Annotated in this window: 65 protein-coding genes and 2 pseudogenes (1 of these 67 running past the window's edge); 30 read left to right on the top strand and 37 right to left on the bottom strand. The window is 63.8% G+C overall.

Annotated features, from left to right (window positions below; translation table 11 throughout):
- From AC1D05_RS16440 to AC1D05_RS16410, 7 genes are all read left to right on the top strand, one after another.
- A partial coding sequence (locus AC1D05_RS16440; protein ID WP_477442069.1) for a DUF5801 repeats-in-toxin domain-containing protein occupies nt 1-2,348 on the top strand: 2,348 nt, incomplete at its 5' end.
- An 87-nt stretch (nt 2,349-2,435) separates the two neighbouring features.
- On the top strand, nt 2,436-4,265 hold the full coding sequence (locus AC1D05_RS16435) for a type I secretion system permease/ATPase (protein WP_477442067.1): 1,830 nt from the start codon (nt 2,436-2,438) through the stop codon (nt 4,263-4,265).
- 13 nt (nt 4,266-4,278) lie between these two features.
- Nucleotides 4,279-5,610 (top strand): HlyD family type I secretion periplasmic adaptor subunit, encoded by a 1,332-nt coding sequence (locus tag AC1D05_RS16430; RefSeq protein ID WP_477442066.1) that lies wholly within the window; start codon nt 4,279-4,281, stop codon nt 5,608-5,610.
- Between the two features lie 406 nt (nt 5,611-6,016).
- Entirely contained in the window at nt 6,017-15,163 is a 9,147-nt protein-coding gene (locus tag AC1D05_RS16425; protein ID WP_477442064.1) for an SDR family NAD(P)-dependent oxidoreductase, read from the top strand.
- Between the two features lie 56 nt (nt 15,164-15,219).
- Entirely contained in the window at nt 15,220-16,356 is a 1,137-nt protein-coding gene (locus tag AC1D05_RS16420; RefSeq protein WP_477442062.1) for an efflux RND transporter periplasmic adaptor subunit, read from the top strand.
- Nucleotides 16,353-17,501, top strand: a complete 1,149-nt coding sequence (locus tag AC1D05_RS16415) for an ABC transporter permease (RefSeq protein WP_477442060.1) — start codon at nt 16,353-16,355, stop codon at nt 17,499-17,501. Before AC1D05_RS16420 ends, AC1D05_RS16415 begins: the two co-directional genes overlap by 4 nt.
- On the top strand, nt 17,501-18,190 hold the full coding sequence (locus AC1D05_RS16410; RefSeq protein ID WP_477442058.1) for an ABC transporter ATP-binding protein: 690 nt from the start codon (nt 17,501-17,503) through the stop codon (nt 18,188-18,190). The genes AC1D05_RS16415 and AC1D05_RS16410 overlap by 1 nt, the downstream gene beginning before the upstream one ends.
- A gap of 17 nt (nt 18,191-18,207) precedes the next feature.
- Here the strand turns inward: AC1D05_RS16410 and AC1D05_RS16405 are convergent, their stop codons facing one another.
- From AC1D05_RS16405 to AC1D05_RS16360, 10 genes and pseudogenes are all read right to left on the bottom strand, one after another.
- On the bottom strand, nt 18,208-18,765 hold the full coding sequence (locus AC1D05_RS16405; protein WP_477442057.1) for a DedA family protein: 558 nt from the start codon (nt 18,763-18,765) through the stop codon (nt 18,208-18,210).
- 392 nt (nt 18,766-19,157) lie between these two features.
- Nucleotides 19,158-19,694: an invasion associated locus B family protein gene (locus AC1D05_RS16400; protein ID WP_477442055.1), complete on the bottom strand. Its 537-nt coding sequence runs from the start codon at nt 19,692-19,694 to the stop codon at nt 19,158-19,160.
- Nucleotides 19,691-20,152, bottom strand: a complete 462-nt coding sequence (locus AC1D05_RS16395; protein WP_477442053.1) for a DUF4189 domain-containing protein — start codon at nt 20,150-20,152, stop codon at nt 19,691-19,693. The genes AC1D05_RS16400 and AC1D05_RS16395 overlap by 4 nt, the downstream gene beginning before the upstream one ends.
- Nucleotides 20,153-20,187: 35 nt before the next feature.
- Nucleotides 20,188-20,856 (bottom strand): hypothetical protein, encoded by a 669-nt coding sequence (locus tag AC1D05_RS16390; protein ID WP_477442052.1) that lies wholly within the window; start codon nt 20,854-20,856, stop codon nt 20,188-20,190.
- Between the two features lie 13 nt (nt 20,857-20,869).
- Nucleotides 20,870-21,454: an invasion associated locus B family protein gene (locus AC1D05_RS16385; protein WP_477442050.1), complete on the bottom strand. Its 585-nt coding sequence runs from the start codon at nt 21,452-21,454 to the stop codon at nt 20,870-20,872.
- A gap of 7 nt (nt 21,455-21,461) precedes the next feature.
- Nucleotides 21,462-21,875 (bottom strand): annotated as a pseudogene (locus tag AC1D05_RS16380) (YadA-like family protein); the annotation flags it as partial.
- Nucleotides 21,876-22,018: 143 nt separating this feature from the next.
- A pseudogene (locus AC1D05_RS16375) lies at nt 22,019-27,257 on the bottom strand (beta strand repeat-containing protein); the annotation flags it as partial.
- A gap of 197 nt (nt 27,258-27,454) precedes the next feature.
- Complete coding sequence (locus AC1D05_RS16370) at nt 27,455-27,973, bottom strand: AraC family transcriptional regulator (RefSeq protein WP_477442048.1); 519 nt, start codon at nt 27,971-27,973, stop codon at nt 27,455-27,457.
- Between the two features lie 194 nt (nt 27,974-28,167).
- Nucleotides 28,168-28,896 carry a helix-turn-helix domain-containing protein gene (locus tag AC1D05_RS16365; protein ID WP_477442046.1) on the bottom strand — a complete coding sequence of 243 codons (729 nt, stop codon included), beginning with the start codon at nt 28,894-28,896 and terminating at the stop codon, nt 28,168-28,170.
- Between the two features lie 534 nt (nt 28,897-29,430).
- A complete protein-coding gene (locus AC1D05_RS16360) occupies nt 29,431-29,625 on the bottom strand; it encodes a hypothetical protein (RefSeq protein ID WP_477442044.1) in 195 nt (64 codons plus the stop codon).
- A gap of 260 nt (nt 29,626-29,885) precedes the next feature.
- Here AC1D05_RS16360 and AC1D05_RS16355 point away from each other — a divergent pair, with 260 nt between their 5' ends.
- From AC1D05_RS16355 to AC1D05_RS16330, 6 genes are all read left to right on the top strand, one after another.
- The gene (locus tag AC1D05_RS16355; protein ID WP_477442042.1) at nt 29,886-30,044 is read left to right on the top strand and encodes a hypothetical protein; all 159 of its coding nucleotides are present in this window, start codon (nt 29,886-29,888) and stop codon (nt 30,042-30,044) included.
- Nucleotides 30,045-30,052: 8 nt separating this feature from the next.
- Complete coding sequence (locus AC1D05_RS16350) at nt 30,053-31,516, top strand: phospholipase D-like domain-containing protein (protein ID WP_477442041.1); 1,464 nt, start codon at nt 30,053-30,055, stop codon at nt 31,514-31,516.
- A gap of 206 nt (nt 31,517-31,722) precedes the next feature.
- Nucleotides 31,723-32,463 carry an endonuclease/exonuclease/phosphatase family protein gene (locus AC1D05_RS16345; RefSeq protein ID WP_477442039.1) on the top strand — a complete coding sequence of 247 codons (741 nt, stop codon included), beginning with the start codon at nt 31,723-31,725 and terminating at the stop codon, nt 32,461-32,463.
- Nucleotides 32,464-32,562: 99 nt separating this feature from the next.
- The gene (locus tag AC1D05_RS16340; RefSeq protein ID WP_477442037.1) at nt 32,563-32,892 is read left to right on the top strand and encodes a hypothetical protein; all 330 of its coding nucleotides are present in this window, start codon (nt 32,563-32,565) and stop codon (nt 32,890-32,892) included.
- Between the two features lie 152 nt (nt 32,893-33,044).
- Nucleotides 33,045-33,647: an ANTAR domain-containing response regulator gene (locus AC1D05_RS16335; RefSeq protein WP_027045429.1), complete on the top strand. Its 603-nt coding sequence runs from the start codon at nt 33,045-33,047 to the stop codon at nt 33,645-33,647.
- Between the two features lie 2 nt (nt 33,648-33,649).
- Complete coding sequence (locus AC1D05_RS16330; RefSeq protein WP_477442087.1) at nt 33,650-34,888, top strand: CmpA/NrtA family ABC transporter substrate-binding protein; 1,239 nt, start codon at nt 33,650-33,652, stop codon at nt 34,886-34,888.
- Nucleotides 34,889-35,130: 242 nt separating this feature from the next.
- Here AC1D05_RS16330 and AC1D05_RS16325 read toward each other — a convergent pair whose 3' ends face one another.
- The gene (locus AC1D05_RS16325) at nt 35,131-35,259 is read right to left on the bottom strand and encodes a hypothetical protein (RefSeq protein WP_477442035.1); all 129 of its coding nucleotides are present in this window, start codon (nt 35,257-35,259) and stop codon (nt 35,131-35,133) included.
- On the opposite strand from AC1D05_RS16325, the gene AC1D05_RS16320 reads away from it, so the two are divergent.
- The 8 genes from AC1D05_RS16320 to AC1D05_RS16285 all read left to right on the top strand — a co-directional run bounded on the left by AC1D05_RS16320 (nt 35,246) and on the right by AC1D05_RS16285 (nt 45,808).
- A complete protein-coding gene (locus AC1D05_RS16320) occupies nt 35,246-36,562 on the top strand; it encodes a CmpA/NrtA family ABC transporter substrate-binding protein (RefSeq protein WP_477442034.1) in 1,317 nt (438 codons plus the stop codon). The genes AC1D05_RS16325 and AC1D05_RS16320 overlap by 14 nt on opposite strands.
- Before the next feature lie 53 nt (nt 36,563-36,615).
- Nucleotides 36,616-37,506: a nitrate ABC transporter permease gene (gene ntrB, locus AC1D05_RS16315; RefSeq protein ID WP_477442032.1), complete on the top strand. Its 891-nt coding sequence runs from the start codon at nt 36,616-36,618 to the stop codon at nt 37,504-37,506.
- Between the two features lie 10 nt (nt 37,507-37,516).
- Nucleotides 37,517-38,314 (top strand): ABC transporter ATP-binding protein, encoded by a 798-nt coding sequence (locus AC1D05_RS16310; RefSeq protein WP_477442030.1) that lies wholly within the window; start codon nt 37,517-37,519, stop codon nt 38,312-38,314.
- Nucleotides 38,315-38,712: 398 nt separating this feature from the next.
- Complete coding sequence (locus AC1D05_RS16305) at nt 38,713-38,904, top strand: twin-arginine translocation signal domain-containing protein (protein ID WP_258581760.1); 192 nt, start codon at nt 38,713-38,715, stop codon at nt 38,902-38,904.
- Nucleotides 38,905-39,020: 116 nt separating this feature from the next.
- The gene (locus AC1D05_RS16300) at nt 39,021-40,262 is read left to right on the top strand and encodes an MFS transporter (RefSeq protein WP_477442029.1); all 1,242 of its coding nucleotides are present in this window, start codon (nt 39,021-39,023) and stop codon (nt 40,260-40,262) included.
- A 20-nt stretch (nt 40,263-40,282) separates the two neighbouring features.
- The gene (nirB, locus tag AC1D05_RS16295) at nt 40,283-42,733 is read left to right on the top strand and encodes a nitrite reductase large subunit NirB (protein ID WP_477442027.1); all 2,451 of its coding nucleotides are present in this window, start codon (nt 40,283-40,285) and stop codon (nt 42,731-42,733) included.
- A gap of 64 nt (nt 42,734-42,797) precedes the next feature.
- Nucleotides 42,798-43,127 (top strand): nitrite reductase small subunit NirD, encoded by a 330-nt coding sequence (gene nirD / locus AC1D05_RS16290; protein WP_477442025.1) that lies wholly within the window; start codon nt 42,798-42,800, stop codon nt 43,125-43,127.
- Nucleotides 43,128-43,129: 2 nt separating this feature from the next.
- Complete coding sequence (locus AC1D05_RS16285) at nt 43,130-45,808, top strand: nitrate reductase (RefSeq protein WP_477442024.1); 2,679 nt, start codon at nt 43,130-43,132, stop codon at nt 45,806-45,808.
- A gap of 13 nt (nt 45,809-45,821) precedes the next feature.
- On the opposite strand, the gene AC1D05_RS16280 is transcribed toward AC1D05_RS16285, so the two are convergent.
- Nucleotides 45,822-45,977 carry a hypothetical protein gene (locus AC1D05_RS16280; protein ID WP_477442022.1) on the bottom strand — a complete coding sequence of 52 codons (156 nt, stop codon included), beginning with the start codon at nt 45,975-45,977 and terminating at the stop codon, nt 45,822-45,824.
- Between the two features lie 108 nt (nt 45,978-46,085).
- Between AC1D05_RS16280 and AC1D05_RS16275 the strand changes: the two genes are divergently transcribed.
- From AC1D05_RS16275 to AC1D05_RS16265, 3 genes are all read left to right on the top strand, one after another.
- Nucleotides 46,086-46,844: an SDR family NAD(P)-dependent oxidoreductase gene (locus tag AC1D05_RS16275; RefSeq protein ID WP_477442020.1), complete on the top strand. Its 759-nt coding sequence runs from the start codon at nt 46,086-46,088 to the stop codon at nt 46,842-46,844.
- A gap of 403 nt (nt 46,845-47,247) precedes the next feature.
- Nucleotides 47,248-48,114, top strand: coding sequence for a hypothetical protein (locus tag AC1D05_RS16270; protein ID WP_477442086.1), 867 nt, complete (start codon nt 47,248-47,250; stop codon nt 48,112-48,114).
- A gap of 231 nt (nt 48,115-48,345) precedes the next feature.
- Nucleotides 48,346-49,212 (top strand): hypothetical protein, encoded by an 867-nt coding sequence (locus tag AC1D05_RS16265; protein WP_477442019.1) that lies wholly within the window; start codon nt 48,346-48,348, stop codon nt 49,210-49,212.
- Between the two features lie 240 nt (nt 49,213-49,452).
- Here the strand turns inward: AC1D05_RS16265 and amaB are convergent, their stop codons facing one another.
- The 9 genes from amaB to AC1D05_RS16220 form a co-directional block, all read right to left on the bottom strand.
- A complete protein-coding gene (gene amaB, locus AC1D05_RS16260; RefSeq protein WP_477442017.1) occupies nt 49,453-50,967 on the bottom strand; it encodes an L-piperidine-6-carboxylate dehydrogenase in 1,515 nt (504 codons plus the stop codon).
- A 201-nt stretch (nt 50,968-51,168) separates the two neighbouring features.
- On the bottom strand, nt 51,169-52,443 hold the full coding sequence (locus AC1D05_RS16255) for an RNA polymerase sigma factor (RefSeq protein ID WP_477442015.1): 1,275 nt from the start codon (nt 52,441-52,443) through the stop codon (nt 51,169-51,171).
- The gene (locus AC1D05_RS16250) at nt 52,440-52,814 is read right to left on the bottom strand and encodes a YciI family protein (protein WP_477442014.1); all 375 of its coding nucleotides are present in this window, start codon (nt 52,812-52,814) and stop codon (nt 52,440-52,442) included. The genes AC1D05_RS16255 and AC1D05_RS16250 overlap by 4 nt, the downstream gene beginning before the upstream one ends.
- Nucleotides 52,815-52,913: 99 nt before the next feature.
- Entirely contained in the window at nt 52,914-54,005 is a 1,092-nt protein-coding gene (locus tag AC1D05_RS16245) for a DNA topoisomerase IB (RefSeq protein ID WP_477442012.1), read from the bottom strand.
- 225 nt (nt 54,006-54,230) lie between these two features.
- Complete coding sequence (locus AC1D05_RS16240) at nt 54,231-55,169, bottom strand: glycosyltransferase family 2 protein (RefSeq protein WP_477442010.1); 939 nt, start codon at nt 55,167-55,169, stop codon at nt 54,231-54,233.
- Nucleotides 55,170-55,313: 144 nt separating this feature from the next.
- Complete coding sequence (locus AC1D05_RS16235) at nt 55,314-56,198, bottom strand: transglutaminase family protein (RefSeq protein ID WP_477442008.1); 885 nt, start codon at nt 56,196-56,198, stop codon at nt 55,314-55,316.
- A 129-nt stretch (nt 56,199-56,327) separates the two neighbouring features.
- The gene (locus AC1D05_RS16230) at nt 56,328-58,739 is read right to left on the bottom strand and encodes a circularly permuted type 2 ATP-grasp protein (RefSeq protein ID WP_477442006.1); all 2,412 of its coding nucleotides are present in this window, start codon (nt 58,737-58,739) and stop codon (nt 56,328-56,330) included.
- A gap of 6 nt (nt 58,740-58,745) precedes the next feature.
- Nucleotides 58,746-62,105 carry a transglutaminase family protein gene (locus AC1D05_RS16225; RefSeq protein ID WP_477442004.1) on the bottom strand — a complete coding sequence of 1,120 codons (3,360 nt, stop codon included), beginning with the start codon at nt 62,103-62,105 and terminating at the stop codon, nt 58,746-58,748.
- Nucleotides 62,106-62,427: 322 nt separating this feature from the next.
- The gene (locus AC1D05_RS16220; RefSeq protein WP_477442002.1) at nt 62,428-63,624 is read right to left on the bottom strand and encodes an acyl-CoA dehydrogenase; all 1,197 of its coding nucleotides are present in this window, start codon (nt 63,622-63,624) and stop codon (nt 62,428-62,430) included.
- Between the two features lie 102 nt (nt 63,625-63,726).
- Between AC1D05_RS16220 and AC1D05_RS16215 the strand changes: the two genes are divergently transcribed.
- The gene (locus tag AC1D05_RS16215; RefSeq protein ID WP_477442000.1) at nt 63,727-64,638 is read left to right on the top strand and encodes a LysR family transcriptional regulator; all 912 of its coding nucleotides are present in this window, start codon (nt 63,727-63,729) and stop codon (nt 64,636-64,638) included.
- Here AC1D05_RS16215 and AC1D05_RS16210 read toward each other — a convergent pair whose 3' ends face one another.
- The 8 genes from AC1D05_RS16210 to AC1D05_RS16175 form a co-directional block, all read right to left on the bottom strand.
- Nucleotides 64,639-66,963 (bottom strand): Tex family protein, encoded by a 2,325-nt coding sequence (locus AC1D05_RS16210; RefSeq protein ID WP_477441998.1) that lies wholly within the window; start codon nt 66,961-66,963, stop codon nt 64,639-64,641. It abuts the gene before it with no gap.
- Nucleotides 66,964-67,090: 127 nt separating this feature from the next.
- Nucleotides 67,091-68,272: a serine hydrolase domain-containing protein gene (locus AC1D05_RS16205; RefSeq protein WP_477441996.1), complete on the bottom strand. Its 1,182-nt coding sequence runs from the start codon at nt 68,270-68,272 to the stop codon at nt 67,091-67,093.
- Nucleotides 68,273-68,304: 32 nt separating this feature from the next.
- Nucleotides 68,305-69,501, bottom strand: coding sequence for a serine hydrolase domain-containing protein (locus tag AC1D05_RS16200; RefSeq protein ID WP_477441994.1), 1,197 nt, complete (start codon nt 69,499-69,501; stop codon nt 68,305-68,307).
- Nucleotides 69,502-69,662: 161 nt separating this feature from the next.
- Entirely contained in the window at nt 69,663-70,691 is a 1,029-nt protein-coding gene (locus tag AC1D05_RS16195) for an extracellular solute-binding protein (RefSeq protein WP_477441992.1), read from the bottom strand.
- 46 nt (nt 70,692-70,737) lie between these two features.
- On the bottom strand, nt 70,738-71,550 hold the full coding sequence (locus AC1D05_RS16190) for an ABC transporter permease (RefSeq protein ID WP_477441990.1): 813 nt from the start codon (nt 71,548-71,550) through the stop codon (nt 70,738-70,740).
- Nucleotides 71,543-72,472 (bottom strand): ABC transporter permease, encoded by a 930-nt coding sequence (locus tag AC1D05_RS16185; protein WP_023770430.1) that lies wholly within the window; start codon nt 72,470-72,472, stop codon nt 71,543-71,545. The genes AC1D05_RS16190 and AC1D05_RS16185 overlap by 8 nt, the downstream gene beginning before the upstream one ends.
- Nucleotides 72,472-73,572, bottom strand: a complete 1,101-nt coding sequence (locus AC1D05_RS16180; protein WP_477441989.1) for an ABC transporter ATP-binding protein — start codon at nt 73,570-73,572, stop codon at nt 72,472-72,474. The genes AC1D05_RS16185 and AC1D05_RS16180 overlap by 1 nt, the downstream gene beginning before the upstream one ends.
- A gap of 141 nt (nt 73,573-73,713) precedes the next feature.
- A complete protein-coding gene (locus AC1D05_RS16175) occupies nt 73,714-75,387 on the bottom strand; it encodes an amidohydrolase (protein WP_477441987.1) in 1,674 nt (557 codons plus the stop codon).
- Nucleotides 75,388-75,647: 260 nt separating this feature from the next.
- Here AC1D05_RS16175 and AC1D05_RS16170 point away from each other — a divergent pair, with 260 nt between their 5' ends.
- Both AC1D05_RS16170 and AC1D05_RS16165 read left to right on the top strand, forming a co-directional pair.
- On the top strand, nt 75,648-76,301 hold the full coding sequence (locus AC1D05_RS16170; RefSeq protein ID WP_477441986.1) for a TetR/AcrR family transcriptional regulator: 654 nt from the start codon (nt 75,648-75,650) through the stop codon (nt 76,299-76,301).
- 23 nt (nt 76,302-76,324) lie between these two features.
- Nucleotides 76,325-77,356: a histone deacetylase family protein gene (locus AC1D05_RS16165; protein ID WP_477441984.1), complete on the top strand. Its 1,032-nt coding sequence runs from the start codon at nt 76,325-76,327 to the stop codon at nt 77,354-77,356.
- Nucleotides 77,357-77,431: 75 nt separating this feature from the next.
- Here the strand turns inward: AC1D05_RS16165 and AC1D05_RS16160 are convergent, their stop codons facing one another.
- Both AC1D05_RS16160 and AC1D05_RS16155 read right to left on the bottom strand, forming a co-directional pair.
- A complete protein-coding gene (locus AC1D05_RS16160) occupies nt 77,432-78,628 on the bottom strand; it encodes a TMEM43 family protein (RefSeq protein WP_477441982.1) in 1,197 nt (398 codons plus the stop codon).
- 63 nt (nt 78,629-78,691) lie between these two features.
- On the bottom strand, nt 78,692-81,595 hold the full coding sequence (locus AC1D05_RS16155) for a M16 family metallopeptidase (protein ID WP_477441981.1): 2,904 nt from the start codon (nt 81,593-81,595) through the stop codon (nt 78,692-78,694).
- Nucleotides 81,596-82,104: 509 nt separating this feature from the next.
- On the opposite strand from AC1D05_RS16155, the gene AC1D05_RS16150 reads away from it, so the two are divergent.
- Together AC1D05_RS16150 and AC1D05_RS16145 are read left to right on the top strand one after the other, a co-directional pair.
- Nucleotides 82,105-82,815 carry a helix-turn-helix transcriptional regulator gene (locus tag AC1D05_RS16150; RefSeq protein WP_477441979.1) on the top strand — a complete coding sequence of 237 codons (711 nt, stop codon included), beginning with the start codon at nt 82,105-82,107 and terminating at the stop codon, nt 82,813-82,815.
- Nucleotides 82,812-83,582 (top strand): helix-turn-helix transcriptional regulator, encoded by a 771-nt coding sequence (locus AC1D05_RS16145; protein ID WP_477441978.1) that lies wholly within the window; start codon nt 82,812-82,814, stop codon nt 83,580-83,582. Before AC1D05_RS16150 ends, AC1D05_RS16145 begins: the two co-directional genes overlap by 4 nt.
- Nucleotides 83,583-83,725: 143 nt before the next feature.
- Here AC1D05_RS16145 and AC1D05_RS16140 read toward each other — a convergent pair whose 3' ends face one another.
- Genes AC1D05_RS16140 through motA form a run of 6 tightly spaced genes read right to left on the bottom strand, consistent with a single transcriptional unit; the run spans nt 83,726 to nt 88,558 of the window.
- On the bottom strand, nt 83,726-84,160 hold the full coding sequence (locus tag AC1D05_RS16140; protein WP_027045467.1) for a hypothetical protein: 435 nt from the start codon (nt 84,158-84,160) through the stop codon (nt 83,726-83,728).
- Nucleotides 84,157-85,239, bottom strand: a complete 1,083-nt coding sequence (gene flhB, locus AC1D05_RS16135; RefSeq protein WP_477441976.1) for a flagellar biosynthesis protein FlhB — start codon at nt 85,237-85,239, stop codon at nt 84,157-84,159. Before flhB ends, AC1D05_RS16140 begins: the two co-directional genes overlap by 4 nt.
- A gap of 3 nt (nt 85,240-85,242) precedes the next feature.
- Nucleotides 85,243-86,253, bottom strand: a complete 1,011-nt coding sequence (locus AC1D05_RS16130) for a flagellar motor switch protein FliG (protein ID WP_477441974.1) — start codon at nt 86,251-86,253, stop codon at nt 85,243-85,245.
- 45 nt (nt 86,254-86,298) lie between these two features.
- Nucleotides 86,299-86,685 carry a flagellar motor switch protein FliN gene (gene fliN, locus AC1D05_RS16125; protein ID WP_019860938.1) on the bottom strand — a complete coding sequence of 129 codons (387 nt, stop codon included), beginning with the start codon at nt 86,683-86,685 and terminating at the stop codon, nt 86,299-86,301.
- A 17-nt stretch (nt 86,686-86,702) separates the two neighbouring features.
- Complete coding sequence (locus tag AC1D05_RS16120) at nt 86,703-87,650, bottom strand: FliM/FliN family flagellar motor switch protein (protein ID WP_477441972.1); 948 nt, start codon at nt 87,648-87,650, stop codon at nt 86,703-86,705.
- 32 nt (nt 87,651-87,682) lie between these two features.
- Nucleotides 87,683-88,558, bottom strand: a complete 876-nt coding sequence (gene motA, locus AC1D05_RS16115; protein WP_027045471.1) for a flagellar motor stator protein MotA — start codon at nt 88,556-88,558, stop codon at nt 87,683-87,685.
- Nucleotides 88,559-88,719: 161 nt separating this feature from the next.
- Between motA and AC1D05_RS16110 the strand changes: the two genes are divergently transcribed.
- Nucleotides 88,720-89,406, top strand: partial view of a DUF1217 domain-containing protein gene (locus AC1D05_RS16110; protein ID WP_477442084.1) — the 5' portion only. 435 nt of this gene lie beyond the right edge of the window; 687 of the gene's 1,122 nt are visible here — the first part of the coding sequence; it begins with the start codon at nt 88,720-88,722; the stop codon falls past the right edge of the window.

The following is an 89,406-nucleotide window of genomic DNA, read 5'->3' as shown; positions in this document are numbered from 1 at the left end:
CCGGCAATGAGCCGACGCTGACCGTCGACGAGACGGTTCTTACAACGGACGCCCACGCGAGCTTTGCAGGCAACTTTATCTCCAGCTTTGGCACCGATGGGGCCGGCACGTTGACCTACGCGCTAAGCGCCGTGGCAGGCCCTTCGGGTCTGGTCGACACGGCGACCAATCAGACGGTCATCCTCTCGCTCAATGGCGGCGTCGTTGAAGGCCGCACCGCCACCAGCCACGACCTCGTGTTCACGGTCTTCGTCGATGGCTCGGGCAACGTCACCCTCGATCAGCTCCGCGCGGTGGTCCATCCGACCAGCGACCCGGACGAGAGCAAGACGCTGAACGCGGACAATCTCATCCAGCTCACCGCGACTGTCACCGACAAGGACGGCGACCACGCACCGGCCACCCTCAACATCGGCCAGAATCTCATCTTCAAGGATGACGGGCCGAGCATTTCGACAACCGGCACGGAGCCGACGCTGACCGTCGACGAGACCGTGCTGGGGCCTGACGCCACGCAGAGTTTTGTGACCAGCTTCAGCTCGACCTTCGGCGCAGACGGGGCCGGTACGCTAACCTATGCGCTGGGCTTCAATGCCGGCGTAACCGGGCTGGTCGATACGCTGACCGATGAGGCGGTCGTCCTTTCGCTCAATGGCGCCGTCCTTGAAGGCCGAACCGCCACCAGCCACGACCTCGTGTTCACGGTCTCCGTCAACGCCGCGGGCGCCGTCACCCTCGACCAGATCCGGGCGGTGGTGCATCCGGACGCCAACGACCCCGACGACAGCAAGACACTGTCCGCGGACAGTCTGGTCCAGCTCACCGCGACCATCACCGACAAGGACGGCGACCAAGCATCGGCCACCCTCAACATCGGCACGAACCTCATCTTCAAGGACGATGCTCCGACGATCACGGTGCCCTTCGACGGTGACCAGAGCGGCACTCCCGGGACTCCCGAGACTCTGGCCAACACGCTCAACGCGTCGGCCACCGGAAACTTCGGGTATGACATCGGTGCGGACAGCCGCCCGGCTTCGTTCTACGACGCCACGCACTCTGACTTCGTCGATGCCGACGGTGCCCTTGCCGGTATCCAGATCGGGCTCACCGGTAATCTCACCGGCCTTGTGCCGGCACCAGGCACGACCCCGTTCATCAGCTCGTTCGCGACGCTCCAGTCGGAAAGCGCCACCTCGGCGACGTTCAACTGGCAAATCTCGTACGATAGTGACCCGAACACGGCTGGCAACCAGACGGCCACGGCGGGTGGCACCCTTGTCTTCAACAAAGTTGCCGACACCTACACCATCACATTGAACGACACGGTCGAGGGCTTCACCAAGGACATCCTGCACACCTCTGAGCTCTTGTCCAAGGAGCCGGTGAGCAACGTCGGTCACCCAAACATCGTGGTGGAGAAGCTTTTCGACGCCAGCACCACGACCGATCAGACCGACCGGGACTTCTTCGTGCAGTTCACCGGTAACTCGAACCCCAACGGGAGCCCCTTCGGGTTCAACGCGACGGGTGACGGCAATCCGGTTGTCGGCGGTGTTAACGACACCATCTTCAATGCCGGCCAGCAGATCAGCAGCAACTTCGAGGATTGGGTTTCTGCAACCCAAGCCACGAACGGGGTTGCCGGTGACACGATCCAGAAGGGTGAGCTGCTGACGTTGCGGTTCTTCGACCACAGCCCCGGCATCATCACCGACGACGGCGCCAATAACGTCCCGAACCAGACGGCCAACGATATGGCAATCAAGTTCGACGGTATCGGCAACAGCGAGGACCTGATGCTGATCCTCAACCTCGTCAATTTCGGTACCGACGGGATCGCGGGCGGCACAGGCACCGCCGCCGACACGTTTACCACGAAGGCGATGTACGTCTCAAACGCCGACATCTTCAAGACAGGGCAGGTACCTACCGCCTACGCTGCCGACTTCCCGCTCGACAACAACGACGGTCTCGTTATCGTCGAGAGGAACGACTACAACGGTGCAGGCGAAAACTGGGTGCTTCAGGGTGTCCAGATCATGCAGTCTGGTAACGGTCTCACCGGCCCCGATAGTAATCCGAACTTAGCCGGCCTTCAGGAGACGCCGACGGCGATCGACCTGCAGCGGGCGACCGGCCCCGGTGGTGGTAGCACGACCTTCGCTCTACAGAACTGGGACCCCACCGACAACGACGTGCTGAAGATCACCGACATCGGCTTCACCTCGACGCAGACGACGACGCCGGATGCCCACCTCGACTTCGCCTTCCGGGTCGCGGACGCGGACGGCGACACGACGCCCACGTCGCCGTTGTTCCAGCACATACTTGTCGACGTCGCCTGACACTTGACCAACGGGGGCAGCCAAATGCTGCCCCCGTACCCACGATCTGTTGCACGATATGTCATCCCGCACGCAGAGATAGAAACGATGAAAACCAAGCAACAGCCCCCTGCCCTGCAGGTGGTGATGAAAGAGGCCAGGCGCGCCCTCCGGCCGCTTGTCTGGTTCAGCGGCGGCATCAACGTGCTGATGCTGACCGGGGCCCTTTACATGCTCCAGGTTTATCATCGGGTGTTGTCCAGCCATAGCCTGGAGACGCTGGTGATGCTGTCGCTGATGGCGGCAGGGGCACTCGTGACAATGGCGGGGCTGGAGGTGGTGCGCGGGCGTCTGCTGGCTACCGTCGGGTCGTGGATGAACGCGCGGTTGGGACCGGTTCTCCTGACAGCATCGGTGGAATATGCCGCCTCGGCGCCCGGTCACGCCAATGCCCGCCCGCTGCGCGACCTGGATCAAGTCCGCAATTTCTTCACCAGCCCCAGCATCTTCCCGATCCTTGACGCGCCCTGGGCACCGCTGTTTTTCGTCGCCATATTCTTCATGCACCCTTGGCTGGGCTGGTTGGCGCTGTGCGGCGGGATCGTCCTGTTTGCGTTGGCGGTGCTCAACGAATACCTCACGCGCAAGCCGTTGACCGAGGCCGCGAACGCACAGTCGCGGGCCTATGTGCAGGCCGAGGCGGCGATCCGCAACGCCGAGGTCGTCCAGGCGATGGGCATGTTGAAGCCTCTGCTGGAAGGCTGGAAGGCGCAGCAGGACGAGGCAAACAAGGGACAGGTTCTTGCCGCCAACCGTGGCGGCGTCATCGCGGCCATCGCACGCTGCCACCGGCTGGCCTTGCAAATGGCCATACTGGGCCTTGGCGCTTACCTGGTGCTTCGCAACGAGGCTTCCCCTGGCATCATGATCTCCGCCTCGATCCTGATGGGGCGCGCACTGTCCCCGGTCGAGCAGGCGATCGGCACATGGAAAGCGACGGTCGGAGCGCGCGCCGCTTACAAGCGCCTCACCGCGGTCGCCGGAGAACACCGGGAGGCCACGCCGGTTATGCCGCTGCCACGACCGAAAGGCAGGTTCGAAGCCGACAACCTTGTGCTGGCCCGACAGGGTGGCGAGCCTATCCTGAAGGGGATCAGCTTCCGGCTCAATCAGGGTGAAGCCATGGCGCTGATCGGCCCGAGCGGAGCCGGCAAGACCAGCCTGGCGCGCATACTGGCCGGTGCCTGGCGCCCATCCGGGGGACGTGCGTTGCTAGACGGCATGGACGTCGCCCAATGGGCGGCGGAGGATCGCGGTCACTATGTCGGATACTTGCCGCAGGACATCGAGCTCTTCGCTGGTACGGTCTCCGAAAACATCTGCCGCTTCGCCAATATCAACCCGGCGGTCTTCAACAACGTGGTCAAGGCCGCGCAGCTGGCGGGAGTTCACGAACTGATCAAAGGACTGCCGAAGGGTTACGGCACCGAGATCGGCGAATCCGGCGCGGTATTGTCGGGCGGCCAGCGCCAACGCATCGGGCTGGCGCGGGCACTCTACGGCGACCCGCCACTCATTATCCTGGACGAGCCCAATTCCAACCTCGACCGCGACGGTGAGGAAGCCTTGATCGCCGCCCTCGGCGCGGTCAAGGCGGCGGGCGCGACCATCATCCTGATCGCGCATCGAGCCAACATGATGGAGAAGGTCGACAAGATACTGGTCCTCAACCGGGGCCAGCAAGACCTCTTCGGTTCACGAGACTATGTCTTCAATGAACTCTCCGCGCGCATCCGCCAGGTCACTCAGGTGCCGGCGAGTCCGATGCCGGAAATCTCCGCCACCGTGATCGGCGCCGGCAACGGGCCACGTCCCCCTTCAAAAACTACGTCGCGTCAAAGCCCATTGAGCACGGCTGTCGTGGCGAACCAGGCATGAAATGAGAACAGCGATGAACGTCGTGCCGTTACCCGTCCCGCCACCCTCCCTGCAGGAACCGGTACCCCTGCGTCTCACGGCCGTGCAGTATACCGGGTTCGCGATCATGTTCCTGTTCTTCGGCGTGGCCGGGGGCTGGGCGGCCCTGGCCCCGTTGGACAGCGCAGCGGTGGCGCAGGGCGTCGTCAAGGTCGCCGGCGACCGCAAGCTCATCCAGCACCTCGAGGGCGGCATCATCGCGGAGCTGAACGCCGCCAACGGTGACGTCGTCAAGGCGGGCAAGGTCCTCATCCGGCTCGATGACACGCAGGCAAAGGCGCAGCTCGACCTGATCCAGAACCGGATAGCAACGCGTGAGGCGCTGGCCGCGCGTCTCAGGGCCGAGCGTGACGGCAAGGCCGAGATCGAGTTCGATCCGGCGTTGCTCGCAAACCCCGCCACCGCCGTAAAGGACGCGGTGTCCGCACAGCGTGACGTGTTCGCGGCGAAACACCACAACTTGGCGGACGAGCAGGAAATTCTCAACCAGCGCCGTCGCCAGACCAAGGAAGAGACAACGGGACTGGAGCAGCTTATCGCCACTAAAGACAAGCAGATCGAAGCGATCGAGGGTGAGACCAAAGACCTTGAGAGTCTGCTCAAGAAGGGGCTGACCACCCGCGAGCGGAACCTATTGCTCAGACGACAACAGCAGGAGATCGAAGGGGAGCGCGCTACCAACATCGCGGCGATCGCCCGTGCCAGAAGCGCCATGGCCGAGATCGACATGCAAATCTTGAACCTCAGCACAGTGCGGTTGAACGAGTCCGTGGACGAGTTGAGCAAGGTCGAGGCGGAGTTGTTTGACCTGAGACAAGAGGAGCGTTCCGCCAAGGACGTGCTTACCCGTACCGATGTCGTCGCACCGGTTGACGGCATCGTCATGGATCTGAAGGTCCACACAGCGGGCGGTGTCGTGAAACCCGGCGATACATTGATGACGATCGTGCCGCTCGGGCAACAACTCGTGGTCGAAGCCATGGTCAAACCTGAGGATGTCGAGACGATCGCTCCGGGACAGCCCGCGCACGTCAGTTTTCCGGCCTTCGCCCGCTACAACCTGCCGCCACTCGACGGTGTCGTGGAGATCGTGTCGGCCGACCGCATGGTGGACGAGCGCAGCGGCGCACCCTATTTCGCCGCGACCGTGTTGATCGACAAGGGCGAACTCACCAAGCTGGAGGGCCGCAAGCTCCTGCCCGGCATGTCGAGCGAGGCGATGATCCGCACAGGTGCCCGCACCGTGCTTTCCTACCTCGCCGAGCCGATCACGCAGAATTTCCGCCGGGCGATGCGGGAAAAATAACCATAGGCGACCCAAGCCAGGCACCCCAGGCCGGGCGCCTGCCCGGACACAACCAAAACAGCGGTCTCCCGCCACCACCGCACCCCGCACACCTTTGACATCGTTGGGGAAGCGTTCCCGCGCAGGCATGCGATGGGACATCCGACGATTGCGACCTCGATTCACCAAACCTGGAAGGACGGGATTAGGTCGTCGAAGCATCGATCCTCTCTCAGCCATCCAGTGCTGGCTGCCGCCGCTGGCGTGCGCATCATCCAAATCATGATCCAAAGATGTCACAGCGTCTGAAAATGCATCATTGACCAGTGCATAGTTGGTTATGACTGCTTGCCAGCCGTAAGAAGTGAAATTCAAATGTACAGGCGGCTTTGGCGGGTCGCGGCAGATGATCTGCGGGGGCAGCTGAATGAATATCCATCGCGGTGACCAGGCCGTAGACGATACCGTTGCGACCCAGCGGCAGGCGGTGGCCGTCATCGGCATAGGTTGCCGTTTTCCCGGGGCGATCCACGACGCTCGCTCATACTGGAAGTTTCTTCTGGAAAAACAGTGCGGCATCGTCGATATCCCGGCGGATCGCTGGAACATCGACGCCTTCTACGACGCCGACCCGGACGCGCCGGGCAAGATGCGCTCTCGCTGGGGTGGCTTCCTGACCAGCGACGTCTTCGGCTTCGATCCCAGCTTCTTCGACATGTCGCCACGAGAGGTGACATCGATGGATCCGCAGCAACGCCTGGCGCTGCAGATTGCCTTCGAGGCCGTCCAGGACGCCGATTGCACGCTGGCCGACCTGCAACGCGTGCGCACCGGCGTCTTCGTCGGCATCTCGACCAATGATTTCGCACAGAACCTGCGCCGGGGGCGCGCCGGCGGCGGCGACATCTTCGCCGGCACCGGCTCGGCCTTCTCCATCGCCGCCAACCGGATTTCGCATCGCTTCGATCTGAAGGGGCCAAGCATAGCCCTCGACACCGCCTGCTCATCGGCGCTTGTCGCTATCGATCAGGCCGTCCGTCACCTCAGCATGGGCACCTGCGACATGGCATTGGCCGGCGGGGTCAACTGCATGCTCGACCCCGGACCTTTTGTCGCCTTCTCCGGCGCCAACATGCTTTCGCCGACCGGCGGCATCTACACATTCGACGAAAGAGCCGATGGCTTCGTTCGCGGCGAAGGCTGCGGCCTCGTCCTTTTGAAGCCGCTGGAGCGTGCCATCGCCGATGGCGACCGGATCTACGGGGTGATCCGGCATTCGATGGTCAATCAGGATGGCTACACACCGACGCTCACGGCGCCCAGCGGCGAAGCCCAGCAGGCAATGCTGGAAGCGCTGACGGAAGGCGCCTCCATCGATCCGGCCGATGTCGACTATGTCGAGGCTCACGGAACCGGCACGCCGGTCGGCGATCCGATCGAGGCGACGGCCATCGGTCGTGTTTTCGGCGTGAACGGCCGATCCAAGCCGCTTCCTGTCGGGTCCTTCAAACCCAATCTCGGCCATCTGGAATCGGCCTCGGGCATCGCCGGTTTCATCAAGGCTTTGCTGACGGTGTCGCATCGCATCGTGCTGCCCAACCGCAATTTCGACCGACCGAACCCCAGCATTCCCTTCGATGCGCTCAACATCACCGTCGCGACAAAGCCGACGCCGATCGACCATCACGAGCGCCCTGCCCTGGCGGTGGTCAACTCGTTCGGCTTCGGCGGCACCAACGCTTCCATTGCCGTGGAAGCATGGGGCGGACTGCCCGCGCGTGCCTTGCGGACGGCAAGGCCGGCCGAAACCAGCCATCCCATCGCCATCCCGATTTCGGCCGGAAGCGCGACCGGGTTGCAGCTATGGGCCGAACGCCTGGCGGATGCGCTCGACGACGGAGGTTCCCTGGCGGAGACCCCGGTCGAGGACCTGGCGACCCATCTGCGCCAGGCGCGCGACAATTTCACCCAACGCGCGGCACTGATCGTCGAACCCGAGCATGCCGAGTTGCGGACGCAGTTGCGCAACCTCGCCACCGGAACGGTCGAGCAGAGCCCCGCCGGCCCGACCATCATCACCGGCCGTGCCTCCAGTCGGCGCCTGGCGATCGCCTTCTCCGGCCAAGGCGGCCAATGGTGGGCGATGGCCCGGCGCCTGCTGAAGGAAGATCCGGCGTTTCGCCGCACCGCCGACATGTTCGACGAAGTGCTGCAGCCGATGGTCGGATGGTCGACCGTGGAGGAAATGCTGCGCGACGAAACAAAGACCCGCGTCAACGATGCCGATGTGACCCAGGCATCCATCTTCGCCACGCAGATTTCGCTCTACAACCGCTGGACAAAGAAAGGGGTCCGCCCCGAGCTTCTGATCGGGCACAGCTTCGGCGAGGTCGCGGCGACCTATGTGTCGGGTGTCATCGATATCGAGACCGCGGCCCGCATCATCGCCAAGCGTGGTCTCATCCCGCTGAAGAGCGAGCGGCGCGGCGCCATGGCGACGATCGGGCTGACGGTCGAGCAGCTTGCACCCTTCCTGCCCGACGACGGCAGCGTCGTCATCGCCGCCTATAACGGCCCGATCGCGCAGACTATCGCCGGCATGGAAGACGCCGTGGTTGGCGTGCTGGCCGAGGTCGCGGAGGCCTATCCCGACGCAACGGCGCGCCGCATGACCATGGATTTCGGCTGGCACAGCGCGCATCTGGAAGATTGCAAGGAATGGTTCCTCGGCGAGCTTGGCCCGGTTGCCTGGAAGGAAGGCAAGCTTCCGATCATCTCGACGGTGACAGGCATATTCGAAACGAAATTCGACGCCGATTATTGGTGGGCCAATCTGCGCCAGCCGGTCAGTTTCACCAAGGCGCTGGACTTCACCTTGGATTACGGCATCAACGCGTTCCTGGAAATCGGCCCGCACCGAACGCTGACGCCGCTCATCCGCGGCATCGCCCAAGAACGCGGGGCGGACGTTCTTGCGATCAATTCGCTCGATCGCGCCGCCGACGATTTCTGGACGCTGGCGCGCGCCGAGGGCCATCTGCATGTCTCCGGGGTCGAGCCCGAACGGCCGAAATCAGCCGCCGGCCCTGTGTCGGCGCCGCAGCTGCCGTGGAACAACCAGCATTTGCTGAACACGTCCGAGGAGACAAGGAACTTCCTGTTCGAAGCACCCCGGCATCCCTTGCTCGGGTGGCGCGACTTCATGGCCGGGCCATCCTGGACAAACGAGATTACGCTGCGAGGTTTCAAATTCCTGGTCGACCATCGCGTTGGCGGCGACTGCCTGTTTCCGGCCGTCGGCTACATCGAAATCATGGGCGCGGCGTTGCGGGACCATTTCGATTGCGCCGCGGTGGAGCTGCGCGATTTCAAGCTGCATGAGGCGCTTTCCATCGCCGAAGACGACGCCATCCTGCTCTCAACCACATTTGATCCGGTCGCCGGCCGGCTGCGCGTCTCGACGCTTCACAGGGGGTCGGAAGACCGCTGGAGAACCCGTGCCGAGGCCTATGGTTTCGGCCATCAGTACGAGCTTGCGCCCGCCCCGGACGATCTTCTCCAGGATCGGCGATTCCTGACCGACAAGAACGAGTTCTATCGCCTCGTCGAACGGCATGGGCTCGACTATGGCCCGACCTTTCAGTCGCTGGATGGCCTTCAGGTCGACGGCGACCGGGTCATCGCCAGGCTGACGGCTCGGGATACCGAACTGTCGAAGCGTTATTTCGCGTTTCCCGGATTGTTCGATGCCGTGCTGCAAGCTGGTATCGGCCTCTCTTCCCGTCGCGATGGCCTGTGGATCCCCGGTGAGCCGCTGCCGCCTGCCGAGGAGGACAAGACCCCCTATCAGCTGCGGCTGCCGACAGGGGCGCGCAAGATCCTGCTGGGATCTCCGATGACGGCCGATGTCGTCGTCGATATCCAGCCGAGCTTCGAACCGGACACAATGCGCTTCAGCGTGTTCTCGGCGGAGGGGCGGCCGCTGATCGTCATAGACGATTTGCAGACCAAGGCACTCGGCAAGATCAGGAGCACGAACCAGGCTGGCGGTTCGGGCCCCAGCGTCTTCGATGAGCATTTTATCAGGCAGGAGCCAAAACCCGCGACCACGCCTCTGCGCTGCCCGCGATGGCTTGTGGTGGGCAATGGATGGCAGCGCCTCGAAGGGGCGCTGGCGGAACTGGCCCGGCGCGGGGCGACGGTCGAAATGGCCGACCCGATCCCATTCCTCGATCTCGATGCTGACAAAGCCCAGGCGACCATCCAGGCTTTCATCGGCGCATCGCACGGCAATGCAGGTATCCTGTTCCGTGCGGCCGTCACCGAGCCCCTTGATGAGATGGCCGATGGCACACAGCTTCTGGCCGCCATCACGCCTGTGGTCCATCAGCTGATCACGCTGGCAAAAGTCTTTGACCGGCTATCCGCCGCGCCCGGCCCGGGGCCGGAACTGGTTGTCGTCACATCGGCGAGCCGGCTCGTCGCGGGCGATGGGCCGATGCCGCTTTCGGGCCTCTGCGAAAGCGCGTTGATCGGCGTTGCCCGCACCATGGCCAATGAGTGCAAAGGCTTCAGCATTCGCCTTCTCGATGTGGACGAAAGCGCGCTGCTGTCGGGAACGGCGGTTTGCGACGTCCTGTTGGAAGAGACGGCGGAAACCGAATTCGTGCTGCGCGGCGCCGAGCGTTATGTCCCGCGCCTGGAACAGCTGGCCCTGCAGGAGCTGGCGCCGTCGTCACGGACACTGGACGTGAGGCGCGACCCGTCGAATTTCACTGTGACCATGACCAGGCCCGGAATCATCGACAACATCGTGTTGCGCGAGACGGTCGAACCGGAGCTGGGCTCCGGCGAGGCGCTGGTGGAAATTGCCGCGGTCGGCCTGAATTTCCGCGACATCATGGCCGCGACCAGCATCCTGCCGGACGAGCTCGAGAATGACGAGGCGTACTGGCGAAACCTCGGCCTGGAGTTTTCCGGCACCGTCAGCAAGGTCGGCGCCGGCGTGACAAATCTCCAGCCCGGCGATCGCATCATGGGCATGGGCAAGGGCTACCTCAGGCGTTTCGCCAGGGTTCGGGCAGACTATGTCATGCGCGTGCCCGACGGGCTCGATCTCATCGACGCCGCGACCTTGCCGACGGCTTTCCTCACCGCCCACTATGCGCTCGACCATGTCGGCAGGCTGGCGCGCGGAGAGACCGCGCTGATCCATCTCGCTTCGGGCGGTGTCGGCCTTGCCGCCATCCAGGTCGCGCGGGATCGCGGCGCGAGGGTCTTCGGCACCGCGGGCAGCGACATCAAGCGCGCCTTCCTCAAGCAATTGGGCGTGGATGAAGTGATGAACTCGCGCGCGCTCGATTTCGCCGACGAGATCCGGGCCTCGACCCATGGCCGCGGCGTCGATGTGGTGTTGAACGCTCTGTCGGGCAGCGGCATCGACAAGAGCCTCGAGTGCCTGGCGCCGTTCGGCCGCATGGTCGAAATCGGCAAGCGCGACCTCGCCGACGACAAGCCCATCGGCCTTCGCTCGCTCTATCGCAACAACGCCTATTCGGTCATCGACCTCTCGACGCTTCCTCTCGAGAAGCCTGATCTCTTCAAGCAACTGCTTCTGGAGGTGGAGGTAAAGGTCACTGCTGGAACCTACAGGCCGCTGCAAGCCACACGCTTCCCGGCATCGCGCGTGGCGGAAGCCATGCGCATGCTGTCCAGGGCGCAGCATATCGGCAAGGTGGTCGTCACATTCGACGAGCCGGCGATCGACGTCGAACTCGACCTGCAGCGCAAATTCGATGTCTCGGCCCAAGGCGCCTATCTGGTGACCGGCGGCCTCAAGGGTTTTGGCGTTGCCATCGCCGACTGGCTCAGCAGATCGGGTGCAGGCACCCTGATCCTCGCCAACCGAAGCGGTATGCCCGACGCCGAAGCGGCCGAGGCCATCAAGAGTATGGAACAGCGCGGCACAAGGATCGTGCGCGCAGCACTCGACGTCAGCGATGCGGTGGCCGTCGACCGGTTGATCGGCGAACATGCGGCGGCAGAGCACCCGCTACGCGGCATCGTGCATGGCGCCGCTGTCATCGAGGATGCCTTCGTCTCGCAACTTGATGCCGGCAAGATAGACCGCGTGCTCAGGCCAAAGATTGCCGGCGGCTGGAACCTGCATGTCGCGACCGTCAAGCACGGCCTTGATCTGGATTTCCTGGCCAACTTCTCTTCGATCGCGCAGGTGATCGGTTCTGCGGGACAGGCCAACTACACCGCGGCCAACTCCGTCCTCAACGCCATCGCCAGCTATCGCAGGGGCCGCAACCTGCCCGGCTCCTCGGCTGCCTGGGGCATGATCGCCGGTAGCGGGTTCGTTGCCCGGTCGGAGGCGATGACCAACTATCTCGACAGCGTCGGCATCAAGCCGGTGCAGGATTCGGAGGCGGCCAACGCCCTCGCCTATCTGTTGCGCGCAAAGTCCGAAAATCTTGGCTTTGCCAACCTCAACTGGGCGGCGATCGCGCGCACGAACCCCGGGGCGGCGACAAATCCAAGGATTTCGCAATTGCTGGGCGAGCGCACGGGCGGCCGTTCACGCATTCAGGCCGAGCTGATCGCGGCGCCACGCGAAGCGTGGAACGATCTGCTCGCGGACATGATCCGGCGCGAAGTGGCGAAGGTGCTGAAGGTCGAGGCCTCTGCATTGGCGGACGACCGCAAGCTCAGCGAACTCGGGCTGGATTCGCTGTCATCCTTCGAGCTGAAGAACCGCGTCGAGGCTCAGGTCGAGGTCGACATCCCCGTTGCCAAGTTCCTGCAGGCGCCGACGATCGCCGGACTGTCGCGTCTTGTCGCCTCGGCATTCGAGGCCAAGCTCAAGGCGGCTCTGCAGCTCTCGGCCGCGCAGGCGAAATCGGAGGGTGCCGTTGCAATGGAGGCGTTCCGCCCCCTGGGGCGGCAGGTCCATGCGATCATGCTCGACGTCAGGCCCATGTCTTCGACCATCGCCAAGGCGGACAACCAGATTTTCGCCGAGGCCAAGGTGGTTTCAGGCGTTTTGCTGGAGGCGCTGTCGGCGCGCCTCACTCGCTTGGCTGAGGACAACGATGCGCTTCGCATGAGAGGCGCGATATCGCCATCCGGCGCTGTCGAGATCGCTTTCGATGCCCCGCCGGCCTTGGAACCGCTGTTGCCGGGTAACCGCCTGGGCGACATTGCGCTGCCTGGTCCGTTGTGGCGCGTCGGCGTATCGCCACGCCCGGACGGAGGTCACGATCTGCAGGTGCGGGCGCATCGCGCCGCCGCCGACGCCTCGTCGGTCCATCTCCTGTTGTCGCTGTTGCTGCGAAAGGATGGCGAGGCGACCGAAACGGGCCACACCTTCGCCGAGCATGTGCGCTCAACGCAAGCTGAGCCGGGATCGGCCGGACATCGCCGCGACATCGCCTACTGGAAGGAAGTCCTCCACAACGCGCCCGCCATCGCGCCAATCCCCGGACGCCGCCGGGCTTCGGCGCCCGCCGGCATGGGATCGAACCGGGGCAAGGTCGGGATCCTGGAAGCCACGCTTGCTAAGGACGCGCTGTCGGGCACGCTGGACGCAGCCTTGCTGGCCGCCTACGCCAAGGCGCTGGCCAGCCGTTTCTCCGTCGATGCGATCATCCTGGACAGACAGTTCAGCGAACGCGGAGACGGAGCGCCCGATGGGCTGATTGGCCCGCTCGACGGCTCTTATCCGATCGTGCTGCGAACCTCCGATCAAGCCCGCCCAGATCTTCTCAAACAGATCGAGCGCGCCGACACCAACGGTCGCGCGCACCGCCTGATGGACACGGCGTCGCTGGAACTGGCGTTTGAGGAAGATTTGCGCCTGCGCCATATCGCGCTGCGCCAGTTCGGCTTCGCTTTTGTCGAGCACGACCAAACCGGGCAAGGGGCTTCCCTTGGCCTCGATGCGGTCCCGGTCAGCATGCACGAAATCCAACTCGGCGTGGCGGTTCGCGATGCCGGCATCCTGATCCGGCTGAGCATCGATCTCGAAATTGTTGACGAGACGACGGCACGGCAACTGCTGGACGCGTGTCTGGATGAACTTGGCGCGCAGATCGGGTTCCCCGGACAGCTTCGGGTCGACACGACGCGCTGGAGCATCCGCGACTGGTCCGGCGGCCAGCCGCCGGCCATGCCGGCCAGGAGCTCGCCGCTCGACGGCGTACCCAATGTCGAACGCGAAATCGCGGTGACCAGCACGCAAATGGCGTTGCTGCAATTCCAGGAGCATCCGGAGGCGACCCACTATGCGCGCATCGCTTTCACCATCAGCAAGGAACTCAAGATCCGGCCGCAGATGGACACCGGCCGCCTCAAGCGTGCGATCGAAAGGATCATGGAGCGCCATGAGGTGATGCGCACCCGCTTCTTCCAGAAAGGGACCGGGTACGGCGCCTATCTGGAAAGGCGACCCACGGAGTTCTTCTCGGTCGAGGAAGTCGCCGACGAGGCCGAGGCCATGCGGCGCGCGAGAGAACTGGCGCAGGAAAGCATCGACATCCGGGCGCCGATGTTCCGCATAACAATCCTGCGCTTTGGCGCCGAGAGCGACATCATCGTTGCCAAGGCCCACCATCTCGTCCTCGACGGCTATTCGCTGGGGCTTATCCTGGAGGAATCCGTCAAGGCCTATCTCGATCTGCCGCTGGACCCTGTCGAGATGGGCATCGACCAGTTCATCCGCGATTTCGACCATGTCGGCAGGCCCGGCTCGTTCGCACAGCGCGACGCCTTCCTGCGCAAGGTGTTTGCCGAGCCCTTGCCGGAAATTCCGAACCTTGGACGCAAGGCGAAGGGGCAGCGGCCGAATGTCGATCTGGTCGATTGCAGCCTCGGCGCGGAAGTGTCGCTTTCGATCCCCCGCCATCAGCAGGAGATCTTGCGCAAGCGGGCCAAGGCCGCCGGCACGACGGAAACGGCGATGGTCATCGCCGCCTTCGCCCAGATGATCGCCGCGCGCGGCGGCGTCGACGACATGATCCTGCAGATTCCTGCCGCCTTGCGCCACGACCGGCGGCTGGAGAACTACGTCAATTTCGTCGCCTCGGACATGCCCGTGCGCGTGCGCCCCTCCGGCTCCGAGACGCTGGAGGCGCTGGCTGCGGCACTGGGAGAACAGATCGACGAGGCGACCCAATTCGCGCCCTTCATGGATTCGAATTATTTTGGCGAAATCCATGACGACGTCGTCGCCAAGGGATCGTACACCGCGCTCTTCGTCGTCGGCAGCCGCACCGTCGACAAATGGACGCGCGCGACCCAGTCGGCGCCCCTGCAGCGCTCCAACGCCACCGGCGAGCTCGATCTCGGCATGTTCAAGGTGACGCCGCTGCCCGACATGCGCCGGGAAAGACCATGCATCAGCGAAATGGATTTTCGCAGCTTCCCGACCGGTGATGGCCTTGGCCTGGCCTTGACATTCGACAGGCTCGGCTATGACCATGCCGAGGCCGAGGAAATTCTGCGGGAGATCGCCGAGCGGCTGCTGGCCGGGCAACCGGCGGTCGAGTCCATCGAGCAGTCGGCGGTTTGATGTCGCGTCACTTGAGGAATAGCAGGGGCCGGCACAGCCGGAGCGGGTAAGGGCACGTGGTTCGCTTAATCTCAACCTTGCTTGTCGTGCTCGCGGCGGTAGGCCTGTTTTCGGGATGGTATATCTGGCCCACGGATGTCGAATCCTATGTCGCCAGGCAGCGCCTGATCGCGCGTGAGATCGCCGGGCCGGGACTGCTCGGCGCGACCAACCAGGTGGTGGTGACGGCACGCATCCAGGCTTTCCTGGCGGACGTGCGCGTCGACCAGAATGACGAGGTCAAGAGCGGCCAGATCCTTGCCACCCTCAACGCCACCGATCTCGAATTCCAGCTTGTGGCGGCGGTCGCCAACGACCGCGCGGCGGCGGAGACGGTGCATGAGTCCGAACTCGAGCGCGATCGGCTTGCCATCGCCGCCGCCACGGCCATGGCGGATCTCGAACGCAGGAGAACCCTGCTCGACCGCAAGTCGATTTCCCAGTCCGAATTCGACCTTGTCGAAAGCACCCAGAAGCAGGCCGAGGCCGAACTGGCGCGGGCAACCGTCACCATCGAGCGCTCGAAGGCCCAGTCGGCGGCAGCGTCGGCCGAGGTCGAGCAATTGCGCAGCCGCCTCGCCGAGACCTCCATCCGCTCCCCCGTCGATGGCGTGGTGGTTTCGCGCAGCCGCACGGTCGGCGACCTGCTCTCGCCCGGCGTCGAACTGATGCAGATCGTCGATCCGAAGTCGTTGCTGGTTTTTGCCAGATTCGACGAATCCGCCATGGCATCGCTGCGCCCCGGCCAGGTGGCGAAGGTCGCGTTCTCGTCCAATCCGCAGCGCGCCTACACCGCCTCGATCGTGCGCATAGGCCGACAGGTCGATCAGGAGACACGCGAATTCACCGTCGACCTGAAACTGGACGAAGTGCCCGCGACCTGGGCCGTGGGGCAACGGGCAAGTGTCGTCATCCAGGCTGAATCGCCCTCCCCCGGCATCGCCATTCCCCAGCGCTTCCTGGCGCGGGACCAGGGACGGGTCGGCCTGTGGATTTCGCACGATGGGCGAGCCTATTGGGCGCCCGTCTCATTAGGCTACTCCAGCGGCACCGATATCGAGATCACACGCGGCCTCGATGTCGGCGATGTCGTGCTGGGTCCGATCGGCCGCTTCCAGTACCAGGCGGTCACGATAAGGGCAGCCGGCGAGTGAACCTCGCGATCAAAGATATCAGGCACAACCTGTTGCGGTTCGTCCTTACCGTCTTTGGCGTCGGCTTGCTGATGGCGGCGACGATCGGCATGCTCGGCATGTATCGCGGCATCGTCTATGAAGCCCTTGTCGTCATCGACGGCATCGGCGCCGACCTCTGGGTGGTCGAAGGCGGCAAGTCCGGTCCGTTCGCGGAATCCTCCGCCGTTCCGGCCAACCTCGATCGCCGCGTCGCCGGCGTCGCGGGCGTGGCGGCCACGCGACGGTTCATCCAGTATAACCAGCAATTCCAGTTCGACGGCCTGCCGCTCAGGATGTCGATCACCGGTGTCGACTTTCCCAGCGACAGCGGCAGCTGGATACCATTGATCGCCGGCCGCTACTTCCAGTCGAACCGCTATGAGGCGATCGCCGACAAGACCCTTGGCCTCGTCGTCGGCGACGAGATCCGGCTTGGACGCGATACCTATACGATCGTCGGCGTGGCGACGGGCCAGGTCGACATGGGCGGTGACGGCCTGCTGTTCGTCACCATCGCCGATGCCCAGGTGATCAACCAGCTCCTGCCCAGCGAGGCGATCCTGCTCAACCGCGCGGCCAAGGGCAAAACCCGCATGGGTCTCGGCGACGACACCGGAAGTGTTGCCGCCGTCATCGTCGAAACGCTGCCTGGCGCCGACAAGGAAGTCGTCCGCGACACGATCAAGCGCTGGGGCGATGTCGAGGTGCTGACAAAGCAGGATCAGGAGACGCTTCTGCTGGACGGCCGCCTCGGCAAGCTCCGGGTCCAGATCCTGGCCTTCACGACGATGACGCTGCTCATCTGCTGCGCCGTCATCGCGCTGACCATCTACACGATGACGATCGAGAAGGTCGCGCAGATCGCGCTGCTGAAGCTGATCGGTGCGCGCGACCGGGTGATCATCGGCATGATCGCCCAGCAGGCCGGCCTGATCGGCTTTTGCGGGCTTGTCCTGGCCATCGCGATCTCGTTCACCATCTATCCGAGGTTCCCGAGAACCGTCCTGATCACCGAATCCGATCTTGGCGTGCTGTCGGCGGTGCTGATGGCGCTCAGCCTTGCAGCGAGCTGGTTTGCCATCCGCCGGGCGCTCGCGGTCCGCGCCCAGGAAGTGCTGGCCTGATGTCGAAGCGACGCCTGGCCGCCCTGGAGGTGCGCAACGCCAGCAAGGTCTATGACAGCGGCGGCTCGCAGGTCACGGCGCTGGCCGCCGGTTCGCTGACGCTCAGCCCTGGCGCCATCACCGGCGTTGTCGGGCCGAGCGGCTCGGGCAAGACGACATTGCTGATGATCGCCGGCCTGCTGGAGACGCCGACCACCGGAGAGGTCCTGTTCGACGGCAAGGTGATTTCCCGGCCCGGCGCAAAGCTGAACGAGCTGCGGGCCTTCAGGCGTACCCATCTCGGCTTTGTCTTCCAGAAGGCGAATTTGATCCCCTTCCTCACCGCAGCCGAGAATGTCGCCATCGCCATGCAGGTCAATGATGTCGGCCGCCAAAAGGCGCAGGAACGCGCCGGCCGGCTGCTCGCCGCGCTCGGCATGGGGCATCGCGGCGCCAACTACCCGTCCCAGCTTTCGGGTGGCGAGCAGCAGCGCGTTTCGATTGCCAGGGCGCTCGCCAACGATCCCACCGTTATCCTGGCCGATGAACCCACGGCCGCATTGGATGGCCAGCGGGCGGAAATGGTGATGAAGGTCTTCCGCCATCTGGCCGACAGCCGCGAAGTCGCGATCTGCGTTGTCACCCATGATACCAGGTGGATCAGCTATTTCGACTCGACGCTGGAGCTCGAGGACGGACGGGCCCGGTAGAATCCGGCTCCGCTGTCTTACACTTTTCGCAGTCGCCCGATGACGAATGCCGTCAGCACGACGGTTGCCAGAATGGATGCGTAGAAGATGCCGCCGTCGATCCTTTGCCAGGCTGAGCCGAAGCACCAGCCGAGGGCTGCAAAAACAGCGATTTTCGGCAGCGTGCCCAGAAAATTATAGCCGAGGAAAATGGGGTAAGGCATGCGTGCGGCGCCGGCCGCCACCAATATCGGCAGACCCGCCACATGGGTGAGTTTGCCAAACAGAAGCGTCTGTCCGCCCTTCTCTTCGAAATGGCCGATCAGCGTTTCGATCCGGTCGTGGTTCAGTCCAAGCCACGCCCTGAGCCGGTTCGGCATGACATAGTTCAGATGCCGTCCCAGAAGATAGTAGAGGGTGTCGCCAACAAGATCACCCAAGGTGGCCACGACCAGCACCAGCCTGATGTCGAACAGCCCTTGCTGAGCCAGCCACGCGGCAACGACAGTCACGATCGGGCCTTCGACGACCGCCAGAGGAAAAAGCAGCAGCAAGCCGTGTGCGGCGATGAATGCCGGCAACGCGCTGCCCACCATCAGAGGTAATCTCGGTTTCGGGCTTCGTGTCCGGTGATCATCTCTGCCATTTGAACCCGCGATCGAGAATCGTGCGCCGGATTCGAATAGCGCCTGGCATGAGGTTGGCCGTCAACAACTCAATGCCGATCGACGCCACTACATCTGCATATCTGGCATGGGCGAAGGAATTCCGGCCCGCGGAGTGCGATTACTCGCCCAATATGACCCCGGATGCCACGATTTGCGCCGTGCGCTGGGTCAGTTTCTCGCGTTTCACAAGCGTGGGTTTGACGTAGGTCTTCTTCATGATCACGATCCGCTGGCAATGGCACCGGGACTAAACGACCTCGGCACACCAACGTTCCACGGGACCGGGCGGCGGCCGGCATCGAAGGCAGCCGCCCTTGTCCTCACCGTGCGCTCAATGCGACCATGCGGTCAAGCGCCGCGCTCAGGCCGTGCAGCGACACCGGGAATGTCAGCGGCGTCTCTGCGTCTGTCGTGACATTGAGCTTCAGCACCTCGCCTCCCCTCAGCTTTCCAAGCACCGACCGGTCAATGGCAAACACCGCGATGCAACCCGTTGGCAGGCAGGTCCTGAAGCGCTGCGGGGACGAGGGCGGCTGATCGTCGATCTGCAGCGTCACGCCGGAATCGAGCAGGATGCCGAAGGGCAGAAGCAAGGTAGCCGTCGTCGACCCGTCCGCGCGTCTCTGTATCTCCACGGCAAGCAGCCTTTGGCCGTTCTTCTGGACCTGGTCCTGCGAAAGCGAGCAGACCCTCGCATTCTCCTGGACGGAGCAAGCCACGCTCCAGTCCTGGTAGACTTCGCGCAGCGATGACGGGCCATCTGGAACAGCCGCCACCTGTTGCTGTGCCGATGCCGGCGACATCAATGAGAATACGATTGCCCCGCTGGCGCAGGCGGCCTTGAGGCCACGCTTCATGTGCAGACCCACTCACGGACCTTGCACTTCTCTCCCGACGCCTGGCAGGCCTGCAAAGCGAGGTCTTCGGCTTCCCGGCGGGTCTCGGCCGAGTTCACCCCCCAGGGCGTGAAACGGTTCTCGACCTTGTCGGCCACGGCGAGCGCACCGCAGTGCTTGTAGGGAAAACCGGTCTCGTCGTCATCATCCCAATGGCGATGGTTGCGGAAGACGGCGACGACGTTGCAGGCCTTTCCGCCGGCGTTCTCGCAATATTTCTGCGCGATGTCCTTCGCCTCCTGCCGCTTGTCGGCGCCCCAGAAGAGGCCGTATTTGCTGTCGGCCTGCGAATAGGCGATGGCCGCCCAGATGCCTTTTTCCTCCTGCTGCGGCTCCGGCGGCGCCACCAGGTCAGCCGAGACGACTTGTCCGCTCCACAACAAGGTCAAACCCAAAACTGCCAAAGCCTGCAATCTCATGGTCGGCACCCCTTTCCTTGATCCTATTCGCTCGCCTACTTCGCCGCCGAAGCGACGGAGATCACCACGCAGCTTTTGCCCGTCGGCAGGAGCAAGGCTTCCCCGGCATTGCCGCCGAGCTCGTACACCTCGACCTGGCCAAGATGGTCGGTGATCTTGCTGCCCTGCGGAAGGATGGACGGGATGTCTGCACACGGGCTGGCAAATGGCGCCACCCGCACCATCGCCCCCTCGCAACCCGAAGCGGTGGGTGATGCGAAAACGACGCCGGCGGCCGGCCCGCTATAGCGTTCCGTCGCATAGTCCATGCCGACAAAGGCCTGGACGGCATGTTTGTCGGCGGCCTGGTCGTTCCACAGGGATTTCACGCTGTATTTGGTTCCGGTCGTCAAAATCTGTCCGAGCACCGGATAGACGGTCGAACAGGCCTGCACCCCGGCTTGCTTGACATGCTCGAGGAAAGGCGTGTCCGGAAGCGCGGGGGTCTCCGTCGAAGCCTGTGCGGCCGTCGCGCTGCCGACCAGATTGGCGATCGCGGCATAGTTGCCGGCGGCGAAGCCAAGACCCGCCACGACAAGCCCCAGCAGCGAGAATCCGACGACACGTGGCCACCGCCGCCGCTTGGGTTCGACCAGCTTCTGCCGATCCGCATCGACGGTCGGACTGCTGCGTTTTGCGGATATGAACTGGTCCTGCTGGCTCATGGTGCTGCCCCGGTTATTTGACTGGCGAAAGGGCCTCCGTCAGCCCCTTGAGTGTTGCTGCGGTCACGGTGATCGTCTTGCCGTCGACGGTCGGATAGGAGATCGCCGGCGTCGCGTTCCGGGAGATCTGCTGGCGCATGACCGGACCGACCGGCAACATGCCGACACAGACCATTTCGTTGCAGCCGTTCAGGTGAACGTCGATCGCCTGGCCCAGCCCGTCGAACTTCAGCGACACCAGCCCGTCGCTCCTGGCATTCGGCGCGGTGCGCAGGATCATGTACGGCTTGCCATCCTGCGTGGCGGCAAGCGACCAACTGAAGGCCATCTTGCCGGACGCGTCCTCGATGATCTGCGAGACGTTGCAGACCTTCTTGCGGGCCTTGAGGTTCTCGTCGCAGATCAGCGTCCAGTTCTCGAACGGACGGATGGTGCGCTGATAGGTTCCCAATTTCACGTCGGGCGGCAGCACCACATCCGACGGCTTGATCCTGTACGGCGCGGAAACTTGCCCTGCAGCCGGCGCGGAAACCTGCCCGGCAGCCGGCGCGAGGCCGCCGCAGAGCGCCAGGCAAGTCAGTGCGGCAAGTCCTTTCATTCCCGCCTCAGTTCAAGGTGAAGCTGATGCCGGCGCCGACGCCGACATGCCCACCAGCGGCAGTTCCGGACACATTGCCGCGGATGCGACCGTCCTCGCTGGTGTAGCCGGCGCCGAAGGCCAAGGCACTCGAGTCCCGCCAGAAGCCGCCACCCGCCGCGACGCTCAGCTTGCCGGGACGATCATCATAGCGCAGCGAGGCCGCGGCGAGCCCGATCGCCGCCGCCTGCCGAGCTTCATCGCGGATGCCGCCGATGTCCGAATTGAGCTGGCTGAGCTTCTGGTCGGTGTAGTTGTTGGCCTGTTGCAAGGTCGTGGCCGCCACCTTGTCGGTATAGGTGTTGGACGTGTTGATGCTCGTGGCCAGCCCCTGGTTCAGCTGGTTGACGTTGACCGCATCGGTACCGGCAACGCCGGGACCGACATTGGAGATGACGACCGGCGCGTTGACGTCGCCGCCCTGCAGCGTGATGCTGTTCTTCTTGCTGCCGTCCGGATTGGTGTCATACGTCACCGCGTTCTGGGTGAGCGTTCCGAGACCCGATTTCAAATCCTCGACCGCCGTGTTGGTGGCGTAGAGCTGTGAGCCGTTTATCGCATCGGTGCTGTTGGCGTTGATCTGTCCTGCCGCGACATTGGTGATCGTCCGCTCGGCGCCGGCACCGCCGACGCTGACGGTTCCGACCGGAGTGGTCCCGGCAAAGGTGTAGGTCTTGCCGTTGATGACGGTGCTGGACGTGCCGACCGCGGTCTGCGTCACCGAGCCCGAACCCAGCGCCACATCGTTGGCGTTGTTGGCCTTGGCGCCCTGGCCGAGCGCCACCGCGCCTTGGCCCGTGGCAGTCGAGCCATTGCCGGCGGCGAGGCTGTTGGTGCCGCTGGCCACGCTGGCCGGTCCGATCGCGACGCTGTCGGTGCCGCTGGCGGTGGAGTCGGCCAGCGTCGAATTGGCGTGGAAATACTTGATGCCACCGCCGTTGGTGATGTTGGTCAGCGCGTTGTCGACCGCCGTGAGCCCGTCATAGACGGTTGTGTAGGTGTTGCCCTGGACGGTGTAGGTCGGTCCGGTGATCGAGCCGTCGGGATTGACCGTGGTGCCGCCGCCGAACAAATTGGCGATGTTTTGCGACACGCCCTTAAGCTGGGAGACGTTGACGCCATCGGTATCGGCCGAGCCCGCTGCGACATTGGTGAGCTTGCGTTCGGCTCCCGCGCCGCCGATCGACACCTCGCCGACCGAGGTCTGCGGCGCGGTCAGGCCAAAGGCCGTGTAGCCGGTCTGAGCGCCGACCGAGGTGATGGACTGCGCGCCCAGCGCGACGCTGTTGATGAAGGTGCTTTGGGCGCCGGCGCCGAGCGCCACCGACTGGATGCCGGATGCCAGCGAATTGGTGCCGAGCGCCAGGCCGTCGGCCAGCATGACATGCGCGTTCTGGCCGATGGCCGTGCCGCCGGGCGCGGTCTGGTCGACGATGGCGCCATTGCCGATGCCCACGCCATTGTCGCCGTTGACGACCGTCGTCGGGCCGACCGCGACCGATTCCGCACCGACCGCGAGCGAGTCGCCCGCCGCCGAATTGGCATGGAAATACTTGGTTGACGTCACCGAGACGGAGGCAATCGCTCCCTGCAGCTGGCGGACCGTCACCGCGTCCTGCGCCTGCGTGCCGTCGGCGACATTGGTGATCTGCCGGTAGGACGTGGCGGTGCCCACCGAAACGGCGCCGAGCAGCGTCTTGTCGGTGGTGTTGTACTGGATGAAGTTGGACGGACCGGCCGCTATCTGGCCGCTGGCCGGAGCCAGGGCGCGATCGGAAACCGAGTCGGAACCAAGGGCGACGCTGCCATCGATGCTGGCCTGTGTGCCACGACCGAGCGCCAGACCGCTGACGCCGGTCGCGGTCGCCTGGTAGCCGACAGCGGTGGAGCCGACCCCTTGCGCGAAGGAATCGGTTTGCGCCAATCCCGTCTCGTTGGTGCGGGCGTAGCGGATGCCCACGCCATTGGCGTCGGTATAGGCGATCGAGGTATCGCCGGCGATGTTGCTGATGGTGTTGCCAAGATTGGTGACGCCACTGCCGATGTTGGCAATATCGGTCGTGTTCTGCGTCACCTGCTGGTTGGTGGCGAAGAGCTGCGAGCCGTTGACGGCGTCGGTCGAGCCGCCATTCAACTGTCCGGCCGCGACGTTCTGGATCTGGCGCTCGGCGCCAGCCGACCCGACCGAGAACGCGCCCGCCGGCGTGCCACCGGCGAAGGTGTAGTTCACGCCGCCGATCGTGGCTCCGCCGACATTGGTCGTTGCTCCTGACGCCGAATTCAGGCCGATCGCCACATCGCCGGCATTGTTGGCCACCGCATTCGGGCCGACGGCGACTGAATTGGTGCCCAGCGCCTGAGAGTCGGGCAACGTCGAATTGGCGTGGAAATACTTGATGCCGCCGCCGACATTGATGTTGTTGAGCGTGGTTCCGATGGCGTCGACAGCCTGGTTGGTGGCAAAGAGCTGCGAGCCGTTGACCGCATCCGTCGAGGATCCGCTGATCCGCCCTGCCGCCAGATTGGTGAGCGTGCGTTCCGCACCGGGTGCGCCGATGCTGACCGTCGAGGTCGGATTGGTGCCTTGGAAGGCGTAGGTCGTGCCGTTGATCACGGCGCTTGCCGTGCCCACCGCCGCTGTGGTCACAGAGCCCGAGCCCAATGCCACGTCGCCGGCGCTTGCCGCCGCCGTCGCGCCGTCGCCCAGTGCGACATTGCCGGCAAGACCGGCGGCACCCGCCGTCGAGCCGTTGCCCAGGGCCACCGAGCCCTGCCCGATCGCCTTGTTGTTGTTGCCGATGGCGACGGCGCCGTTGGCCATATTGGCCGCGGTGGCGCTCGTCGTGCCGTCGCTGTTGGCGATGTTGTTGGCGCCGCCGGTGAAGGCGCCGGTGCCGCTGGCATAGCTGGGATCGCCGATAGCCACCGCGCCGTCGCCGTAAGCGGTGTTGCCGGCGCCGATGGCCACGGCCTGGCCGCCATCGGTAGTCGCGCCCGTGCCGATGGCGACGGAGTCGGCGGAGAGCGCAGCGGACTGTAGACCGACCGCGATGGCGTTGGTTGCAGTCGCCTGGCTGTCGCGCCCCATTGCAATGGCGTCGTCCTCGGATGCCGTCACGTCCGTGCCGATGCCGATGGCGTTGTCTCCACTGGCGCTCGTTGCAAAAGTGCTTGAGCCGACATAGACGGCGCCTATCCCGGACGCCCTCGTCCCAGCGCCGAGAGAGATGGAGTTCAGGGCGCTGCTTTGGGCGCCGCGGCCGAGCGCCGTACTGTTGAGTCCGGTGGCGCGGGATTCACGTCCGACGGCAGTGGAATTGTCGGCGCTGGCTACGGTGCCGATGCCGAGAGCGGTGCTGTCTACTCCGCCGGCGTTGGCGAGGGCGCCCAGCGCGATTGCATTCTGGGCGCCGGCATTCGCTCCTAGGCCAAGGGCGGTCGATTGAACGGCGGTTGCGAGTGCGTTCTGGCCGATCGCCGTGCTGGACGTGGCCGTGGCGTTGGCGTTGGCGCCGATGGCGGTGCTGTATTGGCCCGAGGCTTTGGAGATATACCCCATCGCTGTTGCGTCGAGGGCCGATGCAACGGCGCCGCTGCCGATAGCCGAGGCGTTGGCGTCGGAGGCGCTCGAATTGGTACCGGCCGCGATGGCGTTCGTCCCCGTCGCGGTCGAAACAGGTCCGATCGCGACGGAGTCCGTACCCGTCGCCGACGAGTCCGCCGCCGTCGAGTTGGCATGGAAATATTTGATGCCGCCGCCGACATTAAGGTTGTTGACGACAGCGCCGATGGCGTCGACCGCCTGGTTGGTGGCGAAGAGCTGCGAACCGTTGACCGCATCGGTCGAGGATCCACTGATCCGCCCCGCGGCGACGTTGGTGATGGTGCGCTCCGCGCCGGGGGCGCCGACACTCACTGTCGAGGTCGGATTGGTGCCTTGGAAAGCATAGGTCGTGCCGTTGATCACAGCATTGGGCGTGCCCACCGCCGCTGTGGTCACCGAGCCAGAGCCCAGCGCCACGTCACCGGAACTCGCCGCCGCCGTCGCGCCATTGCCGAGCGCGACATTGCCGGCGAGGCCGGCGGCGCCCGCCGTGGTGCCGTTGCCCAGCGCCACGGAGCCCTGTCCGATCGCCTTGTTGTTGTTGCCGATGGCGACGGCACCCGCGGCTTGGTTCGCGGCGGTGGCGGTTGCCGTGCCGTCACTGTTGGCGATGTTGTTGGCGCCGCCGGTGAAGGCGCCGGTGCCGCTGGCATAGCTGGGATCACCGATGGAGACAGCGCCATCGCCATAAGCGGTGTTGCCGGAGCCGATGGAGACGGCCTTGCCGCCGGTCGCCACCGCATTGATGCCCACGGCAACGGCCTGGGCCGAACTGGCCTTGGCACTGGTGCCCATGGCGATGGCGTCCTGCGCGCTCGCATTGGCCGACTTGCCGATCGCGGTGCTGTTTATCGCGCCCGCCGTGGCGCCCAATCCCAGCGCGGTTGCGCTGGCGGCGGTTGCCGTGGCGTTGTTGCCGAGCGCGGTGGTGGAGACGTCCGTGGCCTGGGCTCCAGAACCAGCCGCGACCGAGCCTGTCCCACTCGACACGGCCGAGTTGCCTAGAGCCAGCGCGAATTGGCCCGAGGCCGTGGCCACGTTGCCGAACGCTGCCGAGTTTGACGCCGATGCATTTGCCTGGGGACCAACGGCGACAGCATTGGTGCCGGCGGCCTGGGCCTGGAAGCCCACGGCAGCCGAACTGGCGCCGCCCGCCGAGGTGCCGATGCCGAGCGCGGTGCTGCCGACCCCGCCGGCGTTGGCGCTGACGCCGGCCGCGAGAGAATTGTCTCCTACCGCACTCGAACCAGTCCCGAAGGAGGAGGCGTTTATGCCGCTGGCAGCGGCCTGACGGCCTACGGCAGTGGAATTGGCACCGCTGGCTACGGCCCCCCAGCCTGCAGCTGTCGCATAATTGTTGCTGGCCGTGGAGCTAGTGCCGAGGGCGGTGGAGTTCCCTCCCGAAGCAACGGAGAAAGTGCCCAAGGCGTTGGCGCCGGCTCCTGTGGCACTAGAGTTGACGCCGAGCGCGACCGAATTGACACCGCTCGAGACCGTGCCTTGGCCCAACGCCATCGCGCCGCCGGCGCCTGTGGCTTTCGCGTTCAGGCCGAGAGCCACCGAGTATTGTGCCGATCCGACGGACTGACGTCCTATCGCAATGGCGTCGACCTGGGATGCCGTCACATCCGTGCCGATGCCGATGGCGCTCGTGGCAGTGGCACCCGTTCCCGCAACAGTCCGCGAGCCAAGATAGATGGAGTTGAGCTGTGAGGCGATCGACTGGAAGCCGATCGCGACGGCGTTCTGGCTGCCAGCGCTGGCGCTGGTGCCTTGGGCAATGGAATCGATGCCTGCCTGAGTTGCTCCAGAGCCAACCGCTATGCCTCGCAGTCCGTTCGCAGTGGCGGACGGACCGACCGCTACCGAGCTGGCGCCGTTCGCCGTGCCGCCGCCGGCGGCATACTGTGCCAGAGCAGGCGTGGCGATGCTTCCGAAACCGACTATACCAAGCGCCGCCAACATCCTGCCGGTGCCGAGCATGCCGAGGCCGTGTCCCTTGCGGCGCATGCCGAGCACACGATGTGCCATGCGCAGGATCGCCATCAGGCGACGGCGCAGCGAGCGGGAGCCATGATCGGCCCCGGCGATCCACTGCCCGGCGAATTGCGCCGCGTGACGCTGAACAAGCGAGCCGCTCGAAATGCGATTGTCGGTCATGGTTCCCTCTCCGCTGGCCGGCATGGAATCGTCTGACAATTCCAATCCCCAGCAGGAAGACATGATTCCTGCTTGCAGTATTTCACGAAATTGCTGTGTCGTGAGAAAAAACCGGAGCAACTCGACGGAGGTTAACGGCTCGTTACCTTAGCCATCGCTTTAGAACCAAGTAATCAAGCAATACAGCAAGCGCAGCCTCACCTAATCTTCGAGTTAAGCTTTCCTACCCGCGCCTGCAGGGGCGTCACCTGCCGGTATTTCTTCATGACGGTGGTAAAATGGCTCTGGCTTGAAAAGCCGGCCAGATGGGCGATATCCGCGATCGTCATGCGGCTGTCGGCAAGCAGTCTTTCGGCGAAGTCCAGCCGCAGATCGAGAACATATTGGTGCGGCGGCATCCCGAACGTCCTGGAGAAAGCCCGCATGAAGTGATAGGGCGAAAGCCCGCAAACCGCCGCCATCTCGGCAAGCGCCAGCTTGCGTGTGAAGTTCTGACCCAGGAATTCCTGCACGCGGCGGGCGCTACGGGCGGAAAGCCCGCCTTTTACGTTCAGCGCCGGCTGTTGCGCGGAATTCGCTCCGGACACCGATCCCGCGGAATCATCATCACGCCGCCGCATGTTTCGGCCTCCTGATACTTCCCAGATGGAAGTCAACCCGAGGCTGCTCTCCCTGTTCCCCTGAAAAACAATTCGTGATTGATCGAACGCTCGCATTGCCAGCACCGTTCATTTCATCGATCCGGCCAGATGGCGACAACGTCGGGGCCGCATGTATTCCGAATGACTCCCACGCACGTTTGGGCATGTACGTGACGGACGTATTTTGGAAAACTCCGCAACCTTTGTAGGAAATTCCGGTCTTTGATCATTGAGCAGCGGGTGTGGTCTCTTTGCCATACCTTGAGCTCTCAGGTTTTGACCGAAGCAGAGCCGGCCCTGGTTGGCGTTCTTCCCCGGTACTTCTTCATGGTGGCCGCCAGATGGCTCTGATCTGAAAAGCCGGCGAGGTAGGCGACTTCGGCGATTGCGAACTTGCCACCGACGAGCAGCTTCTCCGCCAGATCCAGGCGCAGATTGATCAGGTAGCGATGCGGCGGCATCCCGAAGGTCCTGGCGAACCTTGCGATGAAATGATTGGGGGAAACCCCCGCGACGGAAGCCAGTTCGGCGACCATGACTTTTCGCACGAAGTTCTCGTCGAGATATTCGCGCACACGCCGAGCACCAATGGCGGAGAGCCCGCCTTTGGGCAACACGACCGGCCTGCTGCGGCTCGTGTAGGTGCGCAGCAGATGCACGCCGAACACCGTCAGCAGCGAATCCAGATAAAGCTCATTCGGTGGCAACGCTCCTGTCAGCTCGGCGGTGATCATCTGGGCTATGTTGAGGGCCCTCAGGTCGACCGTGCCGAACGCAGGCGGCTCGAGCTCTGTGTTGGCGATATCGGACTCATGAGCCGCCAGTTCCGACAGTGCTTCCGGCGATATGGAGACGACGGCGTTTTCCCTGGTCTCCGACCAGGCGAAGGTGCTGTCGACCCCCGCGGGATTGATGATGAGGCATCCGACCGGCGCATCGTACTCCGTGATTTTGTCGCTGCCGAGCGAGGCTCTGAATTTGCGCCCCGGCCTCAGCACAATGCCTGCGGAATGTTCCATGGCCAGGAATGTCTGCGACCCGGGACCGCGGACGGAATGGATGACGCTGCCGCGCGCCGTGGCGCGTCTCGGGCCGGCACTTTCTGGAATGATGTCCAGGACATATCGGGCTGTCCGATCGACGCCTCGGGAAACGCCGCTCTCCCGAGCCTCGTCCGCATTTTTCATTGCATCGCCTCGGCCGTCTTGCTGCCGCCTGACCCCCCTTATGCCCGACCCGAAACCAGCGTAACGCAGAGGCCTTGGATAGGGAAGAACTCCCCCGCGCAAAGAAAAATTTTTATTCGGGAAAAGAAAGAAAAAACGACCGATACAGGAAGTCGGCGAGCATTCTGTTTCAGCCCGCCGCCAGTCTTGCCATGCGAGAGTTTTCGTCGACTCCTGGCATGATCGGCTCCCCGTTCTCCACTGTTTTTAATACACCGCCATACGGCCTTGGTGCGGCCTTCCCAGGCCGACGCTTGGTTTGCCACCGAGATCGGATACAGCAACGACGCGGGGCGGGGCGTGCGGTTACAAATCGCCGCGACGTTTCTCGTACAGATCCCAGGTGAGTTCCACAAAAGCCAGGAGAACATCGTCCTGGTTCCAGCCGGCCGCGACCGCCGCCTGGACGATTTCACGGACCAGAGGCAGCAACTGGCGCTGGCACCTGGCCGATATGTCCCCGTCCCCCACAGGAGGCCCTTCGAAGTTGATTCTCATCATTCGGCGCCTCCCCCGCCTCTGATTAAAGTGTTATATCGCCATTTTCGTTCCCTCTGATATACAGTATATGTGGCACCAAAGTACAGGAAGCGTTGGACCACCAAGGCGGCATAGGACGATGCCGGGCCACGCCTTCTCTATGCTTTCCCTTGGGTTAGCATGGGCTCTTTTGAACCGCATTGTACGGAGGTTGATCGGTTCGATCTCTGACCAAATAGATTTCCTCGACCAAGCCTGGCCCCGCCAATAGGAATGCAGGAATGCCGTTCCGCATGTGGCGCGATATCGCCTGGCATCGCCGCCTGACCGGCCGCATCAAGGCCTCGTCCATCGATACCGGCCGGAACGCTGACCCCTGGCGTGCCGGCCACGAGAGGCATGACCGGCCGCATTGCCTTCTGCAACCGCTCGCTGGATAGTCCCGGCAATGTTCGAGACTATTGCGACTCACTGGACCCAAATCCTGGCGATCATCTCGGTGGTGATGGCGACCGTCGGCATCGCCCACGCCGTCATGACCAAGGAGGATGTGCGGGCCGCCACTGGCTGGGTCGGCGTGATGGTGCTGTCGCCGATCCTTGGCGTGCTGATCTATGCCGTCGCCGGAATCAACCGCATCCGCCGCGCCACGATCACCGCACAACGCCCGCTTGCCGGCGACGCAGTATCCGCCAAGCATGAGCGTGACATCGTCGCCGAGGAGGCGCTGATCGTCGAGCGTTACGGCCAACGCTTCACCGGCCTGCGGACGCTGGGCGACAGGGTGGCGCGGCGCGCGCTTAACCCAGGCAATGCCATCGACGTGCTGGAGACCGGCGACGAGGCCTATGCCGCCATGTGCGCGGCGATCGATGGCGCCGAGCGCAGTGTCCTGCTCGAGACCTATATTTTCGACAATGACGCCGTCGGCCTGGTTTTCGTCGAATCGCTGGCCCGCGCCGTCCAGCGCGGCGTCACCGTTCGCGTGCTGATCGACGCCGTCGGCGCCCGTTACTCCGTCCCCAGTATCCTCGGCCATCTGCGCCGCGCCAACATCCCCGCCGATGTCTTCAACGGCAACATCGTCATGGGCTTGCGCCTGCCCTACGCCAACCTCAGGACCCACCGGAAGATCCTGGTGGTCGACGGCACGGTTGCCTTTACCGGCGGCATGAACATCCGCAAGGGTTTTTCCGAGGAGTTCACCGGCTCCAACAATGCCAGGGACACGCATTTCAAGGTCAGCGGACCTGTCGTCGCCGACCTGTTCTCGGTCGCTGCCGAAGACTGGCGCTTCTCCACCAGCGAAGCACTGAAGGGCGATGCCTGGCGGATTGCCCCGCTGTCGCCGGCAGCCGGCCAGCCGATGCTGGTGCGGGCGGTCGCATCCGGGCCGGATGCCAGCAATGAGACCAATCACAAACTGCTGATCGGCGCCTTCTCGGTCGCGCGCAAGTCGATCCGCCTGATGTCGCCCTATTTCCTGCCGGACCGGGAACTGATCAGCGCCTTGATCACCGCCGCCCGGCGCGGCGTCGAGATCGATGTCGTGGTGCCGGCGGTCAACAATCTCTTCCTTGTCGACCGCGCCATGACCGCGCAATTCGACCAGATCCTCAAGAACTATTGCCGCATATGGCGCACGGAAGGCCCATTCGACCATTCCAAGCTGCTTTCGATCGACGGCGTCTGGGCCTATGTCGGCTCGTCCAACCTCGACGCCCGGTCGCTGCGGTTGAATTTCGAGATCGATCTGGAGGTCCTCGACGCAGGCTTTGCCCGCGAGATCGAAGCCCGGATTGGATCGGCAATCGAAACGGCTATCCCTGTCACGCTGGACGCCTTGCAAGCCCGGCCGTTCATCATCCGGCTGTTCGACCGTATCCTGTGGCTGGGTTCACCCTATCTCTAGATGGGTTCTCACCCTATCTCTACAAAAAGCCCCTGGGTTTAACAAAACGACGTGTTTGCCCGATAGTTTGACGTCGATCATGGAACATAAGCGCAAAGACTCTATTTGAGGTGCATGGTGAGACCAGCAGGCATGGCAGGCACACGGTGCGGATGAACGAACGCAGCCTCCCCGCAACCATGCTTTTGTCCATTCGCGACAGGCGGATGCAGAAGGCAAACGCCGCTGCGCACAAGGCCACCGCTACCACAGGAACGCTGGTCGCTTCCTACAACGTCCACAAATGCATCGGCGTCGACCGCAAATTCGATCCCGAGCGGACCAGCCGCGTCATCCGCGAAATCGATCCGGACGTCATCGCCCTGCAGGAAGCGGACAACCGCTTCGGCGACCGTGACGGACTTCTCGACCTGCCGCGCCTCGAGCGGGAAACAGGCCTGGTGCCAGTGCCGATTTCAGCCACCGGCAAGGGCCATGGCTGGCACGGCAATGTCCTCCTGTTCAAGAAGGGCGTCGTCCGCGACGTGCATCAGATCAGGCTTCCCGGCCTGGAACCGCGCGGCGCGGTGGTGGCGGAGATCGACCTCGACGGAAACCGAACCTTGCGCGTCATCGCCGCCCATCTCGGTCTGCTGCGCCATTCGCGCTCGCAACAGGCCCGCGTCGTGCTGGACATCATGAGCAGCGCCGACGAGAAGCCGACGCTCCTGCTCGGCGACCTCAACGAATGGCGGCTCGGCAACCGCTCGGCGCTCAACACGCTGCATTCGACGTTTGGGCCGCAGCCGCCGGCGGTCCCCACCTTCCCCTCAAACCTGCCGCTGCTGGCGCTCGACCGGATCATGACCAATCGGCACGGAATGATCGCAGCGGTGGAAGCGCATGATACGCCGCTTTCGCGCGTCGCCTCCGACCATTTGCCGCTGACAGCCTTCGTTCGCCTATAGGCCCGGCCTGTCGTGCACGGCCTTGAAAGCTCGGGATTTATTTGGGAACGCTAATTCTCTCCGCGAGTTGATACGCATTGAACCGTAGGAGAACGAGACGTGAAAAAGCTATTCCTGGCTTCCATGGTGGCATTGGCCGCCACAGCCGCAGTCATTGCGCCGACGCAAGCCGCGAGCGTGATCATCCAATCGGACGACGGCAACCAGTATTCACCGGACGACCAGTCCGACAACGGCCAGATCGTCATTCGCCGGCATCACCGGCATAATTACGACAACCAGTACGGCGATGACCAGAACGCGCAGTATGATGACAACTACGATGGCGAGTATCGCCGCCACCATCGGCATCACCGCTGTCATATCGAGATCATCAAGCACTGGCGCCACCATCACAGGGTGATCGAGCAGGTTCGCGTCTGCGGTTAACCCGCATACTGCCTTTTGAGCAAGACGACGTGATCTGCTTCCGAGCAGGAAGCAATCCACAGCGGTAAGCGATGATGCGGCATAGCCACGCCCTTTAAAAGACGTGGCTATGCCGCATTGCACAATTTCGCGGCCTTGCCCACAATGCAGGCATGGTCCGATCCTCCCTAGCCGTCCTGGTGATCGATGAAAATCGCATCCGCGCCTCGATCATCGAGGCCGGCCTGCGCGAGGCCGGCCATCAGCGGGTCACGGTTATCCATGACGTGACCGGCATTGCGCGGCGGATCGCCGAGATCGAACCTGACGTCATCGTCATCGATCTCGAAAATCCCAACCGCGATATGCTCGAAAACATGTTCCAGCTGTCGCGCGCCGTAAAGCGCCCGATCGCCATGTTTGTCGACCGCTCCGACCAGGCGTCGATCGAGGCGGCGGTCGACGCCGGCGTCTCCGCCTATGTCGTCGATGGGCTCAGGCAAGAGCGCGTCAAGCCGATCCTCGACATGGCGGTCAGCCGCTTCAATGCCTTCTCGCGCATGGCGCGCGAGCTGGAAGAGGCGCGCAGCGAGCTCGAGAGCCGTAAGGTGATCGATCGTGCCAAGGGCATTCTTATGAAGTCGCGCGGCCTCTCCGAGGAGGCCGCTTATACGCTGCTGCGCAAGACGGCGATGAACCAGAACCGCAAGATCAGCGATATCGCCCAGAGCCTGGTGACTGCCGCCGGGTTGCTGGGGCCGGCGGAGGACGAATGAGCATGGGCGCCGAGCACCAGATCACTGCCGGCTTCATGCCGCTTTTCGACAGCGCCGTGCTGGTCGCCGCAAGCGAGCTTGGCTTCGCCGCACGCGAAGGCATTGAGCTCAAATTGCACCGCGAGACCTCCTGGGCCAACATCCGCGACCGCATGGCCATCGGCCACTTCGATCTCGCGCATATGCTGGGACCGATGCCGCTCGCCTGCAATCTCGGGCTGACGCCGCTCGCTTCCGAAACCATCGTGCCGTTCTCGCTGGGCTTGGGCGGCAATTGCGTCACCATCTCCAACGCCGTCTGGGCCGGCATGGCAGCGCATGGCGCTGAACCCGATCTCGATCCGGCACGCGCCGGAACGGCACTTCGCGCATTCATCCGTGAGCGTGTGGCGGCTGGCCACGAGCCGCTTCGCTTTGCCGTGGTGCATCCGCATTCCGGGCACAATTACGAACTGCGCTACTGGCTCGCCGCCTGCGGCATCGATCCCGACCGCGAAATCGAGATCGTCATCGTGCCGCCGCCCTTCATGGCCGACGCGCTGGCCGCTGGGCGCATCGACGGCTACTGCGTCGGCGAGCCCTGGAACAGCGCTGCGGTCGCCGCCGGCACCGGCCATATCGTCACCGTCAAGGCGCTGCTGTGGAAGAACAGCCCGGAGAAGGTGATCGGCGTGCGCAAGGCCTGGGCGGACGAGTATCCCGATTCTCTGGCGGCATTGCTGCGCGCGCTGCATCATTCGGCGCGCTGGTGCCAGGATCCCGCCAACCACGCAGAATTGGCTGCTGTGATGGCGCAGCCCGGCTTCCTCGGTCTGCCGCCCGCTGTGCAGATGCCGATCCTGACCGGCCATCTCCAATTGGGCGGCGGAGCGGAGCGAGATATCGACGACTTCTTCCTGCCTTTCGACAAGGCGGCGAATTTTCCGTGGAAGAGCCATGCTCTGTGGTTCTACACGCAGATGGTGCGCTGGGGGCACGTGGCGCACACGCCTGAAAACCTCGCCATTGCCCGCGAATGCTACCGGCCCGACCTCTACCGCTCGGCGCTGAAACCGCTCGGCGTGGCGCTACCCGGCGCCAATGCGAAGGTCGAGGGCGCGCTCAAGGTCGCCACCGCGGTCGGCGCGACCGGGGCCGGCCTGGTGCTTGGTCCCGACGGTTTCTTCGACGGCCAGATCTTCGATCCCGACGAGATCGATGCCTACATAGCACGCCAGAAATCGGCCCGCGCGGAGGCCTGATCATTTTCGCGCCATTCTTGTGCATTGCACAAAAATTGTGCGTGCACTAGCGTTGATGAACAATCTTTGGCTTGCTCGCCCTGCGGGCCGTGCGCCGACAACTGCACCATATCATTGATTTTATTGGTATTTATCATCCATTCCGAAACTGGCACGGTTCCTGCCTTGCAATAGGCAGACTCTTCTCGGGTCACGTAACAGGCGTCCAATGGCGGGCGCTACAGGCAAAGCTGCCGCTCAGGTCAACACGCGATCCCGGATGGACGGACGCGCGCGGCCTGGCCGGCGGCTTTTTTGTTTTGACCGAACACGCAATCGACGGCGCTGATCCCGAGCAGTGCCCAACGGGAGATGACGATGACGAAACGCATCAAGACTGAAACCCCTCTTGAGGGCATGACCCGTCGCAATTTTCTGATGGCAAGTGCTGCCACTGCGGCAACCCTGGCAGCCGCGCGTGCGCTGCTCCCCTCTGGGGCCTATGCCGCGACCGCCGCCCCGGAAGTCACGGGCGCCAAGCTCGGCTTCATCGCGCTGACCGATGCCGCGCCCCTGATGATCGCCAAGGAGAAGGGCCTGTTCGCCAAATACGGCATGCCCGATGTCGAGGTGCTGAAGCAGGCCTCCTGGGGCGCCACGCGCGACAATCTGATGCTCGGCGGCGAGGCCAACGGCATTGACGGCGCCCACATCCTGACGCCGCTGCCTTACCTCATGCACACCGGCAAGGTGACGCAGAACAACCAGCCGATGCCGATGGCGATCGTGGCGCGGCTGAACTACGACTGCCAGGGCATTTCCGTCGCTCAGGAGTACGCCGCCACCGGCGTCGGCCTCGACGCTTCCAAGCTGAAGGAAGCCTTCGCCGCCAAGAAGGCCGCCGGCAAGGAAGTGAAGGCCGCCATGACCTTCCCGGGCGGCACGCATGACCTGTGGATACGCTACTGGCTGGCCGCCGGGGGCATCGATCCCGACAAGGACGTCTCGACCATCGTCGTGCCACCGCCGCAGATGGTGGCCAACATGAAGGTTGGCAACATGGACGTGTTCTGCGTCGGCGAGCCGTGGAACGAGCAGCTGGTCCACCAGGGCGTCGGCTTCACCGCCGCCACCACGGGTGAGTTGTGGAAGGGCCATCCGGAAAAGGCTCTCGGCCTGCGTGCCGCCTTCATCGAGAAGAACCCGAACGCCACCAAGGCGATCCTGATGGCCGTCATGGAAGCCCAGCAATGGTGCGAGGCCATGGAGAACAAGGACGAGATGGCCGCTATCATCGGCAAGCGGCAGTGGATGAACGTGCCCGTCGCCGACATCATCGGTCGCCTCAAGGGCGATATCAACTACGGCAATGGCCGCGTCGCCAAGGGCACCGACCTCTACATGAAGTTCTGGAAGGGCGGCGTCTCCTATCCGTTCAAGAGCCATGATTCGTGGTTCCTCGCCGAGAACATCCGCTGGGGCAAATTCGCACCGACCACCGACGTCAAGGCGCTGGTCGATCAGGTCAACCGCGAGGATCTGTGGCGCGAGGCGGCGAAGGATCTCAGCGTGGCGGCCACCGACATTCCGGCATCCTCGTCCCGTGGCGTCGAGACCTTCTTCGACGGCAAGGTCTTCGATCCGGCCAACCCGTCCGCCTACCTCGACAGCCTCAAGATCAAGGCATCGGCTTAGGCGCAACGGCGCTCGCGCCGTTGTCGCCCAACGCCCAGGAGTTTTTCCAAGACATGTCCATCCAAACCATCGAGGACACCAAGGTGAAGGCGTTTCCGGCAAAGCCCGCCGAACTGGTCACCTTCACAGCCAAAGCCCGGCGCCGCATCGACCTGCTCGCCATTGCCGGCAAGCTGGCGACGGCGCTGGTGCCGCCGGCCGTCGTCATCCTCGTCCTGCTCGTCGTCTGGCAGGTCGCCTGCTCGTCACCCACATCAAGCCTGCCGCCGCCGAGCCAGGTGTGGAACGAGGCCTACGACCTAATCGCGCATCCGTTTTTCGACAACGGCCCGCAGGATATCGGGCTGGCGTGGCGGGTGCTTATCTCGCTGCAGCGCGTCGCCATCGGCTTCGGCATGGCGGCGGTGGTCGGGGTAGCCCTCGGCGCGCTGGTCGGCCAGTCGGTCTGGGCGATGCGCGGCCTTGATCCGGTGTTCCAGATCCTGCGCACCGTACCGCCGCTGGCCTGGCTGCCACTGTCGTTGGCGGCGTTCCGCGATTCCAGCCCGTCGGCTCTGTTCGTCATCTTCATCACGTCGATCTGGCCGATCATCATCAACACCGCCGTCGGCGTGCGCAACATCCCGCAGGATTACCGCAACGTCGCCCGCATCCTGCGGCTCAACCCGTTCGAGTTCTTCGTCAAGATCATGGTGCCGGCCGCGGCCCCCTACATCTTCACCGGTCTGCGCATCGGCATCGGCTTGTCCTGGCTCGCCATCGTCGCCGCCGAAATGCTGACCGGCGGCGTCGGCATCGGCTTCTTCATCTGGGACGCCTGGAACTCGTCGCGGCTGCCCGACATCATCGTCGCGCTCGCCTATATCGGCGTCACCGGCTTCTGCCTCGACCGGCTGGTCGCGGCGGTGGGTGCCTTCGTCACCCGTGGCACAACGGCAAAATGAGGAGGGCAAGATGACGACCTATCTGAAGCTCGACCATATCGACAAATCCTTTGCCCGTGGCGGCCAGGTCAGCGAGGTGCTTAGGGATATCAGGCTGACCATCGACAAGGGAGAATTCGTCTCCATCATCGGCCATTCCGGTTGCGGCAAGTCAACCTTGCTCAACCTGATCGCCGGCCTGACCAATGTATCCGCCGGCGCCGTGCTGCTCGAAAACAAGGAGGTCGACAGCCCCGGACCCGAACGCGCGGTCGTGTTCCAGAACCACTCGCTGCTGCCTTGGCTCACGGTCTACGAGAACATCAACCTCGCAGTATCCAAGGTCTTCGGGCGCAGCAAGAGTCGAGCGGAGCGGCACGACTGGATCATGCGCAATCTCGACCTCGTGCAGATGGCGCATGCCAGGGACAAGCGCCCGGCCGAGATCTCCGGCGGCATGAAGCAGCGTGTCGGCATTGCACGCGCGCTGGCCATGGAGCCGAAGATCCTGCTGCTCGACGAGCCGTTCGGCGCGCTCGACGCGCTGACGCGCGCCCATCTGCAGGACGCGGTGATGGACATCCATTCGAGGCTGGACTCGACGACCATCATGATCACCCACGATGTCGACGAGGCCGTGCTCTTGTCCGATCGCATCGTCATGATGACCAACGGCCCGGCCGCGACCATCGGCGAGGTGCTTGCCGTGCCGCTGGCCCGACCGCGCCGGCGTGTCGAGCTCTCCTCCGACCGCACCTTCCTGCGCTGCCGCGAAGCGGTGCTGAAGTTCCTCTACGAGCGCCACCGCTTCGTAACGGCCGCGGAGTAAAGTCATGACCGAAAAACGCGCAATCATCGGCAATTGGCAATCTGCATCGGCAATAGGCAGTCTACCGCACTGCACAAATATTATGCTGCCGTGCAAGGCAGTCTGACTAATCTTTGATCCGCTGCCGTGCTTGGTCAAAAGTAGCTCGGTTGCGATTCACATTGATTTTATTCGACAATCCGGGGAACCGTCGAATTGGCACGTTTCCTGCTTTCAAGAGTGTAGGCCCGCAAGGGCCAAGTGACACGGCGTCCAATGGCGGGCGCCACAGGCAAAGCTGCCGCTCAGGTCAATGCGCGATCCCGGATGGACGGACGCGCGAAGACTTGACCGGCGGCTTTTTTGTTTTTTGCGCGATCGACGGCGCTGGTCCAAGCGGCGCCCAACCGGAGACGACGATGACGAAACGGATCGGAACTGGCGCGTCCCTCGCGGACTTCACGCGCCGCGATTTTCTGGCCAGCAGCGCGCTGACGGCGGCACTGTTCACCGCCGCGCTCCTGCTGTTTCCGATCGGCGCCAAGACCCAAAGCAAGGACCTGACGGTCGCGAACCCGGTCTCGTTGCACCCATCGATGCCGCGCCGCTGACCATTCACCCACAAAATATCCGTGGCGCCTCCCACGCCGCAAACCGGAGCCAGACATTGACCGCAAATCTCCCAGCCGCGCCCAGCCAGGACAGTGCTCCCCGGCAGGCGCTTGTAATGTCCACCATCGCCTTCACCGTATGCTTCGCGGTGTGGACGATCTTCTCAATCATCGGCGTGCGCATAAAGCAGGAGCTCGGGCTGAACGAGACGCAGTTCGGCCTGCTCGTCGGCACGCCGATCCTCACCGGTTCGCTCGTGCGCATGGTGCTCGGCGTCTGGACCGACCGCTTTGGCGGACGGCTGGTCTATACCGCGACCATGCTTGCGGCGGCGGTCGCGACCTTCCTGCTGGCTTTCGCGCACACCTACGGGCAGATGCTGGTTGCCGCGCTCGGCGTTGGGCTCGCCGGCGGCTCCTTCGCCGTCGGCGTATCCTATGTCTCGCGCTTCTTCCCAGCCGACAAGCAGGGCACGGCCCTCGGTATCTTCGGTGCCGGCAATGTCGGCGCCGCGGTCACCAAATTCCTGGCGCCCTTCGTGCTTCTCTCCTGGGGCTGGCAGTCGGTGGCGCTGATCTGGGCGGCAGCGCTCGTCGTCATGGCCGCCATCTTCTGGTTCACCACCGGCGATGATCCCGTCATCCGCGAGCGCCGCGCCGGCAAGGTGGCACCGATGAGGAGCTTCTGGCAGGAATTCGCGCCGCTCAAGAATGTGCAGGTCTGGCGCTTCGCCTTCTACTACTTCTTCGCCTTTGGCGCGTTCGTGGCGCTGTCGCTGTGGCTGCCGCGCTACCTGATCGGCGTCTACGGCTTTGGGCTTGCGACCGCCGGCATGATCGGCGCGGCCTATTCAATTCCCGCGAGTGTCTTCCGCGCCTATGGCGGCGTGCTTTCCGACCGGATCGGCGCCCGCACCGTGCTCTATTCGACGTTCGCCGTCAGTGCCGTCGCGACTCTCGTTCTGTCTCTCCCCTCGGCAGACTACGTCGTGCGCGGCATTAGCGGGCCGATCGCCTTCCATTTCGAGATCGGCCCGCTCGCCTTCATCGCCGTCGCCTGCGTGCTCGGCTTTTTCATGAGCCTCGGCAAGGCCGCCGTCTACAAGCACATCCCCGCTTATTACCCGCAGAGTGTCGGCGCGGTCGGCGGTGTTGTCGGTATGATCGGCGGGCTCGGCGGCTTTATCCTGCCGATCGCCTTCGGCGCCCTCAACGACCTTACCGGCGTGTGGTCGAGCTGCTTCATGCTGCTCTTCGTCATCGTCATCACCTGCTTGGCCTGGATGCACGTCTCCATCCGGCGGATGGAGCGCGCGGCGTCCACCGAAGCATCAAGCCTTTCCTACGCGGCTGAGTGAGACCGGAGCGGATCAGCAATATGACCGAAAAACTCGTCATCATCGGCAACGGCATGGCCCCCGGGCGCATGCTGGAGCATCTCCTGGAAAAGGCGCCCGGGCGCTACCAGGTCACCATCTTCAACGCCGAACCGCGCGTGAACTACGACCGCATCATGTTGTCGCCGGTTCTGTCGGGCGAGAAGGCCTATGAGGAAATCATCATCCATGGCGACGGCTGGTACATCAAGCACGGCATCACCCTCTACAAGGGCCACAAGATCGTCGCCATCGACCGACAGGCGAAGACCGTCACCTCCGATCACGGCGTGACCGAGCCCTACGACAAGCTTGTCGTCGCCACCGGCTCGGTACCGTTCATCATCCCGGTGCCGGGCCACAATCTGCCCGGCGTGCTGACCTACCGAGATCTCGATGACGTACGCGCCATGATGCTTGCCGCCCAGTCGCGGGCCAAGGCGGTCGTCATAGGCGGCGGCCTGCTGGGCTTGGAAGCCGCGGCCGGCCTCAACGCGCAAGGCATGGACGTCACCGTGCTGCATGTCATGCCGACGCTGATGGAGCGCCAACTCGATCCCGCTGCCGGCTACCTCCTGCAGCGCGCGGTCGAAGCGCGCGGCATCAAGGTCATCACCAAGGCCAACACCCAGGCGATATCAGGCAACGGCAAGGTCGAGCAGGTGGAACTCGCCGACGGCACAATCATCCCGGCGACGCTGGTCGTGATGGCGGTCGGCATCCGTCCGAATGCCGCAATCGCCAAGGAGGCCGGCATTGCCGTCAATCGCGGCATCGTCGTTGATGCCGGCATGCGCAGCAACGACCCCGACATCTTCGCGCTCGGCGAATGCGCCGAGGTCAATGGCATGGTCTACGGTCTGGTGGCGCCACTCTACGAGATGGCGCGCGTGGCCGCGAGCCAGCTTGCCGGCGACGAGGCGGCCGCGTTCGTCCATTCGGACACGCCGACCAAGCTCAAGGTCACCGGCATCGAGCTGTTCTCGCTGGGTGACTTCGCGGATGGCGACGACCGCCAGGAGATCGTGTTGCGCGACGCTTCGGCCGGTGTCTACAAGCGCCTTGTGCTGAAGGACGACCGCATCATCGGCACCGTGCTCTACGGCGAGACATCCGATGGCGCCTGGTTCAACGACCTCAAGAAGAAGCAGACCGACATTTCGGAGATGCGCGACACGCTCATCTTCGGCCAATCCTACCAGGGGGGTGCCCCGCTGGACCCTATGGCGGCCGTTGCAGCCTTGCCGGATGATGCGGAAATCTGCGGCTGCAACGGCGTTTGCAAGGGAAAGATCATCGGTGCGATCACGGCCAAGGGCCTGACCTCGCTCGACGACGTGCGCGCCCACACCAAGGCGTCGGCCTCCTGCGGTTCCTGCACCGGACTGGTCGAGAAGCTGATGGTGCTGACCATCGGCGACACTTACAACCCGGCGGCAGTCCAGCCCATGTGCTCCTGCACCACGCTCGGCCATGACGAAGTGCGCCGGCTGATCAAAGCCAAGCACCTGAAGACCATTCCCGCCGTCATGCAGGAGCTGGAATGGAAGACCTCCTGCGGCTGCGCCAAATGCCGGCCGGCGCTGAACTACTATCTCGTCTGCGACTGGCCGAACGACTACGCCGATGACTACCAGTCGCGTTTCATCAACGAGCGCGTCCACGCCAACATCCAGAAGGACGGCACCTATTCAGTGGTACCGCGCATGTGGGGCGGCGTGACCAATGCCGCCGAACTGCGCGCCATCGCCGATGTCGTCGACAAGTTCGAGATCCCGATGGTCAAGGTCACTGGCGGCCAGCGCATCGACATGCTGGGCATCCGCAAGGAGGACTTGCCGGCGGTGTGGGCCGATCTCGGCCAGGCCGGCTTCGTCTCCGGCCATGCCTACGCCAAGGGCCTGCGCACGGTGAAGACCTGCGTCGGCTCTGACTGGTGCCGCTTCGGCACGCAGGATTCGACGGGGCTGGGCATCCGCATCGAGAAATTCATGTGGGGCTCGTGGACCCCGGCCAAGGTCAAGATGGCGGTGTCGGGCTGCCCACGCAACTGCGCCGAGGCGACCTGCAAGGATGTCGGCGTCATCTGCGTCGACTCTGGCTACGAGATCCATTTTGCCGGCGCCGCCGGCCTCGACATCAAGGGCACCGAAGTGCTCGGCATGGTCAGAACCGAGGACGAGGCGTTGGAGCACATCGTGGCGCTGACGCAGATGTACCGCGAGCAGGGCCGCTATCTCGAGCGCATCTACAAATGGGCCAAACGCATCGGCATCCCCGAGATCAAGCGCCAGATCATGGACGATGGCGAGAAGCGCAAGGCCTATTACGAGCGCTTCGTCTTTTCCCAGAAATTCGCCCAGGTCGATCCGTGGTCGGAACGCGTGTCCGGCAAGGACAAGCACGAATTCCGGCCGATGGCTTCGGTCGGGTTTGCCGAGGCGGCGGAGTGAGCGCGTGTTCCCGAAAAGTGGGAACCGGTTTTCGGTCAAGAACACGCGCAAAAAGGGAATTCACATGAACTGGATCGCCATCGGCTCCCTCTCCGACATCCCGCGTCGTGGCGCACGCTGCGTTGCCACGCCGCAAGGCAAGGTCGCCGTCTTCCGCACCCAGGACGATCAGGTCTATGCCATCGACGACCATTGCCCGCACAAAGGTGGGCCGCTGAGCCAAGGCATCGTGCACGGCACCGCGGTGACCTGCCCCTTGCACAATTGGGTGATCTCGCTGGAGACCGGCAAGGCGCTCGGCGCCGACGAAGGCGTGGTGCGCACCATCCCGGTCAAGATCGAGGGCGAGCGCCTTTTCCTGGCGCTGGAAGCGCTGGCCAGCCGCGCCGCCTGACCATGGAGATTGACGCAGCACGCGAGGTGAGGACCACCTGCCCCTATTGCGGGGTGGGCTGCGGCGTGCTGGCGAAGGTCGCCGCGGACGGGCAAGTGTCCGTCCGCGGCGACCCCGATCATCCCGCGAATTTCGGCCGGCTCTGCTCCAAGGGCTCGGCGCTGGCCGAGACCATCGATCTCGACGGCCGGCTGCTCTATCCCGATATCCACGGCCGCCGCGCCGGCTGGGACGAAGCGCTCGACCTCGTCGCATCGACTTTCTCGCAAACCATCGCCGAGCACGGCCCGGATGCGATCGCTTTCTATGTCTCGGGCCAGTTGCTGACTGAGGATTACTACCTCGCCAACAAGCTGATGAAGGGCTTCATCGGTTCGGCCAACATCGACACCAATTCGAGGCTGTGCATGGCCTCGTCCGTCGCCGGCCACCGCCGCGCCTTCGGCGCCGACACGGTGCCGGGAACCTACGAGGATCTGGAACTCGCCGACCTCATCGTGCTGGTCGGCTCCAACCTCGCCTGGTGCCACCCCGTGCTCTACCAGCGCATCGCCGCAGCCCGGGAAAAGCGACCGCAGATGAAGATCGTGCTCATCGACCCGCGCCGCACCATGACATCTGACATCGCCGACATGCATCTCGCGATCGCGCCGGATGGCGACGTCGCTCTGTTCACCGGCCTGCTTGCCTGGCTCGGCCAGCACAACGCGCTCGACCGCACCTACATCACCGCGCACACGACCGGCTTCGGCCAAGCGCTTTTCGCCGCCTCGGCGCTCGACCTTTCCGGCGTTGCCGCGGCCACGGGCCTCAGCGAGGACGAGCTTACCCGCTTCTACAGCCTGTTCGCCGCGACCCCCAGGACGGTGACCGTCTACAGCCAGGGCGTGAACCAATCGTCGTCCGGCACCGACAAGGTCAACGCCATCATCAACTGCCATCTCGCCACCGGCCGGATCGGCAAACCGGGAGCCGGCCCGTTCTCGGTGACCGGCCAGCCCAACGCCATGGGCGGCCGCGAGGTCGGCGGCATGGCCAACATGCTGGCCGCCCATATGGAGATCGAGAACCCTGAACATCGCGACCGTGTGCAGCGTTTCTGGAACGCACCGGCCGTTGCCCAAAAGCCCGGCCTGAAGGCGGTCGAGATGTTTCAAGCCGTGGCCGACGGGCGCATCAAGGCGCTGTGGATCATGGCCACCAACCCGGTCGATTCGATGCCGGATGCCGACGCCGTCGAAGCGGCGATCAAGGCTTGCCCGTTCGTCGTGGTCTCGGACGTGCTGGCCAGCACGGACACGGTGCGTCACGCCCATGTCCGGCTGCCCGCCGCCGCCTGGGGCGAGAAGGACGGCACCGTCACCAATTCCGAGCGCCGCATCTCGCGCCAGCGGTCGTTTTTGACGGCACCCGGCGAGGCGCGGCCAGACTGGTGGATCATCGCGGAGGTGGCGCGGCGGATGGGGTTCGGCGAGGCGTTTGCGCACGAAACGCCGGCGGAGGTTTTTGGCGAGCACGCGACACTGTCGGGGTTTGAGAATGATGGCGCGCGCGATTTCGATATCGGCGCGCATGCTGGGGCCGATGCTGGAAGCTACGCATCACTTGAACCATTCCAATGGCCAGCGCCGAGCCTCGGGGGCGGCACGACCGAGCAGCAACCCACCCGCTTCTTCGCCAACGGCAACTTCTACACACCCGACCGCAAGGCGCGCTTCATCGCCATCCGGGCCACCACGGAAAGCCGCACCACCCCCGACTACCCGCTCATCCTCAACACCGGCCGGATCCGCGACCACTGGCACACCATGACGCGCACCGGCAAAAGCCCGCGGCTGTCCCAGCACATCGCCGAGCCCTTTGTCGAAATCCACCCGGCGGATGCACAGCATCACGGCATCGGTGACGCCGACATCGTGCGTATCTCCAGCCCGCGCGGTGACGTGCTCGTCCGTGCCCTGATCACGCCCCGCCAGCGCCCGGGCAGCGTCTTCGCGCCGATGCATTGGACCGATCAGTTCGCGGCAAAAGGCCGGCTCGACGCGCTGACCGCGCCGCTCACTGACCCAATCTCAGGCCAGCCAGCGCTAAAACATGTCGCGGCCCGCATCGAGAAATTTGCCGCCAAGGTCTTTGGTTTTGCCGTGACGCGGCAACGTCCCGAAGCGATCACCGCCGACTATTGGGCAGCAGCCCGCTGCAAGGGCGGCTGGCGGGTCGAGCTAGCCTTTGCCGACGACGCTGTCGACTGGACGGCCTTCGCCGGCTCGCTCTTCAATGCCTCCTCGGCCGAAATGCTCGCCTATCACGACCGCGACGCCGGCCAGCATCGCATAGCCGCTTTCGACGGCGAGCACCTTGCCGGCGCCTTGTTCGTCGCACCCGGCCCGGTCGCCGTCTCGCGTGGCTGGGCGGCTGAACAGTTGGAAGCGCCTCACGCCAGCCAGCGCGAACGCTTCCGGATCGTCGCCGGCCGCGCCGGTGCCGATCGGCCCGATGCCGGTGCCACTGTCTGTTCCTGTTTCAGCGTCGGGGCCAACCAGATCATGGCGGCCGTGACAGCCGGCTGCACCACCGTCGAAGCCATCGGCGGCGCGCTGAAGGCCGGCACCAATTGCGGCTCCTGCCGATCCGAGATCCGCGCCCTCATCCAGGCCAACCGCGTTCAGGCAGCCGAGTGAACGGCGCCCTTCCTTAGCTGACGAAATAGCGCTGCCATTCGAAGTCGGTGATGTGCGACGCCTGCCAGGCATCGAACGCTGCCTGCTCGGCCCGCCGACTTTCGGCATAATTGTCGCGGAAGGCCGCGCCGAAGGCATCGGCACAGAAATCGGACGCCGCGAACGCCATAGGCTGACATGCTGATGCGCGCCGCAGGCGCTTTCCTTGCCCGGCGGCTGGAAGCGCGTCATGATTGTCCCGGCATCGCGCATTGGCGAATGTAGATGAGGGGTTCATATGATCGTTTATGATTTCACTGGCAGGCATGCGGTCGTCGCCGGCGCCGGCGGTGGCATGGGCGAGGCGATCGCACTCGCCCTGCTCGACGCCGGCGCCTCCGTCACCGCCATCGACGTCAAGGCCCGTCCAGCGTCGCTGGCCGCCTATGACGACAGGCTCACCTTCGCCCAGGGCGATCTCACCGACGCCGCCTTCGTCGAGCAGGTCGTCGGCACGGCGGGCCGCGAACGCGGTGGCATCGACTATCTCGCCAATGTCGCCGGCGTGCTCTGGTTCGGCCGCGACAAGTCGGCGCTCGAGATGGACCTCGACGTCTGGGACGAGGTCTTCAGGATCAACCTGAAATCCTTCGTCCACACCGCACGGTCGGTCGTTCCGCATATGCGCGCCGGCGGGCGCGGTGGCGCCATGGTGCATTTCTCGACCATCCAGTGGTATCGTGGCGATCCGAAACCACAAGACGCCTACCAGGCTTCGAAGGCAGGGGTCTGCGCGCTCTCCAAATCGCTGGCCATGCAGCTTGCCGGCGAGCGCATCCGCTCCAACGCCATCTGCCCCGGCATGGCGCTGACCCCGCTGCAGGCGCGCTGGGACACCGAGGAGAAGCGCTCGGCCGTGGCCGAGTACACACCGCTCGGACGCATCGGTACGCCGCAGGACATGGCCAACGCTGCCTTGTTCCTGCTCTCCGACGCCGCGAGCTACATCACCGGCATCGAGCTTGCCGTCGACGGTGGCCTGTTGATGCGCATGTAGCCACCACGGCCGCCCACCACAAAAGCAATTGCTTCTATACTTCACCCAGCCACTCGTAATTCGAGGTACATGCGGGCACGGCTTCGCCGCCGGGCGATCTCTGATCGCTCGTCTTTGCCGCCGTTTCTCGAATTCATGTCCGAAAGGCAGCCCCCCGCCCCTCGGATGACGCGGAAACTATGCCCGGCCCTGATGAAGGTCAATTCAACCTGCGGCTGTTCGGCTGACTATTATTGGGAGGGGTTTTTCAAGCTATAGCAATTAGTTAGCAAGTTGCGCCGCCAACCTGTCGCACTTTGACCGGTCCAGTTCTCGGCATTTGGTACCTCTGGACACAAGTGTTGAAGGCTGGAAAATGGGCAACGAAACCACGCTGTTGGAGTTGACTCGAAAGAGCTGGAGGATAGTGCTGAATTTGGAAGATATTGCCGGCCATCCGGCGTTGCATCGCTTCGTTCAGGAGCAGTCGCTGGCGTTGATCCAGATCTACGAAGAGAGCCCGCGACTGGCTGCCATTTTTGCCACGCAGCAGCGCTGGCTGATGGCTCATGTCGGCCTGGCCATGCATTTCAGGCGCGATCCGAACGACCGCCGCAAGGAACTGACAGTCTCGCGTTTCATCGAGGTCGTGCACAAGAATGCCGTGGCCAGCCGCAACACGGCGGACGCTTTCATCAAGGAGATGCTGTATTACAACATCGCCGAGTATGTGGCGGGCGGCGACGGCCGCACGCATCCCCTGCAACCGACAGCGGCCACCATCGAGAGGTTCACCGGCTGGGTGATCGCTCATCTGCGCACGCTTGACCATATCGATGGCGGCGACCGGATGGCCAGATACCTGGACCGGCCCGACATGCTTGCCACGCTGCAGCCGCTGGTGGCTGATGGCCTGCTTGCCTCAAAGCCGGTGCGCGAACCCAACCAGACCTTTTCCCTGTTCATCTGGCTCAACAATGGCGGCATCGTCATGGACTGGCTGATGTCCGGCATCGATCCCGACCATGCCGGCCTGGAGCGGATACCGACCAGCGTGGTGTCGATTGGCGACTTCGCCAAATGGCTCAAGCTGTCGCGGACCCATCTCGGCCGCAAACTGCGCACCGCCGAGGAACTCGGCAGCATCGGCTGGCTTGGCCAGCGTGGCCATTCGGTGATGTGGGTGTCGCACGGCTTCTATGAGGAATACATGACCGTGCAGGCCGCCAAGCTGGCGGTCGTCGACAGCGCCTTTGAGGCCTGCTTTCCGCCATCGCAAGGTAGTGGCTGAGCAGCGCCGCGCGAGGGGCAAACCGTGAAGCGCGTCTTCCGTCTGAAATTGCGTCAGAACAAGTAGATAAGTTGGTTCTGCGTCTCCCCGAGGCAATGAATCGCCTCCACGATTTGTGCCCACTGTACACATTCACTCACTATTGACGGCCAGCGTCTGGACACGGGCCGCGAAGGCTGAAAATGTGGTTTTGCGTCTTCGCGGCAAGGGGGCTTATCGCAGCGGGGGAGAATGGCGCTCACATTGGAAGAGATTGCCGGCCATCCGGCATTGCATCGCTATGTTCGCGTCCAGGCGCAGGCGATGAACCAGACCTATGAGACGAACCCGCGGCTTTCCTCGGTGTTCGCCACGCAGCAACGCTGGCTGATGGCGCATATCGGTCTTGCCCTGTATTTCAGGCGCGAGCCTGACGACTATCGCAAAGAACTGACAGCGGCGCGTTTCATCGACGTGATCCGGCAGCATGCCGTGGCCAGCCGCAACACCGCCGACGCCTTCATCAAGGAAATGCTGCACTACGGTTTCATCGAGTATGCGCCCGCGACACAAGATGGCCGCATCCGCCCCCTGCAGCCATCGGTGACCTCGCTGGAGCCGGTTACCCTCTGGCTGATGGCGCATCTGCACACGCTGGACAGTCTTGACGGTGCGAACCGCCTGGCCCTGTTCCTGGCCCGGCCGGACGCACTCACCATGGTGCAGCCACGGATTGCCGATGGCTTGCTCTCGTCCAATCCGGTACGTGAGCCCAAGCAGACGTTTTCCCTGTTCACCTGGCTCAACAATGGCGGCGTCGTCATGGACTGGCTGATAGCGGGCGTCGATCCGGACCATGCCGGCCTCGATCGAATCCCGACGGGTATCGTGTCTATCGGTGATTTCGCCAAATGGCTCAAGCTGTCTCGAACCCATCTGGCGCGCAAGCTGCGCGATGCCGAAGACCTCGGCAGCATCGGTTGGCTCGGCCAACGCGGCAATTCGGTGATGTGGATGTCGCCCGATTTCTACCAGGAATACATGACCGCCCAGGCGGTGAAGCTGGCCATCATGGATGCCGCCTTCACCGAAGCCTTTGGTTCGGCGACAGGCCGCTGACCGGTGCGACATCCCCCGTGTGGGGATGCACAAATGTGTCATGCTCGCTAGCACTCAAGTTGTCGCCATGCGCGGCGTTATGATTGGAGAGGGGCCTGCATGAAAAAGCGTTACGAAAAACCGACGCTGGACAAGCGTCAGAAGCTGTCCAGCGTCACTGCGGCATGTACGCCCTCCACCTGTGTCGATTGATGCTCGCCGAGCATCACCGACACTGACCTCAGGCAAACTTCGCCGTTCTCAATCGATGTCGAACGAGACGCCCTGGGCAAGCGGCAGCGCCTTGGAATAGTTCACCGTGTTGGTGGCGCGCCGCATATAGGCCTTCCACGCATCGGAGCCGCTCTCGCGGCCGCCGCCGGTTTCCTTTTCGCCGCCAAAAGCACCGCCGATCTCGGCTCCCGACGTGCCGATATTGACATTGGCGATGCCGCAGTCCGAACCGTCGACACCGAGGAAGCGCTCGGATTCCTGCAGGTCGCGGGTAAAGATCGACGACGACAGGCCGGCGCCAACGGCATTGTGCTCGTCGAGCACGGCGTCGAAATCCGAATATTTCATCACATAGAGGATCGGCGCGAAGGTCTCTTCGGTCACCGGCGAGACTTGGCTTTGCATTTCGACCAGCGCCGGATGCACATAATACGCATCGGGGTGGCCGTTCTCGACCCGCGTGCCGCCGGTCACCTTGCCGCCATGGGCGGCCGCTTCCTTCAACGCCTTCTGCATGGCATCGAACGCCGCCTTGTCGATCAGCGGCCCGACCAGCGAGGACGTCTCCAGCGGATTGCCGACCGAGACGCTCTCGTAGGCCTTCTTCAGCCGCGGAACCAGCGCGTCATAGACGCTGTCATGGACGAACAGGCGCCGCAGTGTCGTGCAGCGCTGGCCTGCCGTGCCCATGGCGCCGAAGGCGATGGCGCGCAACGCCATGTCGAGATCGGCGGTCGGGCAGACGATGCCGGCATTGTTGCCACCGAGCTCGAGCACGGCGCGGGCAAAGCGCTTGGCCAGGCGCGGCCCGACATCCCGGCCCATGCGGGTCGACCCGGTGGCCGAAACCAGCGGCACCTTGGGATGGTCGACCAGGATTTCGCCGACGGCGCGGTCGCCAATCAGCACCGGCGCCAGGCCCTGCGGCGCATCAGTGCCGAAACGCTTCACCGCGCGCTTGAAGATCGCCTCGCAGGCAAGTGCGGTCAGCGGCGTCTTCTCCGACGGCTTCCACACCACCGCGTCACCGCAGACCAGCGCCAGTGCCGCATTCCACGACCACACCGCGACCGGGAAGTTGAAGGCCGAAATGACACCGACGACGCCGAGCGGATGCCAGGTTTCCATCATGCGATGGCCCGGACGCTCGGTGGCGATGGTCAGGCCATACAATTGTCGGGACAGACCGACGGCGAAATCGCAAATGTCGATCATCTCCTGCACTTCGCCGAGGCCTTCGGAAGGGATTTTACCGACCTCGATCGACACCAGCCGGCCAAGCTCGGTCTTGTGCGCACGCAGTTCCTCGCCAAGCAGCCGCACCAGTTCGCCGCGCCGGGGACCCGGCACCATCCGCCAAGACTGGAACGCCTTGTGCGCGGCATCGATGGCCTTGGCCGCATCGGCCGGCGAAATCGTCTTCAGAGCGGCAATCTCTTCGCCCGTTACCGGGCTGCGCACGATGAGGTCGCCACCGACAAGCGCGTCCTTGGCCACACCCAGTTTCGCCAGAAGCTCAGCCGTTTCCTTCGCTAAGGTCATTTTTGTCCCTTTCAGATCCCGTCGTCATCACATGGCGTCGGGTCAGAGCCTCGCGCCATTTCGCCCGCGTGCCAAAGGCACTCCAGACACAGTCATGGCGTGGCCTTACGCGTTTCAGGGGAAAATCGCCACCCCGGCATGGTCCAAGGCTAAATTACACGATTGAGCCAGAGACGATCGAGCCAGACAGGCGGATGGCGCTCAGTTGGCTTTTTTCGCCGGCGCGCGCACGGCACCGTCTTTCATCAAGCGGTCGATATGCATGCGGATATGGGCCGCTTCCGCCGCCGTGTTGGCAAGCGCGATGGCGCGATCGAAGGCGACACGCGCTTCCTCGCCCCGGTCGAGTTGCATCAGCAGCCCACCCTTGAGGCCGAAGAAGTGGAAATAGCCGGAAAGCCTCGGCTCCAGCGGCTCGATCATGGCAAGGGCGGCTTCCGGGCCGCGCACCTTGGAGACCGCCACCGCGCGGTTGAGCGTGATCACCGGTGACGGCTGCATCTGTTCGAGCAGGCCGTAGAGCAGGTCGATCTCCACCCAGTCGGTGTCCTCGGCCTTCTCTGCCCGCGCATGCAGGGCGGCGATCGCCGCCTGCACCTGGTAGGGGCCGGGCTTGCGATGGCGCAATGCCTTGTCGACAAGGGCCAGCCCCTCGTCGATCATCTTGCGGCTCCACAGGCCGCGATCCTGGTCCTCGAGCAGCACGATCTCGCCGTCTCCGTCGAAGCGGGCCGGCGCGCGCGCATGCTGCAGCAAAAGCAGCGCCGTCAGCCCCATGATTTCGGGCTCGGTCTGGAACAGCCTAAGCAGCAGCCGGGCGAGCCGGATCGCCTCCTCGCACAGTGGCGCACGGGCCGGTGCCTCGCCGCTGTTGGTCGAATAGCCCTCATTGAAGATCAGGTAGACCATGGCAGCCACCGCCGCGAGCCGTTCGGACCGCTCGACCGCGCCTGGCGTCTCGAACGGCACGCCGGCGTCGGCAATACGCGCCTTGGCGCGGGTGATGCGCTGCTCCATGGCGCTCTCACCGACCAGGAAGGCGCGCGCGATCTGCTTGACGGTAAGGCCGGAGACTATGCGCAGCGCGACCGCGATCTGCTGCGTTGCCGGCAGATCGGGGTGACAGCAGATGAACAAGAGCCGCAAGATGTCGTCGCGGTAATGCGCCCCGTCCAGCCGCTCGGCGATGTCGCTCTCGGCATCGTCCAGGTCGGAGATCTGGTCCTCTTCCGGCATCGGCGCCTGCTTGGCGCGCTTGCGCACCGCATCGATGCCGCTGTTGCGGCCGACAAAGATCAGCCAGGCCGCGGGATCGCGCGGCGGCCCGTTCTGCGGCCAGTTCTTCAGTGCCCTGAGGCACGCATCCTGGAAAGCCTCCTCCGCCGTGTCGAGATCGCGGAAATAGCGCAGTAGCGCGCCCATCGCCTGCGGGCGGGCGGCGCTGATCGCGGAGCTGATCCAGGCCAGTTCGGTCATACGGCCACCTTGGTGGGATTGAACACCGACACCGGCCGGATCTCATAGGACCCCCCGCTCGGGTTGACCTCTGAGAGCTCACGGGCGAATTCGACGGCCTCGTCGAGATCGGCGCATTCCAGCGTGTAGAAACCGAGGAACTGCTCCTTGGTCTCGGCGAACGGCCCATCGATGACCACCGATTCGCCTTTGACTTTCCGCAGCGTCGTCGCCGCCGTCGTCGGCAAAAGCCGCGCTACAGGGCCGAGCCGGCCGGCTTGGGCGTACTTGTCCTGAACGTTGAGGAGATTGGCCATGACTTCATCGTCCTGCGCCTTGCTCCAGGAGCTGACGACGTCTTCGGAGGCATAGCAGAGGATTGCGTAGAGCATGGTTGGTCCTTTTCTGTATCAAAGGACGAAACAGTAAGACCGATCCCGACACGACGTCGATAAAAAAATCCTGACAAAGCAACCGCCTGTGGCCGCCAGTCACCTTTCGTGCGTCTTCAACCATCTCAGCACAAGCGCTTCCTCGTCATCGAGACCGTCAATGGACCGCTTGCGCTTGTTGGCTTGCGCCATTTCATCAAGCAATCGCCCCTTCGACCAGGCCTCGAAAACCTGCGGGTGGATATAGCATTTGCGGCAGACGGCGCGCGTGTTGCCCAGCCGCTCGGCCACTCTGTCGATGACGCTGTTCATCACCCGCTTTTGCTGCGCCTGGCTTTCTGGCAGTTCCGTCTGCGCAAACAACGACGCGGCATGGATGGTGCCGCCCCAGGTCCGGAAATGCTTGGAACTGAAAGCGTCGCCGGCGGCGTCCCTGATGTAACGGTTGACGTCGTCGGAGCGGACCGGACGCCTGTTGCCGTCCTCGTCGAGATACTGGAACAGCTTCTGGCCCGGCAGGTCCTGCGCACCCCGAACGATCCCGGCGATGCGGCGATCGACCAGCTTCAGTCTCCATTCCTTGCCGGACTTGCCCTTGAAGGCAAAACGCAGGCTCGATCCCTTGATATCGACATGGCGGTCCCGCAACGTCGTCAGACCGAAGCTCTTGTTGTCGCGCGCATAGGCGGCATTGCCGACGCGGATCATCGTGTTGTCGAGCAGCCAGACAACCGCGGCGACGACGCGCTCGAACGGCAGGCCATGACGGTGCAAATCGCTGTCTATCGTGCGCCGCAGCTTGGCCAGGCTTTCGGCGAAAGCAACAAGGCTCGAATATTTGGCGCCATCGCGTTCTTGCGCCCATTGCGGATGGTAGCGATACTGCTTGCGCCCCCGCTGATCCCTGCCGGTCGCCTGGATATGTCCGTTGGCATCAGGCGAGATCCAGACATCCGTCCAGGCCGGCGGAATGACGATCGCCTCGATGCGCGCCCTGGCGGCATCCGAGACGGGCTTCCCGTTCGGTCCCTTGTAGGAAAATCCCTTGCCTGTCTTCAACCGGCGGATGCCGGGCTCGGCATCGCTGACATAGATCAGTGCGGCGTCCCTAGCCGAGCTTTGCGCCCTTCGCCCTAGATGATCTTCCCCTGCAACCGGTCGACCAAAATGCACCTCTGATTTGTCCAGCATGTCCACTCCACCGGATTATCCGAAGATAAGCGACGGATCGGCTGCCGGTTCCGAACAGCGGATGAAATGCTATCTTTTGGTCTCGGGCGCGAGATCGGCCATCCACATCCGGCCATCATCGACATGGTGCGGCAGGTACTCGCGACCGGCTCCGATTGTCTCGAAGCGAGCATTGGTCTCGTCGGCTAAATTCAATTACGACAACCGCCAAGTCCAGCTTCGCTGTCATAGAGCGTCTTGCATGTAGCCTCCCGGCGCGGAAAACCTGCGCCGGGACCATATCTTCACCTTGTAGCGGACACAGCGCCAAGCGTCCGACTTTCGCTTCGGCGCGGCCGCAGCTACCGCCAGGAAGCGCGCCGCCATCCCGAGGTTGCCTCGTGCATAGTGAACACGGGCAATCTTCAGGGCGACAAGCCCCTCCCTGGTCTTGAGGGCGGACATCGGGATTCCCCAATCGATGAGCGTGCGCAATTCGCGGCGCCACTCCAGGAAGCGCCGCACCGGGTTGATCGCAAAACGATCGTCGGAACGGGACGGCGAAACCTCATAGACCATGACCGGTTGCGGAATCATGGCCAGCGATGCCTTGCTCATCAGCCGCGCCCAGAACAGCGTGTCCTCGTCATAGGCAAGGCCCACGGGAAACCGCGTCTCGCCGATTAGTTGCCGGGATGCCAGCACGCTACCCACGGCGACGGAGCGTATATCGCCTTTCACATAGGCCGAAGCATTCGCCAGGCATGCAGCTTGATAGCCGTTCGGCACCTTGATCTGCCGATCCTGGCCGTTCACCCGTCGCCGGTAGGCGCCCACGATCATGTCGACATTCGGCTGGACGTCCGCCTGACGGAGCAGCCCGCGCAATCCGCCCTGGAGATGCAAATCGTCGGCGTCGATCAGGTACACCCAGGGCTGGAGCGCCTGCGCCAGCGCTACGTTGCGAGCACCACCGGCGTCGTGGCAGCTGGCCGGCAGCACACGCAGCGGCAAGGTGAGTTGCGCCGCAGCCTGCCGTGCCACGTCAGCCGTGTTATCCGTCGATGCATCATCGACCAGCAGGACCTCACCAATGACCTCGGCCTCACCGGCGAGCGACGCCAGCGTTGTGGCGATGGTTTTCGCCGCATTGTGGGCAGGAATGACGACGCTGACCGCTTTCAATTACAAGACCCCGCGCCCGCGCGCTTTAGCAAAACAATCCCCTCGAAACGAATAGAGACTAGCGGCGCCTTCGATGTTTGAGAAGTCGCTTAAGTCCACCCAGAATTGCAGCGGCGGAATGCTTGGCGCGTGTTCAGTCCGCTTTCACGCCTTTTCGAGCGCGACCGGAATGACGTCGACAGCCTGCTCGCCGACCTGTCCGCCGGTGGTTTTCAAGACGCCGACGATCGGCGCGACGTCGGAATAGTCGCGGCCATGGCCGACAGTGATGTGGTCGTTGCTGGCCCGCATGCCGTTGGTCGGATCGAACTCCTGCCAGCCGGCGTCACGCCCGCACCAGACCTTGACCCAGGCATGCATGGCATCGGCGCCTTCCAGCCGGGGCTTGCCCTTCGGCGGGATGGTGCGCAGGAAGCCGCTGACATAGCCGGCCGGAATGCCCAACCCGCGCAGCCCGGCGATCATGATGTGCGAAAAGTCCTGGCAGACACCGCGCTTCAGCTTGAACGCATCGCTGGCCCGGGTCCGCACCGTGGTTGCGTCACCATCATAGGTGAAATCGCGGTGAATGCGGTTGCACAGGTTCATTGCCGTACCGGCGGCCGAGCCGACGATGCTGTCGCGTGCGTAGGCGGTGATCGCCGCATCGATGCCGGAGTGAGCGCTTCCCGCCAGAAAATGGTGCGGTGACGCAGACGCCAGCGACCGCACCGCGGCCAACTCCTGTCTCAACCGCCCGATATCGGGCGACACGTCGAGCCCAGGCTCGGGCCGCGACACCGACACGCGTGCGCTCATCCTTATGTCAAGTTCATCATGCGCGTCGCGAAAGGCGATCGAGGTGACGTTGTTGCCGAAGAAGTCCAAAAAATCCGACCGTTCATTGGGCGCCGGCGCGAAGGACAGGGATGCCGCGATGACGCGCTGCACGCCCGATATCGTCGATGGCAGCACGCGGATCTGGTGGCGGCCGCCACCGGCTGCCGCTGCATAATCGTAATGGAGATGAAGCCTGATGTCGTAAAGCATGCCTACTTTTCTTGTTTTGCCGCAGGTTCTTGTCGCAAAACCGTGCGACACTTTTGCGGAACCTGGCTAACTCTTTGTTTTGACGCAATTCTGGATGGAAAACCGTTTCACACTTTTCCTGGAATTGCTCTAGCCGAAATAGGCTTTGGCGAGGCTGTTGTAGAGACCGCCTATTTCATAGGCGAGTTCGTCCAGCGCCTTTGCCGTCATGTCCGAAGGCTCCTTGATGGCGATGGCCGTGTTGAGCTGCAGGATCTCCTTCGCCGCCGGCGACATATGCCCCTCACTGCCGACCGACGGCAACAGGCCGATCTCGGCCTTCAGCCTTTCCAACTGGAACAGGATGGAGCGCGGATTGAGCGGATCGAGCGCCAGAAGATCGATCACCGTGCGCCGGCCGGCCTGCACTGGATATTGCCGACGATGGGTCATGACGCTGTCGCCGATCTCCAGCATCATGTCGAGCGCGCCGTCCGGCGCCTTGGCGCGGGTCAGCCGGGACAGCGTACGAGCGATCTGGATGCCGCGTTCGAGCCGCCGGCCGATCTCGAGGAAGCGCCAGCCGGCGAAACGGTACATGTTCTCGTGCAGCAAGCCGGAAAAGCCGGCAAGCTTGCGCAATATGACCGTCATCGCCCGCGTCGCATCGTCGCCCGGCGCCACCGTCGTTGCGAACTGATGGATCGTCTTCGACAGGTCCTTCAGCGCCAGCCAGCCATCGGGCGAGAAGCGGTCGCGGATCTGTCCGGCGCTGTAGACGGCACTGTCCAGCGTACCGATCAATCCTGACGGGATCGCCGTCTCGACGTCAATGCCGAACGGTTCGAGATAGTCCCTGATGTCGGCGAGCAACGGCATATCCGCATCGGAGGTCTCGGCCAGCCGCACATGGTAGGCGCGCAGGATGCGCACAGTGTCTTCCGAGCGCTCGATATAGCGGCCGAGCCAGGTCAGGTTTTCCGCCGCGCGGCTGGGCAAACTGCCCGGCCTGGTGCGGGTAAAGCTGTCGCCCTCCTGCGGCAGCAGCGTCTCGCGCTCCACCGGCCTGTTGCTGACCACCCAGACATCCGCCGCCTGGCCGCCGCGCTGCATGGCGATCGCCGTCGGGTCGAGCGACATCCCGACGCGGGCAAACCCACCCGGCATCACCGTCCATCCGTCGGGCGTGCGCGCCAGGTAGACCCGCAGGCTCGCCGGCCGCGGCTCCAGCCAACCGCCGACAAAGACCGGCGTCGTCGACAGCGTCACCGCTTCCTGGCCGACGAAGGCGCCGCCATCGCGTTCTATGCGCGCCACCAACTCGGCCCGCTCCCCGGCCGACAAGGCGGAGCCGAGCGTGGTCTGGCCATCATCCTCGAAGGCAAGCCTTGTCGACAGCGCCGGGCCGACCACCATGCGGTCGATATTGGCAAGCACATGGGCGCGTTCGGTCGCTTGCCCACACCACCATGTCGCGACGCTCGGCAGCAACAACTCCTCACCCCGCAAGGCGCGTGAGATCTTGGGCAGGAAAGCGAGCAGCGCCCGCGTCTCCATCAGGCCGGAGCCCAACGCATTGACGGTGGAAACCGCCCCTTGCCGGATCGCCTCGACCAGCCCCGGCGTGCCGATCTGCGAATCCGAACGCAGTTCGAGCGGATCGGCGAAGGCGGCATCGAGCCGCCGCCACAGCACGCTGATCGGCATCAGGCCGGAAACGGTGCGCACCATCAGCCGGCCGCCGGAGACAGTCAGGTCCTCGCCCTCAAGCAGCATGATGCCGAGATAGCGGGCGATATAGGCGTGTTCGTAATAGGTTTCGTTGAGCGGCCCCGGCGTCAATATGGCGACGCGGCCATCGCTTTCCCTGGCCATGCCGATCAAAGCGTCGCGGAAGCGGCGGAAGAAGCCGGCAAGCCGGTGCACATGCATCTCACCGTAGATATCGGACAACGCGCGCGTGGTGGCGACGCGGTTCTCCAAGGCAAAGCCGGCGCCTGATGGCGCCTGCGTACGGTCGCCCAACACCCACCACTGGCCGTCTGGCCCGCGGCCAAGCTCGAAGGCACAGAAATGCAGATAGTGGCCGCCGGCCGGCGTGGTGCCCACGACAGGCCGCAAATATTCAGGGCTGGCGGCGATCAATCCCGCCGGCAGGATACCTTTTTCGACGAGCCGGTTCGGCCCATAAATATCGGCGATGGTTTCCTCGAACAGCTCGGCGCGCTGGACGAGCCCGGCGCTGATCGCGGCCCATTCGGCGTCTTCGATGAGCAGGGGCACATGCGCCAGCGGCCATTCGCGCTCATTGGCGCCGGCCTTGTCGTAGACGCGGTAGTAGACGCCGGCATCGCGCAGATACTGGTCGGCGCGGGCAAAGCGCTGGCCGAGCTTCTCGGCCCCCAAATCGTCGAGCGCCTCGATGAAATGCTTCCACACCGGACGGGGATTGCCTGCAGCGTCGACCATCTCGTCGACCACGCCGTCGATCGGCCGGTAGTGCTCCAGCAGGCTGTGGATCTGCGGCTTGCCGCGTATCCTTTTGTGATTCCCCTTTGCCATCGCTGATCAGAGTCTTGCCGGCCGCCGAAGGTCAAGGGTCATCGGGAAATCTTCCGCTGGTTGTTCTTCGCGCAGTACATAGCCAGATGGCGTGTGGCCGCGCGGTTCGAAGCGGGCGAGCCGCCGTGCCTCCGCCTCGTTGCCATTGACCGGGAAGGTGTCGTAGTTGCGCCCACCGGGATGCGCGACATGGTAGACGCAGCCGCCGACCGCCCGGCCCGACCAGCGGTCATAGATGTCGAACACCAGCGGCGTGTTGACCGGCAGCGCCGGATGCAGGCCCGAAGCCGGCTGCCAGGCCTTGAAACGCACGCCCGCCACCGCGACCTCGCGGTTGTCCGTGACCTTCATCGGCACGATGCGGCCGTTGCAGACGATGGCGTGGCGCTCCGGGTTCAGGCCTTCGGTCTTGACCTGGAGCCGTTCGACCGAGGAATCGACGAAGCGCACCGTGCCGCCGATCGCTCCTTGCTCGCCCATGACATGCCATGGCTCCAGCGCCTGCCGGAGTTCCAGCTTGATGCCGGCATGCTGGACCTCGCCGCAGAAGGGAAAGCGGAATTCGAGCTGCGCGTCGAACCATTCAGGCCGGAACTCGAAGCCGTTGAGCTTGAGGTCGTCGAGCACATCGAGAAAGTCAGCCCAGACATGATGCGGCAGCATGAAGCGGTCGTGCAGCGATGTGCCCCAACGCACGAACCGGCCGTCGAGCGGGGTCTTCCAGGCGCGGGCAATGATCGCCCTGACAAGCAGTTGCTGCGCTAGGCTCATACGCGCATTGGGCGGCATTTCGAAGCCGCGGAACTCTACCAGTCCGAGCCGGCCGGTCGGGCCATCCGGCGAGAACAGCTTGTCGATGCAGATTTCCGAGCGGTGCGTGTTGCCGGTGACGTCGGTCAGAAGGTTGCGGAACAGCCGGTCGACCAGCCACGGCAGCGGCGCATTGCCTTGATCGGGATGCGGCACCTGCGCCATCGCGATTTCGAGTTCGTAGAGTGAATCGTGACGCGCCTCGTCGAAGCGCGGCGCCTGGCTGGTCGGGCCGATGAACAGGCCGGAGAACAGATAGGATAGCGAGGGATGCCGTTGCCATTGCAGCACCAGGCTCTTCAACAGGTCGGGCCTGCGCAGGAACGGGCTGTCATTGGGCGTCGCGCCGCCGACCACGACATGGTTGCCGCCGCCGGTGCCGGTGTGGCGGCCGTCGATCATGAACTTATCGGCGCCAAGCCGCGTCAGCCGCGCTTCCTCGTAGATCGCCGTCGTCGTCGCCACGCAATCCTGCCAATTCGAGGCCGGGTGGATGTTGACCTCGATGACGCCGGGATCGGGCGCCACACGGATGACGTTGAGCCGCGGGTCATGCGGCGGCCCATAGCCCTCGATGTGGACTGGTAGGCCGATCGCCTTCGCCGCGTTCTCGGCGGCCGCGACCAGCTCCAGATAGTCCTCCAGCGCCTCGACCGGTGGCATGAACACGCAAAGCCGGCCGTCGCGCGGCTCGACCGAAAGCGCCGTACGCACCGCCCCGCCGATCTCGGTGATCTCCTGCTCGACCCGATCCTGTTGGCCAGTCGCGGCGGTAAAGGACGCCGCCTGCTGGCGGCGTGCCATTTCATCGGCGCCTTCCAGTTCGGCCGGAGCCACTGTGGGCAAGATCGCCTCACGCGCCGGCAGCGCTCCACGCGGCAGCGACGGATCGACCGGCACGATGTAGGGGAATTGCGCCGGCGGCACATAGGGTAGCGTGCCCAGCGGCAGGCGGTAGCCGACCGGCGAATCGCCCGGCACCAGGAACAGCCGGCCGCGCCGTGTCTTCCATTTTTCCGAACGCCAGCGCGGTCCCGACGCCTGGCTGTTCCAGCGCTGCACCGGCAGCACGTAACCGGACGGTTTGGTCAGCCCGCGCTCGAACACTTTCGCCATGCGGCTGCGTTCTTCCGGGTCCTCCAGCTTGGAATTGGACGGATCGACATTTTCGGGCAGCTTGCCTTCCTTGAGCAGCCACTCGGCCGGATCCTCATAGGCTTCGCTGACCATGCTCTTGTCGATGCCAAGCTCACCGGCAATTGCCGTGAGCAGGCTTTCGGCTTGTTTCGGGCCGATATCGGCCGAACTCTTTTCGCGCGCGATCAGCGACGGGTCGCTCCACACCGGCTGGCCGTCGGCGCGCCAGTAGAGCGAGAAGGTCCAGCGCGGCAGGCTTTCGCCGGGATACCATTTGCCCTGGCCGTAATGGAGGAAGCCGCCCGGCGCGAAACGCTCGCGCAGTTTGCGGATCAGCGCGTCGGCCTTTTCGCGTTTGGTCGGGCCGACGGCGGCAGTGTTCCATTCGGCGGACTCGAAATCGTCGATCGACACGAAGGTCGGCTCGCCGCCCATCGTCAGCCGCACGTCCCCGGCCGCAAGCGCGGCATCGACCTTGTTGCCCAGCGCATCGAGCGCCCGCCAGCTCTCATCGGAGAATGGCTTGGTGATGCGCGGATGCTCGGCGATGCGGTCGACCCGCATCTCGAAGCCGAATTCGACATTGGCAAAGCTCGCCATGCCGGAAATCGGCGCAGCATTGCGGAAATGCGGTGTCGCGGCGAGCGGCACATGGCTCTCGCCGGTCAGCAGGCCGGAGGTCGGATCGAAGCCGATCCAGCCGGCGCCGGGAAGATAGACCTCGCACCACGCATGCAGATCGGTGAAATCGACCGCGGTGCCGGCCGGGCCATCGAGCGCGATGAGGTCAGGCTTCAGCTGGATCAGATAGCCGGAGACGAAGCGAGCGGCGATGCCGAGATTGCGCAGGATCTGCACCAGCAGCCAGCTCGAATCCCGGCACGAGCCCTTGCCGGCGGCCAGCGTTTCCTCCGGCGAGAACACGCCGGTCTCCATGCGCACGATATAGGCGATCTCGCGCTGCAGTCGGGCATTGAGATCGACGAGAAAATTGACGGTGTTGGGAGCGCTGCGCTCGACAGTCCTGAGGAAGGCCGCGAGCAGCTGACCCGCCGGCTCAGGCGTGCGGTAGATGGCGAGATCGTCGCGTATCTCTTCCGGGTACTCGAACGGAAACGCCTCGGCCGAGGGCTCGACGAAGAAATCGAACGGATTGTAGACCGTCATGTCGGCGACGAGGTCGACCTCGATCTTCAGCTCGCTCACCGGCTCCGGGAAGACGAAGCGGGCGAGGAAGTTGCCGTAGGGGTCCTGCTGCAGATTGACGAAGTGGTTCGCCGGCTCGACCTTCAAAGAGTGGCTGAGCACCTTGGTACGGGAATGCGGCGCCGGCTGCAGCCTGATGATCTGGGGCCCGAGCACCACCGGCCGGTCATATTTGTAGTGGGTCAGGTGGTAGACGGCTGCCAAAATTGCCATGGGGCCCCGGAGATCGGCGTTTCAAATGAATTCGCCGAACCCTGACACATCTGCCGGCCATTCTCCAAGCACAGATGTTGCGGTGCACCTAATTTAAGCAGCGTTGCCGGCTAAGCTGTGTCGAGATTCAGTCTGGCCGAGTCGAAAACGGCTGATACCGAGAACCGGAGCGGACGTATTTTTGGGTACGTGAGCACCGGCCTACGCCGGCCGTAGCCTAAATTTAGCTGCCACGCCGCGCATGAGTGCTTCGGCCGGCGAAGGCGGGAAGCGCAGGTATCGGTCGTTTGCAGGCCGGTCCCACCTGAATATCGGCATAGCTTTAGAAAAACGCCTGAATGCCCGTCTGTGCCCGTCCCAGGATCAGCGCGTGCACGTCATGCGTGCCCTCATAGGTGTTGACGGTCTCCAGATTCTGCGCGTGGCGCATGACGTGATAGCCGATCTGGATGCCGTTGCCGCCATGCATGTCGCGGGCCTGGCGGGCGATGTCGAGCGCCTTGCCGCAATTGTTACGCTTGACGATCGAGATCATCTCCGGCGCCATCTTGCCTTCGTCGAGCAGGCGCCCGACGCGCAACGATGCCTGCAACCCGAGCGCGATCTCGGTCTGCATGTCGGCGAGCTTCTTCTGATAGAGTTGCGTGCCGGCCAGCGGCTTGCCGAACTGCTTGCGGTCGAGACCATACTGGCGGGCGCGGTGCCAGCAATCTTCCGCGGCGCCCATCGAACCCCAGGAAATGCCATAGCGAGCCCGGTTGAGACAGCCGAACGGGCCGCCAAGGCCCTTGGCGTTGGGCAGCAGCGCATCCTCGCCGACCTCGACGCCTTCCATCACCACCTCGCCGGTGATCGACGCCCGCAGCGACAGCTTGCCGCCGATCTTCGGCGCCGAAAGCCCCTTCATGCCCTTTTCCAGCACGAAACCGCGGATCTCGTCCTTGCCGTTCTCGCCCTTCAGCTTCGCCCAGACGACGAACACGTCGGCGACCGGCGCGTTGGAAATCCACATCTTGGAGCCGGAGAGCTTGTAGCCGTTGGCGGTCTTCTCGGCGCGCGTCTTCATGCCGCCCGGATCGGAACCGGCATCCGGCTCGGTCAGGCCGAAACAGCCGATCCATTCGCCGCTGGCAAGCTTGGGCAGATACTTCTTGCGCTGTTCATCCGAGCCATAGGCATAGATCGGATACATCACCAGCGACGACTGCACGGACATCATCGAGCGATAGCCGGAATCGACACGTTCGACTTCCCGCGCGACCAGCCCGTAGGTTACATAGCTGGCGCCGAGCCCGCCGAATTCTTCCGGAATGTTGATGCCGAGCAGACCGGCATCGCCCATTTCGCGAAAGATCGCGGTGTCGAAGGTTTCGTTGAGATAGGCGTCCTCGATGCGCGGCGCGAGCTTGTCGGCGGCAAAGGCCGCCGCGCCGTCGCGCACCATGCGCTCGTCTTCGGACAGCTGGTCCTCGATCAGGAACGGATCTTCCCAGACGAATGCATTCTTGTCGGCGGCCATGGCTTCTCGGTCCTCAAACGGGTGAAGCCCGGCTTATCGGCCCGTGGCCCCAAAAAATCAAACGAAATTGCTTCACAGATCAATGAGCGTTAGGAATGGATCATGAGTGTTCAGCGCCGCCTCTTGCCCAACATCAGCGCCCTCGCCGCCTTTGAGGCCGTGGCTAGGCTTGGCAGTTTCACCGCCGCCGCCCAGGAGCTGGATCTGACCCAGGGCGCCGTCAGCCGGCAGATCAGGCTGCTGGAGGACCAGTTCGGCCGCCGGTTGTTCGAGCGCGACAGCCGCAATGTCCGGCTGTCGACAGCTGGCGAAATCTACGCCGAGGCTGTGCGCTCAGCGCTTGGCCAGTTGCGCGATGCAGCCCTTGGATTGATGAGCAATCGGCATAGTGGCATCCTGAACCTTGCCATTTTGCCAACCTTCGGCACGCGCTGGCTGATGCCGATGATCCCCGATTTCGTCGAAAACAATCCCGACATCACCATCAACTTCGTCACCCGCGTCGGTCGCTTCGACTTCGCCAGGGAGAGACTGGACGCCGCCATCCACTACGGCCTCCCGGACTGGCCGGAGGCGGACTCCACCTTGCTGGTGCGCGAAACGGTGGCGCCGGTGGTGTCGCCCGAATTCCTCGCCGGCCGCGCCATCGCCACACCGGCCGATATCGGCCGCCTGCCCCTGCTGCACATGGCGACACGACCCGGCGCCTGGACCGAATGGTTCGAGCACCAGGGCCTGAGCGCGCCGACCGGACCCGGAATGCAGTTCGAACAGTTCGGCACCGCCGCCCAGGCCTGCATGGCAGGGCTCGGCGTGGCGCTGCTGCCGCTGCTGCTCATCGCCGGTGAATTACAGCGCGGCCAGCTTGTACCGGCGCCCGGCCAGCCCATGCAAAGCCGCAGCGCGTACTACCTTGTTGTGCCGCACGACAAGCGCGGCCATCCGCCGGTCGCCAGTTTTCGCGACTGGTTGCTGAGCCAGCTTGAGAAGGAGCCGGCTGTTCTGGCTTGGTAGCTACTTCCGCTTCAAGGCATCGGCCAGCGCCGCGCCGAACGCCCCTTGCTGTGCGGGCCGCTCCGGCTGGCGCTGCGGTGTTGGCGAGCGCGGCGCCGGCCTGCCGCCGCCATTGTCGCGCGGCCCGCCTTTCGATGCGCCGCCCTCGCCGCCGTCCTTGCGCATGGAAAGCGCGATGCGCTTGCGCTTGATGTCGACGTCGACGACGCGCACCTTTACCACGTCGCCGGCCTTGACCACTTCATGCGCGTCCTTGATGAAACGGTCGGCCAGTTGCGAGACATGCACCAGGCCGTCCTGGTGGACACCGATATCGACGAAGGCACCGAAGGCAGCAACATTGGTGACGGTGCCTTCCAGCAGCATGCCTGGCTTCAGATCCTTGATGTCGTCGACGCCGTCGGCGAAGGTCGCGGTCTTGAAGCCGGGGCGCGGATCGCGGCCGGGCTTTTCCAACTCCGCCAGGATGTCGCGCACCGTCGGCAAGCCGAAACGCTCGTCGACGAAGACACGCGGGTCGAGCGCCTTGAGCGCCGCGCTGTCGCCCATCAGCGAGCGCACATCGCGACCGCAGGCGGCGACAATCTTCTTGGCCACGCCATAGGCTTCCGGATGCACCGACGAGGCGTCAAGCGGCTCGCTGCCATTGGCAATGCGCAGGAAGCCGGCGGATTGTTCGAACGCGCGCGGTCCAAGCCGTGGCACCTTGAGCAGGTCCTTGCGGCTGGCGAACGGGCCGGTCGCATCGCGATGCGCGACGATGGCATCGGCAAGCGACGCACCAAGGCCTGATACGCGGGCCAGCAGCGGCGCCGAGGCGGTGTTGAGATCGACGCCGACCGCGTTGACCGCGTCCTCGACCACCGCTTCCAGCGAGCGGCCGAGCCGGTACTGGTCGACATCGTGCTGATACTGGCCGACGCCGATCGATTTGGGTTCGATCTTGACCAATTCGGCGAGCGGATCCTGCAGCCGCCGCGCGATCGACACCGCGCCGCGCAAAGACACGTCGAGCCCAGGAAATTCCGCCGCTGCCGTCGCCGACGCCGAATAGACCGAGGCGCCAGCCTCGCTGACGATCACCTTCAGCGGCTTCGGCCCACCATCGGAAGGCATGTCGGACAGCATGTCCGCCACCAGCTTCTCCGTCTCGCGGCTGCCGGTGCCGTTGCCGATCGAAATCAGCTCGACCTTGTGCAGGCGGATGAGCTTGGCGAGTTCGGCCTGCGTGCCACGCACATCGTTCTTCGGCGGGAACGGATAGACCGTCGTCGTTGTCAGCACCTTGCCGGTGCCATCGACCACGGCAACCTTGACGCCGGTGCGGATGCCGGGGTCGAGGCCCATCGTGGCACGCGAACCAGCGGGAGCAGCGAGAAGCAGATCCTTGAGGTTGCGGGCAAAGACATGGATTGCCTCTTCCTCGGCCCGCTCCCGCAGGTCACGCATCAGATCGAGCGTCAGGTGCAGCGAAAGCTTGATGCGCCAGGTCCAGCCCGCGACGTCCATCAGCCAGCGGTCGCCCGGCAGACTGGCGCCGATGGCATAGGCGTTGGCGATCATCCGCTCGACCGGCTTCACCGGCGAGGTATCGTCGGCGTCGACCTCGATGTCGAGCGACAGCACCTCCTCGTTGCGGCCACGCAGCATGGCCAGCGCACGATGGCTCGGCACATTTGCCCAGCGCTCGACATGGTCGAAATAGTCGGAGAATTTCGCGCCGGCCTCCTGCTTGCCGTCGACCACCCTGGCGCGCATGAAGGCGCGGTCCTTCATGTAGGTGCGCAGCTTGCCGACCAGATCGGCATTCTCGGCAAACTGTTCCGACAGGATGTCGCGCGCGCCTTCCAGCGCCGCCTTGGCATCGGCCACCTCCTCGGTGACATAGGCGAGAGCCAGCTCGGCGGGCACCCGCGAACGGTTGGCAAGAATGGCCTCCGCCAGCGGCCCCAGCCCGCGCTCCCTGGCGATCTCGGCCTTGGTGCGGCGCTTCGGCTTGTAGGGCAGATAGATGTCTTCCAGCTCCGCCTTGGTGGCGGCGGCGGCGATCTTGCCCTCAAGCTCGGTGGTCAGCTTGCCCTGTTCACGGATCGAGCCGAGGATGGTGTCACGGCGGGCATCGAGTTCGCGCAGATAGGCCAGCCGCTCGGCAAGGTCGCGCAATTGCGTGTCGTCGAGCCCGCCGGTCACCTCCTTGCGGTAACGCGCCACGAACGGCACCGTCGCACCCTCGTCGAGCAGTTCGATCGCCGCGGCAGCCTGTTCCGGCCGGGCCTTGATCTCGGCCGCGATGATGGCTGCGATGCGCTTGATGTCGGATGCCATGTCATTCCCACTCTCGTCGAAAGAGCGGCGACCATAGGCGTAGATGCCTGCCCCGCCAACCGCGACGTTTTCAACCGTCGCAGGCGGTCCACAAGAAACCACGCGGCAAGGAGCCGCGCCGGACGGTTCAGACCATCCGGCTCAGCGCTTCGAAAAACGCGACAATCTCGGCATCGAGCGGATCGTCTACAGGTACCGGCTGCGACGACATCTTGGATATGACGACTTCGGTCCTGGGATCGACGTAGAGCCACTGGCCGTGGATGCCGATGCCGCAATAGGCACCGTTTTCGTGTCCGGTCTGGTACCATTTGTTGCGATAGCGGCCTTTTGGGAACAGCGGCAGCATCGCGCCACGCTGCCAGGCATCCGCACTGCCGCCGGTGCTGGTCGTGTCGCGCACCCAGGCCTCGGGCACGATGCGGCGGCCATTGACCGTGCCGCCTTGCCGCATCATCTCGCCGATGCGCGCCAGGTCGCGCGGCGTCACCGAAATGCCGCCGGCGGTGCGCGCCGTGCCTTCCATGTCGACGCCGATCGAGGCTTCGCTGACGGCGCCAAGCGGCAGCCACAGCTTCTCGCGCATCAGGTCGGTGAAGCGCTGGCCCGACGCGCGTTCGAGCAGCAGGCCGAGCAGGTCGGAATTGGGCGAACGGTAGCGGAAGGTCTGGCCATGCGGCTCGGCCAGCCGCTGCAGGCTCAGGATGAATTCGCGCAGGCTTTCGGTGCCGCCACCCGGATTCCACAGCGTGGCACGGCGGTAGCGGGCAAAGGCGCTTTCAGGGTCGAGATAGGCTTCCTCGAAATCGAGGCTGACGCTCATGTCGAGCACATGTCGCGCGCTGGCATCGCCATAGGCCGAGCCGGCGGCTTCGGGAATGTACTGCGTCACCGGCGCTTGCGGATCGAACGTCCCCTCGCCTTCCAATATACCGGCAATGATGGCGGTGACCGACTTGCTGACCGAAAAGATGATGTGGCGAGCGCCGAAATCCATGTGGGGCGCGAACCAGTCGCCAATGATCTTGCCGCTCTTCATCACCGTCAGCGCGTCGGTGCTGGAGCGCACAAGGAAGTCGGCCACCGTCTCCGGCGCGCTGGCGACCGAAACCTTTTCGCTGAGCAGGCCTCCCATATCCCGTGCGGGTGCCTCGGCACCGGCCGGTGCCGCAGCCACGCGTGCCGTCGGCACCAGTTCACCAAGGTTCTGGAACGACCATCGGTTAAACGGGTTTTCTCGCCAGTTGCCGAGCAGCACCTCATTGCGGCCGAAGCCGTAGCGGGTCTCGAACGCGGTCTTGCCGGTCATGGCGTTTCCTCAGGGTGTTTTCGTCTTGAGATTCAGGCGAGCGCGGCGGCGATGGCATGCACCGCCTTCAGCGTCGCCATGCCGTAGGCGAGATTGCTGAAATCCGGCCAGGTCGACAGCTTCGCCACGACCATTCCCGTGTTCCAGTCAATATGGATCATCTGTCCGAACACGCCCCGGCACATCAGCGCGCGCGAACGCGGGTCCTCGATCCAGAACTGGTTGCGGTAGCTGCCTTCGGGCAGGCTGGGGCCGAAGTCCGCCCCATGCCTGCCGTTACGCGTCGCCTCGATCCAGTCGGCCGGCACGATGCCGCCGCCATTGTCGAGGATCATCTGGCCGAAGCGGCCATAGTCGCGCAGCGTGGCGTTGAAGCCGCCATCGGCCACGGCATAGCCGGCGCTGTCGACGGTGAAGCAGGCACTTTCGTCGGCACCGAGCTTTTGCCAGAGCTCTTCGGAAACCAGCTGCGGCAGACGCTTGCCCGTCACCCGTTCCATGATGAAGGCGAGCACGTCGGTCTCGATCGAGCGGTATTCGAACGCCGCCCCGTGCGGGCGGACTGTTTCCGTAAGTCCCAAAATCAGTTCGAACATGTGCGAGGGCCAGCGGAACTCCGGATCGCTGCCCGGCGGCACCGGCTTCCAGCCGGTGGCGACATCGACCTGGCCGATATCGGAGTAGCGGTCGGTGTATTCCTCGGAAAAACGCACACCCGTCGTCATGTCGAGCACATGCTGGACAGTCGCGCCGGCCCAGCCTGTCTCCGCCAGTTCCGGCAGGTAGTCGGTCACCGGCCTGGCCGGATCGATCAGGCCGCGTCCGGCCAGTATGCCGAACACCGAGCCTGTGACGGATTTGGCCATCGACTGCGACAGATGCAGCGTGCGCTCGTCCATGCCGTTGAAATAGCGCTCATAGGCGACCTTGCCGTGCTTGAGCACCAGGAAACCGTCCGTATAGGTCTCGTCGAGCAGCCCGGCGAGCGTTGTCGGCTTGCCCTCGCTGTCCTCGACCGCCAGCCCGTCGAGATCGACCTCGGCGCGTTCGAGACGATGGCGATGGCCGTTACCGCGCCAGACTTCGGCGGTCGGCAGAATTTCGCGGATGTGCTGGAACGCCCAGCGGTTCCATGGCGGCCGGTCCCAGTCGAGCTTCGGCGGCACCATGGCGGGCGGCGAGCCCTGCATGATCTGCGGCCGCGGATCGCTGTTGCGGTAAGATGTCATGGAACCCTCCCACGATGCATGCCGCCCAAAAGTGCGTAGCGGTTTTGGGACGACGACATGCATGAAAACAAGAATTGGCAGCGTCGCGTGAGCCCTCCACATGCGACGCGTCGCAAAGAAGGGAGGCCGAAGCCTCCCTTCCGCTGGACTTTAGACCGAACCTATTTGCGCAAATTGGTCCAGATCTTGTTGTAGATCTCCACCACATCCGGCGGACAGGGCGGAACGAATTCCGCCACCGGCGCGCCTGCCGGCGGATTGAGTTCCGGCGAATTGGCGAAATCCGGCTGCAGGAACTTGTGGCTGCCGGCAATGCCATTGTCGTAGCCGGCGAATTCCGAGATCAGGGCCGCATTTTCCGGGGCCATGATGAAATCCTGGAACAGCTTGGCATTGTCGAGGTTTTTGGCGCCCTTCAGCACAGCCACATTGTCCATCCAGCCTTCGATGCCTTCCTTCGGATAGGCATATTTGATGGCCGGGATTTTCTGCCGCGAGCGATAGGTCGCGCCGTTCCACTGTTCCGTCACGATCACGTCGCCGGAGGTGATCTTGGTGATGGTGTCGTAGCTGAAGGTCTTCCAGGACGGCTTGGCGGCCGTCAGAATGTCGTTGACCTTCTTCAGATTGGCCTTGTCGGCACCGCAGCGCGGCACGCCGGCATAACGCTCGGCCGCATGCATGACGGTGTTGACGTCGTCGAGGATGTTGATCTGGCCCTTCAGCTCAGCCGGCGAGTCGAAGAGGATGGCCAGCGTGTCGATGTTGCCCTTGAACTTGTCCGTGTTGACGGCGAACGCCGTGGTGCCGAACTGCCAGGGCGCGGTGTAGTGGCGGCCGCTGTCCCAATAGATGTCGAGGAAACGCGGATCGATGTTCTTGCCGTTCGGCATCGCGTTGGGCTCGGTCTTTTCGAGCAGGCCCTCGTCGACCATGATCTTCACCGTGTAGTCGGACGGCACCACGATGTCGTAGCCGGAATTGCCGGCGCGCACCTTCGACAGCATGGTTTCGTTGGAATCATAGTCGTCCAGCGTGACCTTGATGTTGTACTGTTTCTCGAACTTTTCGATCAGCTTGGGATTGGTGTAGTCACCCCAATTGTAGATATGCAGCTCGCCATCGGCGAGTGCGGGCACCGCCCACAAAAGCACTGCCGTCGAAACGGCAGCCATCAGTTTCCTAGACATTTTTTGTTCTCCTTTGCCTTCCCATTGATTCACTTGGCGCGTCGATTCACTTGGCGCGTCGGCGCGCGATCAGGAACGATACCGAGACGAAGAGGATCGAGACCAGGAGCAGGATGGTGGAGATGGCATTGATCTCCGGCGTCATCGGCCGCCTGATCTGGTTCCAGATGTAGAGAGGCAGGGTCGTCTGGCCGGGGCCGGCGACGAGCTGCGTGATGGTGAAATCGTCGAAGGAGACGATGAAGGCGAGTGCCGCACCCGACATGATGCCGGGAACAAGCAAGGGCAGTGTTATGCGCCGGAACGCATGCCACGGCGTGGCGTAGAGATCGGCGGCGGCGGATTCGAGCGTCAGGTCCATGTCCTCGAGACGCGCCCGGATCGGCATGTAGGCGAAGGGAATGCAGAACACGGTATGGGCGAGGATCAGATTGCCGATACCGAAATTCAGCCCGAAGACGCCGGCAATCAGGGCGAAGAAGGACAAGGTCGCCACTGCCGTGATGATCTCGGGAACCATCAGCGGCAGGTTGATGACCATGAAGGCGGCCGGCAGGCCACGCCACGGCTTCACCCGCGTCATACCTATCGCCGCCAGCGTGGCGCAGATCGTCGAAACGATCGTCGCGCTTACCGAGATGATCAGTGTGTTCTCGGCGGCGTTGTGGAATTCCTGATTGAGCAGTGCAGTGCCGTACCAGGTCACGCCGACTCCTTCCCAATGGGTGACCAGCGAACCCGTGTTGAATGAAAAGATCATCAGGATCAGGATCGGGACGTAAAGCACGGCAACGCAGATGATGGCGATCGTGCGGAACCCGGGCTGGTCCTTGATATCGACGTTGCGGGGATCAGCCATGCTGGATCTTCCCCGACGTGGTGCGAACATAGAAGTAGAGGGCGACCAGCACCGCGGCCATCAGGATCAGCGCTTGGGCGCAACCGAGCGGCCAGTTTCGCCCGGAACCGAACTGCTGCGCGATGAGATCGCCGATCATCAGGTGGATGCCGCCGCCAAGGATAAGCGGCGTCACATAGGCGCCGAGCGCGGGAATGAAGACAAGCAGACAGCCCGCGATGATGCCAGGCAGCGACAACGGAATGATCACCCGCCAAAGAACTTGCCGGCGCGTCGCGTAGAGGTCGTTGGCCGCCTCGACCAGCCGGAAATCCAGTTTCTCCAGGCTGGCATAGAGCGGCAGGATCATGAACGGCAGGAACGAGTAGAGCAGGCCGAGCTGGATGGCGAAGTTCGTATAAAGCATGGTGATCGGCTTATCGATCACGCCAAGCCCGATCAGTAGGTTGTTGATGAGACCTTCGTCGCGGATGATGAACATGATGGCCAGCGTGCGCACCAGAAGGTTCGACCAGAACGGGATGGTGATCAGCAGCACCCACCAGTTGCGCTGCGCCGGCGTGCGTGTCGCCATGAAGTAGGCGGTTGGAAACCCCAGCAGCAGGCAGATGACCGTCGTCACCACGGCGAACAGAAACGAGCGCAGATAGATGATCAGGAAATCCGGCGTGAACTGCAGCGTGTCGTCGAAAATATCCTGCTGGAACAGGAAGTTCAGATAGGCGTCCGTCGAAAACTTCCATTGCACGCCACCATAGGGCGCGGCCTGGAGAAACGAATAGACTAGGATGATCAGCAGCGGCAGCACGCCGAAAATTCCGATGACGATCAGCGCCGGCAGGGAAAGCAGGCGATTGCGCCTGGCACTTGCTTTCTCGGCCTTGGCTTCGAACAACGCGGCTTGGGAAAGCGCCATTGTCATCAGTCCTTCAGTATCCGCGCGCCGTCGTCTTCGAAGACGATGCCCACCTTGGCGCCCGTCTCGTATGTCACTGCGCCGGACCGGCTGTTCTGGTAACGCACGATGAAGTTGTCACCGCCGTCGAGCTTGACGTGGTAGTGCGTATCGGTGCCGAAATAGACGATATTCTCCAGAGTTCCGGCGACCGTGCCCTTGGACACATCGGCGATCAGATCCGCATGCTCAGGCCGCACGACGACCGTGACTGCACCCGAGGGATCGAAGCTCTCAGGGAACCCTGCCGCCACGGTTGCGCCGGAGGCGAGCTTCACGGTGGCGATGCCGGATTTCTTCGACACCACGGTACCCTTGAGGAAGTTGGTCTCGCCGATGAAGTCGGCGACGAAGCGTTCGGCCGGTCGGTCGTAGATGTCGCGCGGCGCGCCTACCTGCAGGATTTTGCCCGCCGACATGACAGCGATGCGGTCCGACATGGTCAGCGCTTCTTCCTGGTCGTGGGTGACGAAGATGAAGGTGATGCCGGTCTCGTGCTGCAGCCGCTTCAACTCGATCTGCATTTCCTTGCGCAGCTTGTAATCGAGCGCGGAGAGCGGTTCGTCGAGCAACAGCACCTTCGGCTGCGGTGCGAGCGCCCGCGCCAGCGCCACGCGCTGCTGCTGGCCGCCGGAGATTTGGCTGGTGCGGCGATTGCTCAGCGCTTCCATCTTGACCAGCTTCAGCATCTGGGCGACGCGGGCCGTAATCTCCGCCTTCGGCTTACCCAGCATTTCCAGGCCGAAGCCGATATTGTCGGCCACCGTCATGTGCGGGAACAGCGCATAGGACTGGAAGACTGTGTTGACCGGCCGCTTGAACGGCGGCAGCGGCGCGATGTCCTGTCCGTAGAGCAGGATTTCGCCGGCACTCGGAAAATCAAAGCCGGCTATCAGCCGTAACAACGTCGTCTTTCCGCAGCCGGATGGCCCCAGCAGTGTGAAGAACTCGTTCTCGCGGATCGATACCGAGACCGTGTCGAGGGCAGCGACCTGCCCTTCACCCGATCCGAAAATTTTGCTGACGTTTACTACTTGAATCGCATTCCGATCCGGTTTGTCCGGCACGATACGCCTCATCGTTGACCCCGCTCTTGCTGGCGGAGCTGTTCCCCTGTTGGATGTGACCACACGCCCGGTATGTTGGCAAGCCCGGCATTGAATCACAGTTCAGTTAGTAGTTTTGGGGTAGCAAGCCCCATGCCACAGTCAGGCTTGGTAGGTGATTTTGCCACCACAGATCGTCGTCACCGGCCGCACGGTATGCAACGCTTCCGGGGCAGTCCTCTCGATATCGGCCGACAAAACGACGATATCCGCCAGATAACCCGGCTTCAGCACGCCTTTGCGGTCTTCCATGAATTCGCTGTAGGCGCCCTCGACCGTATAGCCGGCAAGCGCTTCATGCAGCGAGAAACTCTGGTCCGGCAGGCCTTCTGCCCAAGGTTTGCGCATGACCGCCGCTTGGATGCCCAGGATCGGATCAACCGGCGAGACTGGCCAGTCGGAAGCGAACACGACGCGGGCGCCAGCATCCTTGAGCGTGCGCCAGGCATAGCTCAGCGGCCACTTGTCGCGGCCGATGCGCGAAATCGTCGGCTCCAGCGGAAAGTTCATGGCGCCGGGCGGATGCGGCGGTTGCATCGAAGCGATGACGCCAAGCTCCGCGAACCGCGGCACATCTGTCGGGGTGGTGACCTCGATATGCTCGACGCGGTGACGGCTGTCCCGCTTGCCATTGGCCTTCTGCGCCGCCTCATAACCGTCGAGCACTGCGCGGACTGCGCCGTCACCGATCGAATGAACGGCGATCTGCAGGCCTCTGCGGTCGGCCTCCACCGCCACTTCGGTGAAATGCTCGGGCGTGAACAATGGCTCGCCGCGCCAGCCGGGACGGTCGGCATAGTCGTCGACCATCACAGCGGTCCATGAATCGAGCACGCCGTCATAGAACACCTTGACCATGCCCGACGACAGCCATTCCGATTTGTAGGTCGAAGCCATCGTCGATGCCTTTTCAAGCATGCCGAGGTCCATGAAGTTCTTGAAATGGAACGGGATTTTTGTACGGCATATAAGCCGCCCTTCCGCCTCCAGGCCGGCAAGCAACTCAAGCTGGTAGAGGTTGCCGTCCATGTTCTGGATCGACGTGATGCCGTGGCGGGCGCACCATTCCAGGCCGCGATGCATCAAATCCCGATCGGCGGCAAGCTCCTCGGCGGACGGATAAGGCTCAGGCTCACCGCCCGTAAGACCGAGCCGTGTGCGGTTCTGCCCGAAATGCTCCAGGATCGGGCCGAAAGCCTCGCCCTCGCGCAATTCGCCCGCCGCGAGGCCATCGGCACCCATCACGATCTCGTTGCCCGGCCCCAATTCCCTTCCGTGCAGGAGGCCCGCCTCTTCCAGCGCCTTCGTGTTCGCCCACATCGTATGGTGGTCGGAGGCCGACATGGCGAACGGGCGGTCTGGGATGATTTGGTCGAGATGGTGGCGCGTGACCGGCTCGGGCAGGATCGCATAGTCGACGCCAGCGCCGATCAGAAGCTTGGCGTTGGGCCGCGCCGCGGCAAAGGACTGGATGGCATCCCGCAAGGCATCGAAGCCATGCACGCCAGCCAGATGCAGATTGTCGAGTTCAGCCGCGCCGCCGAACAGATGCATATGAGCTTCGATGAAACCGGGCAGGACCGAACCGCCCTTGGCGTCGATCACCTCTGTGGCCGTTCCCTTGAGCTCTTCGATTGCGGCACGGCTGCCAATGGCGATGATGGCGCCGTCCTTGACGGCAACGGCCTCGGCGGCAGGATTGTCATCGTCCATGGTCAGCACACGACCGTTGATGACGATCAGATCCGCACTACGACCCGCACCCATGACAGACATCGCGACTCCGCGCTTTTGATGACCGATTGAGACCGACAATCCTCTTGTCCGACAAGCTGGCCACGTCACCGCAGCGGCGCTATCGGACGAAAGTGATGCCAGTGCGCTGTTTTGAAATTCCCCTTGTGATCTCCGAAAACAGCGTGGATAAAAGAATGCGACTGATTATTCGCGTTTGTCAACATGCCGAATTTCGAATGTATTGTGGATAGCACCCTGCGCCTGTGTTGAGACCGGGCGGGGAACGAGGACATCAAGCCGTGAAGCGCAGTCTCGACCGCAAAACCAGGATAGCGCTCGAACCGCGCAAGCAGCCGCGGCAACAGCGGTCGAGCAAGGTGGTCGACCGGATTCTCGACGCGGCGCTGATCCTGACGCGAGAGCAAGGAACCAGGACGCCGACGACGCTCGCCATTGCGCAGCGCGCGGGCCTGTCGGTCGGTTCGATCTATCAGTACTTCCCCAACAAGGAAGCCATTCTTCTCGACCTCGCCCGGCGCTGGCTGTCATCCTTCCCCGAGGTGATCGCGAAGCGCATCAAGGTCGCCCCGCCCACCAACCGCGAAGAGTTTCGGCGCGAAGTGCGCAAGCTCTTCATCGATACCTCCAGGATATATCTCGAGAACGCCACGCTGATGCCGGTGATCGAGGCCATTTCGGGCAACGCCGACCTCAGGCCGATCCAGGACGAATATGACGAGCAGATCATCGCGCTCTACGCCGCCTGGCTGCAGCATGTGAACCCGGCGCTGGAAGACAAGATCGCCAGCCGGCTCGGCGTGGTGATGATGGACGTCGGGCACGCCTGCCGGCTTGTCGGGCTGAAAAGAGACCGCAAGACGTATGACCTCATCGAGGACGATGTGGAAAGAATGTGGCTCGCTTTGGTGACCCCCTATCTCAACCTTGACTGACTTCGCACTTCGAGAGGAACTTAATGAAGACTGTCTATTCGCCGCTTCATGCAGGCCATGCCGGCCAGATGGAATTGGTCACATCGGCCATCGTGCCGGGTTTTGAAAAGCCTTCGCGGGCCGAATTCATCAAGGCGCGGGTCGAAAGCGAGAAGCTCGGTCCGATCGTCCTGCCGCTCGAGCACGACCTTGCCGCCGCCAAGCGCATCCACAAATCAGACTATATCGACTTCCTGCCGACGGTCTGGCCGCAATGGGTAGCCTCCGGTCACGAGGGCACGGCCATGCCCTTCACCTGGCCAACGCGCGGCCTGCGCGGCGACGTGCCGCCGAAGCGTGTCGATGCGCTGCTCGGCTACTATTCCTTCGATGCCGGCGCCACCTTCGTCGAAGGCACCTGGGCCGCAATCAAATCGTCCTATGACGTGGCACTGACCGCAGCTGGCCTGGTCAACGGCGGCGAGAGGGCGGCCTTCGCGCTCTGCCGCCCGCCCGGTCATCATGCCGGCGCCGGCTTCATGGGCGGCTATTGCTACATCAACAACGCCGCCGTCGCCGCGCAGTGGTTCCTTGACCAGGGCGCCAAACGGGTCTCGATCCTCGATGTCGACTACCACCATGGCAACGGCACGCAGGAGATCTTCTATGACCGCGCCGACGTGCAGGTCCTCAACCTGCATGGCGATCCGATGGTCGAGTATCCCTTCTTCCTCGGCCATGCCGATGAGCGCGGCGCCGGCGCCGGCGAAGGCTTCAACATCAACTATCCCATGCCCTTCGGCACCGGCTGGGACGCTTGGAATGCCTCGCTGGAGGATGCCTGCGCCAGGCTCGCCGCCTACGCGCCCGACATCGTCATCGTCTCGCTCGGCGTCGACACCTTCGAGAAGGACCCGATCAGCCAGTTCAAGCTGAAAAGCCCCGACTATCCCAAGATCGGCCGCCGCATCGCCAGGCTCGACCTGCCGACGCTGTTCGTCATGGAAGGCGGCTATGCCGTCGAGGAAATCGGCATCAACGCCGTCGGCGTGCTGACCGGTTTCGAGGACCGGTAGGCCTGCCCGCGAGCGCAGGGCTTAGAACGACAGACACGAAGGAAAAAGGGCGGCTTGGCCGCCCTTTTTTGCAAGCTACGCCGCAGTGCCAGCGCTTGGCGTCGTCGCCATCGGTGCGGCTGCCTTGCGTGAACGGCCGATATAATAGACCGCCGCCGCCGCGATGACGCCGGCGGCCAATATGCCTGCCGCCAGAACCGGCCGATACCAGAACCAGGCAATCGCGATCGTCGTCGTGCCGACCAGGATCGCCAGGAAGAAGGCGATGATGCCGGTTCCCATCCGCGCCATGCTGCCGAGGAACGGGATGAAATCGAGGATCACGCCGATCGGGCTGAGGAACAGGGCAAAGCCGATGGTCAGCAGCAGCAGCCCGCCGGCGCGCAGCAGCCATGTGATCAGCGTGTTGGCACTCACCGCCTCGGCGAACATCTTGTCGGCCGGCACCTGACCGGTATCGACCATCAGCAGCGCATCGCCGGCTTGCGTCTGGTAAGGCTCGAACCGGCTGCCGGCCTGGCGCGCGACAATGCTGACCACGCCGAGCGGCGCCAATTCGTAACCGATACGGTAGTCGCCCAGCGCAGGCGTCGTGTTGTCGCTGCCGAGATAGATCCTGCCATCAACGATGCTGAGCGGCTTGGTTCCGGTATAGGCAGCCTTTATCGCCGCCGACTGGCTGGACGACAGCGAGTAGTCCTTGTCGCCCTCGATACGATCCAGCACCGGTGTGTCCAGGTCGAAGGCGACGAGCTTGCCCTGCGGGATCTGGAAGGCGCGGCTGTGGATCGCCATTGGCGGATTTTGATGGCCGTCCGGCTTCTTGAAATCGGATGAATCGATCTGGCTGTCGTCCCACACCTTCGAATAGCTGTAAGTGGTCTCGGTTTCCTCGCCGCCGCCAAGCTTCTTGGTGGTCTCGGATTTGGACTCTTCCTTCCACTGGTACATTTCGACGCTGCGCGACAGGCGCAGCCCTTGCACCGCAATGCCGAAATCCGGATCCGACAGGCCGCCATCCGCCGTCACCGGCCCGCTGACATGCACCAGTTTGCCGTCATTGCCGGCATCGACGCCGTCGGCGTTGATCGAGACAACAGCGCCCGCCCCTTCGGCCAGCGAGCGCGCCGTCTGCACCGCGCGACCCTCGTTCCAGAACAGCCCGATCACCATCAGCACGATCAGCAGCAGGCCGAAGATGACCCCACCGACCGCGCGCTTGATCCGCCCGAACCACGAGACTGAAGTAACTTCCCGAAATGAATCGCTCATCGTTTCCCCCGAAACCAAAGATACCAAGATTTAAGCGCGGCCGGCGGCCGCGCATCGAGCCGATCAATCGGCGTGGATTTGCGCGCCGCAGTCCTTGGCGCCAGCGCAAGAGTGCACCGCTCGCGTCGTGCCGCCATCGCCGACCCGCCACGGTGAAGCGGACAGCGGCGTCTGGCTGCTGGTGCCGAGAAGGTCAAGCGCCCGCATGGCCGTCTGCTCGCCAGCCTCGTCACGCTTGACGATCTCGACCTCCTTGAGGCCGATCGCGGCAAGCTGCGGCATGACCACGTCGGGATCACCGGCAACGACGATCAGCGACGGCTCCAGCGACGACAATGCCAGCGCCTGTTTCTGCACCGCGTCGAGCGTCAGCTGGGTGCGCGCCGTCATCCGGCTTTGCTGGTCCTCCAGCGTCGAACCACTGCCGACCGCGCCGATCAGCGAGCCGAACAGACCGGCCGAGGTCTCGGCCGATCCGGCCAGTGCCCGGCGATAGACCGTCACCGTGCGGTCGACCTCGTCCTGCGCCACCGGCAAGGTGGTCAGACCGGAAAACCCTTTCAGGATCTCGGTGATCGCCGGACCGGTATTGGCGCGCTCGACGGTGGTTGCCACCACCAGCCCCGAGCCGGCCTTCATCGGGCTCAAGAGATAGCTCGACACGCCATAGGAATAGCCCTTCTCCTCGCGGATCACCGAATTCAGCCGGCTGGAGAAATCATCGCCGAGCAGATTGGCGACCGCGGTCGACTCGGCGCGCTCGCCTTCGTCGGTGCCGGGCGCCGGCCGCGCCACGAACAGCGCCGACTGGCTGGCGCCGGGTTCGGGCACCAGCAGCACCTTCTGACCGCCGTTGAAACGCGCGGCAGGCGATGCTTCGACGGCATAACCGGGGGCGTCACTTGTCCACGCGCCGAATGCCTTTTCAAGGCCGGCAGCTATGGTCGCGACCGGCATCGGGCCGACGCTGTAGAAGGTCACCGCCTTCGGCGTGAACTCAGCCTTGAACGCGGCTTTCGCCTCGTCGAGCGAAATCGAGGCCAGCGCCTTTGCCGACCAGTCGACATCAGCCTTGCCCGGTACCTGCGGAATGAGCGCTGCCTTTGCCGCGCGGCCGGCAACGCCCGGCAGGTCCGCCTCGCGACCGTTCAGCCAGTCGACCGTCTGCGCCATCAGCACCGTCCATTCGGTCTTGTCGAAGCGCGGCTTAAGCACCGCATCGGCAAGCAGGCCGAGACCTTGATCCAGTTTCTCCGGCGGCACGCCAAGCGTCATCGAAGTGGTCAGCGCGCCGGCCTGATAGCCGATGCCGGCACCGATATCGCTAGTCGCCTTGGCGAAGTCGGCCGCGCCACGCTCGCCGGCGCCGCGGGTTGCCATGCTTGCAGCAAGTTCCAGCAGCCCTTCCTTGCCTTCCGGCACACTGTTCCAACCGCCTGCGGCACTGGTCGCGACATAGACCATCGGCGCCTCCGGCATCGTGTAGTGGACAAGCTTGATGCCGTTGGACAGCGTCGCCGTTTCCATGGCGGGCAGTGTCGCCGTCGGTGCTTCGCCGGCCTGATGTTTTGGGATGTCGATCGCCACCCGCTCCGGCGCCGTAAAGGGCTGCGGCGTGCCGGAAGATCCGATCAGCGCGTCGGGATAGCCGCCGCGCGGGCCGGGCTTCAACACCAGCACGCTGGCGTCTTCCGGTCTCAGGAGCCGCTTGATCGTCGCTTCGACATCGGCGGCGCTGGCAGTCTTGACGCGCGGATCGTCGACCAGCGCGCTCTGCGCATCGCCGAGAATATCGGCATTGTAGGAGACGGTGCCGGCACGATCCTTCAGTGCTTCATTGCCCAGCCGCGTCGCCTGCAATATGCCGTTGCGCGCGCGTTCGACATCAGCCGGATCGAGCGGCGTCTTCTGGAAATCGGCGAAGGCGGCTTTCATCGCGCTTTCGAGCGCATCGGGCGTCACACCAGCCGCCGCACCGGCCTCGAAAGTGAAACGCCCGCCAAGCAGGCCGCCCGTCCAGCTCGCGCTGGCATAGGTGGCGATGCCTTGCTGCGAGACCAGCCGGTTGCGCAGAAACCCATAGTCGCCATTGCCGAGCAGTTCGGCGGCGATGCTGAGCGCGCCATTGTCCGGCGACTGCGCCGCCGGACCGCTGAAGCCGACCACGACGACGGGGCTCGGCACGCGATCCTCGAGCACCAGCTTGAGCCGCGCCTGCGTCGGTTCCGGCACGGCGGGTCGCGCCACGTCGGCGCCGCGCGATACCCTGCCGAACGTATCGGCAATCAGCGCCTTGGTGTCATCGACCTTGAGGTCGCCGACCAGCACCAGCACGGCATTGTTGGGCAGATAGTAGGTGTTGAAGAAGCCTCTGACATCGTCGAGCGTCGCCGCATCGAGGTCGGCGACCGAACCGATGACCATGCGGCTATAGGGATGCGGCTTCGGAAACAGCCCGGACCAGAAGGCCTCCCAGCCGGATGCGCCGGCCTTGTCGAGCACGTTCTGGCGCATCTCGTTCTTGACCACCGAACGCTGCAGGTCGAGCTTGGCTTGCGTCACCGAACGGCCGAGATTGGCCATGCGGTCGGCTTCCAGCGACAGGATCATCGGCAGCGACGACGACAGGCCGTCGACATAGAAGACGGTACCGTCCTCGGTGGTCCAGGCATTGATCTCGTTGCCCAGTGCGGCGTGCGCACCGAACACGTTCGGCCAGGCCGGCGTTCCGGAAAACATCAGGTGCTCGAACAGATGCGCGAAGCCCGAGCGGCCCGCCGGTTCATTCATCGACCCGACGCGGTAGCGCAGGTTCATCACCACCTTGGGCGCACGATGATCCGGCACCAGCACCACCTGCAGCCCGTTGTCGAGCGCATAGGTGACGATTGGCTCGGCCTTGGCGGGCACTGCCGCACCGGCAAAAACCGCGAGCACCACCGTGAACGCCAGGAAAACCTGCTTCATGATTACCCCCCAATGCTGATGGCCGCGAAACAAGCGCCGCCACCCTAGCCCAGTCCGATCGAAGGGAAGCCCACCTCCCTGCCAATCCTCGAGAACCTATCGGAATCGATCGGTCCTCGATACGGCAGCTTCGCAACAACCTCTGACTTTTTCGTGTCGATGTTTCAGGTGGCCCCGATACAGCGAAAGGGTCTTGGGGGTTACTCTGAGTCGCACGCGAGTCCATCGGATTCAATTTTGTCAAATCGCGTTTGATGTCGGATTCATCTGCGGGTAGATTAGACCCGAATCAGCCGGTCCATGGGGGGCGCGGCGACCACCCAAAGTCTCACGTTCCGGAGTTTTCCGGCGCCAGACGCGGATGTCTTCGCGTTCCCTGAATGGATTCCGTCTGATTGGCGCGGCCCCGCGCCTCGTGTGCGTCTCGTGAAAGTAACGCGTTTTTAGGGTTCGGCGGCTGGTCTCCAGCATCCGGGCAGCAGAAACGATTCCGGCCAAAAGCAACAAGAATGAGCAGTCCCGTCGCGCTTCTTCAATCCGATACATTGGGCTCGCGCCTGACGTCGCGCGGTGATTTGACCAGCTTCTTCATGGAGCTGACCGCCGAGATCGGCGCCGACAGCTACATGCTGGTTGCCATCGTCCACGACCAGGACCGCAACGACGCGCGCATCGTCTCCTCGAACTGGATCTTCGACGCCATCGAACTGACCGGCAAGCGGTTGATCGCCAGCCTTGCCCAAGGCGCGCTCACCGTCGCGCCCGGCATCCGTCCGCGACCGCTGGTGGCGGCCGAGGCGCCCGATGCCGACGGGCTGGTCTCCGGCGAAGAGGCCCGCCTTCTCGACGTGCTCGGCCATGCGGAGATCTACTCGCTCAGGCTGAATGTCGGTCGACAGCGCCTGTTCGCCCTGTTCTCGGCGGCGGCGGCCGGCCAGATCGACCAGCCGGCACTGATGAAGGCGCAGCTGAAATGCTGCTACGCGCTCTCGCATATCCCCCAGTTGATCGCCGCCGCGGCCATGCAGGATCCGTTGTCCGATCGCGAGCGCGAATGCCTGTTCTGGGTCTCGGAAGGCAAGACCACCGATGAGGTGGCGGTCATCCTTGGCGTGTCCTCCAACACCGTCAACAGCTACATCACCCACGCCATCCAGAAATTCGCGGCCTCGAACCGCGCGATGGCCATCGCCACGGCGATCAGGAGTGGCATCATTTGAAACAGGCCGACATCAAGGACGCCGCGGAAGCCCTTTTCAACGAGCAGCGCAGCCCGTTCGGCGCCTTCTCGCTAAGTTCCGAAAGCCATGACGCCGTCACCGTTCCCGATGCCGTGCGCCGCTGCCGCTGGATATCGGTCGACATCAACGCCTCGGCCTTCGGCCTGTACTTCGTCAGCCCGTCGCCGGAGCGGGCGCGGCTGGTCCCGTGTTTCGATTCCGACTATCCCGGCATCGCCGTGGCGACGAAGTTTATCTCGGGTGCCAATGGCGAAGAGATCGTGCGCCACACCCACAATTCGACGGAGCCACGCTGGTGGACGGATGACGGCGTCGCCGCGATGGCCGAGACGTTCGGCAACCTCGCCTGGACCGCGCAGATGGCGCCGCTGGCGCCCGGCACCAGCGGCATAGCCTTTCCCGTCCACGCCGATCGCGGCCAATGCGGCCTCGTCGTTTTCCTGGGATCGGAGATCTCGCTGCCGCAGGACGCGCTCTACGAAATCCACGCCCGCTGTTTTTCCCTGTTCGCCGCGGTCGCCCGCATCCGTCCCGGTGACAGCGGCAGGATGCGCGCCATCTCCAAACGCGAACTCGAATGCCTGAAGCTGACCGCCAACGGCAACACCAGCGAGGAGATCGCGCGGCTGCTGAAGCTGTCGGTCCACACGGCCAACCAATATCTGACCCAGTCGACGCAGAAGCTCAACGCCGTCAACCGCAACCAGGCGGTCGCCAAGGCGCTGCGGCTCGGCCTGATCGAATAATTAGGTCTGTTGAGATTCAGGTCAGGCCGAGTCGAAAATGGTGGATACCGAGAACCGGAGCGGAGCGTACTTTTGGTACGTGAGCACCGGGAGCGCAGGTGTCCGCCGTTTGCAGGCCGGCCTCACCTGAATATCGACAGACCTCAGAAGGCCAGCGGCTCAACCTTGCGAATCCGCGCCTGTTCGATCACCGCCTCGAGCAGCGCTGTATTGTGCTCGGGGTCCTCGCCGGGTTTTTCGAACGACACGTAGTTGACCGCGACCGAGTTGCCGGCATCACTCAGCGTCAGCTGGAAATAGACGGTCACGCCTGGCGGCCGCAATTCCAGATCGAGCACGATGCGCGGGCTGCCGCTCCAGTCGACATGCGCCTCGCCGCCATGGCCGAGCCTGAGCGTGCCCGGCATGAAGAACAGCTCCACCGCTGAATCGACCAGATCCGACAGACAGGCGAAATGCTCCAGCCGGATGAAGGCGATGTAGTCGGCGACATCGATCAGCCTCAGTTCGCCGACCACTTGCTCGATGGCGCTGGCGACGATGATCTCGCGGGATTTTGCGTGCGGTTGGCGGTTCATGAAATCTGTCTGCGCTCAGCCTTTTTCGAGTAGACGATCCGCACCAGTTCGGCGACGGCCTGGTAGAATTGCGACGGGATCACATTATCGACCGAAACTTGCTTGTACATGGAGCGGGCGAGCGCCACGTCCTCGAAGATCGGGATGTTGTGCTCCTTGGCGATCTCGCGGATTTTCAGCGCCACCAGGTCCTGCCCCTTGGCCACCACCAGCGGCGCCGAATCCTCGTCGCGCACATATTTCAGCGCGATCGAGAAGTGCGTCGGATTGGCGATGATCAGCGTCGCGCGCGGCACCGCCGTCATCATCCGCTTGCGCGCGCGGTCGCGCGCCAGCGAGCGCAGCCGCGACTTGACGATCGGGTCGCCCTCGGACTGCTTGAACTCGTCCTTCACCTCCTGCTTGCTCATGCGCAGGTCCTGCTTCCAGTGGAAGCGCGACCAGACGATGTCGATCGCCGCGATCAGTCCCATGACGAAGACGATCGCCACCAATATGTCGACCGCGATGCCGCGGATGACGAGGCCGAAGGCGACGGGATTGGTGATCATTCCGGCGAGCAGCTTGCGGTGATCCTCCGACAGCGTGAAGGTGAGCACGGCGATGGCGAAGCCGACCTTGGCCAAGGATTTCAGGAACTCGACCCAGCCCTGGGCGCCGAACATCCGGTTCCAGCCCTTGGTAATCGAAATGCGCGAAAGCTGCGGCCTGATCCGCTCGCCGACGAATTGCGGCATGTTCTGCAGCACCGAGGCGCCGATGCCGGCAACGGTCAAAAGCACCAGCAGGCTGATGAGGGCGCGGCCCACTTCCAGCATGACGAGCTTATAGAGCGCGATGACATCGTTCTCGGTGTCCATCGGCCAAGCCTCGGGCTTCTCGAGGAACATCGACAGGAACATGCCGAGGTCGATGACCGCGTCCTTGGCATAGAAGACGGTGAAAACCAGTATGGCGACGAAGGAGGCGAGGATTGCGGTTTCCCTCGAATGGGGCAGCTTGCCCTGTTCGATCGTGTCGCGGACTTTCTTTTCCGTCGCCTCTTCGGTTTTGGAGTCCTTGTCGGTGGCGTCGGACATGCCTTAGGCGGCGTCCTGCGTCGCGGGAAGTTCGAACGCGCCTTCGCGCGACAGCCGGATGGTGGTCGTCACAATGGTCTTGCGCGCGGCTATGATGTCGGCGGCAGGAACGCCATCCGACCCCTGACCGAGTTCGGCTTCGATCATGCGCCGCGACCGCGCGCCGATCGCCGACAGCACCGCTTCGGCGAGCGCCGCTGAGGTGCCGCGCAGCGCCAGCGTGACAAGCTCGGTCGACAGTCCGTCGAACAAAAGCACCCGCGCCTTCTGGGTGAGCAGCGGCAGATCGTCGAAAGCGAAAAGCCGTGCCCGCACACCGTCGAGGTCGGGCGTGCCGGCGGCTTCCAGATCCTGCATGACCTCTTCAAGCAGCGGCTTGTCCAATTCGTTGAGCACGCTGGCGACACGCGCCTGTCCCGCCGAGGTGTCTTTGGTCGACGTCTCCGCCAGCACGCTGGTGCGCAGCCGGTTCTCGACGATCCTGGCGGCGGCATCCGGAACATTGGCCATCGTCACCATGCGCTTGATGATTTCGCCGCGCATCGGCTTGGTCAGCGTCAAAAGCACGCCCGCCGCCGTCTGCGGCGCCAGCTTCGACAGCACCATGGCCGCCGTTTGCGGATGTTCGCCGGCCAGGAAGGTGCCAAGCCGTGCCGGTTCGAGCTTCTCGAGCTCCGGCCAGATGGGCTGCGGTCCTTCCGGCGCGACTTCGAATTTCTTGTCGCCCATGATCGCGCTCATCTCTTCGGGCGACAGCGACTCGTTGAGGATCGTGTCCATCCTGTCGGCGGAATCGAGCAGGCCGGCGCCTTCGGTGAACTCGGCCTCGAATTCAGCGACGATGCGCTCGAGATCGCTCTGCGGAATGGTCCTGAGCAGCCGGGCGCCCTCGATCAGCGCCTTCAGCTCCTCCTGCTTGAAGAATTTCAAGAGGCGGCTGGCGGACGGCTTGCCCATCGCCACCAATATGGCGGCCGCCTTCTGCGCACGCGTCAGGCTCATCAGCGGCGTCATGCTGCCTCTCGCCTCCGCTGCACCTGGCAAGCCCCACCTGTCATGTCAGGCGCCCTTCGTACCGGCGATGATCTCGGTCAGTCTGATGCCGAAGCGCGAGGGGTCGCTTTCGAGCACCGTGATCTCGCCGCGGGCGATCTTGCGGCCGTTGACCACGACGTCGACCGGTTCGCCGATGCGGCGGTTGAGCGCCACCGTCGAGCCCTTCTGCAATGCCATCAGGTCGGCAACTGCCATTTCGGTGCTGCCGAGGATGATCTGGACATCGACGGGAATGTTCATGATGACGTTCGAATTGGCGCCCGCGGCCGCCCTGAATGCCGCGTCGGGGCGCTGCTCTTCCTCATGCAGGACCCCGCGCAATTCCTCGATGGCACGGTCGAGCTGCTCGTCCGGCTGGTCGAGCTCTGCTTCCACTTTGGTCTTGGCCATGAATCGTCTCCAAAAGCTCAGGCGCGCCCGGCACCGGCCGGCATGAGCCCATCGATGAAATCCTGCCCGGCATCGAAGGGATGCTTGATTCGGACGGTGTAATTCTGCCCCAGTTTGCCGAACTCGCATACGAACAGGGTCTGGCCGCGCGCGCTGAGCCGCGCCCTTGATTGCGCCGTTTCGTCGAAATCGATGACCTGGCCCACTTCGAGACTGGCGAGGTCGCCAAGCGTCAGTCGTGTCAGCGGCATGGTGGCTTCGAGCTCCACCGCCGAGCGCATCACCTCTTCCGAAAAGCGCGCGCGCCAACTGGTGCTGTGATCCTCCTCGCTGACACTGGCGGTGCCATCGCGTCCGGCAAGCACGACACGTTGCGGCATCGTCACTGTGATGGAGCCGCTGTCGACCGGTGTCGAGATGCCGAGGACGATGCGGATGGCAGCACCATCGCGCAGCACATGCCGTTTTGCCTCGGTGCCCGACATCGCCCGCGGCACCGGCAGCCGCAGCTCAAGCGAGCGGCGCCCCGATCCGTTCAGCGCCTGCGCAACCTGCTGGAACACCATGGTCGAAACATCGGTCTCTATCGGCGACAGGTCGCGCTCGATCGGCGACACCGGCATATCCGGGTCACCGCCAAACAGCGTCGAGACCATGATGGCGATCGCGGCAGCGTCGATGACGAGCGTCATTGCATCCGAGGATGCCGGCGAGGCGACGACGGTCATGGCGAAATTGTCGCCGGCGCGCGAGCGCGCCTCGGGGACGCGGCTGACCTCGACGGCCCTGAGGTCGACGATCACGGGAACGCCAAGCTCGCCCGAAAGCCCCTTCTGCAGCAGCGGCACGGCGCGTTCGGCCATGGCGCGGCCGGCTTCAATGACCTGATCGGCCTCGCCGCTGTCGCCGACAAGACGCTCGATGATCAGCGAGCGCGCCTGCGCGGGGCTGCCCGGACTGGTCATGACAGTTTTGCCGCCGTTCTGTCGAACATCGCTCAGGCGGCCTTCTTTTCAGCGGCGGCGGTGTTCATGGTGCTTTGCTCGACAGCGTCGATGGTCGGCCGCTCATAGGACGAGATGGTCTTGCGGCCGAATTCGATCGCCACCTGCGGCAGCGCGCCATTCATGTAGGCGAGCAGCGTCTGCTTGACGATGATGTAGAGGCGGTTCTTCTTCTCGCGCACCGTCTTGATCTTGGTGGCGACCGGCCCGACCACGGCGTAGGACAGGAAGATGCCGAGAAAGGTGCCGACCAGTGCGGCGCCGATCAGGCCGCCGAGGATCTCCGGCGACTGGTCGAGTGCGCCCATCGCCTTGACCACGCCAAGCACCGCGGCAACGATGCCCAGTGCCGGCAGGCCGTCGCCGACCGCGACCAGCGCGTGATAGGCCTTCATCTTGTCACTCTTGATGGTCTGTATCTCTTCGTCCATCAGCGCCTCGATCTCGTGCGAGCGGGCATTGCCGATGATGATGATGCGGCAGTAGTCGCAGATGAAATTCATCAGGTCGTGATTCTTGAGAACCGTCGGAAAGGCTTGAAAGATGGCTGATTCTTCCGGATTGTCGATATGCGCCTCGACCTCGCTGCGCGATTTCGAGCGCAGTTCGCGCATCAGGCTGTGCAGCACGCCGAGCGTTTCCAGGTAATCCTGTTCTTTCGGCACCGCCTGCTTGAAGGCTTCAAGAATGCCCCTGCCGGTATCCTTGACCGTCTTCATCGGATTGGCGACCAGGAAGGTGCCGAGGGCAGCGCCGCAGATGACCACGGCTTCCCAGGGCTGGACCAGCACGTGCAGATGCCCGCCCATGGCCATGAAGCCGCCAAGGACGCAGCCGAGCGTCACCACAAGTCCAATCAGAATGCCCACGGCAGGTCCTTCCGCATTTCACGTCAGCTACAAGGGATAGTCCCCGTGCCTTGTGTGAGGCTTGAATCCGGCTGCCACGGAACCGAATGTTGAGCGATTCAGTTTCGCGCAAGGAAGTGAGGTTATTGTCGCGATATTAAGCTTCGGCCGGAGGCATGACGTTGCTCAATACCTTTACCAGCTACCAATTGATCACCAGGGACATCTCGAAGTCGATCGACCGCATCGAGCAGCAGCCGACGGTCGATCGCGATACCCAATATTATCTCGCCAACATCACCAAGGTGAAATCGATCGACGATTTCGTCAACAATGACCGGCTGTTCAAATATGCCATGAAGGCCTACGGGCTGGAAGACATGGACTACGCCAAGGCCTTCATGGTCAAGGCGCTCAAGGAAGGCGTCACCGACCCCGACAGTTTCGCCAACAAGCTGACCGACAAGCGCTACGCCGCGTTCGTCAGCGCCTTCAATTTCGCCGCCAACGGCGCCGACGCGACGATCTACAACAAGGCGCAGCAACTGGTGGCGAAGAACTACGCCACACAGGCGCAGATCGCCGGCATCGATCCGAACTCCGACTATGTGAAGGGCGAGACGACCTACTACCTCGCCAACATCACCAAGGTGAAGTCTGTCGACGACCTGATGTCGAACAGCAGGCTCTATACCTACGCTCTGGCGGCTTACGGTCTCGATTCGGCGACCGAGAACAAGGACCTGATCAAGTCGGTCCTGCAGGGTGGCGTGCGCGACCCCGACAGTGTCGCCAACAAGCAGACCAATCCGGCCTATGCCGGACTGGCCACGGCCCTGAACTTCGAGCAGTACGGCGCGAACGCCACC

This window comes from Mesorhizobium sp. P2_E9 (assembly GCF_056403815.1).
This window is presented reverse-complemented; position numbering and strand designations above follow the sequence as displayed.

Coding starts and splice junctions, on each gene's coding strand:
- AC1D05_RS16435 (WP_477442067.1), top strand. CDS start 2,436: ATGAAAACCAAGCAACAGCCCCCTGCCCTGCAGGTGGTGATGAAAGAG.
- AC1D05_RS16430 (WP_477442066.1), top strand. CDS start 4,279: ATGAACGTCGTGCCGTTACCCGTCCCGCCACCCTCCCTGCAGGAACCG.
- AC1D05_RS16425 (WP_477442064.1), top strand. CDS start 6,017: ATGAATATCCATCGCGGTGACCAGGCCGTAGACGATACCGTTGCGACC.
- AC1D05_RS16410 (WP_477442058.1), top strand. CDS start 17,501: ATGTCGAAGCGACGCCTGGCCGCCCTGGAGGTGCGCAACGCCAGCAAG.
- AC1D05_RS16405 (WP_477442057.1), bottom strand. CDS start 18,765: ATGGTGGGCAGCGCGTTGCCGGCATTCATCGCCGCACACGGCTTGCTG.
- AC1D05_RS16400 (WP_477442055.1), bottom strand. CDS start 19,694: ATGAAGCGTGGCCTCAAGGCCGCCTGCGCCAGCGGGGCAATCGTATTC.
- AC1D05_RS16395 (WP_477442053.1), bottom strand. CDS start 20,152: ATGAGATTGCAGGCTTTGGCAGTTTTGGGTTTGACCTTGTTGTGGAGC.
- AC1D05_RS16390 (WP_477442052.1), bottom strand. CDS start 20,856: ATGAGCCAGCAGGACCAGTTCATATCCGCAAAACGCAGCAGTCCGACC.
- AC1D05_RS16385 (WP_477442050.1), bottom strand. CDS start 21,454: ATGAAAGGACTTGCCGCACTGACTTGCCTGGCGCTCTGCGGCGGCCTC.
- AC1D05_RS16370 (WP_477442048.1), bottom strand. CDS start 27,973: ATGCGAGCGTTCGATCAATCACGAATTGTTTTTCAGGGGAACAGGGAG.
- AC1D05_RS16360 (WP_477442044.1), bottom strand. CDS start 29,625: ATGATGAGAATCAACTTCGAAGGGCCTCCTGTGGGGGACGGGGACATA.
- AC1D05_RS16355 (WP_477442042.1), top strand. CDS start 29,886: ATGCCGTTCCGCATGTGGCGCGATATCGCCTGGCATCGCCGCCTGACC.
- AC1D05_RS16350 (WP_477442041.1), top strand. CDS start 30,053: ATGTTCGAGACTATTGCGACTCACTGGACCCAAATCCTGGCGATCATC.
- AC1D05_RS16345 (WP_477442039.1), top strand. CDS start 31,723: ATGCAGAAGGCAAACGCCGCTGCGCACAAGGCCACCGCTACCACAGGA.
- AC1D05_RS16335 (WP_027045429.1), top strand. CDS start 33,045: ATGGTCCGATCCTCCCTAGCCGTCCTGGTGATCGATGAAAATCGCATC.
- AC1D05_RS16330 (WP_477442087.1), top strand. CDS start 33,650: ATGGGCGCCGAGCACCAGATCACTGCCGGCTTCATGCCGCTTTTCGAC.
- AC1D05_RS16320 (WP_477442034.1), top strand. CDS start 35,246: ATGACGAAACGCATCAAGACTGAAACCCCTCTTGAGGGCATGACCCGT.
- AC1D05_RS16325 (WP_477442035.1), bottom strand. CDS start 35,259: ATGCGTTTCGTCATCGTCATCTCCCGTTGGGCACTGCTCGGGATCAGC.
- ntrB (WP_477442032.1), top strand. CDS start 36,616: ATGTCCATCCAAACCATCGAGGACACCAAGGTGAAGGCGTTTCCGGCA.
- AC1D05_RS16310 (WP_477442030.1), top strand. CDS start 37,517: ATGACGACCTATCTGAAGCTCGACCATATCGACAAATCCTTTGCCCGT.
- AC1D05_RS16305 (WP_258581760.1), top strand. CDS start 38,713: ATGACGAAACGGATCGGAACTGGCGCGTCCCTCGCGGACTTCACGCGC.
- AC1D05_RS16300 (WP_477442029.1), top strand. CDS start 39,021: ATGTCCACCATCGCCTTCACCGTATGCTTCGCGGTGTGGACGATCTTC.
- nirB (WP_477442027.1), top strand. CDS start 40,283: ATGACCGAAAAACTCGTCATCATCGGCAACGGCATGGCCCCCGGGCGC.
- nirD (WP_477442025.1), top strand. CDS start 42,798: ATGAACTGGATCGCCATCGGCTCCCTCTCCGACATCCCGCGTCGTGGC.
- AC1D05_RS16285 (WP_477442024.1), top strand. CDS start 43,130: ATGGAGATTGACGCAGCACGCGAGGTGAGGACCACCTGCCCCTATTGC.
- AC1D05_RS16280 (WP_477442022.1), bottom strand. CDS start 45,977: ATGGCGTTCGCGGCGTCCGATTTCTGTGCCGATGCCTTCGGCGCGGCC.
- AC1D05_RS16275 (WP_477442020.1), top strand. CDS start 46,086: ATGATCGTTTATGATTTCACTGGCAGGCATGCGGTCGTCGCCGGCGCC.
- AC1D05_RS16265 (WP_477442019.1), top strand. CDS start 48,346: ATGGCGCTCACATTGGAAGAGATTGCCGGCCATCCGGCATTGCATCGC.
- amaB (WP_477442017.1), bottom strand. CDS start 50,967: ATGACCTTAGCGAAGGAAACGGCTGAGCTTCTGGCGAAACTGGGTGTG.
- AC1D05_RS16255 (WP_477442015.1), bottom strand. CDS start 52,443: ATGACCGAACTGGCCTGGATCAGCTCCGCGATCAGCGCCGCCCGCCCG.
- AC1D05_RS16250 (WP_477442014.1), bottom strand. CDS start 52,814: ATGCTCTACGCAATCCTCTGCTATGCCTCCGAAGACGTCGTCAGCTCC.
- AC1D05_RS16245 (WP_477442012.1), bottom strand. CDS start 54,005: ATGCTGGACAAATCAGAGGTGCATTTTGGTCGACCGGTTGCAGGGGAA.
- AC1D05_RS16235 (WP_477442008.1), bottom strand. CDS start 56,198: ATGCTTTACGACATCAGGCTTCATCTCCATTACGATTATGCAGCGGCA.
- AC1D05_RS16230 (WP_477442006.1), bottom strand. CDS start 58,739: ATGGCAAAGGGGAATCACAAAAGGATACGCGGCAAGCCGCAGATCCAC.
- AC1D05_RS16225 (WP_477442004.1), bottom strand. CDS start 62,105: ATGGCAATTTTGGCAGCCGTCTACCACCTGACCCACTACAAATATGAC.
- AC1D05_RS16220 (WP_477442002.1), bottom strand. CDS start 63,624: ATGGCCGCCGACAAGAATGCATTCGTCTGGGAAGATCCGTTCCTGATC.
- AC1D05_RS16215 (WP_477442000.1), top strand. CDS start 63,727: ATGAGTGTTCAGCGCCGCCTCTTGCCCAACATCAGCGCCCTCGCCGCC.
- AC1D05_RS16210 (WP_477441998.1), bottom strand. CDS start 66,963: ATGGCATCCGACATCAAGCGCATCGCAGCCATCATCGCGGCCGAGATC.
- AC1D05_RS16205 (WP_477441996.1), bottom strand. CDS start 68,272: ATGACCGGCAAGACCGCGTTCGAGACCCGCTACGGCTTCGGCCGCAAT.
- AC1D05_RS16200 (WP_477441994.1), bottom strand. CDS start 69,501: ATGACATCTTACCGCAACAGCGATCCGCGGCCGCAGATCATGCAGGGC.
- AC1D05_RS16195 (WP_477441992.1), bottom strand. CDS start 70,691: ATGTCTAGGAAACTGATGGCTGCCGTTTCGACGGCAGTGCTTTTGTGG.
- AC1D05_RS16190 (WP_477441990.1), bottom strand. CDS start 71,550: ATGGCTGATCCCCGCAACGTCGATATCAAGGACCAGCCCGGGTTCCGC.
- AC1D05_RS16185 (WP_023770430.1), bottom strand. CDS start 72,472: ATGACAATGGCGCTTTCCCAAGCCGCGTTGTTCGAAGCCAAGGCCGAG.
- AC1D05_RS16175 (WP_477441987.1), bottom strand. CDS start 75,387: ATGTCTGTCATGGGTGCGGGTCGTAGTGCGGATCTGATCGTCATCAAC.
- AC1D05_RS16165 (WP_477441984.1), top strand. CDS start 76,325: ATGAAGACTGTCTATTCGCCGCTTCATGCAGGCCATGCCGGCCAGATG.
- AC1D05_RS16160 (WP_477441982.1), bottom strand. CDS start 78,628: ATGAGCGATTCATTTCGGGAAGTTACTTCAGTCTCGTGGTTCGGGCGG.
- AC1D05_RS16155 (WP_477441981.1), bottom strand. CDS start 81,595: ATGAAGCAGGTTTTCCTGGCGTTCACGGTGGTGCTCGCGGTTTTTGCC.
- AC1D05_RS16150 (WP_477441979.1), top strand. CDS start 82,105: ATGAGCAGTCCCGTCGCGCTTCTTCAATCCGATACATTGGGCTCGCGC.
- AC1D05_RS16140 (WP_027045467.1), bottom strand. CDS start 84,160: ATGAACCGCCAACCGCACGCAAAATCCCGCGAGATCATCGTCGCCAGC.
- flhB (WP_477441976.1), bottom strand. CDS start 85,239: ATGTCCGACGCCACCGACAAGGACTCCAAAACCGAAGAGGCGACGGAA.
- AC1D05_RS16130 (WP_477441974.1), bottom strand. CDS start 86,253: ATGACGCCGCTGATGAGCCTGACGCGTGCGCAGAAGGCGGCCGCCATA.
- fliN (WP_019860938.1), bottom strand. CDS start 86,685: ATGGCCAAGACCAAAGTGGAAGCAGAGCTCGACCAGCCGGACGAGCAG.
- AC1D05_RS16120 (WP_477441972.1), bottom strand. CDS start 87,650: ATGACCAGTCCGGGCAGCCCCGCGCAGGCGCGCTCGCTGATCATCGAG.